Source organism: Pseudomonas sp. R3-57 (genome assembly GCF_051132065.1).
Taxonomy (GTDB): Bacteria; Pseudomonadota; Gammaproteobacteria; order Pseudomonadales; family Pseudomonadaceae; genus Aquipseudomonas.
Genome location: NZ_CP071655.1, coordinates 3663667 through 3778307 on the forward strand (window position 1 = coordinate 3663667; position 114641 = coordinate 3778307).

Annotated in this window: 107 protein-coding genes and 1 pseudogene; 53 read left to right on the forward strand and 55 right to left on the reverse strand. The window is 60.0% G+C overall.

Annotation, left to right across the window (positions count from 1 at the left end; all coding sequences use genetic code 11):
* Window positions 1-105: 105 nt before the first annotated feature.
* Window positions 106-1389 (forward strand): NAD(P)/FAD-dependent oxidoreductase, encoded by a 1284-nt coding sequence (locus J3P93_RS16340; protein WP_434589591.1) that lies wholly within the window; start codon window positions 106-108, stop codon window positions 1387-1389.
* Window positions 1390-1493: 104 nt separating this feature from the next.
* Here J3P93_RS16340 and J3P93_RS16345 read toward each other — a convergent pair whose 3' ends face one another.
* Both J3P93_RS16345 and J3P93_RS16350 read right to left on the reverse strand, forming a co-directional pair.
* Window positions 1494-2279 carry a DeoR/GlpR family DNA-binding transcription regulator gene (locus J3P93_RS16345; RefSeq protein ID WP_434589594.1) on the reverse strand — a complete coding sequence of 262 codons (786 nt, stop codon included), beginning with the start codon at window positions 2277-2279 and terminating at the stop codon, window positions 1494-1496.
* 256 nt (window positions 2280-2535) lie between these two features.
* A complete protein-coding gene (locus tag J3P93_RS16350) occupies window positions 2536-3429 on the reverse strand; it encodes a LysR family transcriptional regulator (RefSeq protein WP_434589597.1) in 894 nt (297 codons plus the stop codon).
* Between the two features lie 86 nt (window positions 3430-3515).
* Between J3P93_RS16350 and J3P93_RS16355 the strand changes: the two genes are divergently transcribed.
* The 4 genes from J3P93_RS16355 to J3P93_RS16370 all read left to right on the forward strand — a co-directional run bounded on the left by J3P93_RS16355 (window position 3516) and on the right by J3P93_RS16370 (window position 6467).
* Window positions 3516-4292 carry an NAD(P)H-dependent oxidoreductase gene (locus J3P93_RS16355; protein WP_434589600.1) on the forward strand — a complete coding sequence of 259 codons (777 nt, stop codon included), beginning with the start codon at window positions 3516-3518 and terminating at the stop codon, window positions 4290-4292.
* A 129-nt stretch (window positions 4293-4421) separates the two neighbouring features.
* Window positions 4422-4952 (forward strand): PAAR domain-containing protein, encoded by a 531-nt coding sequence (locus J3P93_RS16360; RefSeq protein ID WP_434589602.1) that lies wholly within the window; start codon window positions 4422-4424, stop codon window positions 4950-4952.
* A gap of 68 nt (window positions 4953-5020) precedes the next feature.
* Window positions 5021-5842, forward strand: coding sequence for a glycine zipper family protein (locus J3P93_RS16365; protein ID WP_434589605.1), 822 nt, complete (start codon window positions 5021-5023; stop codon window positions 5840-5842).
* Between the two features lie 7 nt (window positions 5843-5849).
* Entirely contained in the window at window positions 5850-6467 is a 618-nt protein-coding gene (locus J3P93_RS16370) for a hypothetical protein (RefSeq protein ID WP_434589608.1), read from the forward strand.
* Window positions 6468-6489: 22 nt separating this feature from the next.
* Here the strand turns inward: J3P93_RS16370 and J3P93_RS16375 are convergent, their stop codons facing one another.
* The 3 genes from J3P93_RS16375 to J3P93_RS16385 all read right to left on the reverse strand — a co-directional run bounded on the left by J3P93_RS16375 (window position 6490) and on the right by J3P93_RS16385 (window position 8483).
* Window positions 6490-7509 carry an AbrB family transcriptional regulator gene (locus J3P93_RS16375; protein WP_434589610.1) on the reverse strand — a complete coding sequence of 340 codons (1020 nt, stop codon included), beginning with the start codon at window positions 7507-7509 and terminating at the stop codon, window positions 6490-6492.
* A gap of 146 nt (window positions 7510-7655) precedes the next feature.
* Window positions 7656-8078, reverse strand: coding sequence for an HD domain-containing protein (locus J3P93_RS16380; protein ID WP_434589613.1), 423 nt, complete (start codon window positions 8076-8078; stop codon window positions 7656-7658).
* Between the two features lie 15 nt (window positions 8079-8093).
* Window positions 8094-8483 (reverse strand): hypothetical protein, encoded by a 390-nt coding sequence (locus J3P93_RS16385; RefSeq protein WP_434589616.1) that lies wholly within the window; start codon window positions 8481-8483, stop codon window positions 8094-8096.
* A 165-nt stretch (window positions 8484-8648) separates the two neighbouring features.
* Here J3P93_RS16385 and J3P93_RS16390 point away from each other — a divergent pair, with 165 nt between their 5' ends.
* The gene (locus J3P93_RS16390) at window positions 8649-9080 is read left to right on the forward strand and encodes a hypothetical protein (protein WP_434589618.1); all 432 of its coding nucleotides are present in this window, start codon (window positions 8649-8651) and stop codon (window positions 9078-9080) included.
* 71 nt (window positions 9081-9151) lie between these two features.
* On the opposite strand, the gene J3P93_RS16395 is transcribed toward J3P93_RS16390, so the two are convergent.
* Complete coding sequence (locus J3P93_RS16395) at window positions 9152-9436, reverse strand: hypothetical protein (protein WP_090282864.1); 285 nt, start codon at window positions 9434-9436, stop codon at window positions 9152-9154.
* 176 nt (window positions 9437-9612) lie between these two features.
* The gene (locus J3P93_RS16400; protein ID WP_434589621.1) at window positions 9613-9897 is read right to left on the reverse strand and encodes a hypothetical protein; all 285 of its coding nucleotides are present in this window, start codon (window positions 9895-9897) and stop codon (window positions 9613-9615) included.
* A 563-nt stretch (window positions 9898-10460) separates the two neighbouring features.
* Between J3P93_RS16400 and J3P93_RS16405 the strand changes: the two genes are divergently transcribed.
* Together J3P93_RS16405 and J3P93_RS16410 are read left to right on the forward strand one after the other, a co-directional pair.
* The gene (locus J3P93_RS16405) at window positions 10461-10748 is read left to right on the forward strand and encodes a fructose-bisphosphate aldolase (RefSeq protein WP_434589624.1); all 288 of its coding nucleotides are present in this window, start codon (window positions 10461-10463) and stop codon (window positions 10746-10748) included.
* Between the two features lie 516 nt (window positions 10749-11264).
* Window positions 11265-13310 (forward strand): N-6 DNA methylase, encoded by a 2046-nt coding sequence (locus J3P93_RS16410; protein ID WP_434589627.1) that lies wholly within the window; start codon window positions 11265-11267, stop codon window positions 13308-13310.
* A gap of 133 nt (window positions 13311-13443) precedes the next feature.
* On the opposite strand, the gene J3P93_RS16415 is transcribed toward J3P93_RS16410, so the two are convergent.
* The 4 genes from J3P93_RS16415 to J3P93_RS16430 form a co-directional block, all read right to left on the reverse strand.
* Window positions 13444-13992: a cupin domain-containing protein gene (locus tag J3P93_RS16415; RefSeq protein WP_093102357.1), complete on the reverse strand. Its 549-nt coding sequence runs from the start codon at window positions 13990-13992 to the stop codon at window positions 13444-13446.
* A 352-nt stretch (window positions 13993-14344) separates the two neighbouring features.
* Window positions 14345-15628: an NAD(P)/FAD-dependent oxidoreductase gene (locus J3P93_RS16420; RefSeq protein ID WP_434589631.1), complete on the reverse strand. Its 1284-nt coding sequence runs from the start codon at window positions 15626-15628 to the stop codon at window positions 14345-14347.
* A 49-nt stretch (window positions 15629-15677) separates the two neighbouring features.
* Window positions 15678-17168, reverse strand: a complete 1491-nt coding sequence (locus tag J3P93_RS16425) for an aldehyde dehydrogenase (protein ID WP_434589634.1) — start codon at window positions 17166-17168, stop codon at window positions 15678-15680.
* A gap of 178 nt (window positions 17169-17346) precedes the next feature.
* Entirely contained in the window at window positions 17347-18723 is a 1377-nt protein-coding gene (locus J3P93_RS16430) for a glutamine synthetase family protein (RefSeq protein ID WP_039763287.1), read from the reverse strand.
* A gap of 282 nt (window positions 18724-19005) precedes the next feature.
* Between J3P93_RS16430 and J3P93_RS16435 the strand changes: the two genes are divergently transcribed.
* From J3P93_RS16435 to J3P93_RS16455, 5 genes are all read left to right on the forward strand, one after another.
* Window positions 19006-19767 carry a gamma-glutamyl-gamma-aminobutyrate hydrolase family protein gene (locus J3P93_RS16435; protein ID WP_434589637.1) on the forward strand — a complete coding sequence of 254 codons (762 nt, stop codon included), beginning with the start codon at window positions 19006-19008 and terminating at the stop codon, window positions 19765-19767.
* Window positions 19768-20132: 365 nt separating this feature from the next.
* Window positions 20133-21275: an ABC transporter ATP-binding protein gene (locus J3P93_RS16440; protein ID WP_090282859.1), complete on the forward strand. Its 1143-nt coding sequence runs from the start codon at window positions 20133-20135 to the stop codon at window positions 21273-21275.
* Between the two features lie 29 nt (window positions 21276-21304).
* Complete coding sequence (locus J3P93_RS16445) at window positions 21305-22186, forward strand: ABC transporter permease subunit (RefSeq protein WP_425516445.1); 882 nt, start codon at window positions 21305-21307, stop codon at window positions 22184-22186.
* The gene (locus tag J3P93_RS16450; RefSeq protein ID WP_434589641.1) at window positions 22183-23058 is read left to right on the forward strand and encodes an ABC transporter permease subunit; all 876 of its coding nucleotides are present in this window, start codon (window positions 22183-22185) and stop codon (window positions 23056-23058) included. The genes J3P93_RS16445 and J3P93_RS16450 overlap by 4 nt, the downstream gene beginning before the upstream one ends.
* A 133-nt stretch (window positions 23059-23191) precedes the next feature.
* Entirely contained in the window at window positions 23192-24289 is a 1098-nt protein-coding gene (locus tag J3P93_RS16455; protein ID WP_434589644.1) for a polyamine ABC transporter substrate-binding protein, read from the forward strand.
* A gap of 303 nt (window positions 24290-24592) precedes the next feature.
* Here J3P93_RS16455 and thpR read toward each other — a convergent pair whose 3' ends face one another.
* Window positions 24593-25132, reverse strand: a complete 540-nt coding sequence (gene thpR / locus J3P93_RS16460) for an RNA 2',3'-cyclic phosphodiesterase (RefSeq protein ID WP_434589647.1) — start codon at window positions 25130-25132, stop codon at window positions 24593-24595.
* Window positions 25133-25237: 105 nt separating this feature from the next.
* On the opposite strand from thpR, the gene J3P93_RS16465 reads away from it, so the two are divergent.
* A complete protein-coding gene (locus tag J3P93_RS16465; RefSeq protein ID WP_434589649.1) occupies window positions 25238-25432 on the forward strand; it encodes a hypothetical protein in 195 nt (64 codons plus the stop codon).
* Between the two features lie 448 nt (window positions 25433-25880).
* On the opposite strand, the gene J3P93_RS16470 is transcribed toward J3P93_RS16465, so the two are convergent.
* Window positions 25881-26906 carry a hypothetical protein gene (locus J3P93_RS16470; protein ID WP_434589652.1) on the reverse strand — a complete coding sequence of 342 codons (1026 nt, stop codon included), beginning with the start codon at window positions 26904-26906 and terminating at the stop codon, window positions 25881-25883.
* Between the two features lie 372 nt (window positions 26907-27278).
* On the opposite strand from J3P93_RS16470, the gene J3P93_RS16475 reads away from it, so the two are divergent.
* The gene (locus J3P93_RS16475; protein ID WP_434589654.1) at window positions 27279-27554 is read left to right on the forward strand and encodes a hypothetical protein; all 276 of its coding nucleotides are present in this window, start codon (window positions 27279-27281) and stop codon (window positions 27552-27554) included.
* A 48-nt stretch (window positions 27555-27602) separates the two neighbouring features.
* Here J3P93_RS16475 and J3P93_RS16480 read toward each other — a convergent pair whose 3' ends face one another.
* Entirely contained in the window at window positions 27603-27809 is a 207-nt protein-coding gene (locus tag J3P93_RS16480; protein WP_203421678.1) for a hypothetical protein, read from the reverse strand.
* A gap of 241 nt (window positions 27810-28050) precedes the next feature.
* On the opposite strand from J3P93_RS16480, the gene J3P93_RS16485 reads away from it, so the two are divergent.
* The 4 genes and pseudogenes from J3P93_RS16485 (at window position 28051) to paoC (ending at window position 33863) form a co-directional block, all read left to right on the forward strand.
* Entirely contained in the window at window positions 28051-29805 is a 1755-nt protein-coding gene (locus J3P93_RS16485; RefSeq protein ID WP_434589657.1) for an L-lactate permease, read from the forward strand.
* Window positions 29806-30092: 287 nt separating this feature from the next.
* A pseudogene (gene paoA / locus J3P93_RS16490) lies at window positions 30093-30715 on the forward strand (aldehyde dehydrogenase iron-sulfur subunit PaoA).
* Window positions 30712-31668, forward strand: a complete 957-nt coding sequence (locus J3P93_RS16495; RefSeq protein ID WP_434589659.1) for an FAD binding domain-containing protein — start codon at window positions 30712-30714, stop codon at window positions 31666-31668. Before paoA ends, J3P93_RS16495 begins: the two are co-directional and overlap by 4 nt.
* Entirely contained in the window at window positions 31665-33863 is a 2199-nt protein-coding gene (paoC, locus tag J3P93_RS16500; protein WP_434589662.1) for an aldehyde oxidoreductase molybdenum-binding subunit PaoC, read from the forward strand. Before J3P93_RS16495 ends, paoC begins: the two co-directional genes overlap by 4 nt.
* A gap of 256 nt (window positions 33864-34119) precedes the next feature.
* Here the strand turns inward: paoC and J3P93_RS16505 are convergent, their stop codons facing one another.
* Window positions 34120-34593: a (R)-mandelonitrile lyase gene (locus J3P93_RS16505; protein WP_434589664.1), complete on the reverse strand. Its 474-nt coding sequence runs from the start codon at window positions 34591-34593 to the stop codon at window positions 34120-34122.
* A 97-nt stretch (window positions 34594-34690) separates the two neighbouring features.
* Between J3P93_RS16505 and J3P93_RS16510 the strand changes: the two genes are divergently transcribed.
* Complete coding sequence (locus J3P93_RS16510; protein ID WP_434589666.1) at window positions 34691-35584, forward strand: LysR family transcriptional regulator; 894 nt, start codon at window positions 34691-34693, stop codon at window positions 35582-35584.
* A 322-nt stretch (window positions 35585-35906) separates the two neighbouring features.
* Here the strand turns inward: J3P93_RS16510 and J3P93_RS16515 are convergent, their stop codons facing one another.
* Window positions 35907-36851: an aldo/keto reductase gene (locus J3P93_RS16515; RefSeq protein ID WP_434589668.1), complete on the reverse strand. Its 945-nt coding sequence runs from the start codon at window positions 36849-36851 to the stop codon at window positions 35907-35909.
* A gap of 110 nt (window positions 36852-36961) precedes the next feature.
* Between J3P93_RS16515 and J3P93_RS16520 the strand changes: the two genes are divergently transcribed.
* Together J3P93_RS16520 and J3P93_RS16525 are read left to right on the forward strand one after the other, a co-directional pair.
* The gene (locus J3P93_RS16520; protein ID WP_434589670.1) at window positions 36962-37732 is read left to right on the forward strand and encodes an alpha/beta hydrolase; all 771 of its coding nucleotides are present in this window, start codon (window positions 36962-36964) and stop codon (window positions 37730-37732) included.
* Window positions 37733-37992: 260 nt separating this feature from the next.
* Complete coding sequence (locus tag J3P93_RS16525) at window positions 37993-38859, forward strand: CAP domain-containing protein (RefSeq protein WP_434589672.1); 867 nt, start codon at window positions 37993-37995, stop codon at window positions 38857-38859.
* Window positions 38860-38937: 78 nt separating this feature from the next.
* Here J3P93_RS16525 and J3P93_RS16530 read toward each other — a convergent pair whose 3' ends face one another.
* The 6 genes from J3P93_RS16530 to J3P93_RS16555 all read right to left on the reverse strand — a co-directional run bounded on the left by J3P93_RS16530 (window position 38938) and on the right by J3P93_RS16555 (window position 46130).
* Window positions 38938-39852, reverse strand: a complete 915-nt coding sequence (locus J3P93_RS16530) for a DHH family phosphoesterase (RefSeq protein ID WP_434589675.1) — start codon at window positions 39850-39852, stop codon at window positions 38938-38940.
* The gene (locus J3P93_RS16535) at window positions 39849-41051 is read right to left on the reverse strand and encodes a cysteine desulfurase family protein (protein ID WP_434589678.1); all 1203 of its coding nucleotides are present in this window, start codon (window positions 41049-41051) and stop codon (window positions 39849-39851) included. Before J3P93_RS16535 ends, J3P93_RS16530 begins: the two co-directional genes overlap by 4 nt.
* 69 nt (window positions 41052-41120) lie before the next feature.
* On the reverse strand, window positions 41121-41882 hold the full coding sequence (locus J3P93_RS16540) for a sulfite exporter TauE/SafE family protein (protein ID WP_434589680.1): 762 nt from the start codon (window positions 41880-41882) through the stop codon (window positions 41121-41123).
* A gap of 10 nt (window positions 41883-41892) precedes the next feature.
* Window positions 41893-42942, reverse strand: a complete 1050-nt coding sequence (selD, locus tag J3P93_RS16545) for a selenide, water dikinase SelD (RefSeq protein WP_434598410.1) — start codon at window positions 42940-42942, stop codon at window positions 41893-41895.
* A gap of 212 nt (window positions 42943-43154) precedes the next feature.
* Window positions 43155-44438 (reverse strand): Zn-dependent hydrolase, encoded by a 1284-nt coding sequence (locus J3P93_RS16550; protein WP_434589683.1) that lies wholly within the window; start codon window positions 44436-44438, stop codon window positions 43155-43157.
* A 207-nt stretch (window positions 44439-44645) separates the two neighbouring features.
* Window positions 44646-46130: an NCS1 family nucleobase:cation symporter-1 gene (locus J3P93_RS16555; protein WP_434589686.1), complete on the reverse strand. Its 1485-nt coding sequence runs from the start codon at window positions 46128-46130 to the stop codon at window positions 44646-44648.
* A 624-nt stretch (window positions 46131-46754) separates the two neighbouring features.
* Between J3P93_RS16555 and hydA the strand changes: the two genes are divergently transcribed.
* The 3 genes from hydA (at window position 46755) to preA (ending at window position 51003) form a co-directional block, all read left to right on the forward strand.
* Window positions 46755-48194 (forward strand): dihydropyrimidinase, encoded by a 1440-nt coding sequence (gene hydA, locus J3P93_RS16560; RefSeq protein ID WP_434589688.1) that lies wholly within the window; start codon window positions 46755-46757, stop codon window positions 48192-48194.
* A 166-nt stretch (window positions 48195-48360) separates the two neighbouring features.
* Entirely contained in the window at window positions 48361-49728 is a 1368-nt protein-coding gene (locus J3P93_RS16565; protein WP_434589691.1) for an NAD(P)-dependent oxidoreductase, read from the forward strand.
* A complete protein-coding gene (gene preA / locus J3P93_RS16570; protein WP_434589693.1) occupies window positions 49729-51003 on the forward strand; it encodes an NAD-dependent dihydropyrimidine dehydrogenase subunit PreA in 1275 nt (424 codons plus the stop codon). It abuts the gene before it with no gap.
* Between the two features lie 233 nt (window positions 51004-51236).
* On the opposite strand, the gene J3P93_RS16575 is transcribed toward preA, so the two are convergent.
* The 3 genes from J3P93_RS16575 to J3P93_RS16585 form a co-directional block, all read right to left on the reverse strand.
* The gene (locus J3P93_RS16575) at window positions 51237-51857 is read right to left on the reverse strand and encodes a TetR/AcrR family transcriptional regulator (RefSeq protein WP_090282838.1); all 621 of its coding nucleotides are present in this window, start codon (window positions 51855-51857) and stop codon (window positions 51237-51239) included.
* A 185-nt stretch (window positions 51858-52042) separates the two neighbouring features.
* Window positions 52043-53185 (reverse strand): HlyD family secretion protein, encoded by a 1143-nt coding sequence (locus J3P93_RS16580; RefSeq protein ID WP_434589696.1) that lies wholly within the window; start codon window positions 53183-53185, stop codon window positions 52043-52045.
* Window positions 53182-54837, reverse strand: a complete 1656-nt coding sequence (locus J3P93_RS16585; RefSeq protein WP_434589698.1) for an MFS transporter — start codon at window positions 54835-54837, stop codon at window positions 53182-53184. Before J3P93_RS16585 ends, J3P93_RS16580 begins: the two co-directional genes overlap by 4 nt.
* A 351-nt stretch (window positions 54838-55188) precedes the next feature.
* Here J3P93_RS16585 and J3P93_RS16590 point away from each other — a divergent pair, with 351 nt between their 5' ends.
* The 6 genes from J3P93_RS16590 to J3P93_RS16615 all read left to right on the forward strand — a co-directional run bounded on the left by J3P93_RS16590 (window position 55189) and on the right by J3P93_RS16615 (window position 61572).
* On the forward strand, window positions 55189-56484 hold the full coding sequence (locus J3P93_RS16590) for an OprD family porin (RefSeq protein WP_434589701.1): 1296 nt from the start codon (window positions 55189-55191) through the stop codon (window positions 56482-56484).
* A gap of 420 nt (window positions 56485-56904) precedes the next feature.
* Complete coding sequence (locus tag J3P93_RS16595; RefSeq protein ID WP_434589704.1) at window positions 56905-57729, forward strand: NAD-dependent epimerase/dehydratase family protein; 825 nt, start codon at window positions 56905-56907, stop codon at window positions 57727-57729.
* A 30-nt stretch (window positions 57730-57759) separates the two neighbouring features.
* Window positions 57760-58653, forward strand: coding sequence for an SMP-30/gluconolactonase/LRE family protein (locus tag J3P93_RS16600; RefSeq protein WP_434589707.1), 894 nt, complete (start codon window positions 57760-57762; stop codon window positions 58651-58653).
* A gap of 60 nt (window positions 58654-58713) precedes the next feature.
* A complete protein-coding gene (locus J3P93_RS16605; RefSeq protein WP_203421660.1) occupies window positions 58714-59688 on the forward strand; it encodes a TRAP transporter substrate-binding protein in 975 nt (324 codons plus the stop codon).
* Window positions 59689-59764: 76 nt separating this feature from the next.
* Window positions 59765-60292: a TRAP transporter small permease gene (locus J3P93_RS16610; RefSeq protein WP_203421659.1), complete on the forward strand. Its 528-nt coding sequence runs from the start codon at window positions 59765-59767 to the stop codon at window positions 60290-60292.
* Window positions 60292-61572, forward strand: a complete 1281-nt coding sequence (locus J3P93_RS16615; RefSeq protein WP_434589710.1) for a TRAP transporter large permease — start codon at window positions 60292-60294, stop codon at window positions 61570-61572. The genes J3P93_RS16610 and J3P93_RS16615 overlap by 1 nt, the downstream gene beginning before the upstream one ends.
* Window positions 61573-61617: 45 nt before the next feature.
* Here the strand turns inward: J3P93_RS16615 and J3P93_RS16620 are convergent, their stop codons facing one another.
* The 3 genes from J3P93_RS16620 to J3P93_RS16630 all read right to left on the reverse strand — a co-directional run bounded on the left by J3P93_RS16620 (window position 61618) and on the right by J3P93_RS16630 (window position 64178).
* Window positions 61618-62418 carry a sulfite exporter TauE/SafE family protein gene (locus J3P93_RS16620; protein ID WP_434589713.1) on the reverse strand — a complete coding sequence of 267 codons (801 nt, stop codon included), beginning with the start codon at window positions 62416-62418 and terminating at the stop codon, window positions 61618-61620.
* 9 nt (window positions 62419-62427) lie between these two features.
* Entirely contained in the window at window positions 62428-63672 is a 1245-nt protein-coding gene (locus tag J3P93_RS16625; protein WP_434589716.1) for an FAD-dependent oxidoreductase, read from the reverse strand.
* Window positions 63673-63836: 164 nt separating this feature from the next.
* A complete protein-coding gene (locus J3P93_RS16630; RefSeq protein ID WP_093102455.1) occupies window positions 63837-64178 on the reverse strand; it encodes an ArsR/SmtB family transcription factor in 342 nt (113 codons plus the stop codon).
* A 91-nt stretch (window positions 64179-64269) separates the two neighbouring features.
* Between J3P93_RS16630 and J3P93_RS16635 the strand changes: the two genes are divergently transcribed.
* Window positions 64270-65133, forward strand: a complete 864-nt coding sequence (locus J3P93_RS16635) for an MBL fold metallo-hydrolase (protein ID WP_434589720.1) — start codon at window positions 64270-64272, stop codon at window positions 65131-65133.
* Between the two features lie 201 nt (window positions 65134-65334).
* Here J3P93_RS16635 and bkdR read toward each other — a convergent pair whose 3' ends face one another.
* Window positions 65335-65823: a Bkd operon transcriptional regulator BkdR gene (bkdR, locus tag J3P93_RS16640; protein WP_025111414.1), complete on the reverse strand. Its 489-nt coding sequence runs from the start codon at window positions 65821-65823 to the stop codon at window positions 65335-65337.
* A 185-nt stretch (window positions 65824-66008) separates the two neighbouring features.
* Between bkdR and J3P93_RS16645 the strand changes: the two genes are divergently transcribed.
* The 5 genes from J3P93_RS16645 to J3P93_RS16665 all read left to right on the forward strand — a co-directional run bounded on the left by J3P93_RS16645 (window position 66009) and on the right by J3P93_RS16665 (window position 72250).
* Window positions 66009-67244 carry a 3-methyl-2-oxobutanoate dehydrogenase (2-methylpropanoyl-transferring) subunit alpha gene (locus tag J3P93_RS16645; protein WP_434589724.1) on the forward strand — a complete coding sequence of 412 codons (1236 nt, stop codon included), beginning with the start codon at window positions 66009-66011 and terminating at the stop codon, window positions 67242-67244.
* A 1-nt stretch (window position 67245) separates the two neighbouring features.
* Window positions 67246-68304, forward strand: coding sequence for an alpha-ketoacid dehydrogenase subunit beta (locus J3P93_RS16650; RefSeq protein ID WP_434589727.1), 1059 nt, complete (start codon window positions 67246-67248; stop codon window positions 68302-68304).
* Window positions 68305-69573 (forward strand): dihydrolipoamide acetyltransferase family protein, encoded by a 1269-nt coding sequence (locus J3P93_RS16655; RefSeq protein ID WP_434589729.1) that lies wholly within the window; start codon window positions 68305-68307, stop codon window positions 69571-69573.
* Window positions 69574-69580: 7 nt separating this feature from the next.
* Window positions 69581-70954: a dihydrolipoyl dehydrogenase gene (gene lpdA / locus J3P93_RS16660; RefSeq protein WP_434589732.1), complete on the forward strand. Its 1374-nt coding sequence runs from the start codon at window positions 69581-69583 to the stop codon at window positions 70952-70954.
* Window positions 70955-71230: 276 nt separating this feature from the next.
* A complete protein-coding gene (locus J3P93_RS16665; RefSeq protein ID WP_434589735.1) occupies window positions 71231-72250 on the forward strand; it encodes a branched-chain amino acid aminotransferase in 1020 nt (339 codons plus the stop codon).
* Window positions 72251-72432: 182 nt separating this feature from the next.
* On the opposite strand, the gene J3P93_RS16670 is transcribed toward J3P93_RS16665, so the two are convergent.
* From J3P93_RS16670 to J3P93_RS16685, 4 genes are all read right to left on the reverse strand, one after another.
* On the reverse strand, window positions 72433-73335 hold the full coding sequence (locus J3P93_RS16670) for a TIGR03915 family putative DNA repair protein (RefSeq protein WP_434589738.1): 903 nt from the start codon (window positions 73333-73335) through the stop codon (window positions 72433-72435).
* Window positions 73332-74552 carry a putative DNA modification/repair radical SAM protein gene (locus J3P93_RS16675; RefSeq protein WP_434589740.1) on the reverse strand — a complete coding sequence of 407 codons (1221 nt, stop codon included), beginning with the start codon at window positions 74550-74552 and terminating at the stop codon, window positions 73332-73334. The genes J3P93_RS16670 and J3P93_RS16675 overlap by 4 nt, the downstream gene beginning before the upstream one ends.
* Before the next feature lie 256 nt (window positions 74553-74808).
* Complete coding sequence (locus tag J3P93_RS16680; RefSeq protein WP_434589743.1) at window positions 74809-76128, reverse strand: Nramp family divalent metal transporter; 1320 nt, start codon at window positions 76126-76128, stop codon at window positions 74809-74811.
* Window positions 76129-76191: 63 nt separating this feature from the next.
* Window positions 76192-76731, reverse strand: a complete 540-nt coding sequence (locus J3P93_RS16685) for a chalcone isomerase family protein (protein ID WP_434589746.1) — start codon at window positions 76729-76731, stop codon at window positions 76192-76194.
* A 146-nt stretch (window positions 76732-76877) separates the two neighbouring features.
* Between J3P93_RS16685 and J3P93_RS16690 the strand changes: the two genes are divergently transcribed.
* Both J3P93_RS16690 and J3P93_RS16695 read left to right on the forward strand, forming a co-directional pair.
* Window positions 76878-77651: a hypothetical protein gene (locus J3P93_RS16690; RefSeq protein ID WP_434598412.1), complete on the forward strand. Its 774-nt coding sequence runs from the start codon at window positions 76878-76880 to the stop codon at window positions 77649-77651.
* 84 nt (window positions 77652-77735) lie between these two features.
* Complete coding sequence (locus tag J3P93_RS16695; RefSeq protein WP_434589749.1) at window positions 77736-78293, forward strand: hypothetical protein; 558 nt, start codon at window positions 77736-77738, stop codon at window positions 78291-78293.
* Here the strand turns inward: J3P93_RS16695 and J3P93_RS16700 are convergent.
* The 4 genes from J3P93_RS16700 to J3P93_RS16715 all read right to left on the reverse strand — a co-directional run bounded on the left by J3P93_RS16700 (window position 78283) and on the right by J3P93_RS16715 (window position 81961).
* Window positions 78283-78999, reverse strand: coding sequence for an alpha/beta hydrolase (locus tag J3P93_RS16700; protein WP_434589751.1), 717 nt, complete (start codon window positions 78997-78999; stop codon window positions 78283-78285). The genes J3P93_RS16695 and J3P93_RS16700 overlap by 11 nt on opposite strands.
* A 194-nt stretch (window positions 79000-79193) precedes the next feature.
* Entirely contained in the window at window positions 79194-80306 is a 1113-nt protein-coding gene (locus J3P93_RS16705; protein WP_434589754.1) for a succinylglutamate desuccinylase/aspartoacylase family protein, read from the reverse strand.
* A gap of 203 nt (window positions 80307-80509) precedes the next feature.
* On the reverse strand, window positions 80510-81289 hold the full coding sequence (locus tag J3P93_RS16710) for an ABC transporter substrate-binding protein (RefSeq protein ID WP_434589757.1): 780 nt from the start codon (window positions 81287-81289) through the stop codon (window positions 80510-80512).
* A 243-nt stretch (window positions 81290-81532) separates the two neighbouring features.
* Entirely contained in the window at window positions 81533-81961 is a 429-nt protein-coding gene (locus J3P93_RS16715) for a rhodanese-like domain-containing protein (RefSeq protein ID WP_434589759.1), read from the reverse strand.
* A gap of 102 nt (window positions 81962-82063) precedes the next feature.
* Between J3P93_RS16715 and ftrA the strand changes: the two genes are divergently transcribed.
* Entirely contained in the window at window positions 82064-83032 is a 969-nt protein-coding gene (gene ftrA, locus J3P93_RS16720) for a transcriptional regulator FtrA (protein WP_434589761.1), read from the forward strand.
* Between the two features lie 40 nt (window positions 83033-83072).
* Here the strand turns inward: ftrA and arsH are convergent, their stop codons facing one another.
* From arsH to J3P93_RS16740, 4 genes are all read right to left on the reverse strand, one after another.
* Entirely contained in the window at window positions 83073-83771 is a 699-nt protein-coding gene (gene arsH / locus J3P93_RS16725) for an arsenical resistance protein ArsH (RefSeq protein WP_434589764.1), read from the reverse strand.
* A gap of 9 nt (window positions 83772-83780) precedes the next feature.
* Window positions 83781-84251, reverse strand: a complete 471-nt coding sequence (locus tag J3P93_RS16730) for an arsenate reductase ArsC (RefSeq protein WP_434589766.1) — start codon at window positions 84249-84251, stop codon at window positions 83781-83783.
* A gap of 14 nt (window positions 84252-84265) precedes the next feature.
* Window positions 84266-84613: a metalloregulator ArsR/SmtB family transcription factor gene (locus J3P93_RS16735; protein WP_434589769.1), complete on the reverse strand. Its 348-nt coding sequence runs from the start codon at window positions 84611-84613 to the stop codon at window positions 84266-84268.
* A 183-nt stretch (window positions 84614-84796) separates the two neighbouring features.
* Window positions 84797-85681: a LysR family transcriptional regulator gene (locus J3P93_RS16740; protein ID WP_434589771.1), complete on the reverse strand. Its 885-nt coding sequence runs from the start codon at window positions 85679-85681 to the stop codon at window positions 84797-84799.
* Between the two features lie 133 nt (window positions 85682-85814).
* Here J3P93_RS16740 and J3P93_RS16745 point away from each other — a divergent pair, with 133 nt between their 5' ends.
* Complete coding sequence (locus J3P93_RS16745; RefSeq protein ID WP_434589773.1) at window positions 85815-87464, forward strand: GMC family oxidoreductase; 1650 nt, start codon at window positions 85815-85817, stop codon at window positions 87462-87464.
* Window positions 87465-87611: 147 nt separating this feature from the next.
* Complete coding sequence (locus J3P93_RS16750; RefSeq protein WP_434589776.1) at window positions 87612-89234, forward strand: MFS transporter; 1623 nt, start codon at window positions 87612-87614, stop codon at window positions 89232-89234.
* A gap of 44 nt (window positions 89235-89278) precedes the next feature.
* Here J3P93_RS16750 and J3P93_RS16755 read toward each other — a convergent pair whose 3' ends face one another.
* A complete protein-coding gene (locus J3P93_RS16755; protein ID WP_434589779.1) occupies window positions 89279-89641 on the reverse strand; it encodes a DUF427 domain-containing protein in 363 nt (120 codons plus the stop codon).
* A 245-nt stretch (window positions 89642-89886) separates the two neighbouring features.
* Here J3P93_RS16755 and J3P93_RS16760 point away from each other — a divergent pair, with 245 nt between their 5' ends.
* Together J3P93_RS16760 and J3P93_RS16765 are read left to right on the forward strand one after the other, a co-directional pair.
* A complete protein-coding gene (locus J3P93_RS16760) occupies window positions 89887-91830 on the forward strand; it encodes a DNA topoisomerase III (RefSeq protein ID WP_434589782.1) in 1944 nt (647 codons plus the stop codon).
* Window positions 91831-92372: 542 nt separating this feature from the next.
* The gene (locus J3P93_RS16765; RefSeq protein WP_332768790.1) at window positions 92373-92702 is read left to right on the forward strand and encodes a hypothetical protein; all 330 of its coding nucleotides are present in this window, start codon (window positions 92373-92375) and stop codon (window positions 92700-92702) included.
* A 162-nt stretch (window positions 92703-92864) separates the two neighbouring features.
* Here J3P93_RS16765 and cynR read toward each other — a convergent pair whose 3' ends face one another.
* Entirely contained in the window at window positions 92865-93764 is a 900-nt protein-coding gene (gene cynR, locus J3P93_RS16770; protein ID WP_434589784.1) for a transcriptional regulator CynR, read from the reverse strand.
* Window positions 93765-93884: 120 nt separating this feature from the next.
* On the opposite strand from cynR, the gene cynS reads away from it, so the two are divergent.
* On the forward strand, window positions 93885-94352 hold the full coding sequence (gene cynS, locus J3P93_RS16775; RefSeq protein WP_434589787.1) for a cyanase: 468 nt from the start codon (window positions 93885-93887) through the stop codon (window positions 94350-94352).
* A gap of 58 nt (window positions 94353-94410) precedes the next feature.
* On the forward strand, window positions 94411-95070 hold the full coding sequence (locus tag J3P93_RS16780) for a carbonic anhydrase (RefSeq protein WP_434589790.1): 660 nt from the start codon (window positions 94411-94413) through the stop codon (window positions 95068-95070).
* A 117-nt stretch (window positions 95071-95187) separates the two neighbouring features.
* Here the strand turns inward: J3P93_RS16780 and J3P93_RS16785 are convergent, their stop codons facing one another.
* Both J3P93_RS16785 and glsB read right to left on the reverse strand, forming a co-directional pair.
* The gene (locus tag J3P93_RS16785; protein WP_434589792.1) at window positions 95188-96690 is read right to left on the reverse strand and encodes an aldehyde dehydrogenase family protein; all 1503 of its coding nucleotides are present in this window, start codon (window positions 96688-96690) and stop codon (window positions 95188-95190) included.
* Between the two features lie 192 nt (window positions 96691-96882).
* Window positions 96883-97791 (reverse strand): glutaminase B, encoded by a 909-nt coding sequence (gene glsB, locus J3P93_RS16790; RefSeq protein WP_206415946.1) that lies wholly within the window; start codon window positions 97789-97791, stop codon window positions 96883-96885.
* 127 nt (window positions 97792-97918) lie between these two features.
* Here glsB and J3P93_RS16795 point away from each other — a divergent pair, with 127 nt between their 5' ends.
* On the forward strand, window positions 97919-98407 hold the full coding sequence (locus J3P93_RS16795) for a GFA family protein (RefSeq protein WP_434589796.1): 489 nt from the start codon (window positions 97919-97921) through the stop codon (window positions 98405-98407).
* Window positions 98408-98541: 134 nt separating this feature from the next.
* On the opposite strand, the gene J3P93_RS16800 is transcribed toward J3P93_RS16795, so the two are convergent.
* The 3 genes from J3P93_RS16800 to J3P93_RS16810 form a co-directional block, all read right to left on the reverse strand.
* Window positions 98542-99828: an ATP-binding protein gene (locus J3P93_RS16800; protein ID WP_434589799.1), complete on the reverse strand. Its 1287-nt coding sequence runs from the start codon at window positions 99826-99828 to the stop codon at window positions 98542-98544.
* Window positions 99829-100536 (reverse strand): response regulator, encoded by a 708-nt coding sequence (locus J3P93_RS16805; protein WP_434598414.1) that lies wholly within the window; start codon window positions 100534-100536, stop codon window positions 99829-99831.
* 131 nt (window positions 100537-100667) lie between these two features.
* Complete coding sequence (locus J3P93_RS16810; protein ID WP_203421626.1) at window positions 100668-101279, reverse strand: tRNA-(ms[2]io[6]A)-hydroxylase; 612 nt, start codon at window positions 101277-101279, stop codon at window positions 100668-100670.
* Window positions 101280-101438: 159 nt separating this feature from the next.
* Here J3P93_RS16810 and J3P93_RS16815 point away from each other — a divergent pair, with 159 nt between their 5' ends.
* Window positions 101439-102302, forward strand: coding sequence for a universal stress protein (locus J3P93_RS16815; RefSeq protein WP_434589803.1), 864 nt, complete (start codon window positions 101439-101441; stop codon window positions 102300-102302).
* A gap of 232 nt (window positions 102303-102534) precedes the next feature.
* Here J3P93_RS16815 and J3P93_RS16820 read toward each other — a convergent pair whose 3' ends face one another.
* Window positions 102535-103005, reverse strand: coding sequence for a DUF1289 domain-containing protein (locus J3P93_RS16820; RefSeq protein ID WP_093106831.1), 471 nt, complete (start codon window positions 103003-103005; stop codon window positions 102535-102537).
* Window positions 103006-103473: 468 nt separating this feature from the next.
* Between J3P93_RS16820 and acnB the strand changes: the two genes are divergently transcribed.
* Window positions 103474-106083 (forward strand): bifunctional aconitate hydratase 2/2-methylisocitrate dehydratase, encoded by a 2610-nt coding sequence (acnB, locus tag J3P93_RS16825; protein ID WP_434598416.1) that lies wholly within the window; start codon window positions 103474-103476, stop codon window positions 106081-106083.
* A 298-nt stretch (window positions 106084-106381) separates the two neighbouring features.
* Here acnB and J3P93_RS16830 read toward each other — a convergent pair whose 3' ends face one another.
* The 3 genes from J3P93_RS16830 to J3P93_RS16840 all read right to left on the reverse strand — a co-directional run bounded on the left by J3P93_RS16830 (window position 106382) and on the right by J3P93_RS16840 (window position 108325).
* Complete coding sequence (locus tag J3P93_RS16830; protein ID WP_434589806.1) at window positions 106382-107662, reverse strand: HAAAP family serine/threonine permease; 1281 nt, start codon at window positions 107660-107662, stop codon at window positions 106382-106384.
* A gap of 247 nt (window positions 107663-107909) precedes the next feature.
* Window positions 107910-108080, reverse strand: a complete 171-nt coding sequence (locus J3P93_RS16835) for a hypothetical protein (protein ID WP_434589809.1) — start codon at window positions 108078-108080, stop codon at window positions 107910-107912.
* 50 nt (window positions 108081-108130) lie between these two features.
* Window positions 108131-108325 carry a hypothetical protein gene (locus J3P93_RS16840; protein ID WP_203421623.1) on the reverse strand — a complete coding sequence of 65 codons (195 nt, stop codon included), beginning with the start codon at window positions 108323-108325 and terminating at the stop codon, window positions 108131-108133.
* Window positions 108326-108534: 209 nt separating this feature from the next.
* Here J3P93_RS16840 and J3P93_RS16845 point away from each other — a divergent pair, with 209 nt between their 5' ends.
* The 4 genes from J3P93_RS16845 (at window position 108535) to J3P93_RS16860 (ending at window position 112183) form a co-directional block, all read left to right on the forward strand.
* Complete coding sequence (locus J3P93_RS16845; RefSeq protein WP_434589813.1) at window positions 108535-108918, forward strand: tautomerase family protein; 384 nt, start codon at window positions 108535-108537, stop codon at window positions 108916-108918.
* 241 nt (window positions 108919-109159) lie between these two features.
* Window positions 109160-110128: a 2-hydroxyacid dehydrogenase gene (locus J3P93_RS16850; protein ID WP_434589815.1), complete on the forward strand. Its 969-nt coding sequence runs from the start codon at window positions 109160-109162 to the stop codon at window positions 110126-110128.
* A 197-nt stretch (window positions 110129-110325) separates the two neighbouring features.
* Window positions 110326-111393, forward strand: a complete 1068-nt coding sequence (locus tag J3P93_RS16855; protein WP_434589818.1) for a phosphotransferase family protein — start codon at window positions 110326-110328, stop codon at window positions 111391-111393.
* A 22-nt stretch (window positions 111394-111415) separates the two neighbouring features.
* A complete protein-coding gene (locus J3P93_RS16860) occupies window positions 111416-112183 on the forward strand; it encodes an SDR family oxidoreductase (protein WP_434589821.1) in 768 nt (255 codons plus the stop codon).
* A gap of 70 nt (window positions 112184-112253) precedes the next feature.
* On the opposite strand, the gene J3P93_RS16865 is transcribed toward J3P93_RS16860, so the two are convergent.
* The 3 genes from J3P93_RS16865 to J3P93_RS16875 all read right to left on the reverse strand — a co-directional run bounded on the left by J3P93_RS16865 (window position 112254) and on the right by J3P93_RS16875 (window position 114576).
* A complete protein-coding gene (locus J3P93_RS16865) occupies window positions 112254-112466 on the reverse strand; it encodes a hypothetical protein (RefSeq protein WP_203421617.1) in 213 nt (70 codons plus the stop codon).
* A gap of 221 nt (window positions 112467-112687) precedes the next feature.
* Window positions 112688-112942 (reverse strand): DUF1652 domain-containing protein, encoded by a 255-nt coding sequence (locus J3P93_RS16870; RefSeq protein ID WP_434589824.1) that lies wholly within the window; start codon window positions 112940-112942, stop codon window positions 112688-112690.
* Window positions 112943-113079: 137 nt separating this feature from the next.
* Window positions 113080-114576 carry a helix-turn-helix transcriptional regulator gene (locus tag J3P93_RS16875; protein ID WP_434589827.1) on the reverse strand — a complete coding sequence of 499 codons (1497 nt, stop codon included), beginning with the start codon at window positions 114574-114576 and terminating at the stop codon, window positions 113080-113082.
* Window positions 114577-114641 lie beyond the last annotated feature (65 nt).

Genomic DNA, 114641 nt, shown 5'->3' on the forward strand with positions numbered 1-114641 from the left:
TAGCGGTATGTCAGTGAAAAATCAGTGTCTGACACACCGCTATCGCGAGCAGGCTCACTCCTACAGGGGACCGCGTACAACCGAAGAATTTGTGTGGACACTGACATGACTCAACGCTGCAATTCCTACTACACCGCCACCCTCAACCGCGACACCGACTACCCGACCCTGCAAGGCCGGCATTCGGTGGACGTGGTGATCATCGGCGGCGGTTTCACCGGCGTCGCTACCGCGGTCGAACTCGCGGAAAAAGGCCTGAAAGTCGCCATCGTCGAAAGCCAAAAGATCGGCTGGGGCGCCACTGGGCGCAATGGCGGTCAGGTCACCGGCAGCTTGTCCGGCGACGGCGCGATGCGCAAACAGATGCGCGCGAAACTCGGTGATGACGTCGACGATTTCATCTGGCACCTGCGCTGGCGCGGTCATGAAATCATCAAACAGCGCGTCGAAAAATATGCCATCCAGTGCGACCTCAAACACGGCCATTTGCACGCGGCGTACAAGCCCAGCCACATGACCGGCCTGCGCAGCGACTATGAAGAAGCCGTGCGGCGCGGACTGGGCGATGAGGTGAGCCTGCTCGACCGCACTCAGGTCCGCGATCTGCTGCAAAGCGACCTCTATCACGGGGCGATCAAGAACACCCGCAACCTGCACCTGCACCCGCTCAATCTGTGCATCGGCGAAGCACGGGCGGCGGAAAGTCTCGGGGCGCTGATTTTCGAGAACAGCGAAGTGCTGGAGATCATTCATGGTGACAAGCCGGGCGTGCGCACCGCTCACGGGCAGATCGACGCCAGCCAGGTGATGCTCGCCGGCGACGTTTACCACAAGCTCGAACCGGGCAAACTCAAAGGCAAGATTTTCCCGGCCATGGGCGGGATCGTCGCCACCGCGCCGCTGGGCGAGCTGGCGCGGCAGATCAACCCGCAAGACCTCGCCGTGTACGACTGCCGTTTTGTCCTCGATTACTATCGCCTTACGGCTGACGGCCGTTTGCTGTTCGGCGGCGGCGCCAACTACAGCGGCAAGGACTCACGGGACATCGCCGCCGAACTGCGCCCGTGCATCGAGCGAACTTTCCCGGCGCTCAAAGGCGTGCAAATCGACTATCAGTGGAGCTGCGCGATGGGCATCGTCATCAATCGCATCCCGCAACTGGGCAAGCTCTCGGACAACGTCTGGTACTGCCAGGGCTACTCCGGCCACGGCATCGCCACCACGCACATCATGGGTGAAATCATGAGCCGGGCGATCACCGGACAACTGGAACAGTTCGACACCTTCGCCGCCTGCCAGCACATCCGCGTGCCGATGGGCGATTTGCTCGGCAACCCGTTGCTGGCGGCGGGGATGTGGTATTACCAGATGCTTGAAAAGTTGCGTTGACTGCACCGGCCCTATCGCGAGCAGGCGAAGGCCTACAGGGGAACGCATTCCAATTGTAGGCCTTCGCCTGCTCGCGATGAGGCCATCAGCCCCACCACAAAACCTCAATCGGGAAGCTGCTCGACCACAATCCCCAACCGCTGATAATCCTCGACACTCCCCGACGCCACATGCCGCTCGGTGATCAACATGTGCAAGCGCGTACACGGCGCGACCACAAACGGTTCCACCGCGCCGAGCTTGTCCGCCGAGGTCACGGCAATCACCCGCGCCGCGCTGTCGAGCATCGCTTGCTTGACCGGAACTTCATCGAAATGCAGCGAGGTAATCCCCACTTCCGGATGAATCGCGCACACGCCGGTAATCGCCAGATCAGCCTTGATCCCGGCCAGCAGACGCAGCGCCTCATGACCGCCCGCCGCCATGGTCCGCGGGTTCAACTGCCCTCCGGCGAGAATCACTTTCACACCGCTGTATTCGGACAAGGCAATCGCCGTCATCGGCGACGCGGTGACCGCCGTAATGCTGATATCGGCACGCAGCGAGCGCGCCACCTGCAACGTGGTCGAGCCGGAATCGAACAGCACGATCTGCCCGTCCTCAATCTGCCGCGCCGCCAGTTGCGCCAGGCGAACTTTGACCTCATCGGTTTCATCGAGTCGGGTGAAGTAATCCTTGCCCGAGTCTTTCGGCCGCGGTAACGCCCCGCCGTGCACGCGCTGCACCAGCCCGGCGTTGTCTAGTTCGGCGAGGTCGCGGCGGATGGTGTCTTCGGACACTGCGAAGTGCTGGCTCAACTCGGACGCCATGACCTTGCCGTCGCGTTCAAGGAGCAAGAGGATTTTCTGCCGGCGCAGCGAGGGCAATTCGGCGATGGAGTGATCGTGCATGGTTGTGCCTGTTTGTGCTTGTAGTTGCAGGTTTATCCAAGGCTAGCGAAAGCCTCAGACAAATACAAACGCAGCGGCTATCAATTGTTTCGATCATTGGAATCAACAAGGCGAATTTTTTCTTTGCCGTGCGCCTGTTCACAATGGCCCCATTCTAAAACGGCTCAGGATGAACACCCCATGAATCTCAATTTCGCCTTCGCGTGCATGATCGTCGTGTCGTTTGCAGTGGCGTTGGTCCACGCCTGACCAGACCTCAGACCGACGCCAGCAGATGCTCGCGCAACCACTTGTGCGCCGGATCGCGGTGCGCGCGTTCACCCCAGAACATCGCCATTTCATAACTTGGCACTTGAAGGGGCGCGTCGACCACCTGCAAGGCTGGATTGCCGCGCACCAGCCGTGACGGCAGCATCGCAACCAGGTCGGTGCTGACCAGCACCGACATTGCCATCAGAAAGTGCGGCACCGACAACACAACGTTGCGCCTCAAACCGACATCGGCCAACGCCCGGTCGGTCACCCCGAAAAAGCCCCCCCCCTCTCTTGACACCAATACGTGTTCCAGCGAGCAGAACTGTTCACGCGTAGGCGCCGTTTGCAGGTGCGGATGGCCGATGCGCCCGGTCAGCACGTAGCGTTCCTGAAACAGCGGTCGCCGATGCAGCTCCGGCGGCGCGTCCTCGCTGATGTGCAGCGCCAGATCGAACACGCCCTGCTCAGCCTCTTTGACCAATTGCTGCGGGTGCAGATCGATCACCGCCAGCCGCGTGCCCGGCGCCTGTTCGCGCAAGCCACTGAGTGCCGGCAGCACCACGGTCGATTCGCCGTAATCGGTCGCGGCAATTTTCCAGCTGTGCGTCGCCTGCGCCGGGTCGAACGCACTGGCCGGCGCCACCGCCCGCTCCAACGCTTCCAGCGCTTCGCGCAACGGTTCGCGCAATTCATCGGCCCGTGCGGTCGGACGCATGCCCCGAGGGCCGGGTAGCAAAAGTGGATCGCCGAAAATGTCGCGCAACTTGGCCAGATGCACGCTCACCGACGGCTGCGACAGGTTCAGCCGCTGCGCCGCGCGCGTGACGTTGTGCTCGGCCAGTAGCACATCCAGGGTCAGCAACAGATTGATATCCAGCCGTCTCAAATTATTCATGGCTATACCAGTCATACCAGACATTCATTTCCAATATACCTGGCGAACGCCGATCCTGCAGTCATTCACCCACGGAGCTTCCCACCATGAATGTTTTACTGGTTTACGCCCACCCCGAATCGACGTCTCTCAACGGCTCGCTCAAGGACTTCACCGTTCAGCGCCTGCAAGCCGCCGGCCACAGCGTACAAGTCTCCGACCTCTACGCGATGAACTGGAAAACCACCCTCGACGCCGACGACGCACCGCAGCGCGACCCGTCGCAACCGTTCCACGCCTCGCTCGACTCAAAACGCGCCTACGCCGACGGCACCCAGTCCGCCGACATCGCCCGCGAACAAGAAAAACTGCAATGGGCTGACGCACTGATCCTGCAGTTCCCGCTGTGGTGGTTCAGCATGCCGGCAATCCTCAAAGGCTGGGTCGACCGTGTCTACGCCTACGGCTTTGCCTACGGCGTCGGCGAACATTCCGACAGCCGCTGGGGCGAGCGTTACGGCGAAGGCAAAATGAAAGGCAAACGCGCGATGCTGATGGTCACCACCGGCGGCTGGGAATCCCACTACGCCGCGCGCGGGATCAACGGGCCGATGGATGATCTGCTGTTTCCGATCCAGCACGGGATCTTGTACTACCCCGGCTTTGAAGTGGTGCCACCGTTTGTGGTGTATCGGACTAGTCGGATGGATGCTGCGCGGTATGCTGAGACGACCGATGAACTGGGGCGGCGGCTGGATGAGTTGTGGAGTGCCCGGCCGATCGGGTTTCGGCAGCAGAATGGGGGGGAGTATGAGATTCCGGCGTTAACCTTGAAAGATGAAATTGCGCGCGGAATCACAGGGTTCGCTACGCATATTTTGTAGGTTCCTCTCGCCTCGAATGACTCGCATTCAATTCAGGTGCTTTTTTTAGCCGCATAGACAGAACCATGGCCCACCTTGGTCGAGTTGTGTAACATTTCTGAACCATTCGTTTTTACAAGGAAGTTCGCAATGTCTGGAAAACCTGCTGCCCGAGTGACCGATCCTACCTCTTGTCCACTTCCGGGACACGGTGTTAACCCCATTGCTGCTGGCTCTGCAGATGTATTTTTCGACGGTCTGGCTGCCGCCCGTCAAAACGACAAGAGCGCATGCGGCAGCCCCATCAGAGGAGACGTTGCTTCGACGGTTCTCATCAACGGTATGCCCGCTGCTACCGTTGGCAGCGTGGGTGCTCATGGCAACAAGGTTGTCAGCGGATCTACGACTGTAATCATTGGTAATTCGCACACTCCCGCAGAGTTCGTTCCGCCTTCCGCCATGCCACTCTGGACGATGGTATTTGACGAAAAATTCAGAATCGTCGGCAGTGATGGTCAGCCTTTAGCTAATGTGCCTTTTCACATCAAGGATGAGGCCGGCCGCGTATATACTGGCTTTTCCGATGAAGCGGGCCACACGCCGCGAATCGCAACAAGTAAACAAGAAACACTGGAAATAACGACGGGCGTTGCCGCGCTGGAAAAGTGGGGTGATGCATGACGGACTTTTCTTGCCAGGTTCCGACTAACAAACAAGCAGGCTCGGTGAGCAATGTCCCCGGCTACCTTATGCCAGCCAACATCCACTTGTTTGTAGTAGTTGATGAAATAGGTAAAGACGGCTTTCTTGTCAGAAAAATTTACTCTTCTCCCGACAACCCACACCTAGTTGCTAAAAACCTTCCTGAATTCCAGATAAAAAATGAAGTTTGGCCAGAAAAATATGGAATGAAACCGGTAGCACCCGGCTCCACTGCAACAGTGGCACAACATGTTTACAGCAGTCGAAAGTACCCCTCGAGTTATTTATCCACCAGCTCAGAGTTTCCAAACGGATCGCCAAGGTTCGACGGAAAGACGGTATATATAGACATTGAAAAAGCAAAAGCCGCGGGCGCTAAGTTGGTTAGCACAGATGAAATACTGAAAGCACTTGAAGACTACAAGAAAAACGCACCAAAAAATGTAGCAAAGATTGACGAAATTGCAGACTGGGTCAAAAACATCGACAAAGAAGTATTGATTCAATCAGAGAAAGTTCCCGCAAGCGCCATTTTCACCCCAGGATCAGAGAAAGCAACAAGAGCATTTATCAAAGGTGCAAAAGTAGTACGCGTATTCGCTATCGGATTCACAGCCTATGACCTAAAAATCGCCACAGAAGAATCATTCAAACAAAATAGCATTAAACCAATTTCCGTCGAAGTCGTAAATCAAGCTGGTGGCTGGGGCGCCGCTCTTGCAGGAGCACGAATTGGCGTGGTAGCTGGCGCAGCAGTGGGCATAGAAACAGGACCTGGCGCGATAGTTAGTAGCGCTATTGGTGGGATAGTATTTGGTACTGCTGGGTATCTAGGAGCTACTTGGCTAACTGAATATTTACAGGAATAAAAAATCCATGAATTTTTTCCGTCGAATATTTCGCTCCGTCAAGTCCGAACCAGATGAGCAGATAATTGGGTATACCTTACCAGAACTGAAGAAGCTATTCTCTCGTCCGCTACAGATTGTCGAATTTATGAAATACCCCCCCACCTCGTCGTTGAAAAACATAGGCATTGAGGCTGTTTATTCTAGCTTCCTTATTGCCACTGATGACATTAGTCACTTCGAGGGGCTCATAGAGTCTAATTTCAGGCTGGCAACCAAACGATCTTTTAACGGATTACCTGTTCACCAATATACGAACACCACCACGAATTCCGAAGCGATCCTCTCTATATCCACGCGAGAGTTCCATTCGACGACTATCAGAATAGTGACAAACAGCACTGATCTTCTGTTACGTTTGAATAGTGAAAGGCTCCCGTTGCCGCCTCCTTGGGTCGCATTTCCCGACTATGAGCCTTCGTGGTGGGGTGGAAATATGGAAGGTGCTCAAGGATACTATGACGACAATTATTTTTATCCTTTCTTCACCAATTTGGATAACAGCGAAAAGCAGGCTTATTACCAAAAATTTAGCGCATCTAAAGAGTGGATCGATAGATTAGAGCTGATGTACACCGACGATTAACTGCATTTTGGTGCCTGAATCTTCAGGCACCTGCGCGATTTCGCCGCACCTGCACCCACAACGCCGGCGCGAAATGCAGCAACACCATCCGGCTCAAATGATGCGTCAGGATAAACACCACATTCAGCCCACCACCAAACGCGACAATCGCGATCGTCTCAATCGCACCCGGCATGTAGGCGAGCCATAACGACAGCGGATCGTTGTCCAGCCACCGCGCCGCGACTTCGGCGAACACCGCCGCGACCACGATCATCAAGCCAACCGAGACCAGCGCTGTGCGCCCGTGCCGGGCCAGTTCGGTGAAGCCGAGGCCCTGGAACCGTGAGCCGATGCGTACGCCGAGAATCAGCGCGGCCAGGTTCAGGCTCCAGTCCGGCATGTGAAAACCGTGCAGCCATCCTGATTTCACGAACACGGCGGTGATGATGATCGCGGTGAGCATGAACGGCGCCGGTACACCGATCATCAGCAGCAGGCGGCCGAGCAGTACGCTCAGCGCGATGACAGCACACGCGGTCAGCGCCATGCCTGTCGTCAACGGATCGCCATCGGCAACCGCCACGGCAGCCTGGCCCGGGATCAACAAACTCACCAGCACGGTGATCAACAGCAAGCGCATCAGGTGCACGATGATGACCTTGCTCGACGCCTTTTCCGACTCGAGCAGATCGAACACCGCCGCGAGTGCACCGGGATAAACCGCCAGCAGCGCATCGGTGCGATTCCAGCCGGCGCCGCGCGTCAGCCACCAGCCGGCCAGTGCGATCTGCACGGTCAGGCAGATCAGCAATACACCGAGGCTGGGCAACAACGCCGACAACGTCGCGCTGTCCCACGCCTCGAACATCAGGCCGGTGGCAATCCCCAGCGTGACCTGGATGTAGCCCAGTCCATAGGGGGTTGCCGGCGCGATGCCGGTTTTACTGGCGAACACTGCGGTGACGATAATCGAACCCAGCAGCAAGCCATGGGGGACGCCTTCGAACTGCAACAACACGCCGAAACCGGCAGCAAGCAACAAGCAAATAATGGATTTCATAGTCGCCTTCCTGGCTATTCAACTGACACACCACCAATCCATTGTGGGAGCGAGCCTGCTCGCGAAAGCGCTGTGCCAGTCACCGATGCATAACCGGTCTGGCGCCTTCGCGAGCAGGCTCGCTCCCACAGGGGATGTAATCGTTTTCACATGCGCAACCGCGCAATCGCCCGCCGATACTTCTCGACCCGTTCCAGATCCTCCCAACCCGGTGAGGCGATCCGCGAGAGATCGCTGTTCTCCTCCAGATCCGCCAGTTTCACCGCTCGGCCGATCGGGTTATGCGCGGCGCGGTCGACGAAATCCTCATAGGATTCGCCGGGCACTTTGGTCACGGATTTGATAGCGCTTAATACGTCGTCGCTAAAGCCTTCCCCGCGCAAATCATCCAGGCTGACGCCGCAGTCTTCGACCACATCGTGCAGCACAGCGACGATGCGTTCTTCCAGCGTGGTCATGCGCAACATGACTTTCAACGGATGCAGAATGTACGGCGCGCCGCCCTTGTCGACTTGCCCGGCGTGAGCGGTGGCGGCGATAGCGATAGCCCGTTCGAGGGTTTGCGTCATGAGAATCTCCGAAGGTCAGATGCCGTAACGGCCGCCGAAGTGGATATTGCGTTTGAGCCAGCTGCCGAGGGCTTTCCAGCGCCCGACCGGCTGCGCGGACGCTGCGTGACGCTGAAGAATCAACGCCACCAGCGTCGCTTGATCGGCGTGCGGGTTGGCATCGATCAACTCGGCGACCCAGGCGCAATCGGCTTTGCTCAAGTGGTCGCGCCAGTCGCCGGACCACGCGTCGAGTTCATCCAGCGCAAGAAACCGTGCGCCGCCATGCTCCATGTGCCCGCCGCCCATCGACTGCTCGAAGCAGAACGGCGTATCGGGTTTTGCGGGGTCGATATGGAAAAGATAAATATCGTGAAACGGATCCTGCGAAGCGGGGGCGATGTTGCGGCGGCCAATTTCGATCATGGCGACGGTCCAATCCTTGGGCACTGAATGTTTCTGATTGTTGCGCAGTGTACGCGAAGATCACCCGTCGCGAAGCCGATGGAACCCTGCACGTCTTCGCCACCTCGAAAGCAGACAAGCGCCCAATCACCGATCAGACGCGGCGCCATTGGAGAGGAACTGCCGATGAAAACCCGACTGCTGTTGCTGATCGCCACATTCGTCATCATCCCCACCTGCGTCATGGCCGAGGGCTGCGATGTGCAGACCCGCTCCTCCAGCGCCGCGGTGCCCGCCGTAGAAACCCACAGCTGCTATGAATACGAAGGCGTGCCGGTGGATTCGATCAACTGGTCATGCAGCAACGAAAGCAAAGACACCCTCAACGCCACGAAGAAAAAAGTCCAACGCTGCGAGGACCACTACCAGGCCACCTGCACCGCCCGCCTCACCCAGGAATCCCTGGCCAACCCGCACTCCACCAGCAAAGACAAAAGCGCCCAACCGCTGAATCTGCCGGACAACGCGCAAGTGACTACGTATTACTACGGTGGTGAGCATCTGGAGCAGGCGAAGATCGACTGTGAAAACAGCGGCGGCAGCTGGAAGGCCAAATAGCCTTCAGTCACTCAGGATTAGCGCATAAAAAAGCCCGGCTAAATGCCGGGCTTGCTGCATTCGAAACACGCTCAACCTTCGCCGGCACCGCTGCTGGTGCCGCTGTCGTTGGATTGTTTCGAACCACTGGGCTTACCGCCCGAAGGGGTCGAGCCATCATTGTTGGTGGTGTTGCCCTGCGTACCTTTCGGCACCGTGGCGCCGTTGGAATGAATGTCTTCCGGCGCGCTCGGGTTGGTCTGGCTGTTGCCGTCGTTGGCGGTCGGCGCAGGGGTTTCGTTGGCGGCGGTTGCGTAGAGGGAGGTGGCGGATAACAGGGTGGCGAGGGTCAGGGCTGCGAAGTTGACTGGGCGCATGTTGGCTGTTTCCTTTGCGGGGTGAGTTACGCATTGGAAGCAGGTGCGCGGCGAAAATGCGGTGCGGCTGACGAATGGCAAAAATAAACCCGACACCTCGCAAGAAATATCGGGTCATCAAAACAATGTCTTAAAGCACAGCTCAAAAGACAGGGCATTCTAATGCAGGGCACCCATCAACCGCCGCCGCTACCCCCGCTGCTGTTACCGGATGGTTGACCCGCAGGGCTGGGTTTGGAGGCAGAGGGCACCGGCCCATTGTCGGTCTTGCCACCATCACCACCTTGGGGTAGCGAATCGGCATCCGGGTCGGCGTTTGTGGCTGGAGATGCCGGTTCACGCGTCTGGCTGGTGCCATCGCTCGCCGTTGGGTTCGACGTTTCACCAGCCGCGAGCGCGTACGGCGAACTGCCGAACAGCAACGCCGCGAGGGCAATCACCGCAATTTTATGGTTCTGCATGGTGGCTCTTCCGTTGCGTGGGAGTTACAGCATTGGAAGACGGTGCGCGGCGAACGTGCGATGCGCCGGACGAGTGGTTATCGCCCAAAAGTCTCGCGCAATTCGACGTCTAAAAACTTCGTAGGAAAACACGCCATGTGGCGAGAGAGCTTGCAACCGTTGGGCTGCGAATCTGCGCCAAAACCGGATGATCCGTTTCTTCCAGACATACCGCACGCCCCGGATTAAGACGAATGCGCCGCTGAGCGGGAGTAAGCTGCCCCGCCACACGTATGCGTTTCACGTCATACAGATCGGTTGTGGCTGCCGAAATTGCTGCCTAGAGTGAGTCTGTCGCTGACCGCAGTTAGCGATGGGTTTCGCAGCCCTCAGAAGTGACACACACCGCTAAATGGCAACTGTGGCAAAATCCGCCACCGCCTCATTTTATGGTGGCTGTGTGTGGGAGACCTTCGGGTCTGCCGGTTTGACTCTTCTCCGGTCTGCGAACCCGCATACAGCTGCCACCCGTTTGTTTCGCAGCAGAAAGGTGGCACTTACAGACCAATTGAAGAGTGCAACCTATGACGATCAAAATACCGCTCCACCATTACGCCCACATGTCCCACCCCGCCACCGACCACCCCGTCCTCATAATCGACACCAACGCACCACTACTCGATCTCCATGCCTGCGCAGCCGAACGCCTCAACGCCGTCCTCAAATATCTCGATCTCATCGCCTGCACGCGTCTCTCCGATCACGCCGAGCACGACATCAATACCGTCACCAACATCGCTAGGATCATGGTGCAGGATGTGAGTGATGTGTTTCGGGTGATTGAGCAGCGAGGTTTTGAGGCGGCATCGTAATAAGAGCAGGAGCAGGAGCAGGAGCAGGAGCAGGATTTGGAGGTGATTCCGGTACCACATTTTTTCGATAGCCATCTTTACACAATAAGGGATGGAAATCGCGATAGCGTTTTGATAGCGTTCGGATCAGCCATTGGGCATCAGCAGTTCGGTAAAACGCAAATTACCGAGTATTTTGTGAATCAAGGCTGTGTTTTTTCATGTACCCCTTAAATTAATGTAAGGAAGAAAAAATGACAGATAGAAGGCCTTTTAACCCAAACGTGACTGTACCGAAGCCAGGCGGTGGTGAGCAGCCTCGCTCTAGAAACAATGATGGTCAAGTTCGCGACAAGCGAAGTGATGCAGGTAAACCTAAAAAGAAATAAACCACAATGGTGACAGATCACTTACAAAATAGATCTGTCACCTTCCGGAAATTGATCCAACACCTTTGTAGCCACCTCACCCCCTCTTTAGTATCACTGAAGACAGCCGCGACAAAAACCATAAACTAACATAACTAATTCTTTAAAAATGAATACGCACAACCAAGAAAACCTTAAAATAGCTATTGACATAGAGACCAGCAGCGTCGACTTCGTTGATATCCAAATAGAACTACTAACACATGCATTACAAAAAGCAATAAATCTGCTCTACACCTTCGGCCACACCTCTGACTACAAACAAATATTACTTCCAATTCTTTTATATAAAAGACTTTGTGACGTACACAATGATGAAGCCCACGTCAATCACTTACAAGATAAAAATACACACCGATTCATCATACCTAAGAATTGTCTTTGGCATAACATAATTGAAACCGAATACTATTTAAAAGACAAACTTGACAAAGCCTTTGGCGAAATCGAGAGCAACAATGAAAATCTTGCCGGATTGCTAAGATTTGGATATTCCGGACGCGATCTTCAAGACAGGACGTTACGCGAAATATTTTTTATATTTAACCCATACAACCTCGGCACATACACTATACCCGACGAACAAATGGGAATGATTTTCACGGCTTTATTAGAGCTGATAGCTAGAAATGAGGGCCGAGGACGAGCAAATTATCTCACCCCGCCTTCAGTCGCGACGTTACTAGCTAAGATTTCAACACAAGATAAAGACGGAATAATCAGTGCCTATGATCCTGCGTGCGGTTCTGCTGGATTACTTCTTGCGATTGCGAATCAAACGTTAGTTATCCGAGAGCTCGCCGGCCAAGATATAAGTACTGACATCTTGCGGGTTGCGCGCATCAACGTGATTATGCATGGTAAAAACACGAATCAAGTAAATCTTAAACTTGGAAACACACTCAGCGAGCCACAGCACTCGAGCAAGGAATTCGACGTTGTTTTGTCTGTTCCACCTTTTGGAGTCAAATGGGACCCAACTGCCGCACACGACCGAACTGAGCTACAAGTTTATGGACCTGAGCCATCTCGTTCGAGGGCTGATTTTGCGTTCGTTCAACATATGTTAAGCAGATTAGACAATGACGGTACGATGGTCGTTACATTGCCTATGGGGGCATTATTCCGCGGAAATACAGATCAGAAAATTCGTAGACACTTGATACACAACTTGAACTGCCTAGACGCCGTGATTGGGCTGCCCCCCAGTCTATTTTACGGCACTGCCATACCAACATGCATTTTAGTTTTCCGAAAACAACGCAAAGACAAAAACAACATATTCTTTATTGATGCAAGCAACGAGCATGGCAAAGAAAAGTGGTACAACTACATCCGAGATCAGGACCTAGACAGAATATTAACTAGCTTAACCCATCGCACAAACGTAGAGCTCTACTCTGAAAACGTGTCAATTGACCGCATCAAGAAAAACAATTTTAATCTTAACATCTCGCTATATATTGACGAATACCGCAAAGAGACAATACATAGCTTTGTGGACTTCCACAATCTAGTTGAAAAATACAACGCAAAAGAAGTCGTGTTTCGTGGAGTGAAGGACTCGAAATTCGAGCTAATCCCGTCAATAGGCCGCTTGCCAATTGATAGCACAAAAATAGAAGAAACTGAAGAAACAATCTTCAAGCAATTTAGAGAACAAGCCTTACCCCACTTAAGTTTCACACCGAGAAACGACTGGGAATGGCTGGCCCTGGCCCAACATCATGGTCTACCAACACGCTTGCTTGACTGGACAGTCAACCCACTCATAGCGCTCTACTTCGCAGTAGAAGAAGACTGCAAGACTGACTCTGCTGTGTATGTTTATGCAGACTGTGATTCTCCAGTAGAAACAGGATTACCGGAGTATGAGGACCCATTGCGCTTCCCTAGTGACAAGCCAGTTCTTCGTTACATACCAGCACATTTAACACCAAGAATCATCGCTCAAAGTGGACTATTTACGACACATCAAAATATTACCCAAGGCTTCACGTCTGAGAAAATTTATAAAATTGTAGTGCCAAACTCTTTAAGAGCAAAACTAAAACAGCAACTTTACCGCTACGGAATCCATCGTGGAACTGTTTACCCTGGGCTAGACGGAACGAGTGCACATATAAAATGGATCAACTGCCAGTCCGGCGACTAAAGTAAGTAACATTACTTTTCGAAACTTAGCGAGCACAGGTCTGATGTTCGAAACCCGACACCTACTACGATGTCGGGGGGATTCCAAGAACAGCAAGCCAGGTGCGCAAACCCAACCTGATCAAGTGGGTTTATTAGAAATTCGCCGGCGTATTCGCACTAATGATCTCAGCCTCATCCGCCCCAATATTGCGAAACTTGTGCGGCAACGTGGTCGGAAAGTAATACCCGTCCCCCGCACTCAACACACTCACCTGCCCGTCCACCGTTAACTCCACGGTGCCACGGGTAACGAGCCCGCACTCCTCGCCTTCGGCATGCACGATCGGCTCGTCGCCGGAGCTGGCGCCCGGGGCGTATTGTTCGCGCAGCAGGCGCATCTGGCGGCTGGGGACGGAGGCGCCGATCAGCAGCAGGCGCAGGCCGTGGCGGCCGAGGTCGGGTTGTTCGTTGGCGCGGAAGACATATTGGTGTTCGCGCGGCGGCTGGTCGAAGGTGAAGAAGTCGGCCAGGGACATCGGTATGCCTTCGAGCAGCTTTTTCAGTGAGCTGACGGAAGGACTGACACGATTCTGTTCGATCAGCGAGATGGTGGCATTGGTCACGCCGCTACGCCGGGCGAGCTCGCGCTGGGAGAGTTTGTAGCTTTCGCGTACTAGTTTGAGTCGAGAACCCGTATCCATGACAGCCTTATGTGAGAACGACAAGGACGATGGGGGTGGGTGGCGGTGACGCGCAGGTCGCGCGGATCACGTTGCTCCCGTGTCCCGGAACCGTGAAAGGCGGCTATTAAATCACGTTTGCCGGTGTTGCTCAGCAGGTTCGATGGATGGTGGCTGAAATGAGCCTGCTGGTGATTATTCCCGGTAAACAGAAGTCCTGTGGGAGCTGGCTTGCCAGCGATTGGATGGCATATTCAACATCCCTTTTGCTGAAACACCGCTATCGCTGGCAAGCCAGCTCCCACAGGGGGACATCAGGGCTTTAGCGTAGGGGAAAAACCGGCGGGGTTTTGGGCCGCCGCCGGGGAGGCAATCAGACGCCGAAGCGGTCGCGCAGTGAGTAGTAGACGGCGCCCAGGGCGGTCAGCGGTGCGGAGAAGGTGCGGCCGCCGAGCATTGGCATGTGCGGCAGCGAGGCGAAGGCGTCGAAGCGTTCGGCGTCGCCGCGGATCATTTCCGAGATCAGTTTGCCGGCCAGGTGCGAGCAGGTGACGCCGTGGCCGCTGTAGCCTTGCATGTAGTAGGCGTTTTTCTCGATGCGGCCGAATTGCGGCATGCGCGACATGGTCAGCAGGAAATTTCCGGTCCAGCGGTAATCGATTTTCACGTCCTTGAGCTGCGGGAAGGTTTTGAGGATCTTCGGGCGGATCAGTTGTTCGATGTCGTCCGGTTCCCGCGCGCCGTAGACCACACCGCCACCGTAAAGCAGACGGTTGTCGGCGGTCAGGCGATAGTAGTCGAGCAGGTAATTGCAGTCTTCGACGCAGTAGTTGTTGGTGATCAGGCTGCGCGCCTGCTGCTCGGTCAACGGTTCGGTAACGACGATCTGCGAGCCGCACGGCATGCTTTTCGCGGTTACGCGGTTGTCGAGGCCTTGCGGCAGATAGGCGTTGCCGGCGATCAGCAGGTACTTGGCGCGGACCTGGCCTTTGGCGGTGCGCACGATGTTCGGCTCGCCATAGGTGATTTCCACCGCAGCCGACTGCTCGTAGATCTTGCCGCCCAAACGCACGATCGCCGCCGCTTCACCGAGCGCCAGGTTCAGCGGATGAATATGTCCGCCCTGCATGTCCAGCAGCCCGCCGACATAGGCGTCGGAGCCGACTTCGCGACGAATGTCAGCCGTGTCGAGCATCTTCAGATTACGGTTGCCGTAACGCTCCCAACTGCGCTTTTGCTCGGCCAGGCCATTGAGTTGTTTCTTGTTCAGCGCCGCGAAAATACCGCCCGGGCGGTAGTCGCACTGGATGTCGTAATCCTTGATGCGCGAACGGATGATGTCGGCGCCTTCGAAGATCATGCTGCCGAGTATTTCTGCGGTCTTGTCGCCGTAGCGCGCTTCGATCACATCGACGTCGCGGCTATAGGAATTGACCAGTTGCCCGCCGTTGCGGCCGCTGGCGCCGTAGCCGACTTTCGCCGCTTCGAGCACGGTGACTTTGTAGCCCGCTTCTGTAAGGAACAGTGCCGACGACAGGCCGGTATAACCGGCACCAATGATGCAGACGTCGCACTCGACCGACTCTTCGAGGGTCGGGAAGTCGATGACTTCGTTGCGGGTGGCGGCGTAGTAGCTGTTGACGTGTTGCTGTTTCATAGGTTTCTCCGATGGCCGCCAGACGCTGGCGACCGCCGCTGTAAAAGAATTAGAGCTTGATCCAGGTCGCTTTCAGCTCGGTGTACTTGTCGAACGCGTGCAGCGATTTGTCGCGACCGTTGCCCGATTGCTTGAAGCCACCGAACGGTGCGGTCATGTCGCCGCCGTCGTACTGGTTGACCCAGACGCTGCCGGCACGCAAGCCACGGGCGAAGGTGTGCGCCTTGCTCAGGTTGCTGGTCCAGACGCCGGCAGCGAGGCCGAAGATGCTGTCGTTGGCGATCTGCAACGCTTCTTCGGCGGTGTCGAAGGTGATCAGCGACAGCACCGGGCCGAAGATTTCTTCCTGGGCGATGGTCATCGCGTTGGTCACGCCATCGAAGATCGCCGGCTGCACATAGAGGCCGCCGGTTTCTTCGAGGGTGCGTTGGCCGCCGGCGATCAGCTCGGCGCCCTGCTCGCGACCGATGCTGATGTAGCGCAGCACGTTATCGAGTTGACGCTGATCGACCACGGCGCCGACGGTGGTCGCCGGGTCGAGGGCATGCCCCGGTTTCCACGCTTGCAACGCTTCCACCAGCAGCGGAATGAACTGCTCGCGAATGGATCGCTCGACCAGCAGGCGCGAACCGGCGGTGCAGACCTCGCCCTGATTGAAGGCGATGGCGCTGGCCGCCGCTTCTGCTGCCGCGCGCAAGTCCGGCGCGTCGGCAAACACCACGTTCGGGCTCTTGCCACCGGCTTCGAGCCAGACGCGTTTCATGTTGCTTTGTCCGGCATAAATCATCAGTTGCTTGGCGATTGCCGTGGAGCCGGTGAAGGCCAGAACGTCGACATCCATATGCAGCGCCAGCGCCTTGCCGACGGTATGGCCGAAGCCCGGCAGCACGTTGAACACGCCTTTGGGAATGCCGGCATCCAGCGCCAACTGGGCGATGCGAATCGCCGTCAGGGGGGATTTTTCCGACGGTTTGAGAATGAACGAGTTGCCCGCCGCCAGCGCCGGGGCGAATTTCCAGCTGGCCATGATCAGCGGGAAATTCCACGGCACGATGGCCGCGACCACCCCGGAAGGCTCGCGAGTGACCAGGCCGAGCTGGTCATGCGGAGTGGCGGCGACTTCGTCGTAGATCTTGTCGATCGCCTCGGCGCTCCAGCGGATCGCGTTCGCGGCCGCCGGGATGTCGATGCTCATCGAGTCGCTGATCGGTTTGCCCATGTCGAGGGTTTCCAGCAGCGCCAGTTCTTCCTGGTGTTGCAGGATCAGATCGGCGAAGCGGATCAGGATGCGCTTGCGCTCGGCCGGGGCTTGTTTCGCCCACACGCCGGAGTTGAAAGACTGGCGTGCGGCTTCGACGGCGAGGTTGGCGTCGGCTTCATCGGTGCTGGCGACCGCGGCCAGAAAACGGCCGTCGACCGGGCTCAGGCATTCGAAGGTTGCGCCGCTGATCGCCGGGCGATATTCACCGTTGATGAAGGCGCGTGCTTCGAGGGTCAGGGACTGGAAGCGTTGTTCCCAGTCGTTGCGGGTTTTGGTCATTGTTTTGGCTCGACAAGGGGAATGGAATGACGAGTGAGTACCCGTCAATCAGAATCTGATAACCCGATCCCTGTAGGAGTGAGCCTGCTCGCGATAGCGTCGACACATTCAAAAGTGATGGTGACTGATCCACCGCTATCGCGAGCAGGCTCACTCCTACAGGTTTGGGTGTTGGTCTTCAGACCGTATGCAGATACCAGTTGTACTCAAGATCAGAAATCGAGTTCTCGAACTCCGCCAGTTCGCTTTCCTTGCACGCGACAAACACGTCGATGTACATCGGATCGATGTAACGGGCCATGACTTCGCTATCGTCCAGCTCGCGCAAGGCATCGCGCAGGTTGTTCGGCAGGCTCTGTTCGTTCTGTTCGTAGCTGTTGCCTTCGACTGGCGCGCCCGGTTCGATCTGATTGGTCAAACCGTGGTGAATACCGGCCAGTACCGAAGCCATCAGCAGGTACGGGTTGGCATCGGCGCCGGCGACGCGGTGCTCGATGCGCACGGCGTCGGCTGAACCAGTCGGCACACGCACGGCCACGGTGCGGTTGTCGATGCCCCAGCTCGGCGAGTTCGGGACGTAGAACTGCGCGCCGAAGCGGCGGTACGAGTTGACGTTCGGGCAGAGGAACGCCATTTGCGCCGGCAGGGTCTCGAGCACACCGCCGATCGCGTGACGCAGCGCGGCGTTCTGCTCGGGATCCTCGCTGGCGAAGATGTTGTTGCCTTCTTTATCCAGAATCGAAATGTGCACATGCAGACCGTTGCCCGCCTGGCCCGGATACGGCTTGGCCATGAAGGTCGTGTCCATCTCGTGGTCGTAGGCGATGTTCTTCACCAGACGCTTGAGCAGCACCGCGTAATCGCAGGCCTTGATCGGGTCGGAGACGTGATGCAGGTTGACTTCGAACTGCGCCGGGGCGCTTTCCTTGACGATGGCGTCAGCCGGGATGCCTTGCTCTTTCGCGCCTTCGAGGATGTCTTGCAGGCAATCGACGTATTCGTCGAGATCGTCGATCAGATACACCTGAGTCGACACCGGACGCTTGCCGGACACCGGCGAACGCGGCGACTGCGGACGGCCGTTCACGTTGTCCTGGTCGATCAGATAGAACTCCAGTTCGAAGGCTGCGCAAATGGTCAGGCCCATGTCGTCGAACTTGCGCACGACATTGGCCAGCACTTCACGCGGATCGGCGAAAAACGGCTGCCCTTCGATTTCGTGCATGGTCATCAACAGTTGCGCGGTCGGGCGCTTCTGCCAAGGCTCGATGCTCAGGGTGCCGGGAATCGGGTAGCAGATGCGGTCAGCGTCGCCGATATCGAGACCCAGACCGGTGCTTTCCACCGTCGAACCATTGATGTCCAGCGCGAAGAGTGAGGCCGGGAGGTTGATGCCTTTTTCGTACACCTTATGAAGACTGGTGCGTTCGATGCGCTTGCCGCGCACCACACCGTTCATATCCGCAATCAGAAGGTCGACGTACAAAACCTCAGGATATTTCTTAAGGAATGCGTTGGCTTCGTTGAGTTGAACGGTACGCAGAGGGACCGACATGATGCACCTATTTAGCTGTTAATTATTATGTTCACTACCCTGTCACGCAGCCAGTCAATCCGAAAGGCGAAGTGAAGTCAATAGCGAACACCGCGCCGCGCAGCCTTTATTTTTCGGGCTTTTTTTAACACTCACGTGCCGAGGCAGGCGCCAGAGCGGCGCAAACGTTAAGGATTGGATGAACGGCGTTTAGAATTTTTTACATGGCAGTTGTTAATTAAAATCAACGACGCTAAGCTCCGGAAAAGCTCGTTCAAGTGTCAGACTTCGAGGTGAATAAAAATGGCATTCAAGCCATTGATCGGCGTTACTGCGTGCGTCAAACAGATTGGCCTGCACCCCTATCACATCAGCGGCGACAAATATGTTCGCGCTGTCAGCGTTGGCGCTGAAGGGTTGCCGGTGGTCATTCCTTCCCTTGGCAGCCTGACCGAAATCGACGACCTGCTCGGTCAGCTCGACGGTCTGCTGCTGACCGGCTCGCCTTCGAACGTGGAACCCTTCCACTATAAAGGTCCGGCCAGCGCCCCCGGTACGGATCACGATCCGGCGCGGGACGCCACCACCCTTCCTCTTTTACGTGCAGCCATCGCCGCGGGCGTTCCGCTGCTGGGCATTTGCCGTGGCTTTCAGGAAATGAACGTGGCGTTTGGTGGCAGCCTGCATCAGAAGGTGCATGAACTGCCGGGCATGCTTGATCACCGCGAAGCCGACAGCCCCGACGTGGCCGTGCAATACGCACCGGCCCACGCGGTGACGGTGCTTGCGGGCGGCGTGTTCGAAGCGCTCGGGCTGCCGGGTGAGTTTCAGGTCAACTCGATTCACAGCCAGGGCATCGATCGCCTCGCTCCCGGCCTGCGTGCCGAAGCCGTGGCGCCGGATGGCTTGATCGAAGCGATCTCGGTCGAGCACAGCCCGACCTTCGCCCTCGGCGTGCAATGGCACCCGGAATGGCAAGTGCTGGACAACCCGAACTACCTGAAGATTTTCCAGGCGTTCGGCGCGGCCTGCCGACAACGGGCGGCGCGACGCAACCAGCGCTGACACCAGCCACGAATACCAGACGATTTACTGCCCCCACGGCGGTCGGGAGCGCCTGCGCGCATCCGGCAGCCGTGTACAGCAACACCCGTGATAACAACAAGTACGACCCAGGCAGCCAGGACGGCGGCGCCGAACAAGCCCTCGGCAGTGCAAGGTCAGTCAGGCATGCGCAATTCCCCTGTAGGAGTGAGCCTGCTCGCGATAGCGATAGACCAGTCGATAGAGATGTCGACTGACATGGCCTCATCGCGAGCAGGCTCACTCCTACAGGGGATGTGTAAGGACTGGAATTGCATTTGCAGGCTTGCAATCCACTTAAGCCCGGCCACATTGGCCAGGCAAACGAAACCTGTTGGGAGTTTCACATGGCAAACGCCTCCAGCACTTACAGGAAGGCACTTGAAGGTCATCAGCAACCGAAAAAGGTGTTGGTGAAAGTCGATCGTGTCACCAAGAAGTTCGATGAAACCGTGGCCGTGGACGATGTGTCCCTGGAGATCCATCAGGGCGAGATCTTCGCGCTGCTGGGTGGCTCGGGTTCGGGCAAATCGACCCTGTTGCGCATGCTCGCCGGTTTCGAGCGCCCGACCGAGGGGCGGATTCTGCTCGACGGCGTGGACATCACCGACATGCCGCCGTACGAGCGGCCGATCAACATGATGTTCCAGTCCTACGCGCTGTTCCCGCACATGACCGTCGCGCAGAACATCGCCTTCGGCCTCAAGCAGGACCGTTTGCCCGCCAGCGAAATCGATGCACGTGTCGAAGAAATGCTGCGCCTGGTGCACATGACCCAATACGCCAAGCGCCGCCCGCACCAGTTGTCCGGCGGCCAGCGCCAGCGCGTCGCCCTCGCCCGCTCGCTGGCGAAACGGCCGAAGCTGTTGCTGCTCGACGAACCGATGGGTGCGCTGGATAAAAAGCTGCGTTCGCAGATGCAGCTGGAACTGGTCGAGATCATCGAACGCGTCGGCGTGACCTGCGTGATGGTGACTCACGATCAGGAAGAAGCCATGACCATGGCCGAGCGCATCGCGATCATGCACCTGGGCTGGATCGCGCAGATCGGCAGCCCGGTCGACATCTACGAAGCGCCGGTCAGCCGCATGGTCTGCGAATTCATCGGCAACGTGAACGCCTTCGATGGCACCGTGGTGGAAGACCTCGAAGGCCACGCGATCATTCACAGCCCGGATCTGCAGCAGAAGATTTATGTCGGTCACGGCGTCAGCACGTCGGTGCAGGACAAGTCGATCACCTACGCGATTCGCCCGGAAAAAATGCTCGTCAGCAGCACCCAACCGGAGGGCCGCTACAACTGGTCCGAAGGCAAGGTGCATGACATCGCCTACCTCGGCGGCCACTCAGTGTTCTACGTCGAACTGCCCGGCGGCAAGATCGTCCAGTCATTCATGGCCAACGCCGAACGCCGTGGCGCGCGGCCGACCTGGGACGACAAGGTCTACGTGTGGTGGGAAGACGACAGCGGCGTGGTGCTGCGCTCATGAGAACCTTCAATCAACAATTCCTGCGCCTGGTGCCCAGCGGGCGAAAACTGGTGATCGGCATTCCCTTCATCTGGCTGTTTCTGTTCTTCATGCTGCCGTTCTTTCTGGTGATGAAGATCAGTTTCTCGGAAGCCGCGCTGGCGATCCCGCCGTACTCGGAGATCTACACCTACGCCGAACAGAAATTCCAGCTGCTGTTGAACATCGGCAACTACACCCTGCTCGGCGAAGACGACTTGTACCTGTCGGCCTACCTCGGCTCGCTGAAGGTGGCGGCACTGAGCACCGTGATGTGTTTGCTGATCGGTTTCCCGATGGCTTACGCGATCACCAAGACCGGCAAGGAAACGCAAAACGTCCTGCTGCTGTTGATCATGATGCCGACCTGGACCGCGATCCTGATCCGCGTTTACGCGTGGATGGGCATTCTCAGCAACAACGGTTTGCTCAATGCGTTTCTGATGTGGACCGGGCTGACCGACCAGCCGATCGAGATCCTCAACACCAACACCGCGGTCTATATAGGTGTCGTCTACGCGTACCTGCCGTTCATGGTGTTGCCGCTGTACGCCAACCTGGTCAAGCACGACAACAGCCTGCTCGAAGCCGCGCAGGATCTGGGTTCGAGCAACTTCAACAACTTCTGGAAAATCACCGTGCCGCTGGCAAAGAACGGGATCATCGCAGGCTGCATGCTGGTGTTCATTCCGGTGGTCGGTGAGTTCGTGATTCCGGAGCTGCTGGGCGGGCCGGAGACCCTGATGATCGGCCGCGTGCTTTGGCAAGAGTTCTTCAATAACCGCGACTGGCCGGTGGCATCTGCGCTGGCGGTGGTGATGCTGTTGATCCTGATTGTGCCGATTCTGCTGTTCAACCGCAGCCAGGCCAAAGAGATGGAGGCACGGGGATGAAACGCTTCAATTTTTCCAGGTTCATGCTGATTTTCGGTCTGATGTTCATTTATCTGCCGATGCTGATTCTGGTGATCTACTCGTTCAACGCCTCGAAACTGGTGACGGTGTGGGGCGGTTGGTCGGTCAAGTGGTATGTCGGCCTGCTCGACAACACGCAACTGATGGGCTCGGTGCTGCGCTCGCTGGAAATCGCCTGCTACACCGCGATTGCTGCGGTCGCGCTGGGCACCCTCGCCGCCTTCGTTCTGACGCGAGTGACGCGCTTCAAGGGCCGCACGCTGTTTGGCGGTCTGGTTACCGCGCCGCTGGTGATGCCGGAAGTGATCACCGGTCTGTCGCTGTTGCTGCTGTTCGTGGCGATGGCGCAGCTGATCGGCTGGCCGCAGGAGCGTGGCATCGTGACGATCTGGATCGCCCATACCACGTTTTGTGCCGCTTATGTGGCGGTGGTAGTCTCCGCGCGCCTTCGCGAGCTGGACCTGTCGATTGAGGAAGCGGCGATGGATCTCGGTGCGAAACCGTTCAAGGTGTTTTTCCTGATCACCATTCCGATGATTGCGCCGTCGCTGGCGGCGGGCGGGATGATGTCGTTTGCCTTGTCGCTGGATGACCTGGTGCTGGCGAGTTTCGTTTCCGGGCCGGGTTCGACGACCCTGCCGATGGAAGTGTTTTCGGCGGTGCGTCTGGGTGTAAAACCGGAGATCAACGCCGTGGCCAGCCTGATTTTGCTGGCGGTGTCGCTGGTGACGTTCCTGGTCTGGTACTTCGGCCGCAAGGCGGAAGCCAACCGCAAGCGCGCGATTCAGGAAGCGATGGATCAGACGGCCAACGAGTCGTGGCAGCCTCGGCAATCCGCAGCAACGGCTTGACCTACAGGCGCAGCGTGTCCCAGCGCCTGGCTAAATGTAATCAGCCCCCCGGTCAGTTCCCTCTCCCTTTGGGAGAGGGTTAGGGTGAGGGGCCTTTTAGCTTGAAGTGAATAAAAAGAATGGAGTTGTACCGATGAAAATGTTTGGCAGGACTCTGCTGACACTGTCCTTGATGGGCGCAATGGTCATGGGCGCCCAGGCCAACGATAAGGTGCTGCGGGTTTACAACTGGTCCGATTACATCGCCCCGGACACCATGAAGAAGTTCGAGGACGAAACCGGCATCCGCGTGACCTACGACGTCTTCGACAGCAACGAAACCCTTGAGGCACGTTTGCTCGCGGGTAAATCCGGTTACGACCTGGTGGTGCCGTCGAACAGTTTTCTGGCCAAGCAGATCAAGGCCGGCGTCTATCAGCCGCTGGACAAATCGAAGCTGCCGAACTGGAAGAATCTCAACCCGGTGCTGCTGAAAAACGCCTCCGCCAGTGATCCGGACAACGCCCATGCGTTCCCGTACATGTGGGGCTCGATCGGCATCGGCTTCAACCCGGCCAAGGTCAAGGAAGTGCTCGGCGCCAACGCCCCGACCAACTCCTGGGACTTGCTCTTCAAGCCGGAGAACGCTGAAAAACTCAAGGCCTGCGGCATCAGCTTCCTCGATTCGCCGACCGAAATGATCCCGGCCGCCCTGCACTATCTGGGCTATCCGGTGAACGATAAGGACGCCGCGCACATCAAGGAAGCCGAGGCGCTGTTCATGAAAATCCGCCCGAACGTGGCGTATTTCCATTCCTCGAAATACATCTCCGATCTGGCCAACGGCAACATCTGCGTGGCGGTCGGTTACTCCGGTGACGTCCTGCAGGCCAAGGCCCGCGCGGTGGAATCGGGCAACAACGTGGTGATCGACTACAGCATTCCCAAGGAAGGCGCCGGCAGCTTCTACGACATGGTCGCCATCCCGCGCGATGCCGCGAACGTCGAGAATGCTTACCTGTTCATGGACTTCCTGATGCGCCCGGAGATCATCGCCGAGATCACCAACAGCAACGGCTACAGCAACGCCAACGCAGCGGCAACACCACTGGTGGACGAAGCGATCCGCAACGACCCTGGTTCGTACCCGTCGCAAGCGGTGATGGCGACGCTGTACGCGGTGCCGGATCAGCCAATCGCCACCCAGCGAATCATGACGCGCGGCTGGACCCGGGTAAAACTCGGTAGATAACCGCGCCAGTCAACACTGATAAACCCTGTGGGAGCTGGCTTGCCAGCGATGGCGGTGGGTCAGACAACGATGACGCTAGATGTGCTGGCCCTATCGCTGGCAAGCCAGCTCCCACAGGTTTTGCGATCGAATTCGGACGCAGAGCGCCCATTGAGGCATTCCCACACAGAGCGTGTAACGACCCGCGCAACCCTTTCCGTTCACGCAGCGCCTTACCACCGCTGCCCCTGCTCTGAACGGCCTCACCTGGCTTCCTCGGTTCAGGTGAATTTCAGGCGCCCTCGGGCGCCTTTTTTTGTGAGGTCAGATCAGCGGCCAGTCTTGAATGATCCGATAGCGGCCCTTGTGCGATTCGAACAGGGCAAAGCGTTCGGCTCGCAGGAAGAATTCCGGCGCTGTGGCGGCTTCCGGCTCCGGCGCGCGAAATTCTCGGGCCAGGGTCAGGTGCGGGCGAAATTCGCGCGGCGTCTCCTCAAAACCGAACGGCAACATGGCTTGTTCCAGTGCGTAGACCAAACGCAACAGTGCTGGCGGCGCCTGTTCCGGCGCCAGCGACAGGACCCCCGCGCGGTGCCACACCTGCAAGCGATCCAGGGCAACTCTCAACGCAGCGCCCGGCGTGCGCACCTGGGCGGCGGCTTCGCAAACAGGCTGGATCTGTGCCAACGGCACGGCGCCGAGGAACAGCAGGGTCAGATGAAAATTATCCGCCGGCACCGGTTTGCCGGTGCGCAGGCGCAATTCACTGCGCCACTGAGCGATCGCCTTGCGCTGCGCTGGCGGGCAGTCCAAGGCGAAAAACAGCCGCTTGAACGGCTCGTCCCTGCGCACTTCATCGATCATGGCCCGGTCTCCTTCTCACTGTCAGCCGTCGAGTTTACACAGCCTGTTCTGACGACCGGTGACACGCGGCTATAGTTCAAGGATCGCTATCAACCGGAGGCAGCCATGCGCGAGATCCTCAGCAAAGAACCGTGGTGGGCTCGGCCACCGCAACCCGGGCAAGACGAAAGCCAGCTGGAATGGGGCTGGCTGGTGCATTACAGCGAGGGCGAACCGCGTTTCGAGTTCGTCCGTGAACGCCCGACCGATGAACAGATCCGCCAGCGGAAGAGTTGTCGCATCACCCCCTCACCCGAGTGAACACAAAAACCTGTGGGAGTGAGCCTGCTCGCGATAGCGGTCGAACAATCAATGCCTATGTTGGCTGTCCCGGCCCAATCGCCAGCAGGCTGGCTCCCACAGGATTTTCGGCTGTACACAAATCCCCAGCTCACCTCAGATCCCTTGAAGGAGTGAGCCTGCTCGCGATAGCGGTCGAACAGTCAATGCATACGTTGGCTGTCCCGGCCCAATCGCCAGCAGGCTGGCTCCCACAGGATCTTCGGCTGTACACAAATCCCCAGCTCACCTCAGATCCCTTGTAGGAGTGAGCCTGCTCGCGATAGCGGTCGATCAGTCAATGCATACGTTGGCTGTCCCGGCCCAATCGCCAGCAGGCTGGCTCCCACAGGATCTTCGGCTGTACACAAATCCCCAGCTCACCTCAGATCCCTTGCAGGTGTGCCTGCTCGCGATGACGGTCAGATAATCAATGAGATTTTGAATGCGCGAAGGTTTTCGGTTCATCGCTCTCACTTAGATAGCGCTCGACCTGCCCGGCGATGTGCAGCGTGCCGGCCATCACCCCGGTGGTCGGACTTTGCACCAGCTTCAGCCAGGCCATGTCGAACGTCCCGCCCAGGCTGCTGCGGATCAGCGCCTCGCTGTCGGGACGGTCGTTGGCCTGGATGATCGCGCGAATCCCCGCCACGCCCACCGAGATCAAACCTCCCGCAAGCTTCCCGGCTGCGGCAGCAACGGCACTGGCGGCGCCGCGCGGGGCCATTTCCGCCTCCATGCGCTGACTCGCGCGTTTGGCCACCGGCGCCATCCCGGCGTCGGTCGAGGCGATGCCTTTGGCGCCGCCATCGGTGTGGATCTTGTCGATCAGCGCGGCATACGCCGGCAGGGTATTCAGCGGCTCAGTGCTGATGACCTGAAATAAAGAAGCATCGCGCGCCGGCGGTGGGCCGACGGCGATGGCCGGGACTTTCTGCAAGCGCCCGTTGAGCTGCGCGACCGGCACCCCGTGGCGGTGGGCGATCACCGGCATTTGCTGCGCCATCAGCTGCGCATAGAACGCGGTGGCCTGGGCGAGAATCGCATCCGGGTCGATCTCCACCGCCACCGGCGCCAGCACCCTTTCCTGATATTGCTCAAGCAGATACGCCGCCAGGCGCTTGGCTGACGCGTCCTGTTCGCCGCCGGCATTGATCGTGTACCAGCTGACTTTCATTGACAGCCATTCCTGGGTCCAGTAACTGCTGAACCACGGGATGAAATTTTCTTCAGTTTGCTGATAGACCCGAGTGCGCCAATGTTCCATCGAGCCACGGGCGAACAGCTTGACCTGCGCGGTGGCCTGCTGCGAGGCGCTGACGATTTCCCGGTCGATCTGCTGCCAGGTGGCGGGCGACACCACCACCGCCCGCGGCGCGATCACCGGCGCCGGTGCCGACGTGGCGCAGCCGGTCAGGATGAGCAGTGCGGCGATCAGCAGCGCACGGGGGTTCACGGTGCTGGTTCCTTGGATGAACGGGGGCGGATTTGAGTATAGGTGGGTCAGTGAATATTGAGGGTGGCTGCACCGGCCTCATCGCTGGCAAGCCAGCTCCCACAGGTGTCTGGTTTGGATGCAAAACCTGCGGTCACTGAAAACCTGTGGGGAGCTGGCTTGCCAGCTCCCCACAGGTTTGTGGTCTGCATACAAAACCTGCTGTCGCTGAAACCTCTGTGGGAGCTGGCTTGCCAGCGATGAGGCCATCAGCAGCGCCGCAGAACCCAACCATCACCGCCATCGATATTCACCATCGCCACGATTGCCTTCCGCCAACCGCCCATCAAAGGCACGATTAAGCCATCCGAAACACAACGAGGAGTTCACAGCATGATTCACACCCAAGTCACCCTCTCCGTGAGTTTCCCGGTGTTCGGCAGCAACTATTACGCTCAGCACGTCGTGTCGCACAAGGCCCGCGCGCTGGTATTCAACGAGGCATTCGAGGATCTGCTGATGCCCGCTGCCAGCAATCACTTCAGCAATGAAGTGGTCGGCTTCAACGATCAGTTCCGTTTTCTGAGCGACATTCTCGCCACCCATTTGCTGGACATCGAGGCCGCTGTTCCTGCGCGATCCAGCGTCCGGGCGAGCGCTCGTTTTTAATCGTCGAGGGCGTTCCCCTTTCGGTGGAACGCCCTCTTTTTCATTCAATCAATCATCATCCCGATCACGGTAGTAGCGACGCCCGTCACGACGATCGTCATCGCGGTCATCCCAGCGCCGGTCGTGGTCGTAATAGCGACCGTGATCGCGGTCGTAGTGCCGGCCGTGGCGGTGGTCATCATCAAAATCTGCCACACAGCCACCGAGCAAAAGGGCGGCGGTCACGGTCAGCAGCATCGTTGTCGCTTGCTTCATTCAAAGTTCCCTAAAACCAAGGTCTTGACGACGGAATCGGCCACGCTGCCCACGCCTTCGGGACGCAGTGCGCGCAGCCGCAGATACGACCGGGCAAAACGCGGTTGATTCAGTGGCCAGCATCGACCGTTGGTCGCCTCGTTCCTCAGCGCCGAACAGCGGCGAAACGCCACCTATACTGCTTGCAACCAACCCCATGCAATGGATCTGCACCCTCAATAACAACAAGCAGAGGTGGACCATGGTCTGGCAGCAAGTGTATGACCCGTTTGGCAATCCAGTGATTTCCACACTGATGGCCGCCGTGCCGGTGGTGGTGATGCTCGCGGCGCTGGCGTTCTTTCACGTCAAGGCGCATCTGGCCGCGCTGTTGGCGCTGGCCTCGGCCTTGCTGATATCGATTTTCGCGTTCGACATGCCGGCGGGCATGGCCGGTTCGGCGGCGCTGTTCGGCGCCGCGAATGGCTTGCTGCCGATCGGCTGGATCGTGCTCAACATCATCTTTCTGCATCGCCTGACCACCGAGAACGGCTCGTTCAAAGTGCTGCAGGATTCCCTCGCGCGAATCACCGATGACCGCCGTTTACAGTTGCTGCTGATCGCCTTCTGTTTCGGTGCATTCTTCGAAGGCGCGGCCGGTTTCGGCACACCGGTGGCGGTGACCGGAGCGATCCTGATCGGCCTGGGGTTTTCGCCATTGGCGGCGTCGGGGCTGGCGCTGATCGCCAACACCGCGCCGGTGGCGTTTGGCGCGCTCGGCACGCCGATCATCACCTTGGCGAAAGTCACCGGGCTGGATGAAATGGAATTGTCGATGATGGTCGGTCGGCAGTTGCCGTTCTTCTCGGTGCTGGTGCCGTTCTGGCTGATCTGGGCGTTCGCCGGTTGGCGCAAGATGCTCGAAGTGTGGCCGGCGATTCTGGTGGCCGGCGTCAGCTTCGCCATTCCGCAATTTCTGGTGTCGAACTTTCACGGGCCGATGCTGGTGGACGTCATCGCCGCGCTGATTTCCATGGCGTGCCTGACGCTGTTTCTGAAGGTGTGGAAACCGGCGACCATTCACACCTCCGCAGCACTTTCGGGGCGCGTCGACAACTCCAGGGTCGACGAGGAAAAAGTCACCGCCAGCGCCGCATTCAGCGATCAGGCGCGGCCAGCGGTGATACGCGCGTGGATGCCGTGGATCATCCTCACGGTGTTCGTGTTTGCCTGGGGCACCCAGGGCTTCAAAAACATGTTCGACACGCGCCCGGCGATTGATCCGGTGACGCAATCGGCCAGGCTGGATGCGCAAGGCAAACCGCTGCGCGAGGCCAACCCGATTTTCGCCCCGGCCGTAACTTTCACCAGCCTGCATTTGCAGATCGAAAAAGTGCCGCCCGTGGTGGCCGCGCCGAAAGCCGAAGAAGCGGTGTACAAATTCACCTGGCTCACCGCGACCGGCAGCGGGATTCTGCTGGCGGCGATTGTCGGCGGGCTGTTGATGGGCTATTCGATCCCGCAGTTGATCAAGCAATACCTGCGCACGCTGTGGGTGGTGCGGTTTTCGCTGATCACCATTGCGGCGATGCTGGCGCTGGGATTCCTCACGCGCTATTCGGGGCTCGACGCGACCATGGGTCTGGCGTTCGCGGCGACGGGGATTTTCTATCCGATGTTCGGCACGCTGCTCGGCTGGCTCGGCGTGGCGCTGACCGGCTCGGACACGGCGTCGAACGTGCTGTTCGGCGGCTTGCAACGGGTCACCTCGGAACAGCTCGGCATCAGCCCGGTGCTGATGGCGGCGGCGAACAGTTCGGGTGGGGTGATGGGCAAAATGGTCGATGCGCAATCGATCGTGGTCGCGTCCACCGCCACTCGCTGGTACGGGCATGAGGGCGAGATTCTGCGCTACGTGTTCTTCCACTCGATCGTGCTGGCGATCCTGGTCGGCGGGCTGGTGACGTTGCAGGCGTATGTAGCGCCGTTTACCTCGATGGTGGTGGGCGCGCATTAACCAGACGCAACACATTCCAATGTAGGCCTTCGCCTGCTCGCGATAGCGGTGTGTCAGCTAAGTAAACGCTGGATGACACACCGCTATCGCGAGCAGGCGAAGGCCTACAAGGGATTTGTGTTGGCCTGATGATTGATGAACGGCACGCATAACGCTTGGCGCGAAATCCGACAAAACCTTTTCCCCTCTCCTGCGGTCACTCCTTTTACGAGACCGGTACGCATGCCGGCGCGCCCGACAGGGCCCTTTGTGATCCTGCCGCCTGATGAGAGACAAGGAATCGAACCATGACGATTTCCCGACGCAGCTTTTTGATCCTCGGCGCTGTGACTGCGACCGCGTTTGCGATGCCCCCGTTTATCAGCCTCAAGGCCTATGCGGCCAACTGGAGCAACCCGCCATGAGCAAAGTGAGCCTCAACGTCAACGGCCAACCGCGCGAGTTGAACGTCGACAACCGCACCACCCTGCTCGACGCGCTGCGCGAGCACCTGCACCTGACCGGCAGCAAGAAAGGCTGCGACCACGGCCAGTGTGGCGCCTGCACGGTGATCGTCGATGGCCGGCGGATCAATTCGTGCCTGAGCCTGGCGGTGATGCACGAAGGCAGCGAGGTCACCACCATCGAAGGCCTCGGTATGCCGGACACGCTGCACCCGATGCAGGCGGCGTTCATCAAGCACGATGGCTATCAGTGCGGCTATTGCACGCCGGGGCAGATCTGCTCGGCGGTGGCGGTGCTCAAGGAAATCCGCGACGGCATCCCCAGCCATGTCAGCCCGAGCCTCACCGAGCCGCCGCAACTGATCGCCGCCGAATTGCAGGAACGTATGAGCGGCAACATCTGCCGTTGCGGCGCCTATTCGAACATCATCGAAGCCATCACTGAAGTCGCGGAGGAATCGGCATGAGAGCGTTCAATTACAGCCGCGCCGATTCGCCCGCCGCAGCCGCCGCACAAGCCGCTCAGGTCGAAGGTGCGCGGTTCATCGCCGGCGGCACCAACCTGCTCGACCTGATGAAGCTCGACATCGAAACACCGCCACATCTGATCGATATCAATCACTTGGGTCTGGATCAGATCGAAGCCACGCCCGAGGGCGGTCTGCGCATTGGCGCACTGGTGCGCAACACCGACCTGGCCGCCGATGCGCGCGTGCGCAAGGACTACGCCCTGCTCTCCCGCGCCCTGCTCGCGGGCGCCTCGGGACAATTGCGCAACATGGCCAGCACCGCCGGCAACCTGCTGCAACGCACCCGCTGCCCGTACTTCTACGACACCCATCAGGCCTGCAACAAACGCAACCCCGGCAGCGGCTGTTCGGCCATCGGTGGGGTCACGCGGCAGCTCGGCATCATCGGCGTCAGCGACGCGTGCATCGCCACCCATCCGAGTGACATGGCCATTGCCATGCGCGCCCTTGATGCGCAGATCGAAACGGTGAAACCCGACGGCAGCACGCGCAGCATCGCCATGGCCGATTTCCATCAGTTGCCCGGTGACACGCCGCACATCGAAACCAGCCTCACGCCCGGCGAGTTCATCACCGCCGTGACCCTGCCGCCACCGGTGGGCGGCACGCACATCTACCACAAGGTGCGCGATCGCTCCTCCTACGCGTTTGCGCTGGTTTCGGTCGGGCTGATCCTGCAAGCGGACGGCAGCGGCCGCGTGGCGGTCGGTGGCATTGCGCCGAAACCGTGGCGCGTCGAAGCCGCCGACGCGTTGCTGCCGCAAGGTGCCAAAGCCGTCAGCCAGCGTCTGCTCGAAGGCGCGACACCGACCGACGACAACCAATTCAAACTGACCCTGGTCGAGCGCACGCTCGGCGCGGTGTTGGCGCAAGCGAGGGAAACCGCATGAAATTCGACACACCCGCCACCACCAACCCGATCGACCAACTGAAAGTGGTCGGCCAACCCACCCCACGCGTCGAAGGCCGGTTGAAAACCTGCGGTCAGGCGACCTACGCCTATGAGCAACATGAAGCGGCGGCCAATCAGGCCTACGGTTTCATGGTCGATTCCGGCATTGCCAAGGGCCGGATCAAAGCCATTCACCTCGACGAAGCGAAAGCCGCGCCCGGTGTGCTGGCGATCGTCACCGGCGCCAATGCCGGCAAGCTCGACAAGGGCCAATACAACGCCGCGCACCTGCTCGCCCATCCTGAGGTGCAGCATTATCAGCAAGCGGTTGCGCTGGTGGTGGCCGAAACCTTCGAACAGGCGCGCGCGGCGGCGCAGTTGGTCAAGGTCGACTACGAAACCAGCGACGGCAAGTTCGATCTGGCCAGCGTGCGTGATTTGGGCGTCGAGCCGAAAGATGAACTGCCTGATGTCAATCACGGCGATTTCGACAAGGCCTTCGCCGCTGCACCGGTGCAGTTCGACCGCACCTACACCACGCCGGACCAGTCCCACGCGATGATGGAACCGCATTCGACGCTGGCCGCCTGGAGCGGCGATCAACTGACCTTGTGGACGTCCAATCAAATGGTCGACTGGAGCGTCGGCGATGTGGCCAAGACGCTGGGCTTGCCGAAGGAAAAAGTGCGCATCGTCTCGCCCTACATTGGTGGCGGTTTCGGCGGCAAATTGTTCGTACGCGCTGACGCGATCCTCGCCGCCCTCGGCGCGCGCATGGCTGGCCGGCCAGTGAAAGTCGCGCTCGCCCGCCCGCAGATGGCCAACAACACCACCCATCGCCCGGCGACGATTCAGCGCATCCGTATGGGCGCGACAGCGGATGGCAAGCTCACGGCCATTGCCCACGAAGGCTGGTCCGGCAACCTCGCCGACGGCAAGGTCGAACTGGCCGCGCAGCCGAGCCAGTTGCTCTATGCCGCAGCAAACCGCCGAGTCAGCATGCGCCTCGCGCCGCTGGATCTGCCCGAGGGCAACGCCATGCGCGCACCGGGTGAAGCGCCGGGGCTGATGGTGCTGGAAATCGCCATGGATGAAATGGCCGAACAGTTGAACATGGACCCCATCCAGTTCCGTATTGTCAACGACACCCAGGTCGACCCGGTCAAAACCGAGCGGCCGTTTTCCCAGCGTCAACTGGTCAAGTGCCTGGAGCTGGGCGCGCAGAAGTTCGGCTGGGATCAGCGCCACGCCAAACCCGGCACGCACCGCGAAGGCCGCTGGCTGATCGGCATGGGCGTGGCCGCGGCGTTTCGCAACAACCTGCTGGTCAAGTCCGGTGCGCGAGTGCGCCTGGAGCGCGACGGCAAGGTCACGGTGGAAACCGACATGACCGACATTGGCACCGGCAGTTACACGATCATCGCGCAGACTGCTGCGGAAATGCTCGGCGTCGGCCTCAACGATGTGACCGTGCGCCTGGGCGATTCGAACTTCCCGGTATCGTCCGGCTCCGGTGGCCAGTTCGGCGGTAATTGCTCGACCGCCGGCGTATATGCCGCGTGTGTGAAACTGCGCGAAGCGGTGGCCGGCAAACTCGGCATGGAGGCAGACCAGGCCGAATTCGTCGACGGCCAGGTCCGCGCGGGCGGTAAAACCCTGCCATTGCGCAATGCCGCCGAAGGCGGCGCACTGGTTGGCGAGGACAGCATTGAATTCGGCGATCTGGCCGAGAAGTACCAGCAGTCGACTTTCGGCGCGCATTTCGTCGAAGTCGCCGTCGACGCCGCCACCGGCGAAGTCCGCGTGCGGCGCATGCTCGCGGTGTGCGCGGCGGGTCGTATCCTCAACCCCACGTCGGCGCGCAGCCAGGTGATCGGTGCAATGACCATGGGCGTTGGCGCGGCGTTGATGGAGGAACTGTCGGTGGACACCCGCCTGGGCTTTTTCGTCAACCATGATCTGGCCGGATACGAAGTGCCGGTGCATGCCGACATTCCCCATCAGGAGGTGATTTTCCTCGATGAAACCGACCCGATTTCCTCGCCCATGAAGGCCAAGGGTGTCGGTGAACTGGGGATTTGCGGGGTCAGTGCAGCGGTGGCCAATGCGATCTATAACGCCACTGGCGCGCGGGTGCGGGAGTATCCGATTACGCTGGACAAGCTGTTGTCGTCGTTGCCGGAGATGATCTGAGGCCTGCAAGAACCCCTCACCCTAGCCCTCTCCCAAAGGGAGAGGGAACTGATTGGGGGATGTTCGAGGGTTGCGCAGACTTGAATGTCCTGCGGTGAATCCATGATCGACTCGGTTTTTCAGGTCGATGCAAGACGTTTGACACCTCGGTCGGCCCCCTCTCCCTCCGGGCGGTCCGACGTTTCGGGAGGGCTGGGGTGAGGGTAACGCTTGGCGCACTAGCATGGGGTGCTAGGGGTCGGTTGGTGAAACAAAGTCATTCTTCGGGATATTGCTCAGCCCCCACCTGCTCCATCCATTCCACCACTTCCCCATCAAGCACCTCGGCAATCGCAATATGTGTCATCGCCGTGTTCGGTGCAGCGCCGTGCCAATGCTTGGCCCCCGGGGCGATCCAGACGGTATCGCCCGGTCCGATCCGCCGAACGGGCTGTCCCCATTCCTGCACCAGCCCCGCGCCCGTCGTCACGATCAACGTCTGCCCCAACGGATGCGTGTGCCATGCGGTGCGCGCGCCCGGTTCAAAGGTCACCGTCGCGCCGCTGACCCTCGCCTGCCCCGTGCCCTTGAATGGCGCATCCACCCGCACGGTGCCGGTAAACCAGTCCGCCGGGCCTTGGGCTGAAGGCTGCGAGCCATTCGGGGTTACGCTGACGCGTGGGGTTTCGTTGGCCTGCACCTCGCCTGCCAACAGGGAAAGGGTCAACGCCGAAGCGGCAATCGGGTTCATGGCGGTTCCTCCTGATAGTCAATGCCACCACTGTACCCAGCCCCACTCTGCGAATAATCGCCTAGAATGCGAAAAAACTTATGCAGAAGGCTCATCAATGCTTCGAGAAAATGCCATTGATCTGCTCGCCTTTCTCGCGGTGGCCCGGGAGCGCAGTTTCACCAAGGCGGCAGCGAAGCTCGGCGTTTCGCAGTCGGCGCTGAGCCATACCATTCGCGGCCTCGAAGCGCGCCTCGGCCTGCGCCTGTTGACCCGCACCACCCGGAGCGTTTCGCCCACCGAGGCCGGCGAGCACCTGTTGCGAACCATCGGCCCGCGCTTCGAAGAAATCGAAGTGGAGCTGGCAGCGCTGAGCACTCTGCGCGACACCCCGGCCGGCAAGATTCGCCTCAGCGCCACCGACCATTCGCTGGACTGGATCCTGCGCCCGGTGCTGCAGGACTTCCTCTTGCGCTACCCGGACATCGCCGTTGAAGTGTGCTGCGATTACGGCTTCGTCGACATCGCCGGCCAAGGCTTCGACGCCGGCGTGCGTCTGGGCGAAGACGTCGCACAAGGCATGATCGCCACCCGCATCGGCCCGGACATGCGCATGGCGGTGGTCGGTTCACCTGCCTATTTCGCCCATCGCAGCGCGCCGCAAACCCCACGCGACCTGACCGACCACGCCTGCAACAACCTGCGCCTGCCAACCAACGGCGGGTTGTACGCGTGGGAATTCGAAAAGGACGGCGAGAGCCTGAAAGTGCGGGTATCCGGGCAAATCACCTTGAATGGCGTCTACCCACTACTGAATGCCGCACTCGACGGCTTCGGCCTGAGCTACATACCGGAAAACGTCGTCGCACCGTACCTGGCCGACGGTCGTTTGCAGCGGGTCCTGACCGATTGGTGCCCGAGCTTCGCCGGTTATCACCTGTACTACCCGAGCCGACGCCAGGCAGCGCCGGCGTTTGCGTTGTTGCTGGAGGCGCTGCGCTATCGTGGTTGAGTGCTGGATTTTCATAACAACCGACGCTTCGCCAGTAAATTCGCGCCAGCCTGACGGCTTGCGCCTCGGAAGCAGCAATCACGGTTGCTTGCTGCCCACGCTCCGGTCCGAGACAGATGTACTGCATCATCTCTGCCGAAGCGTTCAGGGACATTGCCAACAGACAGCCCACTAGACTGCCGGTCAACGTCTGGCGGGCGTTGTTCATGACAGCTCTTCCTTGTCGGAACCCAAGGCCACCATGATTGATTACATCGACAGCCCTTCCCACTGTCAGACCTGACAGTCCTTTAGACGCTTTTGCAATAACCCGCCAATGCGGCTACCCCAACAGCGCTACCAATTGATGCCGCTGTGCATCGGTGAGCATCGGCCCGAACCCGGCCTTGACGTTGTCCGCCATGTAGCGCGGATTGCTGGTGCCCGGAATTACGCACGTCACCGCAGAGTGCGACAGCAGAAACTTCAGCGCCAGTTGCGGCCAGCTATTGACCTGCACATCGGAAACCCAGCCCGGCAGCGGCTTGCCTTTGAGCCGCGCGAGCAAGTCACCGCCACCGAATGGCCGATTGCAGATCACCGCGACTCCACGTTCGCGGCACAGCGGCAGGATCCGTTTCTCGACGCCGCGATCATCGAGGGCGTAATTGATTTGCAGGAAATCCACTGGCTCGGTCTTGAGCACCGCTTCAACTTCGTCGTAAGCCGAGGGCGTGTAGTGGGTGATGCCGATGTAGCGGATGCGCCCCTGCTCCTTCCATACACGCATCGTCGGCAGGTGGGTTTGCCAGTCGAGCAGGTTGTGGATCTGCATCAGGTCGATGCGCTCGGTTTGCAACAGGCTGAATGACTGCTCCATTTGCGCGATGCCTTCCTCGCGCCCACGCGTCCAGACTTTGGTGGCCAGAAATGCCGGCGAACGTGGCTGGTGGATCGACAGCAGTTCACCGGTGGTCTGTTCGGCGCGGCCATACATCGGTGAGCTGTCGATCAACGTGCCGCCCTTGCCGAACAACTCATCGAGTACCGCCGGCAACTGCCGGTAAAGCGGATCGCCGGGAGCTACGTCGAAACCGCGATAGGTGCCCAGGCCGACGATCGGCAACGCCTCGGAGCTGGATGGGATGGCGCGGGTCTGCATGGTCTGGCCTCCGGTCGTCGCGGATGTCGTGCGGCTGGCCAAGGCCCGATCAAGGCTGAAGACCGCCGAAACCCCGGCCGCCAGCGTGAGCAGGCGGCGTCGGGAATACCCCTCAGTGTGGCTCATGCTGGCTCCCCTGCTGCATGGATCTGTTGCCGGTTGTGTGGCGAGCGGCCAGGTGCCGTGCTCGACTACACTGCGACGGCCCACCTTCACTCACGGTTAAAAATAGCCGAATGTCCCGAATCTTGATGTCACTCGTCGCATTGCTCGTCGCTGTGTACCTGGTGTTGTGCGCGGCGCTGTTCGTGTTTCAGCGCTCGCTGATCTACTTCCCGCAGCCCAATGCCGTCGCCAGCGCTGACTCGCGGATGACCTTGTCGATGCCCGACGCAAAGGTTTCGGTGCTCACCCGCGCCCATAACGGCCCGCGGGCGCTGCTGTATTTCGGCGGCAATGCCGAGGACGTCTCGCGCAATCTGCCGGAGTTTGCCGACGCTTTTCCTGACTATGCGTTGTACCTGCTTGATTACCGTGGCTTCGGTGACAGCGACGGCTCGCCGTCAGAAGCGGCGATTGCTGAGGATGCGCTGGCGCTGTTCGATCAGGTTTACGCCAGTCATCCGCAGATCGCGGTAATCGGACGCAGTCTCGGTTCGGGTGTCGCTGTGCGCCTCGCCAGTCAGCGGCCGGTGCAGCAGTTGGTTCTGGTGACGCCTTACAACAGCCTCGAAGAAATCGCCGTGCGCCAGTACCCGTGGGTGCCGGTGAAGTGGTTGCTCAAGGATCGCTTCGAGTCGGGCAAATATGCCGCGCATCTCCGCGTGCCGACGTTGCTGCTCGCGGCCAGTGATGATGAGGTGATTCCGCGCGCCAGCACCCAGCGCCTGCTTGAAAATTTCCCTGCGGGCGTGGCGGCGCTTCGAGTGGTGCCGGAGTCGGGGCATAACTCGATTTCCGCGCGGGACGAGTATTTGCAGTGGATGGAGGAAGTGTTGAATCGGTGATAGTCGAGTCGTTCTCAAGGGCCTCTTCGCGAGCAGGCTCACTCCTACAGGGGAATTGCATTTCAAATGTAGGAGTGAGCCTGCTCGCGATGGCGTCATCCAGCGCAACATTGCATCTTGTTTGATCAAGCCCTTTGTCGCCCCGCCAAAAAAACCGCCACCCATCGCTTGAACCAAGTCCCGAATCACCAGTCCTACCCGCGCCGCATTCCGCGGTTCACTCAACCTAAGCGCTGTCCTCCTTCAGAGCCGCCCGCCCCATGCGCCACGCCGTTCGTTCGTCTCGCTTCGTTTCGCTGTGCCTGCTGATCCTTTCTGCGCTGTTTGTCGAAACCGCCCATGCCGGCGCGGAACGGCAACTGGTGGCCGCGATCAATGACTATCGCGCCCATCCGCAACGCTGCGAGCGGCGCCCGGCGCAGCGTCTGGCACCGTTGCGGCTGAACGCGAACCTGGCCCTGCCGATCGGCTATGGCTACGCCGGCGGCATGCGCGAGGCGCTGAAATCCTCGGGCTACGCCGCCACGGCGGTGCGCAGTATTCGCGTGGTCGGTGCCGAGGACGCCGAAGAGGCCTTCGACCAGTTGCTCGACGAACACTGCGCCGCACTGCTCGATGCGACATATGCCGACATCGGCGTCAGCCGCTCGCGCAATCAATGGCAAGTGGTGCTGGCGCGACCGGTGCTCGACAGCCGCGTCGGTGACAACCGCAGCGTCGGCAAGGCATTGCTTGCTGAAGTCAACGCCGCCCGCGCCCGTCCACGGATGTGCGGCCGCCAGCGCTTCGCCGCCGCACGGCCGTTGAGCTGGAACGCGGCATTGGGTGCCGCCGCGCAGGGCCACAGCAAAGCCATGGCCTACGGCAACTATTTCGCCCACCGCGACCCGGACGGCGACCAACCCGCCGACCGTGCGCGCGCCGCCGGTTATCGCGGGCGGCAAATCGGCGAAAACATCGCCGCAGGCCAGAGTTCACCGGGCAAGGCGATGGCCAGCTGGCTGGCCAGCCCGGGCCATTGCGCCAACCTGATGAACCCGATGTACACCCAGGTCGGCGCCGGCTTCGCCAGCGAAGCGCGCAGCGCTGAAGGGGTGTACTGGACGATGATGTTTGGTGCGCCTTGAGGGATGCTCCGCCCGGAGTTTCTTCGCTAGACGGCAGCCTGCTGGTAACTGGCTGCGCCTCAATGCTGAATGGCACGTTTATGAAGAGACCGAAAGACCCAGTTTCAACAGCTCCTTGCGCAGCATGGACGGCTCCAGAACAGCCATTCCAGTGTGCCAGTGGAGCGACAATAAACTACTCAGTTTGTGCTGGCTGACCAGTGACTCGGCCAGCAAACAGCTTTTTCGGTCGCGGATGCTGATGAGGTTCAGCAACCAGTCATCGCACTGTTCTGCCATCCAGCGGTGGATCGCTGAACGATGTTTTTGCAACAACGTGTCGGCATCCCACACAGTCATTTGCGCGAATGCCTGCGGCAGCTGTGTTTCAGGCTTCATCTGTTTCAAATCAGCAGCCAATGCGGCGCCAAGGTCAGATTCAACGACAGCCTGGCACTCGATGAAATACTGTTCCGGCCAGCCCGCCGATAAATTCGCCAGCCGCGCGAGGACCGCATACGCCTGAACATCCCGCGCGTTGGTCATTTGTCCCGTGAAATTCAGGGTATTGTCCAGTATCGCCGTGGCCAATAGCGCAGCGCTTTGCTGACTGATCTTCGGCAACAAATCGGTGCTTTCCCAACGCTGAAATACCTGTGTGGCGCAAGCACCGATGGGACGGATATCGGCCGCAGAGCCGAGTCTCCGCTCCCAGTAACGTTCGTAACCGGGATGATGATCGATGACCTCCACAACCTGATCAAGCACCACTAACGGGTCGAAATGGTGATAGTCCGAAACATCCACCAGGACGAATTCATCCGTTGCTTTGGGCAGGTAATCGTCGAGCGAATCACCATTGATCTTCAGACGCAGGGGAATGCTGGCATTGAGCGGCGCACTGCTGACCGCTCGGGCCGCCACGCCCAGGCAGTTCAGCAGTTCGGCGTAGGCAATGCAGCAGGCGTATGCATCAATGTCCAGGTAGGCCGAACCGGACGTCACCACTCTCACAAGGCGTGCTCCTCAAACCGTGCTGGCGATGCGTTCAGCGGCAAATTCAAAGCCTGAGCGATGCCGGCCAGAATTCTCTCGTAGGTGACCTGACACTGTTCTTCTGCAATGGAAATCCGCATCGTGCTCGCGGCGATCAGCTCAGGGTAGCCCAATTGCGTGACGGTATTGGACAGGTTGTTTTTCTTGTCCGAACAGGCTGATCCCCCCGTAACGTAGATCGCTTGGTTGTTGAGTAACCATTGCAGTTTTCTGGTGTTCACCCCCGGTAGTGCGACGAAGCTGACGCATGGCACACGTGGCGCTCGCTGTCCGATCACGACAACCTCACCGAGCAGGTTCTGCAGCTCGCCTTCAAACCACTCCCTCGCGTGTTGAACCTGGCCATTTCCATCCGAATAGTTGAGGTATTTTTCCTGCAACGCCGTTTCGATTGAGAGAATACCCGGGTAATTCTGAGTGCCCCCGCGCAGTCCGCCCTCTTGGCCACCGCCTGCAATCAAGGGCGACAAGTCGTAACGATTGCGCGCATACAGAAACCCAGCCCCAGGCAGGGCACCGAACTTGTGTCCCGAGGCAATGGCGAAGTCGACGCCGGATGCTTGTAGATCCACCGGGATTTTACCAATGGCTTGGGTCATATCGGAAAACAGCGTTCCGCCCTGCGCCTTGACCATACCGGCTATGACTTCGAGCGGTTGAATCACCCCGGTCTCGTTATGCACGGCCATGACGCAGACCAGCGTCGGTCGACCGTTATGTGCGATCAACAAGTGCTGCAACTGTTCAAGGTCGAGCAAACCGCTTGTGTCATGCCCTACCGCGACAGCATGCAGCCCTTCCAGGCCGTAACGCTTGATGTTCTGCAGCGTACAAGCGTGTTCAATGGCCGAGTAGAGCACCACCGGACGATCGTGCTTGTAGCGCTCGAAAAAATCATGAAAAACCTGCGCGCAGCCTTCGCTGGAGCCGCTATTGAAAATCAGGCATTGCGTATCGACATTCAACAATCGAGCAACGCTGCCGCGCGCCCGCTCCACCCGTTCCAGCAATTGCACACCGAGGGCATGGTTGGCATTGGGGTTCGCGCACTGGCGGGTCGAGAACAGAGCCTGGAGCATCTTGCTCACGCTCGTCGAGACCGGTGCCGAACCACAAACATCGGCATAAATTGCGTCCACAGACATATCCGTATCCATATCAAACTTCCAGTTTTCTGTTTTATGTCGTGAGGATGCTGCCCGAGAAAGTCGGGCAGTCGTGGTTGTTCAGACGATCAAGCGCGCCATGAGCTGAATCGAACAGAGCAGAACGAAGGCATTCAAGGCACGTTTCAAATGCCTTGCATCCAGTCGGTGAGATAAGGCTGCGCCCAAAAAGCCGCCCACAATAATCCCGATCACCAGTTCACCGGTGTAACCGAGAAACTCTTGCGCCGAGCCTAGCCGGCCAAACAATGCACCACTGGCGCCGATGATGCCGATCAGTGCCGAGGTCGAAATCGCCTGTTTGATGGGCAGGCCGAACAGGCTGACCAACACCGGCAGATAAATGAATCCGCCCCCCTGCCCGACCAGTCCGCACAAAACCCCAAGCGCCAACCCCGTTAACGGCAACGACAATGACGAATGGTTGCACAACAGGGCAACCGGCTGGCGGAACAGGTACGTCAACAGCAGTGATAACAACCCCAGCAGTCCGAAGACAAACAGAATGAAGTTTTCACTGAATGCTTCGGCATGGACCGAGGCGAAAAAGTTGGCAGCGGCCATCGGTACCGCAAAGTTTGCAATCACTCGCCAATCAGGCTGAAAGCGGGTGCGGTGCAGTGCAAACGAAACCAGCGAAGAGAAAAAGCCCTGTGCGGAAGACAGCCCCGTTACCACTTCAATCGGTAACTTCTGTCCGGACACCATCGGATAAACCAGCACCAGCAGAGGCGTCACAATGATGCCGCCACCGATACCGAACAGGCCCGACATGAATCCGGCCAGCACTCCCACACCGGTCATGACCGGGTAGAACGTCATGGCAGTCATTTCAGCAAACCTTGATCTTGCCCGTACCTTGTGTCACTCGGCCAATCACCATCAGGTCGGCAGACAACGCTTGCCACGCTTGCCGGTTTTGCGCCAGGCAGGCTTCGCTGACGGTGAACAGCAATCCGCCGTTGGTTTGCGGATCGTGCAGCAGAAACTTGTGCGCCAGTGACAACTCACCAAGATATTCCACGTTTTGTGCGTATTTCTTCATGTTGGCGAAAACGCCGCTCTCAGATGAAGTCACCGCCACCGCCAGCGATTCGGCACCGTCATAAAACGTCAGCGCAGCGGTATCCAACAGCACATCCAGTTGTCCTGGCCCGACCATCTCGCTGATATGCCCGATCAAGCCGAAACCGGTGATGTCGGTCAGGCTGCTGACCTCAGGACTAGCGCTCAAGGTGCGGCCAAACTCGTTGTTACCTGTGATCAACTCCAGCGTCCGCGCAGCAATATCCGCTTGCTCGAGAATCCCGACCTTCAGTGCATTGGCAAGGATGCCTACGCCAAGCGGACGCGTCATCACCAACACGTCGCCGGCCTTGGCGGTGTTGTTTTTTTTCAAACGATTTTTTTCGACCTGGCCGATGATTGAAAAGCCATAGAGCGGCTGGCTGTTCTTGATTGTGTGGCCGCCAACGATGCTGACATTGAACTTGTTCATGACTGACTGGGCGCCAAGAATCATCTGGGTCACCTGCTCGACCGCTACTTGCTCCGGGTCGAAAGCCATGATCGAGTTGGCAATCAACGGATAGCCGCCGGAAGCGAAGATATCGCTCACCGCGTTGCTGGCTGCCAATTGGCCAAACATGTACGGATCGTTAACGATCGGTGAGAAGTAGTCGGTTGTGAACAACAGGTAATTGTCGCCATTGTCATAAACGGCGCAATCATCGGAAGACTCGAAGCCCAGAACAACTCTGTCATCAGAAACAGTACTGGCCGCTGAGGTTTCCGACAGGATTTTGCTTAAAACACTGGATGGGATCTTGCACCCGCACCCGCCACTCTCAGACTTATCCATAATCTGACAAAACGTCGACATCACACTTCCTTAGAATCCATTTTCCTTTGCGAAAGCAGAGCTTTAGTCTGCTCACCACCTGTTACTTCATGTCTCAGGCAGCGGAAAAATCGCACACTCTCATGACGGAAATATGACAGAAGCATTGGATGTCGAAGTCTGCATTGCACGGCATCATCTACACAGGCCATCGATCTTTGCTGGTTTTATCGACGGCCTGATTTTTTGCTTTTTCAAGCCGCCGCTTTGCCAGCGGCGACCATCGCCGATGCCGCCAGCATCGCCCGCAGCAGCACCGCACACCCCGCCGCCAGATCATCCGGTGCGGCATTTTCGATTTCGTTGTGGCTGATGCCGCCTTCGCACGGGACGAAGATCATCCCCGCCGGGCCGAGTTCGGCGAGGAAGATCGCGTCGTGGCCGGCGCCGCTGACGATGTCCATGTGTGACAGGCCGAGCCCTTGTGCCGCGCCACGTACCGCTTCGACGCAGCCTTTTTCGAAGTACAGCGGCGGGAAGTCGGCAGTTGGCGTCAGTTCATAAGTGAGGCCGTGAGCCTGGCAAGTGGATTCGATGACTTGCTTCACTTCAGCGATCATCGAATCCAGGCGCGCCGGCTCGAGATGACGGAAATCCAGGGTCATGCGCACTTCCCCGGGAATCACGTTGCGTGAGCCGGGATAGGCTTGCAGGCAACCGACCGTGCCACAGGCGTGCGGCTGGTGACCGAGGGCGGCGCGATTGACGGCGCCGACGATCACTGCGGCGCCGACCAGGGCGTCCTTGCGCAGGTGCATCGGCGTCGGGCCGGCATGGGCTTCGACACCGCGCAACTTGAGGTCGAACCACTTCTGCCCGAGCGCGCCGAGGACCACGCCGATGGTTTTCTTTTCGTCCTCGAGAATCGGGCCTTGCTCGATGTGCGCTTCGAAATAGGCGCCGACCGGGTGTCCGCTGACTTTGCGCGAACCGGCGTAGCCGATGGCGTTGAGCGCTTCACCGACCGTGACACCGTCGGCGTCAACTTTGGCCAGGGTTTCGGCGAGGGTGAATTTTTCCGCGAAGACGCCCGAGCCCATCATGCACGGGGCAAAGCGCGAGCCTTCTTCGTTGGTCCAGACCACCACTTCCAGCGGCGCTTCGGTCTCCACGTTGAGGTCGTTCAAGGTGCGCAGGACTTCGACGCCGGCGAGCACGCCGAAGCAGCCGTCGAACTTGCCGCCGGTGGGTTGCGTGTCGATGTGGCTGCCGGTCATTACCGGTGGCAGCTCGGGATTACGGCCCGGACGGCGAGCGAAAATGTTGCCAACAGCATCCACCGTGACGCTGCATCCGGCCTCCTTGCACCATTGCACGAACAGGTCGCGGGCCTGGCGGTCGAGGTCGGTCAGGGCCAGGCGACAGACGCCACCCTTGACCGTGGCGCCGAGTCTGGCCAGCTCCATGAGCGAGGCCCACAGGCGATCGCGGTTGATGTGCTGATGGCTCGATTGCAAAACGTCGACGGCTGCGTTCATGGGAATCTCCTCAGTGTTGATACCGATAGGAACGCAGAGCGTCCCGGGCTGCATTCCCACGCAGAGCGTGGGAACGATCAATTTCTTTGGTGTCTGTCAGGCCGCCATCGCTGGCAAGCCAGCTCCCACAGGTTTTGTGGTTGAACACACAATGTGTGTACGACTCAATCCTTGTGGGAGCTGGCTTGCCAGCGATGGGGCCCTCACTTACACCGCTGATTTAACGACCGAAGGCTGCGCGCGCAACACGCACAACCCGTAATAAATCAAACCGCCCAGCGCCGAGCCGGTGAACCAGCCGTAGCTGTAGAACCAGCTGAACGCATCGCTGCCCAGCGACAGCAAAGTCAGCAGCACCGGCACGCCGAAGGCGATGAACCCGGCGCCGTTCCAGGCCGGATACACGTCGTCGCGGTACAGGCCGGCAAGGTCCAGTTGCTGTTTCTTGATCAGGAAATAGTCCACCACCATGATCCCGGCGATCGGCCCGAGCAGGCTCGAATAGCCCAGCAGCCAGTTGGAATACACGCTTTCCAGGCTGACATCGGACACGATCAGACCGAGTTTTTTCAGCAGCTCATGGGCCATCAGCGCCAGGCCTACCAGACCGGTCAGCAACACCGCTTTGGTGCGGTTGATCACCTTGGGCGCGATGTTCTGAAAGTCGTTGGTGGGCGAGACGATGTTGGCCGCGGTGTTGGTCGACAGCGTCGCAATGATGATCAGCGCCATGGCCACCGCCACCCATACCGGGCTCTGGATGTGACCAATCAGCGTGACCGGATCCGACACGGTCACGCCGACCAGTTTCACCGACGCAGCGGTCATCACCACGCCGAGCGCGGCGAACAGAAACATGGTCAATGGCAGGCCGATGATCTGCCCGAGAATCTGGTCTTTCTGACTTTTGGCATAGCGGCTGAAGTCAGGAATGTTCAGCGACAGCGTGGCCCAGAAACCGACCATCGCCGTCAGCCCGGCGGCGAAGTAACCGACCACGCTGGCGCCTTCCGGACGCTTGGCCGGGATCGCCATCAATTCGCTCATCGACACATTGGGCATCGCCCAGACCAGCAGACCGATACCGACCGCCACCAGCAGCGGCGCAGACAGGGTTTCCAGCCATTTGATCGACTCAGCGCCGCGAATCACCACCCACAGGTTCAGCGCCCAGAACACCATGAAACCGATCACCTCGCCGGTGCCGCCCAGCGACTTCCAGCCCTCGAACACCGAGCCGAGAAACAGGTGAATCGCCAACCCGCCGAACATGGTCTGGATGCCGAACCAGCCACACGCGACCAGCGCGCGAATGAGGCACGGCACGTTGGAGCCGAGAATCCCGAACGAGGAGCGCAGCAGCACCGGAAACGGGATGCCGTACTTGGTGCCGGGGAAGGCGTTCAGCGTCAGCGGAATCAGCACAATGATGTTGGCAAACAGAATCGCCAGCAGCGCTTCACCGACCGTCAGGCCGAAATAGGCGGTGAGCACGCCGCCCAGCGTATAGGTCGGCACGCAGATCGACATGCCGACCCACAGCGCGGTGATGTGCCATTTGTTCCAGCTGCGTTCGTGCACCTTGGTCGGCGCCATGTCGTGGTTGTAACGGGGACTGTCGAGGACATCGCTGCCGGCTTCGAGCTCGAACAAGCCGTCGCGCTCGCTCACTTGCGATCTGATCTGTTGCATGGCCGCTCCACTGTTCTTCTGATTATTTTTGCTCATCAGGCGGCTGGCACACGCAGGTGCGAGCCGGACGATGGCCGGAGGAACTGACAACTTTCATGCACCGGCCATGGTGTCAGCGGCGGCATCAATAAACGTGCCGGGTACCCCGCTGGTGCATCGAGCCAATGCGTTAAACGCTATGCAACTTTCTGATATTCATCAGTTTTAATTATTTACCCGAGTGCCCTGCGGAAACTTGTCTGAGCGCTCAGGCTAAACGCTTGGCAAGTTGCTCGAACTGTCAGGACTCAATCTGGTGCACTGCACTTTTTTTTCTTGTGAGCGAACCGCTGCAGCTCAACTTCAAGCGGCTGATTTCACATAGGAAATCTTGCTCATATTTCCATCCTGTCAAGTGCGTCAAAATGGTGAACGGCCTCACCATTTTGGTGAATGATGTTTTTTATCGTTATTTTTCAGCGACTTAAAACGATTCTAAGCTTATAAAAAATATTCTTGCCCATTTATAAAATCGCGACTAGTTTCTATTCCTGACAGCCATGACAGGAATAAACCCTGCTGTGCTGAAGACCTATAAAACATCTAGAACCGACACCAGTCGGTCATGCCTGCGAGGAACTCGGAATGTCTCTGTTGATCCGTGGCGCCACCGTTGTTACCCATGATGAAAGTTATCGCGCCGACGTCTATTGCGCTGACGGCGTGATCAAAGCCATCGGTGCCAACCTGGATATTCCGGCCGGCGCTGAAGTGCTCGACGGCAGCGGCCAATACCTGATGCCCGGCGGCATCGATCCGCACACGCACATGCAACTACCGTTCATGGGCACCGTGGCCAGTGAAGACTTCTACAGCGGCACGGCGGCGGGTCTGGCGGGCGGCACCACGTCGATCATCGACTTCGTGATTCCCAACCCGCAGCAGTCATTGATGGAGGCGTTTCATCAGTGGCGCGGCTGGGCGGAGAAATCCGCTTCCGACTACGGCTTCCACGTCGCGATCACCTGGTGGAGCGAGCAGGTCCGCGAAGAAATGGCCGAGCTGGTCAGCCACCACGGGATCAACAGCTTCAAGCATTTCATGGCCTACAAGAACGCAATCATGGCCGCCGACGACACACTGGTGGCGAGTTTCGAGCGCTGTCTGGAACTCGGCGCGGTGCCGACCGTGCATGCGGAAAACGGCGAGCTGGTCTATCACCTGCAACGCAAGCTGATGGCCCAGGGCATCACCGGGCCAGAAGCGCATCCGTTGTCGCGGCCGTCGCAAGTCGAAGGCGAAGCGGCGAGCCGGGCGATTCGTATCGCTGAAACCCTCGGTACGCCGCTATACCTGGTACACGTCTCGACCAAGGAAGCCCTCGACGAAATCACCTATGCCCGCAGCAAGGGCCAGCCGGTTTACGGCGAAGTGCTGGCCGGGCATCTGCTGCTTGATGACAGCGTATACCAACACCCCGACTGGCAGACCGCGGCCGGTTACGTGATGAGCCCGCCGTTCCGCCCGCGCGGGCATCAAGAAGCGCTGTGGCATGGCTTGCAGGCCGGCAACCTGCACACCACCGCCACCGATCACTGCTGTTTCTGCGCTGAGCAAAAAGCTGCCGGGCGCGATGACTTCAGCAAGATTCCCAACGGCACGGCCGGCATCGAAGATCGCATGGCGGTGCTCTGGGATGAAGGCGTCAACAGTGGCCGTTTGTCGATGCAGGACTTCGTCGCCCTCACCTCCACCAACACCGCGAAGATCTTCAATCTCTATCCGCGCAAAGGCGCGATACGCGTCGGCGCCGATGCCGATCTGGTGCTGTGGGACCCGCACGGCACGCGGACGATTTCCGCCAAGACCCACCATCAGCAGGTGGACTTCAACATCTTCGAAGGCAAGACCGTGCGCGGCGTGCCCAGCCATACCGTCAGCCAGGGCCGGCTGGTCTGGGCCGACGGCGACCTGCGCGCCGAACGCGGCGCCGGGCGTTATATCGAACGGCCGGCGTATCCGGCGGTGTTTGATTTGTTGAGCAAGCGCGCTGAATTGCACAAGCCCACAGCGGTGAAACGCTGAAAGCGGCCTTCGGCCTATCGCTGGCAAGCCAGCTCCCACAAGGTTTTGTGAACGCCATAGATCCCTGTGGGAGCTGGCTTGCCAGCGATGAGGCCATCACAAGCACCACAAAAACCACTGCCCGACAGAGGCAGAAAAACCTCAAATAACCGTGAGGCACACCACCGTGATCGACTCCCTGAACCACCTCCCCCACCCGCACGAAAGCGCGGCTGCCCTCGCCGGGCATTTCACCGATCTGGCGCCGCCGCTCAATGCCAGGCAGGCGCACCTGGAAGCTTCGCGCTGCCTGTATTGCTACGACGCGCCGTGCGTCAATGCGTGCCCGAGCGAGATCGACATTCCCTCGTTCATCCGCAATATCCATCAGGACAACGTGCCTGGCGCGGCGCAGAAAATCCTTTCGGCGAACATTCTTGGCGGCAGTTGCGCGCGGGTCTGTCCGACCGAGATTCTTTGCCAGCAAGCCTGTGTGCGCAACAACGCCCAGGAATGTGCGCCGGTGCTGATCGGCCTGCTGCAACGCTACGCGGTCGACAACGCACACTTCACCGAGCACCCGTTCCAGCGCGCCGCCGCCAGCGGCAAACGCATCGCCGTGGTCGGTGCCGGGCCGGCCGGTTTGTCCTGTGCGCATCGCAGTGCCATGCACGGGCATGACGTGGTGATTTTTGAGGCGCGGGACAAGGCTGGCGGCCTCAACGAATACGGCATCGCCAAATACAAACTGGTCGACGATTACGCGCAGAAGGAACTGGATTTTCTCCTGCAGATCGGCGGCATCGAAATCCGCCACGGGCAGAAACTCGGCGACAACCTGACCCTCAGCGAACTGCATCAACAGTTCGACGCGGTGTTCCTCGGCCTGGGACTCAACGCCAGCAAGCAGCTCGGCCTGGCCCACGAAGATGCGCCCGGCCTGCTCGCCGCCACCGATTACATCCGCGAACTGCGCCAGGCCGATGACCTCACGCAACTGCCGCTGGCCGAGCGCTGCATCGTCCTCGGTGCCGGCAACACCGCAATCGACATGGCCGTGCAAATGGCCCGCCTCGGTGCGCGCGATGTGAATCTGGTGTATCGGCGTGGCGCCGCTGACATGGGCGCGACCCTGCACGAACAGGACATCGCCAAGGCCAATCAGGTGCGTTTGCTGACCTGGGCGCAACCAGAAGAAGTGCTGCTCGATGCTCAGGGCCATGTGCGCGGCATGCGTTTCGCCCGCACCGATCTGGTCGACGGACGCCTGCAAAGCACCGGCGAAACCTTCGAACTGGCCGCCGACGCGATCTTCAAAGCCATCGGCCAGAGCTTCGACGGCGGCGCCCTCGCCGACCCGCTGGCGCGTGAACTCAAGCGTCAGGGCGAGCGCATTCAAGTGGATGAAAACCTGCGCACCAGCATCCCCGGCGTGTATGCCGGCGGCGACTGCACCAGCCTCGATCAGGACCTCACCGTGCAAGCCGTGCAGCACGGCAAACTCGCCGCCGAGGCGATCAACGCGCAATTGATGCTCAACGTGGAGGCTGCGTAAATGGCCGATCTCTCGATAGTCTTCGCCGGCATCAAAGCCCCGAATCCGTTCTGGCTGGCCTCCGCGCCGCCTACCGACAAGGCCTACAACGTAGTCCGCGCCTTCGAGGCCGGTTGGGGTGGCGTGGTCTGGAAAACCCTCGGCGAAGACCCGGCGGCGGTCAACGTTTCCTCACGTTATTCGGCGCACTACGGCAATAACCGGGAAGTGCTCGGCATCAACAACATCGAGCTGATCACCGACCGCTCGCTGGAAATCAACCTGCGCGAAATCACTCAGGTGAAAAAGGCCTGGCCCGACCGTGCGCTGATCGTCTCGCTGATGGTGCCGTGCGTGGAGGAATCGTGGAAACACATCTTGCCGCTGGTCGAGGCAACCGGCGCTGATGGCATCGAGCTGAACTTCGGCTGCCCCCACGGCATGCCCGAGCGCGGCATGGGCGCCGCGGTCGGGCAGGTGCCGGAGTACGTCGAGCAGGTAACGCGCTGGTGCAAGACCTATTGCTCGCTGCCGGTGATCGTCAAACTGACGCCGAACATCACCGACATCCGCGTCGCCGCCCGCGCCGCACATCGCGGTGGCGCCGATGCGGTGTCGCTGATCAACACGATCAACTCGATCACCAGCGTCGACCTCGAACACATGGTCGCCCTGCCCACCGTCGGCAGCAAAAGCACCCACGGCGGCTATTGCGGCTCGGCGGTCAAACCGATTGCACTGAACATGGTCGCCGAAATCGCCCGCGATCCGCAGACTCAAGGCTTGCCGATCTGCGGCATTGGCGGCATCGGCAGCTGGCGCGATGCCGCAGAATTCATGGCGCTGGGCAGTGGCGCGGTGCAGGTGTGCACGGCGGCGATGCTTCACGGTTTCCGCATTGTCGAGGAGATGAAGGACGGCTTGTCGCGCTGGATGGACAGTCAGGGTTACGCCAACATCAGTGAGTTTTCCGGGCGCGCGGTGGGCAATACCACCGACTGGAAATACCTCGATATCAACTACCAGGTGATTGCGAAGATTGATCAGGAGGCGTGCATCGGTTGCGGGCGGTGTCATATCGCTTGCGAAGACACCTCACACCAGGCGATCGGCAGCTTGAAGCAGGCGGACGGCACACATAAATACGAGGTGATCGACGACGAGTGTGTCGGCTGTAACCTGTGCCAGATCACCTGTCCGGTGGCGGACTGCATCGAGATGGTACCGATGGACACGGGCAAGCCGTTTCTCGACTGGAATCACGATCCGAGGAATCCGTATTGTGTGGCTGTCTGAATCGGGGGCTGATCCTCAAAGCCCCTCACCCTAGCCCTCTCCCAGAGGGAGAGGGGACTGATTGGGGGATGCTGCAAAATTGCGCCGACCTGTTACCGATCGTTCCCACGCTCTGCGTGGGAACGATCACGCAACCACCGCAATCGCTAGCAGGGCTAGCTCCCACAGTTGAAATACGATCCCCTGTGGGAGCTAGCCTGCTAGCGATGACGTCGGTGGCTTCACCGAAGGCCTCAAGGCTCCAGCCCGATCCCGCGCAAGATCACACTCGTCACCGTCTGCACCGCCCGCTCGAACTGCATGTCCGACAGCGGCTGATGCTCGTTCAGGATATTCACCTGATGATCGAAGTCGGCATAGTGCTGGGTCGAGGCCCAGATCATGTACAGCAGGCTCGACGGTTCCACCGGCAGAATCCGCTTGTCTTCGACCCACTGGCGAATCTTCGCTTCCTTCATTTTCGCCCAGTCATACAGGCTGGCATCCAGCGCCTCGCCCAGCGTCGGCGCGCCATGGATGATTTCGTTGGCCCAGACTTTCGAGCCGTACGGGCGGCTGCGCGAGTGGTTCATCTTGGCACGGATGTAACTGCTGAGCACAACGCGCGGGTCGTCGAACATTTCGAAGCACAGCGCGTCCTGCTTCCACACTTCGAGCAGGTCGAACAGCACCGCGCTGTACAGCTCGCTTTTGGTCGAAAAGTAGTAATGCAGATTGGAACGCGGCAGTTGCACCTCGGCGGCGATATCGGCCATGGCGGTGCTGCCGAAGCCTTTTTCGGCGAAGACTTTTTCCGCCGCCAGCAGGATTTTCTCGACGTTACTGCGGCGAATTTCGATCTTGTGATTGCCCATGTGGGCTCCCTGACGACAGCGTTGGCCAAGACTAGCATTCGCTTGCAACTGATGGAAAACCCGCGCCCCACACCATCCCTTGTAGGCCTTCGCCTGCTCGCGATTGCGGTGTGTCAGTGACAAACAGGGCGACTGACACACCGCAATCGCGAGCAGGCGAAGGCCTACATTGGAAAATGTGTGCATCAATGCGGTTGTGTGTCGCCCGCCGCGGTATCAATGCTGACCACCACCGACATACCCGGCCGCAACCGCTCCTCTTCCTGCTGATCCGGATCGATGGTGATCCGCACCGGCACGCGCTGGGCGATCTTGACGAAGTTGCCGGTGGCGTTGTCGGCCTGCAGCAAGGCGAATTCGGAACCGGTGCCCGGCGAAATATGCTGCACATGCCCGGTGAACTTGCGGTGGTTCAACGCATCGACAGTGAAGCGCACCGGTTGCCCGACGCGAACGTTGTCCATCTGGGTTTCCTTCATGTTGGCGATCACCCATTTCTGCTCCGGCACCAGCGCCATCAACTGTGCCCCGGAGTTGACGTAAGCGCCGAGGCGCACGCCGATCTGCCCGAGCTGGCCGTCGCGCGGGGCGACGATGCGCGTGTTCGACAGGTCGATCCGCGCCAGTTGCACTGCTGCTTCCGCGCTGGCAACGGCGGCCTCCAGTGAGCCGCGATTGACGATCACGGTTTGCAGGTCCTGGCGGGCGATTTCCAGGTTGGCCTTGGCTTGCGCCACGGACGCGGTGCTTTGCGCATTGGCAGCGAGGGTCACGTCGAATTCGCGCTTGGACACCGAGCCGTCGCTGACCAGATCCTTGTTGCGGCGCAGATCCGCCTCACTCTTGCGCAACTGCGCTTCACTGTCGGCGAGCACCGCCTGACGCAGCTTGATTGTCGCCTCGGCGCTGTTGCGTTGCTGCACCACGTTGGCCAGCGCCGCGCGCTGCACCGCCAGTTGCGCCAGCGCCTGATCGAGGCGCTGCTGGTAGATCCGGTCATCCAGACGCACCAGCAGATCGCCGGCCTTCACGTATTGAAAATCCTGCACCGGCACTTCGAACACATAACCGCTGAGCTGTGGCCCGATGATCGTCACCTGCCCGCGAATCAATGCGTTCTCGGTGGTTTCGACCGCGCTGCTGAACGGCGGCAATTGCCAGGCGTACAGCACGATCAGCACGCCGACGATGGCAATCGCGGCAAAGCCCAGTGACGAAATGATGCGTACGCGCAGCGAGCGCGGCGCGGTGTTTGGCGATGACGGCGGCGTCTGCCCTTCAGGCGTGGCGGCAATGGCGTTGGTAGTTGTGGTGGTCGGTTCGGTCATGAAGAAGTGGCACCGCTTGTTGGTACGGAAGGCGTCGGTTCGATGGCTTTGGTGGTGCTCATCAGCCACAACGCGCGAATCGAAAGCCAGATCATGGTCAGTACCGCAATGACCGCGATCAGCATGAAGACATCGTTATAGGCCAGCACGTTCGCTTCGCGTGTCGCCGCATTGGCGAGGCTGCGGATGCCGACCAGGTTGCGCAGGCCGGGGTCGGCGAAAAATCCGCCGTAGGCCGCCCCGCCACTTTGCACGCGCGCCGCCACCAGCGGATCGGACATCACCAATTGCTCGACGATGTGGCTGGAATGGTACTTCTCGCGCACGATCTGAAAGGTCCCGAGCAACGCCGCGCCGAGCAGCCCGCCGAGGTTGTTGCAGATCCCGAACAGCACGGAAAAGCTCACCAGATTGCGCGGATTGGTCAGCACGTTGCGCGTGCCGAAGACCATGGTCGGGCCGAGAAAGAACGTACTGCCGAACGCCAGCAGGAACTGGCTGAAATACATGTTTTGCGGGCGCGTGATGTTGCTGGAAAAACTGTCCATCACCGACCCCGTGGCCATCAGCGCCAGGGAGATGATCAGCGGCATCAGCAAGTGTTTCGGGTCGATGGTCAATGCGCTGGTTGCCAGCCCGGCGATGCTGCCGATCAGCATCACCACGTACAGACTGTGCAGTTGCTCATAGCCCATGTTCAGGTTCTGCATGAACCCGACTGCGCCGGTGGATTGTTCCGAGGTCACCATGCGAATCAGGGTCACCGCGAGCGCCAGGCGGATCATCGTTCCGCTGCCCAGCCAGCGCGTCATCAGCAACGGGTTGCTGCGGTTGTGCTCGATGGCCAGGCCCATGATGATCAGCGCGATTGACGCCGTCAGGGCGATGCCGATCCAGTCGGCTTCCAGCCACCAGTCGATGCGTCCCAATGACAACACCGCACAGAGCAGGCCGACGCCGGTGGCGAGAATGGCGAAGGTCAGGAAGTCGAGTTTTTCGAAGGTCTTGAAGCGGTCACCCGGCGGCAACTTGAGCAGCAATACGCAGCCCAGCGACAGCAGCGCCATGCCCAGTTCGAACAGGTACAAACCGCGCCACTCGGCAATCTGCAACAGGTCTTCAGAGAACAGCCGTGCCAGTGGCAGCGCCAGTTGCGAGGTGCCGAGGCCGAGCACCAGCGCCTTCAGCCGCCACTTCGCCGGGAACGCCTGAACCATGTAATACAGGCCCAGCGAACTCAGCGCCGCGCCGACCATGCCGTGCGCCGCGCGCACCGCTATCGCCGAATTCAGGTCGTTGACGAACAGATGCCCAAAGGTCACCAGTGCATACAGCACCAGAAACACCTCGGTGAACGCACGCAAGCCGAACTGCTGACGAAACTTCACCAGCAGCAGGTTCATCGACACGTTGGTCATCACGAAGGCCGCTGGCAACCAGGCCATTTCCGCCGTGGTCGCGCCAAGCGAGCCTTGCAGATAAATCAGGTTGGCAACCACCAGCGAATTACCCAAACCGCCGGTCACCGCCACCAGCACACCGACCAACGCATAGGCCAGGCGCTTGCGGTTGGAGTGCAACGGTGTCGAGGGCGAACCGGGCAGGCTGGGCTTCTCGTGCGGCTGCCATTGGCGCGGGGCGTATTTATCCATGGATCGGCCTGGTGCTGGGAGTGAAGGAAGTTTGCCGCAATTCAACGGGTAATACACTTATCCGTAGGCGGAACAAAACCCTGTGGGAGCTGGCTTGCCAGCGATGAGGCCGGCAACTCCAGCCTTTGCGGCAGCTGACAAATCGCTCTCGCTGGCAAGCCAGCTCCCACAGGGGTTTATGCCTGATTCGAAATTACGACAGACTTCTACAGGGTGTCGTTCCTGCCAACCCCGAGTCATCGTATAACTTGCTGTTGACAATCCCCGAAAATATGGGAAATATCCGCATCGATGTTGTACGACGACGTATGACAAATAATAAAAACAACAAGCGAATCTGGGAGCGTCACAGTGAGCACACTCGCCCGCAATTCCGTCCGCCCTTCACCTGTTTCCAATTTCAAACCGCGTTCGACCCTCAGCCTGATCGGCTGCAGCAGTCTGGCCCTCGCCCTGCCAATGAGCGCCGATGCCGAAGGCTTTCTCGATGACAGCAAAGCCACGCTGAACCTGCGCAATGCCTATTTCAACCGCAACTTCGTCAACCCGGCCAACCCGCAGGGCAAGGCTGAAGAGTGGACGCAGAGCTTCATTCTCGATGCCAAATCCGGTTTCACCCAGGGCACCGTCGGCTTCGGCCTCGACGTGCTCGGGCTGTATTCGCAAAAGCTCGATGGCGGCAAAGGCACCGGCGGCACGCAACTGTTGCCGATCCACGATGACGGGCGCCCGGCGGACAACTTCGGTCGCCTCGGCGTTGCGCTGAAAGCCAAGGTGTCGAAGACCGAATTGAAAGTCGGCGAATGGATGCCGGTGTTGCCGATCCTGCGTTCCGACGACGGTCGTTCGCTGCCGCAAACCTTCCGCGGCGGGCAGATCACGTCCACCGAGATCAATGGCTTGACCGTCTACGGTGGCCAGTTTCGCGGTAACAGCCCGCGCAACGATGCGAGCATGGAAGACATGTCGATGAACGGCCGCGGCGCCTTCACTTCCGATCGCTTCAACTTCGGCGGCGGCGAGTACACCTTCAACGACAAGCGCACCATGGTCGGCGTGTGGTACGCCGAGCTGACCGATATCTATCAGCAGCAATATTTCAACCTCAGCCACAGCCAGCCGCTCGGCGACTGGACCCTGGGCGCCAACCTCGGTTTCTTCACCGGCAAGGAAGACGGCAGCGCTCAGGCCGGCGATCTCGACAACAAGACCGCGTTTGCCATGCTCTCGGCCAAATACGGTGGCAACACCTTCTACGTCGGCCTGCAGAAACTCACCGGTGACGATGCCTGGATGCGGGTCAACGGCACCAGCGGCGGTACCCTCGCCAACGACAGCTACAACGCCAGTTATGACAACGCCAAGGAACGCTCCTGGCAGCTGCGTCACGACTACAACTTCGTCGCCCTCGGCATCCCCGGTCTGACCCTGATGAACCGCTACATCAGCGGCGATAACGTGCACACCGCCAGCACCAACGACGGCAAGGAATGGGGCCGCGAATCGGAACTGGCCTACACCGTGCAGAGCGGCCCGCTGAAAAGCCTCAACGTTAAATGGCGCAACGCGACCATCCGCCGCGACTTCAGCACCAACGAATTTGACGAGAACCGGATTTTCATCAGCTACCCGATTTCGTTGTTGTAACGGTTGACACGTTCACGCACCTCCACTGTGGGAGCGGGCCTGCTCGCGAAAGCTTGAAGTAAGCGGGAGTGATTTTTATTGCTCAAGCGGGCCCCATCGCTGGCAAGCCAGCTCCCACAGGGTCTTGTGGCGAATAGAAAGGTTGGAGCCGGCTCGGATTATTGTGGGAGCTGGCTTGCCAGCGATGGCGACGGCAGATTCGGCAGAAATGAACTCTGACACACCGCCTTCGCGAGCAGGCTCGCTCCCACAAGGGGATTGCATTGCAAGGCGGGTATCAGGGGTTCAGAAAAATGATTCGGCCCTTCCGTCATCTACACCAAAAGTCGCGTTGACAAGTTCCCGGAACCCTACCGATACTTCAGCGCAGTCATACGACAACCTACAACAAACCTAATAACAATGTGTTCAGGGATTGCCATGACGTCTACCTCTACTCCGCGCGCTCCATTCAATCGCCTGCTGCTGACCGGCGCTGCCGGTGGCCTGGGCAAAGTCTTGCGCGAACGCCTGCGTCCTTACGCCAATGTGCTGCGTTTGTCCGATATCGCCGCCCTCGCCCCGGCCGTCGATGATCACGAAGAAGTCGTACTCTGCGATCTGGCCGACAAACAGGCCGTGCATCAACTGGTCGATGGGGTCGACGCGATCCTGCATTTCGGCGGTGTCTCGGTCGAGCGCCCGTTCGAAGAAATCCTCGGCGCCAACATCAGCGGCGTGTTTCATATCTACGAGGCCGCCCGCAAGCATGGTGTGAAGCGGGTGATCTTCGCCAGCTCCAACCATGTCATTGGCTTCTACAAGCAGGACGAAAAGCTCGACGCCAGCTCCCCGCGCCGCCCTGATGGCTACTACGGTCTGTCCAAGTCCTACGGCGAAGACATGGCCAGTTTCTACTTCGATCGCTACGGCATCGAAACCGTCAGCATCCGCATCGGTTCTTCGTTCCCGGAACCGCAGAACCGCCGGATGATGCACACCTGGCTGAGCTTCGACGACCTCACGCAACTGCTCGAGCGTTCGCTATACACGCCGAACGTCGGTCACACCGTGGTCTACGGCATGTCCGACAACAAAGACTTGTGGTGGGACAACCGCTACGCCAGCCACCTCGGTTATGAAGCCAAGGACAGCTCGGAAGTGTTCCGCGACAAGGTCGAAGCACAACCGATGCCAGCAGCCGACGACCCGGCGCGAATCTACCAGGGCGGCGCCTTTGTGGCGGCCGGCCCGTTCGGCGACTGATCCCCGCGACCACGACACGAGGTAATCAGTATGCAAGCCGAATTGATCGTCGATGCGCGCAACGCTGTGGGCGAAAGCCCGGTCTGGGTCGCCGAGGAAAACGCCCTGTACTGGGTGGACATTCCCAACGGCGGGCTGCAACGCTGGAGCGCCGACAGCGGGCACGTGGCGTCGTGGAAAGCGCCAGAAATGCTCGCCTGCATCAGCCGCCACCGCAGTGGTGGCTGGGTGGCCGGCATGGAAAGCGGTTTCTTTCGCCTGCACTCGCACAGCGACGGCAGCCTCGACAGCGAATTGCTCGCCAGTGTCGAACACAGCCGCGCGGACATGCGCCTCAACGATGGTCGCTGCGACCGTCAGGGGCGTTTCTGGGCCGGCAGCATGGTGCTGAACATGGGCCTGAATGCGCCTGAAGGCCGGCTCTATCGCTACGGCGCCGGGCAGTCCGGGGTGATCGAAGCGCAACTCGACGGTTTCATCGTGCCCAACGGCCTCGGTTTCAGCCCGGACGGCAAGATCATGTACCTGTCGGATTCGCATCCCGACGTGCAACTGATCTGGGCGTTCGATTACGACACCGAGACCGGCACGCCGTCGAATCGCCGGGTGTTTGTCGACATGAACCACTTCCCCGGCCGCCCCGATGGCGCCGCCGTGGATGCCGAAGGGTGCTACTGGATTTGCGCCAACGACGCCGGACTGATTCACCGTTTCGCCCCGGACGGTCGTCTGGATTTTTCACTGGAAGTGCCGGTGAAGAAACCGACCATGTGTGCCTTCGGCGGCAGCGACATGAGCACCCTGTTTGTCGCTTCGATTCGCCCCGGTGACGACCACGATCCGCAATCCCTGGCCGGTGGCGTGTTCGCCCTGAAGCCCGGCGTCAAAGGCCTCGCCGAACCGCTGTTCAACGATTTGCTTTAAACCCTCTGCTGCACCGCTGCGCCTTGAACACAAAAATAACAAGACTGGAGACTCACCCCCATGAATTTCAAACGCACCTTGCTCGCCGCTGCACTCCCGCTGATGTTCACCTTCGCCGGTGCCGCTCAGGCGGACATGAAACTGAAATTCGCTGACATCCACCCCGACGGCTACCCAACCGTGGCGGCCGAAAAGAGCATGGGCAAAACACTTGAAAAGGAAACCAACGGCGAGCTGACTTTCCAGTACTTCCCGGGCGGTGTGCTGGGTTCGGAAAAGGAAGTCATCGAGCAGATGCAGGTCGGCGCGGTCCAGCTGTCGCGCGTCAGCCTGGGGATCGTCGGCCCGGTGGTGCCGGACGTGAACGTGTTCAACATGCCGTTCATCTTCCGCGACCATCAACACATGCGTAACGTCATCGACGGTCCGGTGGGCGACGAGATCCTCGACAAGATCACCAACTCCGAATTCGGCCTGGTGGCCCTGGCCTGGATGGACGGCGGCACGCGCAACATCTACACCAAAAAACCGGTGCGCAAGCTCGAAGACCTCAAGGGCATGAAAATCCGCGTACAGGGCAACCCGATGTTCATCGACATGATGAACGCCATGGGCGGCAACGGCATCGCCATGGACACCGGCGAAATCTTCAGCGCCCTGCAGACCGGCGTGATCGACGGCGCGGAAAACAACCCGCCAACCCTGCTCGAACATAACCACTTCCAGAACGCCAAGTTCTACAGCCTGACCGGTCACCTGATCCTGCCAGAGCCGATCGTGATGTCGAAAATCACCTGGGAGAAACTCACCCCGGATCAGCAGACCCTGGTCAAGAAAGCCGCCAAGGCTGCCCAGGCTGAAGAACGCGTGTTGTGGGACAAGAAGTCCGCTGCCAGCGAAGAAAAACTCAAGGCCGCCGGCGTCGAGTTCATCACCGTCGACAAGAAACCCTTCTACGACGCCACCGCTCCGGTACGCGAGAAGTACGGCGCGAAATACGCTGACCTGATCAAGAAAATCGAAGCCGTTCAGTAACGCCCCCGCTCTATACTCCTGAAAAAAGGCCCGGCGCGCCTGCTGTTCAAGGCGCGCCCGGTTACGGTGGAACCCGATGAAGAATCTGCTGCTGCGTATCAACGACAAGATCTACATGACGTGCATCTGGGTCGCCGGCCTGTCTGTCCTGGCAATCTCCCTGATGATCCCCTGGGGCGTATTCGCCCGCTATGTGCTCGGTACCGGTTCGAGCTGGCCGGAGCCTACGGCGATCCTGCTGATGATGGTGTTCACCTTCATCGGCGCCGCCGCCAGTTACCGCGCCGGTGCGCACATGGCCGTGGCCATGCTCACCGACCGCATGCCGCCGCAGATGAAATCCGCAGCGGCGATTTTCTCCCAACTGCTGATGGCGGCGATCTGCATTTTCATGACGATCTGGGGCGCCAAGTTGTGCATGTCCACCTGGAACCAGTTCATGGCCGCCCTGCCCGACCTGAGGGTTGGCGTGACCTACCTGCCGATTCCCGTGGGCGGCTTGCTGACGCTGATTTTCGTGCTGGAAAAACTCTTGCTCGGTGACCAGAGCAAACGTCGGGTCGTGCAGTTCGACCTGGTTGAAGAAAGTGAAGGTACCGCTTAATGGACGCTCTGATTCTGCTGGGCAGTTTTATCGTATTGATCCTGATCGGCATGCCGGTCGCCTATGCGCTGGGCGCTGCGGCGCTGATAGGTGCGTGGTGGATCGACATCCCGTTCCAGGCGGTGATGATCCAGGTCGCCTCGGGGGTGAACAAATTCTCCCTGCTGGCGATTCCGTTCTTCGTCCTGGCCGGGGCGATCATGGCCGAGGGCGGCATGTCGCGGCGCCTTGTGGCGTGTGCCGGGGTGCTGGTGGGTTTCGTGCGCGGAGGCCTGTCGCTGGTCAACATCGTCGCTTCGACGTTCTTCGGCGCGATCTCCGGCTCCTCGGTAGCGGATACCGCCTCGGTGGGTTCGGTGCTGATTCCGGAAATGGAACGCAAGGGCTATCCGCGCGACTTCTCCACCGCTGTAACCGTCAGCGGTTCGGTGCAAGCCCTGCTGACCCCGCCAAGCCATAACTCGGTGCTCTACTCGCTGGCCGCCGGCGGTACGGTGTCGATTGCCTCGCTGTTCATGGCCGGCATCGTTCCGGGTCTGATGATGAGCGCGTGCCTGATGGTGCTGTGCCTGATCTTCGCGAAAAAGCGCAACTACCCCAAGGGTGAAGTGATCCCGATGCGCCAGGCGTTGAAAATCGTCGGCGAAGCAATGTGGGGCATGATGGCCATGGTGATCATCCTTGGCGGCATCCTCTCGGGCATTTTCACCGCCACCGAATCGGCGGCCATCGCCGTGCTGTGGTCGTTCTTCGTGACCATGTTCATCTACCGCGACTACAAATGGAGCGAGCTGCCGAAACTGATGCACCGCACCGTGCGGACGATTTCGATCGTGATGATCCTGATCGGTTTCGCCGCCAGCTTCGGCTACATCATGACCCTGATGCAGATCCCGGCGAAGATCACCACGATGTTCCTGACCCTGTCGGACAACCGTTACGTGATCCTGATGTGCATCAACGTCATGCTGCTGTTGCTCGGCACAGTGATGGACATGGCGCCGCTGATCCTGATCCTCACGCCGATCCTGATGCCGGTGATTCTGGGAATCGGTGTCGACCCGGTGCAGTTCGGCATGATCATGCTGGTCAACCTGGGGATCGGACTGATAACACCGCCCGTGGGAGCCGTGCTGTTCGTCGGTTCGGCGATCGGCAAAGTCAGCATCGAAAGCACCGTGAAAGCGCTGCTGCCGTTCTACGGTGTGCTGTTCCTGGTGCTGCTGCTGGTGACCTACGTGCCGGCCATTTCCCTGTGGCTGCCGCACCTGGTGTTGTAAACCGCTGACCCATCGCAGCCCGGGCCGGGCTGCGATGGTTTCACCTCAGGCCCGCAGCAACATGTACCCCGCCACCACGACACAGACACTGGCAAACCCGACCTGCAAGGCCCGCGCCGGCACCCGCGCACAAAGTTTGCGGCCGATGATCATGCCGACCACGCTGGCGACAATGAACGCCGCGCCCTGGCTGTCGATTCGCACTCCGGCGTGAAACGCGCCGATCACACCCATCGCCGAAATCAGACTGATCACCATCAAAGACGTAGCGACGATGCCGCGCATCTGCACGTCGGTCAGTTGCTTGAACGCCGGCACGATCAGAAAGCCGCCACCGACCCCCAGCAAGCCCGAGACCACGCCCGTGACTGCGCCCAGCGCGGCCAGGGTCGCGGTGCATTTGGCGGTCCAGTCGAAACGCCCGGTCTGCTCATTGAGCATGCAGTTTTTCTGGCCCCAACTGGCGTGGCCATGATCGCTCGGCCCGGCTTGCTGACGGTCTTTTCTGAACATCCGCCAGGCAACCATGACCATTAGCAGGCTGAACAGAATCATCAGCACCTTCTCCGGCAACTGATGCGCGAAATAGATCCCCAGTGGCGAAAACACCGCGCCTAATGCCGCAATCAGCAACGCGGCGCGATAGCGCACCAGGCCATGGCGCAAACCGTCGACAGCGCCGACCGCCGCCGCGCTGCCCACCGCAAACAGCGCCACCGGCGCCGCTTGCGTCATGCTCCAGCCGAGCCCCAAAACCAGCGCCGGCACCGCGAGGATCCCGCCGCCAGCGCCAGTCAAACCGAGCACCAGGCCCATCACCACGCCAAACACACTTGCCAGCCACATAAGGTTTTCTCAGTCGACCCTGGACAGGCTGGTCAGCCATTCGCGGCCCTTGAGCATGCCGTTCCAGTAGAACCACGGCAGCAGCGTCGCCTTCAGCCACCACGCCGAACGGCGTGCGACGGTCGGGTCCAGCGCAAAGGTCGGCAGCAGTTTTCCGCCATAGCCGAACTCGGCCAGAATCACCTTGCCCTTCTCCACCGTCAGCGGGCAGGAACCGTAGCCGTCGTACTTCAGCGGTAGCGGTTGCTGCTGGCGTGCGGCCAACAGATTCTGCGCGACCACCACGACTTGCTTGCGCACCGCCGCGGCGGTTTTCGCGTTGCTGGTGCCGCAAATGTCGCCCAAGGCGAACACCTCGGCAAAGCGCGGATGTTGCAGGCTGTGCGGGTCGACTTCGCACCAGCCAGCCGCGTCGGCCAGCGCACTGTGCGCAATGAAGTCCGGCGAAACCTGCGGCGGTACGACATGCAGCAAGTCGAAGGTTTTCGCCACACGGCTGACGTTGCCCTCGGCATCCTTGATCTCGAACCAGGCGGTCTGCGCCGGGCCGTCGACTTTCACCAGATTGGAGTTGAAGGCCAATTGCGCGTTGTACTTTTCGATGTATCTCATCAACGGCGGGACGAACGTCGCCACGCCGAACAGCGCCGCGCCGGCGAGGTTGAATTCAACATCGATGTTGTTCAGGACCGCGTGTTTGCGCCAGTGATCGCAGGACAGGTACAAGGCCTTTTGCGGCGCGCCGGCGCACTTGATCGGCATCGCCGGCTGGGTGAACAGCGCCTTGCCGCCACGCAGTTTTTGCACCTGATCCCAGGTGTATTGCGCATGCTGATAGCTGTAGTTGGAGGTCACGCCGTGCTGGCCAAGGCTGTCCTGCAGGCCTTCGATTTTCTCCCAGGCCAGACGCAGGCCGGGGCAGACGATCAGGTTCTGATAGCTGACGGTGCGCTGATCGTTGAGCGTGAGTTGACGTTGCGCCGGGTCGATTGCTGTGACTGCCGCCTGCACCCAGGTTGCTTGCCGGGGCATGACATTGTTCATCGGCCGGGCGCTGTCCTTGACATCAAAGGCGCCGCCGCCGACCAGTGTCCACGCCGGCTGGTAATAGTGATGGGTGCTCGGCTCGATCACGGTGATGTTCAGCGCCGGATCGCGCTTGAGCAGGCTGGCGACAACTGCAATACCGGCCGAACCGCCGCCGATGACCACAATATCGGCACTGATGGATGGGCCCCAGTGTTGATCGTTCATTGCTTGTTCCTTTTGCTGCACGCAAGGATTTCTGGCCTTCACACAAATCCCTTGTAGGAGTGAGCCTGCTCGCGATGGCGGTGTATCAGTCAAGGAATGTGTTGGCTGACCTACCGCTATCGCGAGCAGGCTCACTCCTACAGGGGGCGTGTCATGGCTGGCATTTATTGATGGCCCAGGGTTTTGAGCACCGCTCCGCAATAAAGCCCGGACAGGGTCTTCATCACCTGAATCACTTCGTGGCTGGCGAGGCCGTAAAAAATGTACTTGCCTTCACGACGGGTCGCGACGAGTCCCTCGTCACGCAGGATGCCCAATTGCTGGGACAGCGTCGGCTGGCGCACGCCGGTCATGGTTTCCAGTTCGCCGACATTGCGTTCGCCCTGGGTCAGTTGACACAGGATCAACAGACGATCCTCATTGGCCAACGCCTTGAGCAGCGCGCAGGCCTTGGAGGCCGAGGCGCGCAGTTGGGCGACTTCACATTCGGTCAGACTGGATTGCATTTGCACGAGGCCTTCAAGGTCACTTAAGCTGCGAACATTATGTTTTTAGATAAAGTGTTGCAACCCATTTCCCCGATTCAGGTTGATGACCATGCCCGCGCAGATTGAAGCTTTCCTCGACCCCGCCTCCTCGACCTACAGCTATGTGGTCTACGAAACGGACGGCGGCGAATGCGCGATCGTCGACCCGGTGCTCGATTATGACGGCGCCGCCGGACGCACCGGCACCGTGCAGGCAGACAGGATCATTGCCTTTGTCGAAACGCATCGATTGCAAGTGCAATGGCTGCTGGAAACCCACGCCCACGCCGATCACCTCTCCGCCGCGCCGTATCTGCGGCAGAAGCTGGGTGGGAAGATCGCCATCGGCGCCGCGATCAGCCAAGTGCAGAACGTGTTCAAGACATTGTTCAATCTGGAGCCGGAGTTCTCGGTCGACGGTTCGCAGTTCGATCATCTGTTCGCGCCGAACGAGTCATTTCGCATCGGCGATCTCAAAGCCACCGCCCTGCACGTGCCCGGCCACACCCCGGCCGACATGGCCTATCTGATCGACGGCGAGCAGATTCTGGTCGGCGACACACTGTTCATGCCGGATGTCGGCACGGCGCGCTGCGACTTCCCCGGCGGCAATGCCCATCAGCTGTTCGGGTCGATCAAAAAGCTGCTGGCCTTCCCCGCCAGTGTGAAGCTCTACGTCTGCCACGACTACCCGCCCGAAGGCCGCGCCGCGCAGTGCCAGACCACGGTCGGCGAGCAGCGCAAAAGCAATATCCACGTGCATGACGGCATCGACGAAGCGGCATTCGTCGAGATGCGCACCCGCCGCGATGCCGGCCTGGGCATGCCGACGCTGTTGCTGCCGGCGATTCAGGTCAACGTCCGCGCGGGCAATCTGCCGGCGGCGGAAGACAATGGCGTGGTGTACCTGAAGATTCCGCTCAACAAACTCTGACCCCTAGTCAGGCGCCTTAAGTCTGATCGTTCCCACGCTCTGCGTGGGAATGCCGCCAGGGACGCTCCGCGTTCCGCCTCAGGAAGTGACGCAAGCGTCATGGGATGCATTCCCACGCAGAGCGTGGGAACGATCGGCGTCGGCGGGTCGGGTCGGGTCGGGTGGATCAGGTCAGGTCAGGTCAGGTCAGGTCAGGTCAGGTCAGGCGCCGAGGGTCAGGCCGTTGGCAGGCAACGGCAACGCCGTCTTATAGCGCACCTGCTTCAGCGCAAAACTTGAGCGGATATTCGCCACCCCCGGCACCTTGGTCAGAAAATCCATCATGAAGCGCTCCAGCGACTGGATCGTCGGCACCAGCACCCGGATCAGGTAGTCCGGGTCGCCGGCCATCAGGTAGCACTCCATCACTTCGGGGCGATCAGAGATCGCCTCTTCGAAATGCTGCAGCGCCTCCTCCACCTGCTTCTCCAGGCTGACGTGAATGAACACGTTCACGTGCAGCCCCAGCAGGTCGGCATCCAGCAGCGTCACCTGCTCGCGAATCAGCCCCAGTTCCTCCATGGCCTTGACCCGGTTGAAGCACGGCGTCGGCGATAGATTCACCGAGCGGGCTAGGTCGGCGTTGGTGATGCGCGCGTTCTCCTGAAGGCTGTTGAGAATGCCGATGTCGGTACGGTCCAGTTTGCGCATGAGACAAAACCACCTGTTTTTTATGTTTATGCAGAATTTCTATCTGCAAATCATCTTCAGCGCAATGAAACACAGATAAATATTCTTCTTGGCCGCGCCTATGATTGTTGTAGGACAAGATTTCTTCTACCCAGGAATGACTGCCAGCTCACTACAAGAAATTCACAAGATCGAGCGTAGAAGCCATGACCCAAGCGTATGAACCGCTGCGTCTGCACGTCCCTGAACCCTCGGGCCGCCCAGGCTGCAAAACCGATTTCTCCTACCTGCATCTGACCGACGCAGGCACGGTGCGCAAACCTCCCATCGACGTAGAACCTGCCGACACCGCCGACCTGGCGCGTTGCCTGATTCGCGTGCTCGACGACCAGGGCAACGCCCTCGGTCCGTGGGCCGAAAACGTGCCGGTCGAGATCCTGCGCAAAGGCATGCGCGCGATGCTCAAGACGCGTATCTACGACAACCGCATGGTGGTCGCCCAGCGCCAGAAAAAGATGTCGTTCTACATGCAGAGCCTCGGTGAAGAAGCCATCGGCAGCGCTCAGGCGCTGGCGCTGAACATCGATGACATGTGCTTCCCGACCTATCGCCAGCAAAGCATTCTGATGGCCCGCGACGTGCCGCTGGTCGACCTGATCTGCCAACTGCTGTCCAACGAGCGCGATCCGCTCAAGGGTCGCCAGTTGCCAATCATGTACTCGGTCAAGGATGCCGGTTTCTTTACCATCTCAGGCAACCTCGCCACCCAGTTCATTCAGGGCGTGGGCTGGGGCATGGCCTCGGCGATCAAGGGCGACACCAAAATCGCCTCGGCATGGATCGGTGACGGCGCTACCGCCGAATCGGACTTCCACACTGCCCTCACCTTCGCTCACGTCTACCGCGCGCCGGTGATCCTCAACGTGGTCAACAACCAGTGGGCAATTTCGACCTTTCAGGCAATCGCCGGTGGTGAAGCGACCACCTTCGCCGGACGCGGCGTCGGTTGCGGCATCGCCTCGCTGCGGGTCGATGGCAACGACTTCTACGCGGTCTACGCCGCTTCTGCCTGGGCCGCTGAACGTGCCCGACGCAACCTCGGCCCAACGATGATCGAATGGGTCACCTACCGCGCCGGCCCGCATTCGACGTCGGACGATCCATCCAAATACCGCCCGGCCGATGACTGGAGCCACTTCCCGCTCGGCGATCCGATTGCGCGTCTGAAGCAGCACCTGATCAAGGTCGGTCACTGGTCGGACGAAGAGCACGCCGCCGTCAGCGCCGAACTCGAAGCCGAAGTGATTGCTGCGCAGAAACAGGCCGAACAGTACGGCACCCTCGCCGGCGGCCAGATCCCAAGCGCCGCGACCATGTTCGAAGACGTCTACAAAGAGATGCCGGAGCACTTGAAGCGCCAGCGTCAGCAGCTGGGGATCTGAGATGAACGATCACAATAACAATATTCAGCTGGAAACCGCCATGACCACGACCACCATGACCATGATCCAGGCCCTGCGCTCGGCCATGGATGTGATGCTTGAGCGTGATGACAACGTCGTTGTGTTCGGTCAGGACGTCGGCTACTTCGGCGGCGTGTTCCGCTGCACCGAAGGCCTGCAGAGCAAATACGGCACCTCGCGGGTGTTCGACGCACCGATCTCGGAAAGCGGCATTGTCGGTGTGGCGGTGGGCATGGGTGCTTACGGTCTGCGTCCGGTCGCTGAAATCCAGTTCGCCGACTACGTCTACCCGGCCTCCGACCAGATCATTTCCGAAGCAGCGCGCCTGCGTTATCGCTCGGCCGGTGAGTTCACCGCGCCGATGACCCTGCGCATGCCGTGCGGCGGCGGCATCTATGGCGGCCAGACTCACAGCCAGAGCATCGAGGCGATGTTCACTCAGGTCTGCGGCCTGCGCACGGTGATGCCGTCCAACCCGTACGACGCCAAAGGCCTGCTGATCGCCTCCATCGAAAACGATGACCCGGTGATCTTCCTCGAGCCGAAACGCCTGTACAACGGCCCGTTCGACGGCCACCACGACCGTCCGGTAACGCCTTGGTCGAAACACCCGCAAGCGCAGGTGCCGGACGGTTACTACACCGTGCCGCTGGACGTCGCCGCGATCACCCGTCCGGGCAAGGACGTGACCGTGCTGACTTACGGCACCACCGTCTACGTGTCGCAAGTGGCGGCCGAAGAAAGCGGTGTCGATGCCGAAGTCATCGACCTGCGCAGCCTGTGGCCGCTGGACCTGGACACCATCGTCAAATCGGTGAAGAAAACCGGCCGTTGCGTGGTAGTTCACGAAGCCACCCGCACCTGCGGTTTCGGCGCCGAACTGGTGGCGCTGGTGCAAGAGCATTGCTTCCATCACCTGGAAGCGCCGATCGAACGCGTCACCGGTTGGGACACCCCCTACCCGCACGCGCAGGAATGGGCGTATTTCCCAGGGCCGTCCCGAGTGGGCGCGGCGTTGAAACGGGTCATGGAGGTCTGAATGGGCACGCACGTTATCAAGATGCCGGACATTGGCGAAGGCATCGCAGAGGTGGAACTGTCGCAATGGCACGTCAAGGTCGGCGATCTGGTGGTTGAAGATCAGGTGCTGGCGGACGTGATGACCGACAAGGCGATGGTCGATATTCCGTCGCCGGTGCATGGCAAGGTGATTGCCCTTGGCGGTCAGCCGGGGGAAGTGATGGCGGTCGGTAGCGTACTGATCAGCATCGAAGTGGAAGGCGCCGGCAACCTCAAGGAATCATCCGCGCCAGCCCCGGTAAAAGAAGCACTTGCGCCAGCAAAAGCCGAACCCGTGGCGGAAAGCAAACATACCGCCGCCCCACGTCCTGCGGCGGTATGCCAGGGCCCGATGGTTGCCCGCGAGGCCGATGAGCGTCCGCTGGCCTCACCGGCGGTGCGCAAACATGCGCTGGATCTGGGCATTCAATTGCGTCTGGTGCGCGGCAGCGGCCCGGCCGGTCGCGTGCTGCACGAAGACCTCGAAGCCTATCTCGCGCAAGGTCAGGCGAATGCCTCGGCGCCAGTCGCTGCGGCCTACGCCCAGCGCAACGATGAAGAGCAGATTCAAGTGATCGGCATGCGCCGCAAGATCGCCCAGCGCATGCAGGACGCCACTCAACGTGCCGCGCATTTCAGTTACGTCGAGGAAATCGATGTCACCGCCATCGAAGAACTGCGTGCACATCTGAACGAAAAGCATGGCGCCAGCCGTGGCAAGTTGACCTTGTTGCCATTCCTCGTTCGTGCGCTGGTCGTGGCCCTGCGCGACTTTCCGCAGATGAACGCCCGTTACGATGACGAAGCGCAAGTCATCACCCGCCTCGGCGCGGTGCATGTCGGCGTCGCCACGCAAAGCGATGTCGGCCTGATGGTCCCGGTGGTGCGTCACGCCGAAGCGCGCAGCCTGTGGGACAGCGCCGCAGAGATCTCGCGCCTGGCCAACGCTGCGCGCAATGGCAAGGCCAGCCGCGATGAATTGTCCGGTTCGACAATCACCCTGACCAGCCTCGGTGCGCTGGGCGGCATCGTCAGTACGCCGGTACTGAACCTGCCGGAAGTGGCGATCGTCGGCGTGAACAAAATCGTCGAACGGCCTATGGTCGTCAAAGGCCAGGTGGTCATTCGCAAGATGATGAACCTCTCCAGCTCGTTCGATCACCGCGTGGTCGACGGCATGGACGCGGCGCTCTTCATCCAGGCCATTCGCGGCCTGATCGAACAACCTGCCACTTTGTTTGTGGAGTAAGGCGCCCATGCAATCTTTGAACACTACGCTGCTGATCATTGGCGGCGGCCCCGGCGGTTACGTCACCGCGATTCGCGCCGGGCAACTGGGCATTCCAACGATTCTGGTCGAAGGTCAGGCACTGGGTGGCACCTGCCTGAATATCGGCTGCATTCCGTCGAAAGCGCTGATTCACGTCGCCGAACAGTTTCACCAGACGCAACATCACAGTCAGCATTCGGCGCTGGGCATCAGCGTTTCCGCGCCGATCCTCGACATCAGCAAGAGCGTCGAGTGGAAGGACGGCATCGTCGATCGCCTGACCACCGGCGTTGCCGCGCTGTTGAAGAAGCACAAGGTTCAGGTGGTCAACGGCTGGGCGAAAATCATCGATGGCAAAACCGTTGAGGTGGGCGACACGCGCATCCACTGTGAACATCTGGTGCTGGCCACCGGATCGACCAGCGTCAACCTGCCGATCCTGCCGATTGGCGGGCCGATCATCTCCTCCACCGAAGCGCTCACGCCGAAGTCGGTGCCCAAACGCTTGATCGTGGTCGGCGGCGGTTACATCGGCCTGGAACTGGGCATCGCTTATCGCAAGCTCGGCGCCGAGGTCAGCGTGGTCGAGGCGCAGGATCGCATCCTGCCCGCCTACGACGCGGAACTGACGCAACCGGTGCACGAGGCGCTGAAGCAACTAGGAGTGAAGCTGTACCTCAAGCACAGCGTTTCGGGTTTCGACGGCACCTTGCAGGTGCGCGATCCAGACGGCGAGACCCTGAACCTGGAAACCGATCAGGTGCTGGTCGCCGTGGGTCGCAAGCCGAATACCCAGGGCTTCAACCTCGAAACGTTGAATCTGGAAATGAACGGCGCGGCGATCAAAATCGACAACCGTTGCCAGACCAGCATGCGCAACGTCTACGCCATTGGCGATCTTAGCGGCGAGCCGATGCTGGCGCACCGTGCCATGGCGCAGGGTGAAATGGTTGCCGAGCTGATCAGCGGCAAAACCCGCGAATTCAACCCGACCGCCATCGCCGCCGTGTGCTTCACCGACCCGGAACTGGTGGTGGTCGGCAAAACTCCGGACGAAGCCAAGGCCGCCGGGCTCGACTGCATCGTTTCCAGCTTCCCGTTCGCCGCCAACGGCCGGGCGATGACCCTGGAATCAAAAAGCGGTTTCGTCCGCGTGGTCGCCCGTCGCGACAATCATCTGATTGTCGGCTGGCAAGCGGTGGGCGTTGGCGTGTCCGAGTTATCGACAGCGTTTGCGCAAAGCCTGGAAATGGGCGCACGGCTGGAAGACATCGGCGGCACCATCCATGCGCATCCGACGCTGGGTGAAGCGGTGCAGGAAGCGGCGTTGCGTGCATTGGGGCATGCGCTGCATCTGTAGACAGTGGCGGCCCCTTCGCGAGCAGGCTCGCTCCCACTGATCGTTCCCACGCTCCGCGTGGGAATGCAGCCGGGGACGCTCTGCGTCCCGACAGCCGAACGCGGAGCGTCCGATAAGGCATTCCCACGCAGAGCGTGGGAACGATCAGGCGTGGGAACGATCAGCGGAGCGAATTCCGGCTGCGAAACCGCTCAAGAATGAAGTATTGTTGTGCCCATCCAAAAAACGTCAGAAGCCTTGAACCGTTTCGGCGGTTGTTCAGTGATAGAGGGTGTCATGGGTAACGAGAGCATCAATTGGGACAAGCTGGGTTTTGATTACATCAAGACCGACAAACGCTATCTGTCGTACTTTCGCGATGGCGAGTGGGACAAAGGCACCCTGACCGAAGACAACGTGTTGCACATCAGCGAAGGCTCGACGGCTCTTCACTATGGCCAGCAATGCTTCGAAGGCATGAAGGCCTATCGTTGCAAGGACGGCTCGATCAACCTGTTCCGCCCGGACCAGAACGCCCTGCGCATGCAGCGCAGCTGCGCACGTCTGCTGATGCCGACCGTGGACACCGAGCAGTTCATCGAAGCCTGTAAAGCCGTGGTTCGCGCCAACGAGCGTTTCATCCCGCCTTACGGCACTGGCGGCGCGCTGTACCTGCGTCCGTTCGTGATCGGCGTCGGTGACAACATCGGCGTGCGTACTGCCCCCGAGTTCATCTTCTCGATCTTCTGCATCCCGGTCGGCGCCTACTTCAAGGGCGGCCTCACCCCGCACAACTTCCAGATCTCCAGCTACGACCGCGCCGCCCCACAAGGCACCGGCGCTGCCAAGGTCGGCGGCAACTACGCAGCCAGCCTGATGCCAGGCTCGAAAGCCAAGAAAGCCAACTTTGCTGACGCGATCTATCTGGACCCGATGACCCACACCAAAATCGAAGAAGTCGGCTCGGCCAACTTCTTCGGGATCACCCACGACAACAAGTTCATCACCCCGAACTCGCCGTCGGTACTGCCGGGCATCACCCGTCTGTCGCTGATCGAACTGGCGAAATCGCGTCTGGGCCTGGAAGTGGTCGAAGGCGATGTGCTGATCGACAAACTGGCGGACTTCAAGGAAGCCGGCGCTTGCGGCACCGCTGCCGTGATCACCCCGATTGGCGGCATCAGTTACAACGACCATCTGCATGTGTTCCACAGTGAAACCGAAGTCGGCCCGGTGACGCAGCAGCTCTACAAAGAGCTGACCGGCGTGCAGACCGGCGACATCGAAGCGCCAGCGGGCTGGATCGTCAAGGTTTGATTTGACGGTTCTGGCTAAAGAAAAGCCCTCCACCAAGTGATTGGTGGGGGGCTTTTTTTATGGTCAGCTAGTTGTGTGTTCGGCTTGGAAATTTCTGTGAATTCACCCCTCACCCCAGCCCTCTCCCCAAGGAGAGGGAGCTGATCTGTGTGGTTTTCTGAACCTGAGTTCGACTCGAGTTCTCAGGTCGATGTAGTACGGGCGGGCTCCTCGGTCGGCTCCCTCTCCCTCCGGGAAAAGGCTGGGGTGAGGGCTTGCTGCTGGCTTTTTAGCGTAATCCGCTTACCCGACCGCGCCGCAATCCCACTCGCCTGCCCATCCCCCTGCTTGCCCATCCGCGCCTGCGTAATCAGCCCCGGAATCAACTCCCCCTCCGGCAAATTCTTCCAGAACCGCACCGGCAAATGCCCTTGCATGACCTTCGGGTTCAACCGCGCCGGGTTGAAGATGTGGCTGTAATAGGTCAGCCACAGATCACCATGGGGATCGTCAACGTTCTGCGCCAGTTGCTGCCATTCCACCGGGCATTGGTGCTGATGGATCAGTTGCTCGCCATCGTAATAGACCCCGTCCCGCGGCGTGGCGATCAGCCAGCGATGGCGGCCCATGCGTCCGATGAAGTGGGTGCTGGCACTGTGCAGAATGTCGTGAGCCGGTTCATGCCACGCCACGTATTCGGGGCCGGCGCTGTCTTTCGGCCGTTCGATGAAGCGCACGAACGCATGCAGGTGATGGGCTTCACGACTCACCTGTTTGATCCGCCGCTGCAACTCGCTACCGAGTTTGTCGCCGGCCATCATCGCGGTCCGGTCGCCGTGGCTGACGCGCCATAACACTTCGTAGAGCAAACTCCAGCGCTGATCACCGCGATAGCGCGAGGCTTGTTCCAGGGTTTCGAGCAACGCGCGGGGAATACGCGCCTGAAATGGCCCCTGCCCTTCAGGCACCGGGTCGTCACTGGCAAACAGATCGCCCACGCCTTGCGAGGCCCAGCTCACCAGACTCGGATCGACTTCATGGCTGAGCAGCCAGCGCGCCTGCTGGCGCCAGTTATCGAACAGGTCGTCGCAATCGAGATTGATCATCCCCATAGCCCCATCTGCTGTGGCTGCGGCCGGTCGCGCAGCTGTTGATAGAGCATGTGGCTGGTGACTTCGGCCTGCTGCGGATGGTAATCGCTGGTGATGATGAACGGCTTGGCCTTGGCCAGCACGCAACGCATGCGCGCGACGTCTTCGTAGCGGATGCGTCGCTGTCGGCGCAGTTCGACCAAGCGTTCGGTAGTGCGCAGGCCGATGCCGGGAATGCGTGCGATCAACGAGGCCTCGGCACGATTCAGATCCAGCGGAAACACTTCGCGATTCTGCAGCGCCCAGGCCAGTTTCGGGTCAATGTCGAGCGCCAGATTGCCCGGCCCCTTGAGCAGTTCGTCAGCGCTGTAGCCATAACTGCGCAACAGGAAATCAGCCTGATACAAACGATGCTCGCGCATCAGCGGTGGCGCGGCCAGTGGCACGCTCTTCGGGCTGTCGGGGATGGGGCTGAACGCCGAGTAATAAACCCGGCGCAGACGGAAGTTGCCGTACAAGGATTGAGCGCTGTGGAGGATGGTGCTGTCGTCGGTGTCATCGGCGCCGACAATCAACTGCGTGCTTTGCCCGGCCGGGGCGAATTTCGGCGCGCGTGGCTCGTTGAGCACGGTCTGCACGCCGGTGTAGATGGTGTTCATCGCCTGCTTGATCGAACCGATGTCCTTTTCCGGCGCCAGGGTTTGCAGGCTGGCATCGGTCGGCAGTTCGATGTTGACGCTCAGGCGATCGGCGTAACGCCCGGCCTCCTCGATCAGCGCCGGATCGGCCTCAGGAATGGTCTTGAGATGAATGTAACCGCGAAACTCATGTTCCTCGCGCAACAGCTTCGCCACCCGCACCAGTTGCTCCATGGTGTAGTCCGCCGAGCGAATGATGCCGGAGCTGAGAAACAGCCCGCTGACACAGTTGCGCCGATAGAAATCCATGGTCAGCGCCACGACTTCCTCGGGGGTGAAACGCGCGCGCGGCACATCGCTGGAGCGGCGGTTGACGCAGTATTGGCAATCGTAAAGACAGAAATTGGTCAGCAGGATCTTCAGCAGCGACACGCAACGCCCATCCGGCGTGTAGCTGTGGCAGATGCCCATGCCATCGGTCGAGCCCAACCCGCTCTTGCCCTCGGAGCTGCGCTTGGGCGCACCACTGCTCGCGCACGACGCGTCGTACTTGGCGGCGTCGGCGAGAATGCTCAGCTTGTCGATGATTTGCATGGGCGCGGGCTCTTTACTGTGTGCATATACAGTATAGGCTCGACCGCTTTGACACAAGGTGACGGATAACCCCCTCGTCGGAAGGTGTGTTGTCTGAACTGACCCCTTCGCGAGCAGGCTCGCTCCTACACTTGAAATGCGCTCCGCCGTTTCTGATCGTTCCCACGCTCCGCGTGGGAATGCAGCCACGGACGCTCCGCGTCCGCTGTGACGCAGAGCGTCACGGGAGGCGTTACCACGCCGAGCGTGGGAACGATCAGATCACCCACTGCGAAATCAGCCAGCCATTCGCCCCGCTGATCACCACGAACAACCCCCACGCCAACACCCGCGTCGGCCAGCGATTCACAAACGGCCCCATAAGTTGCTTGTCATTGGTCATGCGAATCAGCGGATAAAGAGCAAACGGCAATTGCAGGCTCAACACCACCTGACTCAGTACCAGCAACTTGCCGATTGCGTTATCGCCCAGCAGCCACACGCCGATGAACGCCGGGATCAGCGCCAGCCCGCGGGTGATCAACCGCCGCTGCCAGCACGGGATGCGCAGGTTCAGATAGCCTTCCATGATCACCTGCCCGGCGATGGTGCCGGTGAAGGTCGAACTCTGCCCCGAGGCGAGCAGCGCCACGCCGAACAACACGCTGGCCAGCGCGCCGCCCACCAGCGGATCGAGCAAGTGATAAGCGTCCTGGATGTCCACCACCTCGGTATGCCCGGACTGGTGAAACGCGGCCGCTGCGAGGATCAGGATCGCCGCGTTGACGAGCAGTGCCAGCGCCAGTGAGCCGATAGTGTCGATGCGCGCCAGTTTCACTGCGTCCTGCTTGCTCGCCAAGTCCCTGCCGATCATCCGCGTCTGCACGATCGAGGTGTGCAGATAAAGGTTATGCGGCATCACCGTTGCGCCAAGAATTCCGATGGCCAGATACAGCGGTGCGGCATCGCCGATTGCGGCCAGCGAGGGTTTGAAGCCTTGGGCGACGTCCGGCCAGTAGGGTTTGATCAACAGCAATTCGACGAAAAAACACACGCCGATGGTCGCGACCAGCACCAGCATGATCGCTTCCAGCCGTCGGAAACCGCGATTTTGCAGGGCCAGCACCAGCAGCGTGTCGAACGCGGTCAGCGCGATGCCGAAGGTCAGCGAGCAACCCAGCAACAAGTGAAACGCCAGCGCGCAACCGAGCACTTCGGCAAGGTCGGTGGCGATGATCGAGATTTCCGCCAACACCCACTGCAAACGCGCGGTCGGCGTGCTGTAGCGCTGGCGCGACAGTTGCGCCAGATCACGCCCGGTGGCGATGCCCAGCCGCGAACACAGGCACTGCACGACCATTCCCGCCAGACTGGCCAGCAACACCACAAACAACAGGCTGTAACCAAACCGCGAACCGGCCTCGATCGCCGTCGCCCAGTTGCCGGGGTCCATGTAGCCGATCGACACCAGCAAACCGGGGCCGGCGAAACGCAGTACACGCTTGAAGAACGAGGCAGAAGGATCGACCGCAACACTGCCGGCCACTTCCGGCGGGCAAAACGGCGCGGTGGCGATTTTGGGCAAGCTGAATTTCACGCACACATCCAGAAACAAGTCGAAAGGACGCAGCTTAGACGTTTCGCCCGGTGCGGTGGAAGGTCAAGGTTGGCGGGTGCCCAATAATTGCTCGCGCAACGTCGGATTGCGCGTGCGCGGGTCGAGCCAGATGTCGAAAAATGCGCGGGCGAACTGCGGATCGTCGATTTCGTGCTGCAAACGCTGGCCGACAAAAAACCGCGCACCCTGCCCTGGCAGATACACCCCGGTAATGCGTGTGCCGGATTGCACGTCGACGAACGATTTCTCCATCTGCGCCTGCCAACCGGCCAGTTGCGCTGGGCTCACGCGATTACCGGACAGGCGTTTGATCTCGTCGACACTGGCCTGCACCAGGTCATCGCGGGAAATCTTGCGGCGGTAGATCAGCTCCAGCGCAAACGGCTGATCGTTCGCCAGCGGGCGCGCGGCACTCCACAGCCGTGCATCGTAAACGTCGAAACCAAACACGCTGAATTCGCCGCTGCCAATGATCTGCGCCCCCGGCACCGCGTCCTGCCAATTGGCCCAGGTCGGCGTCAGCAGCAGCGCCCACAGGCCGATGCCGCAACAGCCGCGAAGCATTCTTGAGGATTTGTTCATCGCGCATCGTTTCCAGGCAGTCCTGATAGTCAGAGCATAGCTGTAATTGCTTTCGAGTTTTTGTATACAAAAATTGCAAACATAGGCAGCAATCGCTTTGCCACGATGCTAACGTGGCCTCCCTGCATCTCGATGGAGACACCTGCGTGCTGATCCTCAAACTGCTGCTGATTCCGGCCTTCCTCTTGCTCATTTCGTTGGCGGGCAAACGCTGGGGGCCGAGCGTGGCCGGATGGCTGTCGGGGTTGCCGGTGGTGGTCGGGCCGATTCTGTTTTTCCTCGCCATCGAACAGGGGCCGGAGTTTGCCGCGCAATCGGCGGTCGCAGCGCTATCGGCAATGTTTGCGATGATTGCTTTCTGCATCACTTACGCGCAGGTGGCGCAACGGGCGAACTGGCCGTGGGCACTCGCGGCCTCGCTGGCCGTCTGGAGCGTACTGGCGCTGCTCCTGTCGCTGGTGCCGCCGTCGTTGCCGTTTTCATTGGCAGCAGCGGCGATTGCGTTGCTGGCCTCGCCTTATCTGTTTCCGCTGGTGCAACCGGTGCTGAACGGTCCGGCGCCGAAGTCCGACCGACTGATCTGGCGCATGCTGGCCGGCGCCGCGCTGACCTTGGCAGTGACGATGCTGGCCAGCACCGTCGGCGAGCGCTGGAGCGGTTTGCTCGCGGTGTTCCCGGTACTCGGCAGCGTCATGGCGGTGTTCTCGCAGCAGACCCGCGGCCCGGCCTTCACCGCCGCGCTGTTGCGGGCGACGGCGACCGGCATGTATTCATTCTCGGCGTTCTGCCTGGTGTCGGCGCTGACCTTGCCGAGCCTCGGCCTGAACGGTTTCATCGTCGGTGTGGCGGTGTCGGTGGCCATGCTCGGGGTGACCAGAAAGCTGCTGGCCCGGCCAGTGGCCAGCGCGCCGGCGCAGTAACCACTCGGGCGAAACGTGCTGGAACGTGCGCCCCGCTCCGTGGGATCATCGCCCGCCTCGCGCGACCATCCCACGGAGATTTACATGTCATTGTTGAGCAAAAAAGCCGCCGTCCTGCTGCTGTCGGCGGTTGCCGCTCTCGGCGCGTTCAACGCGCAAGCGGCCAAGGAAAAAGCCACCAGCGAAAAAGTCTCGCTGCTCGACGGCAAGTTCAGCTTTGTCCTGCCCAAGGGCTTCGTCGCCGACCCGCTGCCGCCAAGCCCGAGCGGCGCCAAGGGTACGATGTACACCAACCAGGCGACGAAAACCGTGGTCATCGCAGCGCAAAACCAGATTACACAAGGGCAGAACGTCAAGGACAACGATGGCCCGTTCCTCGACGGTGCGGTGTCCAGCTTCATTGAAGACCAGCGCAAAGCCCTGCCGGACTTTAACAAGCTCAGCGAAAAAAGCCTGACCCGCAAAGGCACCGGCCTCGGCTTGCGCCAGGTCGACAGCACCGCCACTCAGGGCGGCGGCCAGACCCTCAATACCACATTGATGGCTGGCTCCGGGACGAAGATGGCGCTGGTGCAGGTGATTTCCCGCGCCAGCGACAAAAAAGGTCACGACGCGCTGATCAAGACCCTCCTCAAGGATTGAGCTGCTGCAGCCAGCCGTTCAGGTCGCGCAATTCGGCGGCGGTGATGCTGTGGCCGATGCCGGGATAGGCGTGAAACTGCGGTTTGTAACCGAGCTTCTGTAGTTGCGCGTTGGCTTCGGTGCCGAGGCGGTAAGGCACCGGATCATCGGCGGTGCCGTGGCCGATGAAGATGTGTACCGGCAGCGGCGATTGATCGGCTTTCAACTGGCTTTTCAGCACCGGCAGCAAGCGTCCGCTCAACGCGGCAAACCCGCCGATCAACACCGGCGGCCGCAGCCCCACTTCGTAACTCATCATCGCGCCCTGGCTGAAGCCGATCAGGTACACCTTGTCAGCCGTCGCGTGATATTTGCGCGTGGCCTGGGCGATGAACTCGCGCAGTTTCTGGCCGCTGACCTTCAGATCATCGGTCTCGCCGTTGTAGGCGCCTTCGCCCTTTTTGCGAAACCATTGGTAACGTCCTTCACCGAGTGCCATCGGCGCCTGCACCGACAGGTAGTTGTACTGCGCCGGGAGCTGAAACTTCATACCGATCAGGTCGGCTTCGTTACTGCCGTAACCGTGCAGGAAAATCACCAGCGGCCGCGGCTCGGCGTCGGGGTGGACCTGTTCGAGGTACTTGAGCGGCAGATCCGATTGCAGCGTGGTTTGCGCGTGGACGGCGGTGGAGGCCAGCAGGGTCAGCAGAGCGAATATCTTCAACATTGCAGCGTTCCTTCACAGAGTGTCGGGTTCGGGGGGAGCCTAACACTCTGAAAGATAGCGGTGTTGCCGCTCACGCCATCGCTGGCAAGCCAGCTCCCACAGTGAGCGAGGGTGATTGCAAAAAATGTGTTCACCACAAAACCTGTGGGAGCTGGCTTGCCAGCGATGAGGCCATCAGCCCCAGCGAAAATCTGTCAGTCGTTGGTCAGCTTGCCAGTCCGAAACGGCACCCGCCCCGCCACTTTCGCCTGCCAGATCCCCGGTTCGGTATAGCGTCCGCGATCCAGCGCAAACAACACGCCGCTGGTGCCGGCACGCACGGTGCTGACGCGGTCCTGTAACGGGTCGACCACCTCGAACAAGGCATCGCCCTGCTCCACCCATTCGCCGGCACTGCGCAGAAAACTCACCACGCCATGGTGCGGGGCGAAGAGGTATTCGGTGCCTTCGAACGGCAGGCCTTCGCAGCATTCGCTCGGCGCCTCCGGCCATTCGCCGCTGATGAAACCCTGCTCGGCGAGAAAGCCAAGGATCGCCTCGCAATTGGCCTGGGCCTGCTCGACCCGGGTGTCGCCCATGCTGCCCAGCTCCAGCGTGGTCGCCAGATTCGCCGCTGGAATAGCAGCCTGCGGAAACGCCCGCGCCAGGCGCAACCACGGCGTCGAGCAGGATTCATCGAACGAACTGCCGCCGGAGTCTTCACACAACAACGCCACGCCGGCCTTCAGGCGCGCTGCCAGCGATTGCCATTGCGGCCAGTGCTGCGGCAGTGCGTAGAGGTGAATCGCCGCATCGAAGTCGCAATGCAGATCGAGGGTGATATCGGCGTCGCAAGCGTGGCGCAACAACAGCCGATGCAGCGCCTCCAGTTGCGAAGCCGGTGCCGGCAGCGCCTCGAATACCTGGCCCATGGCCTGACGGATCAGCGCGACGTTGGCCTCGGCATCCGTGCCCAATTGCTCGCCGATCAGCGCTGCAACCGGCGCGCTGAGTTCGACGAACGCGCGGTTGAAATTCTTGCCGCTGCCCAGCTCGAAACGGCCCATGTGCGCGCCTTGCACATGCTGATCGAGGCCGATCGGGTTGGCCACCGGTACCAGCTCGATCACGCCTTGCAAACGGCCTTGCTGTTCGAGTTGGTTAAGACGTTGCTTGAGCTCCCACGCCGTGCGCATGCCCGGCAATTCATCGGCGTGCAGGCTGGCCTGGATGTACACCTTGCGAGTGCCCGCGCCATAGCGAAACACGCTGAGAGAACGCTCACTGCCCAAGTGACTCCAGGGCAGGCTGTGGTCGATGCGTTGCATGGGGAAACTCCTGAAATATGAGCGCGACACAAATCCCCTGTAGGAGTGAGCCTGCTCGCGATAGCGGTCTGTCAGTCAATCAAGATGTCGAATGATAAACCGCTATCGCGAGCAGGCTCACTCCTACAGGTTCTTCGTCGCTAAGAAGAATGCATAAAAAAAGTGGCCACCGCGCAAACGGGGCCACTTTTTTCTACGGCGTATTAATGGCCGTACACGTCAAAGTCGAAGTACTTGTCCTGGACTTTCTTGTACTCGCCATTGGCGCGAATTTCGGTGATGGCTTTGTTGAATTGCTCGGCCAGCGCGGTATCGCCCTTGCGCACCGCGATGCCGGCGCCGCCGCCGAAGTACTTGGCGTCTTCGTAGGTCGGGCCGACGAATTCGAAGCCTTTGCCGGCGTCGGTTTTCAGGAAACCGTCGCTGAGGTTGACCGAGTCAGCCAGCATCGCATCCAGACGACCCGAAGTAATGTCGAGGTTGGCTTCCTGCTGCGAGCCGTAGCGCACCAGTTCGATCCCGGCCGGGACCAGCACTTCGGTGGCGTAGCGGTCGTGGGTGCTGGCACGCAGCACGCCGACTTTCTTGCCCTTGAGTTCGGTCAGCGGGTCTTTCACGCCCGAGCCTGCCTTCATCACGAAGCGCGCCGGGGTGTGGTAGTACTTGATGGTGAAATCGACGTTCTTCTTGCGGTCGTCGGTGATGGTCATCGACGACAGGATCGCGTCGATCTTCTTCACTTTCAGCGCCGGGATCAGGCCATCGAATTCCTGCTCGACCCAGGTGCATTTGACCTTCATCTGCGCGCACAGCGCATCACCGATGTCGACGTCGAAACCGGTGAGTTCGCCGTCAGGGGTTTTCATCGAGAATGGCGGGTAACCGGCTTCGATACCGATGCGGATCGGCTTGGCGTCGGCGGCCACGGCGGTCAGGGACAACATCGACAGTGCCAGGGCACCGAACATCACTAGCTTGTTCATTTATAACTCCTGTGTGCGGAGGCTTTTATTGGCAGCTTCAAGTCAGCGTTCGGTCAAGCCTTGGAACGGCAAAAACCGACGTGGCCGGCAGTCTATGGCGGCGCGCACAGGGCAAATTGTGTTTAAGCGACAAATACTTATGTAAGTTCGGCGCAGCGCTTGACCGGGGTCAAAGGCTGCGCCGTCGTGGTGCAAAGGCTGTAGGACAAGCGCCGTTTTTGCTCAAATTCTTCTATAAATCCCTCAGCATTCGCAGGCGGTCGGTGCCTTGGCCAGTTGCGCCACGCTCAGCGCAAACCCTTCATCGAGCCAACCGGTGACACCGCCGATCATCTCCTTGACCGGATAGCCGAGCGCCGCCAGTTTCACCGCGGCCTTGTTCGCGCCGTTGCAATGCGGGCCGGCGCAATAGACCACGAACAACGTGCTTTTCGGATAACTCGCCAGCTCGGTCGCGGTGAGCAAGCGCGTCGGGATATTGACCGCGCCAGGGACGTGTCCGCGCTCAAAGGCCAGCGGCCCGCGTACGTCGACCAGGACAAAGTCGACGTCGCCGGCCTCGTAGCTGCTGAATACGTCGGAACAATCGGTTTCGAAGGTCAGGCGATTGCTGAAGTGCATCAGGGCAATTGCCGAGGGGGCGGCAGGAATGTCGCGAACCAGGCTGGTCATGGGTGTGGCTCCTTGCTTCTGTTCTGGGGTGAACAGACTTTATCGCCGCCCCGCTTGCGGCTACAGTGGCGGACAAGACACCTACCGGGAATTTTCCGCCAAATGCCGACTTCCTCCAATCTGGTGGCGATTCTCGCCTATGACGGCCTCTGCACCTTCGAGTTCGGAATTGCCGTGGAGATCTTCGGCCTCGCCCGACCGGAGTTCGATTTCCCCTGGTATACGCATGCAATTGCCGCGGTCGATCAGGGGCCAATGCGCGCCATGGGCGGCATTCAGGTATTGGCCGACGGCGGTCTGGAACTATTGGCCAAAGCGCGCACGATCATCATTCCCGGATGGCGCGATCGCAACGCGGCGGTACCGGAAGCATTGCTCGCCGCACTGCGCCAGGCCCACGCTCGCGGCGCGCGCTTGCTGTCGATCTGCTCCGGTGTCTTCGTCCTCGCGGCCAGCGGCTTGCTCGACGGCCGCCGCGCCACCACCCACTGGCGTTACACCGACGAACTGGCGCAACGCTTCCCGGCCATCGAAGTCGACCCGGACGTGCTCTATGTCGACGCCGGCCAACTGATCACCTCGGCCGGCAGCGCCGCCGGCATCGACGCCTGCCTGCACCTGGTCGCTCGCGACTTCGGCACCCAGGTCGCCAACAGCGTCGCGCGGCGACTGGTGATGTCGCCACAACGCACCGGCGGCCAGGCGCAGTTCATTCCGACCCCGGTCAGCGCCACTCCGCGCAACGACCTTTCACGGGTCATGCAATGGGCCCGCGAGCGGCTGCATCAACCGCTGGAAGTGCGCGATCTGGCCAGTGAAGCGGCGATGAGCGAGCGCACGTTTCTGCGGCGCTTTACCGAGGCCAGCGGACAGTCGCCCAAGGCGTGGTTGCAGCATGAGCGACTGGCACGGGCGCGGGAGTTGCTGGAGAGCACGGATCAGCAGACTGAACAGATTGCCGAGCGCTGTGGCTATCGCTCGGTGGAGAGTTTTCGCGTGGCGTTTCGTGGGGTGGTCGGAGTGCCGCCTTCGGTTTATCGAGAGCGGTTTGGCCGGGGCTTGAGGGTTTAGCTGACTCGCCCCAGAAATCTTCAGGGCGAGTCGGCGATTGTCAGATCGAACGCTGATTGACCCGCGCCATCAATTGCTCGGCGCTTTCCTTGCGTTCGGAATAGCGGTCGACCAGATCCGTCTGATGCTCGCGCAGCAGCACGGTGAACTTCACCAGTTCCTCCATTACATCGACCACGCGGTCGTAGAACGGCGAGGGTTTCATCCGTCCCGCGTCGTCGAATTCCATGTAGGCCTTGGGCACCGAGGACTGGTTGGGGATGGTGAACATGCGCATCCAGCGGCCGAGCACGCGTAATTGATTGACCACGTTGAACGACTGCGAACCGCCGCACACCTGCATCACCGCGAGGGTTTTGCCTTGGGTCGGGCGTACGGCGCCGAGTTCCAGCGGGACCCAGTCGATCTGTGCCTTGAACACGGCGGACATCGCACCGTGGCGTTCCGGTGAACACCAGACCTGGCCTTCCGACCACAGCACCAGCTCGCGAAGTTCCTGGACTTTCGGATGGTCGACCGGAACATCGTCGGGCAGTGGCAAACCGGACGGGTCGAAAATGCGCGTTTCAGCACCGAAGTGCTCTAGCAGGCGCGCCGCCTCTTCGACCAGCAAACGGCTGAACGAGCGTTCACGGGTCGAGCCGTAGAGCAGCAGGATGCGTGGCTTGCGTTCGCCCGATTTCACAGGTTTGCCGTCATCGAACAGGCTGGGATCGAGGTTGGGTAGATCGGCGGACATGGGTTCTCCTTAAAGCGTACCGATGCGGTCGAGCGCGGTTTTCAGTTCATCGCGGCTGAGGGTTTCAAAAGGCAGATCGAGAAAGGCCTGGCAGCGATGTCCGATGCGCGCCAATGTCGCGCGAAAAGCCGCCTCAATCGTCGCCTCGTCACCGCTGACTTCCGAGGGATCTTCCAGCCCCCAGTGGGATTTCAGCGCCGGGCCGAAATACACCGGGCAAGTCTCGCCGGCGGCTTTATCGCACACGGTGATGACGATGTCCGGCGGATTGCTTGCAAAAGCGTCGTTGCCTTTGCTGTGCAAGCCTTCAATGGCGATGCCGGCCTGTCGCAGTGTCGACAGGCTGCGCGGCAACACCTGACCTTTGGGGAAACTGCCGGCGCTCACCGCTTCGAAGCCTGCCGGCGCCAGATGATTGAACATCGCTTCAGAAAGGATGCTGCGGCAGCTGTTGGCCGTGCACATGAACAGGACTCGCATGGGTTTTTTCTCCATCAGCAACACGCGGCTTCACGAACCGGACGCCCGTGCATGTTTTGCAGGCGGGCGGCATTGTCCTGCAGCCAAGTGGTGTTGGCGTCGGACGTCATTTGCAGGACTTGCGCGATCCAGGTCGGCAGATCCGGGTTGAGGCGGTAATAGACCCACTGGCCCTGGCGCCGATCGAGCAGCAGGCCGTTGCTGCGCAATTGCGCGAGGTGGCGGCTGATCTTCGGTTGGCTGTCGTTGAGCGCGCACATCAGTTCGCACACACACAGTTCACCCTGCGCGGCGATCAGCAGCATCGCGCGGACGCGGGTTTCGTCGGCAAGACTTTTGAAGACTTCGGTGGGAGTGAGCATGGGTCGGGCCCAAAATATACGGAAAATCGAATATACGGATATCCATATATTTAGCAATCTGAAATGCTGCTCTCTGTAGGAGTGAGCCTGCTCGCGATAGCGCTCTTTTACTCAACATCATTCTTGACTGACACACCGCTATCGCGAGCAGGCTCACTCCTACAGGGGATTTCTGTGAACCGGCTAACCGAGCAGCAACCCCTGCTCCACCTCGCACAATCCCACCACATAATCCCAGACCACGCGCAAGCGCACCGATTTGTGCAGCTCGCGCCGGGTGCTGATCCAGTAACTGCGCTCGATGCTTTCATCCGCCAGCAATGGCACCAGCTCCGGATCAGACGCGGCCATGTAGCACGGCAAGACCGCAATGCCCAATCCAGAGCGTGCGGCTTCCTGCTGGGCGATGACGCTGGTGCTGTGAAACACCACGCGCGGGCTGCGGCAAAAGCTGTTGAGGAACATCAGTTCCTGGCTGAACAGCAGATCGTCGACATAACCGATCCACGCATGCCGTCCCAGGTCTTCGCGGCTAAGTAGCGGCGGCGCTTTGTCCAGGTAGGCCTGGCTGGCATACAGCGCCAGGCGGTAGTCGGTGAGTTTACGGGTGACCAGCATGTCGGCCGCCGGGCGTTCGAGGTGGATGCTGATTTCCGCCTCGCGGTTGAGGATGCTGACAAATCGCGGCACTGCGACCAGTTCTACTTCCAGACCCGGATAGCGTTCGAACAAGCCGATCATGCGGCTGGCAAGAAATTTGACGCCGAGGCCCTCCGTCACGCCGACGCGGATCTTGCCCAGCGGAGCTGTGGACTGGGTGATTTCTTCCTGGGCCAGCAGCGCGACGTTTTCCATCGCTTCGGCATGCTTGAGCAGCGCTTCGCCGGCGGGGGTCATTTCGTACCCTTGAGCGTGCTGGACGAACAGCGCGGTCCCGAGGCTTTTCTCGATGGCTTCGATGTGGCGGGCGACGGTGGCATGGGTGGTGTTGAGCCGGCGGGCGGCGGTGAGCAGGCGGCCGCTGCGTTGCAGTTCGAGAAAAAACCGCAGGTCGTTCCAGTCGAACATGGCGTGTCCTTGTCAGCTAAGGTCGATGCGAGCTGTTTGAAAACGCACAGCGGCTGCGCAAAAACTAACATTCTTTTAACGAAAGCTAACAACTAGAGTGTCCGACAATAAAAACAAAAAGCGAGGTCAGGGAATGCAGACTTCCCTCGATGAATACGACTACATCGTGGTCGGCGCCGGTCCGGCCGGCTGTGTGCTGGCCAATCGACTGTCAGCGGACCCGCAGCACCGCGTACTGTTGCTCGAAGCCGGCGGGCGCGACAACTATGCGTGGATTCACATCCCGGTCGGTTACCTGTTCTGCATCGGTAACCCACGCACCGACTGGTGTTTCAAAACCGAAGAACAGGCCGGCCTCAACGGCCGTGCGCTGAGCTATCCGCGCGGCAAAGTGCTCGGCGGTTGTTCGTCGATCAACGGCATGATCTACATGCGCGGCCAGGCCAGCGACTACGACGGCTGGGCCGCCGAGGGCAATCCGGGGTGGGCGTGGAACGACGTTCTGCCGTTGTTCAAACAGAGCGAAAACCACTTTGCCGGCACCGCTGATTTTCATGGCGCCCAAGGCGAATGGCGGGTCGAGCAACAGCGCTTGTCGTGGCCGATTCTCGATGCCTTTCGCAGTGCCGCTGAGCAGAGCGGCATTGCCAGCGTCAGCGACTTCAATCAGGGCGACAACGAGGGTTGCGGCTACTTTCAGGTCAACCAGAAAGCCGGGGTGCGCTGGAACGCCGCCAAGGCGTTTTTAAAACCGCTGCGCAGCCGCGCGAATCTGACCGTACTGACCGGCGTCGAGGTCGACCGCGTGTTGCTGGAGAATGGCCGCGCTTCGAAGGTCAGTGCGCGACATGAAGGCCAGATCAAACAGTTCAAGGCGCGCAAGGAGATTATCCTGTGCGCTGGGTCGGTCGGTTCGCCGAGCATTCTGCAGCGCTCCGGGATCGGCCCTCGACCACTGCTCGAACGGTTGGGCATCGGCGTGATTCATGAACTGCCGGGCGTCGGTGGCAACCTGCAGGATCACCTGCAGCTGCGGCTGATCTATCAACTGGAAAACGCCCGCACACTGAACCAGATCGCCGGCAGCGTCTGGGGCAAGATGGGCATGGGCCTGCGTTATCTGTATGACCGCAGCGGACCGCTGTCGATGGCGCCGAGTCAGCTGGGCGCCTTTGCGCGCTCGGGGCCGGAACAGACTTCGGCGAATCTCGAATACCACGTCCAGCCGCTGTCGCTGGAGCGTTTTGGCGAGCCGTTGCACAGCTTTCCGGCATTCACCGCCTCGGTGTGCGATCTGCGTCCGCACAGCCGTGGGCGCATCGAAATCCGCTCAGCAGACCCGCAGCAGGCGCCGCTGATCAATCCCAATTATCTGAGCCATCCTGAAGATCTGCGCGTGGCTGCGGACGCGATTCGCTTGACCCGACGCATCGTCAGCGCCCCTGCCCTGCGCGGGTTCAAACCGGTCGAGTATCTGCCGGGCGGCAGCCTGCAAACCGAGGAGCAACTGCACGAAGCCGCAGCGAAAATCGGCACGACGATTTTCCATCCGGTCGGCACGTGTCGCATGGGCAATGACGGCGATGCGGTGGTCGATGCGCAACTGCGCGTGCACGGCGTGCCCGGTCTGCGCGTGGCCGATGCGTCGATCATGCCGCGGATCATCTCCGGCAACACCTGTTCGCCTACGCTGATGATTGGCGAAAAGGCTGCGCAGCTGATTCTTTCGCCACCTGTGAACACCGTAACTGTGGGAGCCAGCCTGCTGGCGATGACGGAATAACATTCAACATTTGCGCTGGCTGACACACCGCCATCGCGAGCAGGCTCACTCCTACAAGGGACCGCGTCTGATTCAAGGACATCGCGCAACACCGGGACACGCAACACCAGTGGAACAACAAAAACAATCACTGTGAGGGATACCGACATGTCAGAACACGCTCAGCCGCTGGACGCTGCGAGCAGCGCCGAGACCAGCAATGCCACGCAAAAAGTCATCTTCGCCTCGTCCCTCGGGACGGTGTTCGAGTGGTATGACTTCTTTCTTTACGGTGCCCTCGCGGCAGTGATCAGCAAGCAGTTTTTCGCCGGGGTCAACGACACCACCGCGTTCATTTTTGCGCTGATGGCGTTCGCCGCCGGCTTCATCGTGCGGCCGTTCGGTGCGCTGGTGTTCGGGCGACTGGGCGACATGATCGGGCGCAAGTACACGTTTTTGGCGACGATCATTCTGATGGGCGTGGCGACGTTCTGCGTCGGCCTGCTACCGACTTACGCCAGCATCGGCATTGCCGCACCGATCATTCTGGTGGTGCTGAGGATGCTCCAGGGCCTGGCGCTCGGTGGCGAATACGGCGGCGCGGCGACTTACGTGGCCGAACACGCGCCGATCGGCAAGCGCGGTTTCCACACCAGCTGGATTCAGTCCACCGCCACCCTCGGCTTGCTGCTGTCGCTGCTGGTGGTGCTCGGTTGCCGTTATTTCACCGGCGACCAGTTTGAAGTCTGGGGCTGGCGCATTCCGTTCCTGCTGTCGATCGTGCTGCTGGGCATTTCCACCTGGATTCGCCTGAGCCTGCACGAGTCGCCGGCCTACCTGAAAATGAAGGAGGAAGGCAAAACCTCGAAAGCGCCGATCCGCGAATCCTTCGGCAAATGGGAAAACCTCAAAGTCGTGCTGATCGCCCTGTTCAGCATCAACGCCGGGCAAGCGGTGACGTTTTATGCGGCGCAGTTCTACGTGCTGTTTTTCCTCACCCAATTCCTGAAAATGGACCCGGCGCTGGCCAACAGCCTGCTGATTGTCAGTGTGGTCATCGGCGCGCCGTTCTTCATTTTCTTTGGCTGGCTGTCGGACAAGGTCGGGCGCAAACCGGTGTTGATGCTGGGCTTGCTGCTGGCCACCGCGCTGTACTTTCCGATTTTCAAATCCCTGGCGCATTACGCCAACCCGGCGATCGATCTGGCCAGCCGTCAGGCGCCGATCACCGTGACGGCAGACCCGGCGACCTGCACCTTCCAGTTCGACCCGGTAGGCAAAGCCAAATTCGACAGCCCGTGCGACAAGGTCAAGACCTTCCTGGTCAAACAAGGCCTGCCCTACTCCAGCGTCGCCGCCCCGGCGGGCAGCGGCGTGCAGGTCAGCGTTGGCGACGTCAAACTCGATGGCTTCGATGAAGCCGCCCTGCGCGGCGCGATCACCCTCGCCGGCTACCCGCAACAGGCCGACATGCAGCAGATCAACAAGCCAATGATCGTCGCCCTGATCGTGGCGCTGATCATCATCTCGGCGATGTGCTACGGGCCACTGGCGGCGCTGATGGTCGAGCTGTTCCCGACGCGCATCCGCTACACCTCGATGTCGCTGCCCTACCACATCGGCAACGGCTGGTTCGGCGGTTTCCTGCCGACGGTGTCGTTTGCCCTGGTGGTGTACACCGGCGATATCTTTTACGGGCTGTGGTACCCGGTATTGATTACAGGGGTCAGCCTGGTGGTGGGCATGATCTGCCTGCGTGAGACGAAGAACATCGACCTCGACAAGAACTGAAACCGCTGCCGGCGAGAGCGTTCGCGCGCTCGCCGTTTCTTTGCTCAGGCATCAGCCTTTATCACCTCGAACTTCACCTGATCCGGATAGAACGCCACATAGTCGCGGATCGGTGCCACCGACACTTTCGGGTTTTCGTACGTCCACACTGCATTCGGCTGCTCATGCCCCGGCACCTGCAAACTGAAGTAGTTGGCATCGCCCTTGTACGGGCAATAGCTGGTGTGATCGGTGCGGGCGAAATATTTCTCGTCGATGTCTTCGCGCGGCAGGTAATACACCGGCGGGTAATTGGCTTCTTTGAGGACCAGCACGTGGGAGGATGCGGCCACCTGGATGCCGTGGAATTTCACCACCAGGCAGCCGGCGAGTTGTTCGAGGTTGATCACGGGGCTGGGGCTTTTCATGGGGTTCTCCTGAATACGGCGAAGAGACGGTTCAGGTATAGCTGATGGCGCCTGATGAAGACGGGATTGCAGCCGAACGGCGAAGCGCCTCCCCCCAGTCAGTCCCCTCGCCCTCAGAGAGAGGGCCAGGGTGAGGGCAAGGGCCGGCAACTTTTACATGTATATCCATACAGATAAAAGTTGCCCCCACCGCCAAGTCCGGCCATTCTGTGCACCTGTTCCGACCCTGATCGACGATGGTGGCTATGCGGCTGTACCTCTGCGAAAAACCCTCCCAGGCCAAAGACATTGCGGCCGTGCTCGGCGCCCGGCGTCGGGGCGACGGCTGCTGGCTGGGAACGGACGTCACGGTGACCTGGTGCATCGGCCATCTGCTCGAAACCGCGCCGCCGGACGCCTACGACGCGCGCTACAAGCGTTGGGTGCTGGCGGACCTGCCGATCATTCCGGAAAAATGGAAAATGACCGTCAAGCCGCGCACCGCCAGCCAGTTCAAAGCGGTGAAACGCCTGCTCGGCGAGGCCAGCGAACTGATCATCGCCACCGACGCCGACCGTGAGGGCGAGATGATCGCCCGGGAACTGGTCGAGCATTGCCGCTATCGTGGGCCGATACGGCGATTGTGGCTGTCGGCGCTGGACGAGGCCTCGATCCGCAAGGCCCTGGCCGCACTGAAGCCGGGCGCAGAGACCTTCAGCCTGTATCACTCGGCACTGGGCCGTTCGCGGGCGGACTGGCTGATCGGCATGAACATGAGCCGCCTGTTTACCCTGCTCGGCCGCCAGTCGGGTTATCAAGGCGTGCTGCCGGTAGGCCGGGTGCAAACGCCGACCTTGCGGCTGGTGGTGGATCGCGACCGCAGCATTGCCGATTTCGTGCCCGTGCCGTTCTGGGCGATCGATGTCGATCTGCTGCACAACGGCACGCGGTTTACCGCGCAATGGCGCGCGCCGACGGATGCCTGTGACGAGCAGGAGCGCTGCCTGAATCAGGCGCTGGCCCAGCAGGCAGCGGCGGCGATCGGCAGTGCGCCCAGCGCGCGGGTAGTCAAGCTGAAAACCGAGCGCATGCGCGAAGTCGCGCCACTGCCCTTCGATCTCGGCACCTTGCAGGAAGTCTGCTCGAAGAAACTCGGCCTTGGCGCGCAGGAAACCCTCGACATCGCCCAAGCGCTGTACGAAACCTACAAAGTCATCACTTACCCGCGCAGCGATTGCGGTTACTTGCCGCTGAGCCAGCACAGCGAAGCGCCGGGCATTCTTGCGGCGTTGCGTCAGGCCGATCCGGGCCTCGAAGCGCTGCGAGGCCATCTTGAACCACAGCGCCGCTCACGCGCATGGAACGACGCCAAGGTCAGCGCTCACCATGGCATCATCCCCACCGCCGCGGCGAAAAACCTCGAGCGCCTGACCGGCAAGCATCGCGCGGTGTACACGCTGATTCGCGCACGCTATCTGGCGCAGTTTCTGCCCAATCATGAATACGATCGCACCCAGGCCGATTTCGATTGCGCTGGTCAAGCGCTGCGCGCAGTCGGCAAGCAGATCATCGAGCCGGGCTGGAAACGCGCGTTGCCCGAAGCACTCGCCCCGGCCAAGGGCCGCGAGGCTGCGGCGCCGCAGACCTTGCCGGCACTTAGCCAGGGCGTCGAATGCGCCGTCGCCGAGGTCAAGCTCAAGGACCTGTGGACGCAACCGCCGAAACCCTACACCGAAGGCGATCTGATCAAGGCGATGAAAAACGTCGCCAGACTGGTGGAAGATCCGCTGCTCAAACAGAAACTCAAGGACACCACCGGGATCGGCACCGAAGCCACCCGCGCCTCGATCATTCAGGGCTTGATTGACCGGGGTTATCTGGTGAAAAACGGCAAGGCGCTCGCCGCCACGCCGGCCGCGTTCAGCCTGATCGATGCGGTACCTCGCGCAATTGCCGACCCCGGCACCACGGCGATCTGGGAACAGGCGCTGGACATGGTGCAGAGCGGCGAGATGAGTCTGGAAGAATTCGTCACCAAACAAGCGGCGTGGATGAGCAAGCAAGTCACCCGTTGTTCCGGCCTGAGCCTGACCATCAGCGGCCCGAAGCCCGCCGGTAAAGCGGCGGCGCCATGGAAGAAGAAACGCAAATCGACCGCCAGCAAAACCACCGCCACGCGTAAACGCACAGCTCGCCCAGCGACTCGCTAAACCCCTCGCGGTTCCCTCATTTCGTCTCGGCTGCGGATTTTTTCTCATACCAAACAGCTTTGTCCGACAATATGTAGTGCTTAAAAATAATCACTACAAAACCGTTGACGGCATCGTTTTGCTTTTGCATGATGAAGACGTTCCCCGATCGGGAACGCTGGTAACACGCTTGAGCAAACTCGTCTGACCGCCGAGTTGTTTTTTCCGGATACACGCTGCCCACAAGGCAGATTGAAGAAGCTGACCTGGCCTGAACGTCCAGTACAAGGACGAGAAGCGCTGGCGAAAATTCTCAAGATGCTTGTGATCGACGCTGAAAACGTCGGCAATGCGCCTCCCGGTTTTCGCTGCTTCTCCTCGTTGTGACGCTATTGCGTAGCAGTTATTCAACACGACTACATGCAACAGATGCACGACCCCGTACTTCACACGGGCGAGCGCTGACGTCCTGGTTTCGGTGCCAGGGATCAACTAACCGATGGGCTACCTGTATTAGCGAATCAACTTTGAAAGATCACCAGACTGGTCAAGGGGCAATAATCATGAATCTGAACAATCAACCTACTGTCGAAGAACTGGCTCGTATGTTCGCTGCGCAAAAAGACAGCCACGACAGCCATATTCTGTGGATCAGCAAGTCGGGTCAGGTGCATATCGACTGCCTGTCGCCCCATGCTGGTGAAGAAGAATTCGACCGTAACCACCAGAACCTGGCGGCCCGCCTGAAGATGTACCGGCGCGGCCACGGTTATGTCGGCAAGAAGGCAGCGGCCGACAGGGACTTTATTGGCAATGTTTTGCAAACGCTGAAACAGGCGTGGGATTCGCTGCAGAACAACAATGAAGTTCGGGTGATTGATCGGTTGTATTGAGTTCTGCACTTCATAACTATTGGGCCTGGTCCTGAAAAGGAGCAGGCCCTTTTTATATCCAGAGTTCACCAATGCCCCTGTAGGAGTGAGCCTGCTCGCGATTGCGGTGCTTCAGTCAAGAAAGATGCGTCTGAATTGACGCTATCGCGAGCAGGCTCACTCCTACACGAACCGTGTTGCTTGAAGGCTCTGCGTTTCCAGCATCAACTCGACAAACGCCAGCGCCGCCGCACTGTGATAATTATTACGCCGCCGCAAAATCGCCGCCCCACGCTGCGGCGTTTCATTCGCCACGTGCAACCGGCGCAACGCCCGGTCCTCTGTCGCGATCGCCTGCGGCAACATCGTCGCCATCGGTGAACAGCGCACCACTTCCAGCAACGTGCTCACCGAATTCACTTCTATGTGCACCTTCGGCGTGATCCCCTGCTGTCGAAAGTACTCGTCCACCGACAACCGCGTAATGAACTCAGGCGCCAGCAAGGCGAAATCCAGCTGAGCAATGTCCTCCGCCAGTAACCGCGAGTCACTGGCATACAGCGGATGCTCACGGCCGACCATGATCGCCAACGTTTCGGTAAAGGCCGGAATGCATTCGATCTCCGCATTGCGCACCGGCGTAAACGCAATCGCAATATCCAGCGAGTCATCCGCCAGCCCGGCCTCGATGTCGCCCATCGACAACTCGAAAATCTGCAGATGAATCCCCGGATACCGCGCCGCGAAATCCCGCACCAGCGGCCCGACCAGGTACGCCATGAACGTCGGCGTCATGGCCAGACGCAACATGCCGCGCGACAGATCCTTAACGTCATGCAAGGCGCGCTTGCCCGCCTCCAGCTCTACCAGGACTCGCCGCGCACATTCGATGTACGCCTCGCCGGCATCGGTGGGTTTCACGGTGCGCGAGGTGCGGTCGAACAGCGTTACGCCGAGGGTTTCTTCCAACTGACGGATCTGCTGCGATAGGGTCGGCTGCGACACGTGCAGCGCTTCGGCGGCACGGGTGAAACCGCCGTGATCGGCAACGGCCAGCAGATACCGCAAATGTCGCAACAGCATGGGGCACACCATCTATAGGCAGGACTAATGCCCGGCATTGTATATCGGTCTTGGACGCTATGGATCAATCGGCCGAAGATCTCTCTCACACAGCAAGCCAACCCTGAAAGGAGTGACACAATGCAACAGTCCCACGCCTGCAACGACACCAGCCTGGCCCTGACTACCCGCATCCTCGACGCCAAGGCACGCAAGGATCTGTCGTGGCAGGATCTCGCCGATGACACCGGCCTGAGCCTGGCCTACGTCACCGCCGCCCTGCTCGGCCAGCACCCACTGCCGGAAAACGCTGCGAAAGTGGTCGGCAACAAGCTGGTGCTGAGCGTTGCAGACGTCGCGGCGATGCAGATCATCCCGTTGCGCGGCAGCCTCAACGGCGTACCGACCGACCCGACCATCTACCGCTTTCACGAGATGATCCAGATCTATGGCACCACGCTCAAAGCGCTGGTCCACGAGCAGTTCGGCGACGGCATCATCAGCGCGATCAACTTCAAACTCGACATCAAGAAAGTTGACGATCCAGAAGGCGGCTCCCGCGCCGTGGTCACCCTCGATGGCAAGTTCCTGCCGCTGCGTCCGTTCTGATTGCTCCGGCCCGCATCCCGGATGCGGGCCACTCGATCACCTTATAGAGGACACGCCCATGCAAGCCCTGATTGACGGCTTCCTGAAATTTCAGAACGAAGCCTTTCCGCAACGCAGCGAACTGTTCCGTCACCTGGCCACCGCGCAGCAGCCCGGCACCTTGTTCATCGCCTGTTCCGACAGCCGCGTGGTGCCGGAACTGCTGACCCAGCAAGAGCCCGGCGAGCTGTTCGTGATCCGCAACGCCGGCAACATCGTGCCGTCCTACAGCCCGCATCCGGGCGGGGTTTCAGCGACCGTGGAATACGCGGTGGCCGTACTCGGCGTGAGCGATATCGTGATTTGCGGGCATTCCGATTGCGGCGCAATGACCGCGATTGCCCAGTGCAAATGCATGGACCACCTGCCGGCGGTCAGTGGCTGGCTGCAGCATGCCGAATCTGCAAAAGTGGTCAACGAAGCGCGACCTCACATCAACGATGCGGCGAAGCTGAGTTCGATGGTGCGCGAGAACGTGATCGCGCAACTGGCCAATATCCAGACCCACCCGAGCGTGCGCCTGGCGCAGGAAAAAGGCCTGTTGAATCTGCATGGCTGGGTGTACGACATCGAGACCGGCTCGATCGATGCGCTGTCTTCGGACCGCCGCACCTTTGTGCCACTGGCCGAGCAACCGACGACTTGCGCGGTGCATGCGCAGGCTAATCACGCAGCATGACTGATCGCTCCCACGCTCTGCGTGGGAATGCCTCCGGGGACGCTCTGCGTCCAGTGACGCGGAGCGTCACGGGCTGCGTTCCCACGCAGAGCATGGGAGCGATCACCGGCTAAGGAATCAGCGCTTTACCGTGAGATCAACCTGCGTCATGCGGCTGCGCACGGTAAACACACCATCCCCGGAAAGAATCGCACTGCGCGCAAACAAGCGCCCGCTTTCCCAGTTGGAAAGGCCCAGCTCCGGCTTGTTCAGCGCGTACTGCCCGTCGACCCAGCGGGTGATGCCATTGCCCACGAACGGCGCGTTGACCGCGTTGTAGAAACGCTCATGGACGGCGGCATCCTCGCTGATCAACGACACGGTGAATTGCGGGCTGTAGCGGTTGAACAAGGCGATCGCCTGGTCCAGATCGTCGACGATCATCAGGCTGACTTCCGGGGTTTCCTCCCACTCCCACTCGCGGCCCAGTTCCGATTCCGCCAGCGGTTCGGCGAGCGCTTCAGTCTGGTAACCCTCGGCGCGGTAAACCTCGACCGTTGCGTTCTGCCATTCACTCGGCAAGCAACTTTCGCTGCCTTCAACGATGTGCAGTTTGCAACCCTGCCCGCGCGCGGTGCCTGCCTGTTTCAACGCATCAAGAAACAACGGCACCAGTTCAGCGGCGCGATCACGCTGGATCAGGCAAACGTTGAGGGTGTTGCAGACTTTGCGGTCCAGCGAGTTGCGCACAACCGCAGCAAAGCGCTCGGCATCGGCGGCCTGATCGGCGATCAGCCATGCCCCACCAGTGCCGTGCAGGCTGACCGCGGTACCGGCCTGCTGGGCGATGCTGCCGAGTTGACTGACCGCACGACCCGAACCCCGCGCTATCGCCAGCGACAAGCGTCGGTCAGCGAACATCGCCCAACCGGCGGCGTGATTGACACTTTCCACCAGCGACACCGCGCCGTCCGGAAGGCCGGCTGCGGCCAGTGCCGGGTTCAAGGCGTGGGCGACGATTGCTTGCGCGGTGCCCAGCGCATCGCTGCCGATACGCAGCACCGCGGTGTTGCCGGTGCGCAAGACGCCAGCGGCATCGGCGAACACGTTCGGCCGGCCTTCAAAGACAAACGCAACGATGCCCAGCGGCGCGACCACTTGCTCGACCTTCCAGCCGTCGTGCTCGACACTGCTGATGATTTTGCCGCGGGTTGCTGCGGCATCGCGCCAGGCACGCAGGCCGGCGATCATGTCGCGGCGCATGCGTTCGTCGGCGAGCAGTCGAGTGGTGGAGCGGCCGCGGGCCTTGGCGCGTTCGATGTCGGCGCGGTTGGCGGATTCTATGTGGGCCCAACATTGCGGGTCTTCCAGACGCTGGGCAAACAGATCGAAGAACTCGCTGATCGCCTCGTCGCTCACCGCCGACAACGCCGTGAATGCCGCTGCCGCACGCTCGATCGCGACCGACGCCGCTTGCTGATCCGTCACGGGGATCAGCAGCAACTCGCCACTGACCTGCTCGACCAGCAGGTGATCACCCGGCTGAAAGCGTGCGGCCAGTTCGGGGCTGACCACGGTGACGCGGTTACCAGCGAAAGGGATCGGCGTGCCAGCGACTAGACGTTCGAGCGCGAGAGACATGAAGCGGATTCACCATGCAGGGGGCGGCCGGAAAATGTAGCGGATTAACCGATGAAATACACCTCTTCAATCCACCAATAAACCCTTGTAGAAGTGAGCCTGCTCGCGATAGCGGTGGGTCAGATACACCCATGGCGACTGATCCGGCGCTATCGCGAGCAGGCTCACTCCTACAAGGGAATTGTGTGAGTTTCAGAAAACCGACCAGCCAATCCGTGAGCTGAGCAACTCCAGCGCCGCCATCCCCGCCAGCGAATTCCCCGCGGCGTTGAGCTCCGGCGACCACACGCAAACCGTGAACTGCCCTGGCACCACCGCGACGATTCCGCCACCGACGCCGCTCTTGCCTGGCAAACCAACGCGGTAGGCGAAGTTCCCGGCCTCGTCATACAGCCCGCTGGTGGCCATGATCGAATTGACCTGCTGGGTCTGTCGAGGCGTGAGGATGCGCTCGCCGCTGTGTTTGCAGAAACCGTCGTTGGCCAGAAAGCAGAAGGCCCGGGCCAGATCGATGCAATTCATGCGCAGTGCACAGTGGCTGAAATAGCTGCGCAGCACCGCTTCGACATCGTTGTGGAAATTGCCGAACGACTGCATGAGATACGCCATCGCCGCATTGCGCGCGCGGTGCTGGTATTCGGAATCGGCGACCTTGCCGTCGATCATGATCTGCGGGTTGCCCGACAGGCGCCGAACGAAGTCGCGCATCGACAAGGTCGGCGCGGCGAAGCGTGACTGATTGATGTCGCAAATCACCAATGCACCGGCATTGATGAACGGATTGCGTGGCCGGCCGCGTTCGAATTCCAGTTGCACCAGCGAGTTGAACGGCTGCCCGGAAGGCTCGTGGCCGAGGCGCTCCCAGATCGCTTCGCCGGAATGATCGATCGCCTGCACGAGGCTGAACACCTTGGAAATACTTTGCACCGAGAACGGCGTTTCAGCGTCGCCGGCGCAGTACATTTCGCCGTCATTCCCATACACGGCGATGCCCAGTTGATTGGCCGGCACGGTGCCAAGGGCGGGGATGTAATCAGCCACTTTGCCCTGCCCGATCAACGGGCGGACAGCGTCAAGGATCTCGTTCAACAGCGCTTGCATGCCGGGTCTCGAAGTCTCGCCCCAAGGGATCGCGGGGACACTGGGGCTAGACGCTGCGCGCGGGCGGCGCATCACACCGCGTGTAATGTTCTAGGCTTGAGCAAACATTCATCATCAGGAGAACACCATGCACCTCGAAGGCTCCTGCCATTGCGGCGAGGTCACGTTCAGCCTCGACAGCGCCCACCCCTACCCTTATCAACGCTGCTATTGCTCGATCTGCCGCAAGACCCAGGGCGGCGGCGGTTATGCAATCAACCTTGGCGGCGACGCGACCAGCCTCAAGGTGCGCGGGCGCAAACACATCAGCATCTACCACGCGAAAATGAAAAACCCCGGCGATCAACGCGCCCATTGCAGCAGCGCCGAACGGCATTTCTGCTCACTGTGTGGCAGCGGCTTGTGGTTGTTCAGTCCGGAGTGGCCAGAGCTGATCCATCCGTTTGCCTCGGCTATCGATACAGCGCTGCCGGTGCCGCCGGAGCACACGCATTTGATGCTCGGGTCGAAAGCGTCTTGGGTTGAAGTCGAGGCGAAAGCCAGGGATCAGCAATTTGACGAATACCCCGAAGAGTCGATTGCCCAGTGGCATGAGCGCCTCGGTGTGACCCGCTGAACCGTGCCCCCTGTAGGAGTGAGCCTGCTCGCGATAGCGGTGGATCAGTCAGCATTGGTGTGTCTAACCAAGCGCTATCGCGAGCAGGCTCACTCCTACAGGGGGGCGTAATCCCGACAGGAGACTCACAGTCTTCAATCCAGATGCGCCCAGGTCATCCGAAACACCGCCCCACCCCACGCCGAATCCCCCACTTCAACCTGTCCGCCATGGGACTGCGACACCCGCCGCACCAACGCCAGGCCCAAACCAAAACCACCGGTGCGCCGATCCCGGCTGGCATCCAGTCGCGAGAACGGCTCAAAGATTTTCTCCCGGCCGTCGATCGGCACGCCAGGCCCGTCATCGCTGACCTGCACTTCATACAGATCACCGCTGCGCGCCAACGACACTTCAACGCGCCCCTCGGCATAACGAATGGCATTGCGTAGCAGGTTGATCACCGCGCGCGCCATGAACCGCGGTTCGATGCGCACGGTGTCGACACGGCAATCACCAATCAGCAACTCGATGCCGGCCGCCTCCGCCTCCAGTGCGACGCTGCCGACCACGCTGTCGAGCCAGTTGGCTGCCTGAATATTTTCCCGTTTGATCACCGTGGCGCCGTGCTCGAGGCTGGCGTAGGTCAGCAGCTCCGAAACCATTTCCTCCAGCTCGCCCAGGTCGGCGTACATGTCGGCAATCAGCTCGCGATTCTGGCTGGCGTCGGGTTGCTGTCTGAGCTGATCGAGTTCAAACGACAACCGCGCGATCGGCGTGCGCAGTTCGTGGGATACCGCGTTGGTCAACTCACGCTGATTGGCAATCAGGCCCTCGATGCGCGCCGCCATCAGATTGAAGTGTTCGGCCAGATCACGAATGTTCGAGCGCCTGGACAATTGAATACGCACCGACAGATCGTTAGCGCCAAAACGCTCGGCGGCCATGCGCAGCTTTTCCAGATCGCGCCAGTGTGGGCGCACCCAGAAAAACAGGACGATGCCGATCAGCACCGCGAGCATGACGTAGGCGGCACTGATGTAGAACGGCATCAGGCTCGGCTCCGGCGGCAGCTTGATGCTGAGCAATTGCGAGCCGCCGTCGATGTTGCTGATGAACTGGGTGTAATCGTCGCGAATCACCAGCAGATTCTGCGCCAGCTCGGCTTTTTCCTGCGCCGTCAGCGCCAGTTGCGCGGCCTCGACCAGGCTGAGCGAAAGCCCATAGTGCTTGCGTAAGCTGTCGAGTTTCTGCTCACGCTGCGCCCCCTGCGTGCCGCGCAAATGATCGACCAGCGACCACGCCTGCCCACGCACCGCTTCGCGGTTGTAAGCCTGCATTTGATTGTCGAGCAACGCGTTGAACGTATGTTCGACGGTTTGCAACGCCGCCACCAGGCCGAGGGTCATGACCAGAAACAAACCGAGAAACAAGCGCAGCATTTACAGCTCCCACGCGAACGGATTGAACAGATAACCTTTGCCCCACACCGTCTTGATGCACACCGGTTCGCGCGGGTTGTCCTTGAGCTTGTTGCGTAACTTGCTGATGTACACGTCGACGCTGCGGTTGAGCCCGTCGAAGGCAATTCCGCGCATGCGATTGAGAATGTCATCGCGTGAAAGAATCTTGCCCGCCGCGCTGGCCAGCAACCACAGCAGTTCGAATTCCATGGTGGTCAATTCGATGAGCTCGCCGCTCAGGCGTACTTCACGGCAACTGCGGTCGATGCTCAACAGACCGAACTCGAGAAAACTCACTACGCTGTTGTCCGGCATCTGCCGCCGCTGCAATGCGCGCAGCCGCGCAAGCAACACTGGCGGCTTGATCGGTTTGATCAGGTAATCGTCGGCGCCGGATTCGAGGCCGAGAATATGGTCGAGGTCGTCTTCCTTGGCCGTCAGCATCACGATCGGCGTGTCCGACACGCTGCGGATCTCGCGGCACACCTGCAGCCCGCTCTGCCCCGGCAGCATCAGGTCGAGCACCAGCACCTTGGGCTTGAATTCGAGAAAAGCCGCCACGGCCAGATCGCCGCGATGCACCACGCGGACCTCGTAGCCATGTTGTTCGAGGAAGTGCGCGATCAGCGCCGCCAGACGCTCATCGTCTTCCACCAGCAGGACTTTGCCAAAACCCAGGTTATCCATAACGCCCATCTGACCCTCGTCGAAAGTGGCCGGCATTATGGCGGCAATCAACAGGCAAGCGATTGGCGCAGGCAGCAAAAACCGGCCGCTGGGGCCGGTTTTTCGCTGATGTTTCATGTTTTTAAGAGTTTTTAACAAACGGCGGCGGGCACACCGCTGTGGAAGCGGAATTCTTCGTCGGGCGACTCGATCAATTCCTGCTCGGCGGCGCGGACCTTTTCGATGACCTGCGCGACGTCTTTCGCCTCGCCGTATTGATAGGCCAGTTTCAGATAACCCTGAAAATGCCGCGCCTCGCTTTTCAGCAGGCCGAAGTAGAACTTGCCGAGTTCTTCGTCCAGATGCGGCACCAGCGCCTCAAAACGCTCGCAACTGCGCGCTTCGATAAACGCGCCGACCACCAGCGTATCGACCAGTTTCACCGGCTCATGGCTGCGCACGACTTTGCGCAGGCCCGAGGCGTAACGACCGGCGTGCAGCTGACGCAGTTCGATCTTGCGCCGTTTCATGATGCGCATGACTTGCTCGTGGTGCACCAGCTCTTCCCGGGCCAGACGCGACATCATGTTGATCAGGTCGACATGGGAATGGTACTTGGCAATCAGGCTCAGGGCGGTACTGGCGGCCTTGAACTCGCAGTTCTTGTGGTCGATCAGCAGGGTTTCCTGATCGGCCAGGGCGGCCTGAACCCAGGCGTCGGGGGTGCGGCAGCCAAGGAATTCGTGGATTTCGGGAAGGATCATGGGGCTCACGGCAAAAGGTCTACGAGCGAAGGGCGCCGATTATACCGGCCTGCCCGCAGACCACCAGCGGCTGGCGTTGATATGCATCAAGTCGCAGACGATCGCGCAGCAACTATAGTTGTGCAACGCCGTGCCTTTTCTTTGCTGGAGACTCCGCTCATGCAAGCCATTCGCAGCATTCTGGTGGTCATCGAACCCGAACACGCGGAAAGCCTGGCGCTCAAACGCGCCAAGCTGATCGCCGGCGTGACCCAGGCCCATCTGCATCTGCTGGTGTGCGACAAGAAACATGACCACGCCGGCCTGCTCAGCGTGCTCAAGGCTGCGCTGCTGGCCGAAGGCTACAGCGTGACCACCGAACAGGCATGGAACGAGAGCCTGCACGAAACCATCATCGATGTGCAGCAGGCCGAGGGCTGCGGGCTAGTGATCAAACAGCATTTCCCCGACAGCTCGTTGAAAAAAGCTCTGTTGACCCCGGCGGACTGGAAACTGCTGCGCCACTGCCCTACCCCGGTGCTGCTGGTGAAAACCACGGGCTCATGGAAAGACCGGGTGATTCTGGCGGCAATCGACGTCGGCAATGCCGATGGCGAACATCGGCATCTGCACACCACGATCATTGATCACGGCTACGACATCGCCAGCCTGGCGAAGGCGCACCTGCATGTAATCACCGCGCATCCGTCGCCGATGCTCTCGGCGGCAGACCCGACCTTTCAGCTCAAATCGACGATAGAAGCCAAATATCGCGAACAGTGCCGGGCGTTTCAGGCCGAGTTCGATGTAGATGACGAGCATTTGCACATCGAAGAAGGCCCGGCGGACGTCTTGATCCCGTATCTGGCGCACGAGCTGCAGGCGGCGGTGACGGTGATTGGCACCGTCGCGCGCAACGGCCTCTCGGGCGCGTTGATCGGCAATACGGCCGAAGCGGTGCTGGACGCGCTGGAAAGCGATGTGCTGGTGCTCAAGCCGCAGGAGGTTGAGGATCATCTGGTGGAGCTGGCGGTGAAACATTAAGGATGGCGGTGCCTGGACTGGCGCCTTCGCGAGCGGGCTCGCTCCCACATTTGAAATGCATTCCCCTGTGGGAGCTGGCTTGCCAGCGATGGCGGTGTGTCAGTCACATTGATACTGGATGGGCCGACCTCATCGCTGGCAAGCCAGCTCCCACAGGATCAGCTGATACCTCGGATCTGTATTCCACCCCCAATTACTGTGCGAGCGAGCCTGCTCGCGAAGCTTTTGACCTTCAGGCGCCGAAGGCATCCTTGAGGAAACCGGGGGCGATGTAGCGCTGATAGTGCGCTTCCGACAGCAGGAAGAATTCCCGATCAATGGCATCGCGCAGTTCCGGCAGGTTCCAGTCGCGAAACTCCGGCAGCAAGACCATCCCGTACGCTTCCAGATTAACGATCACCCGCGCCCCCCGGGCAATCAACTGATAGGCCCAGCAATATTCCGACTGATGCGGCACGAAGCGGATCTTGCGCTGTTCCAACTGTTCGCGCAGGCGCGCCGGGTCAAAGATCTCGACCTTGCTCGCCATCACTTGTGACAGCAATTGCTCCAGACGCAGCCACACCGCGCGCTTCTGCTCCTCGTCGTAACCATTCCAGTGGATCACTTCGTGGTGGAAACGCTTGCAGCCACGACAGACCAAGTCACCGTAAACAGTGGAGCAGAGGCCGACGCAGGGAGTCTTGATGGTCTGATTGGGCATAAGGTAGGCAAGGCACTGAAACGCGGAACAGACCGGCATGTTAGCCCTTTGTCGGCCATTGATCACCCCTCAGACGTCAGGGTTACAGCCACGCTGGAACTTCGCCGCAAGCGCGCCCATTGCCACGAAAGTCCAATAGAGCGCGACTTACCTTTAAATTTTTTTTGCCGTAGAATCAGCCAGCCTTTTAAGGCGCCAATGTCCGTTAGAAGCTGTTTTCAAAGCGTCACGAGCACAGTCGTTCCTTCAGAGCGGTGTTGGCGAAGGGTTTTTCCAGCGGGGAAAAGCCCAACGCCAACCCTCATCAGCTCCCCGTTCTGCAGGCGTAAAACTTTGAAAGCAGCTTCTGTAAGGAATGCCCGGTAATTCTGGCTAAGCGGCCCACAACGCCACGCAGCGCATGAGTACGAGCATTTCGCGACGAGCGTCCCGGACACCCATTTGGGACCACTGATGAGGGTAATAACTGTGCTTGAAGCCTACCGCAAACATATCGAAGAGCGTGCAGCCCTGGGTATCGTTCCCCAGCCGCTTAACGCCGAACAAACAGCAGGCCTGATCGAGCTGCTGAAAAACCCTCCGGCTGGCGAAGAAGCTTTCCTCGTTGACCTGATCACCAACCGCGTACCGCCTGGAGTGGACGAAGCCGCCTACGTCAAGGCCGGCTTCCTGTCTGCACTGGCCAAGGGCGAAGCCTCCTCCCCTCTGCTGGACAAGAAACGCGCCGTCGAACTGCTCGGCACCATGCAGGGCGGCTACAACATCGTCACCCTGGTTGAACTGCTGGACGACGCCGCGCTGGCGCCAGTCGCCGCCGAAGAACTCAAGCACACCCTGCTGATGTTCGACGCCTTCCACGATGTGGCTGAAAAAGCCAAGAACGGCAACGTTCACGCCAAGGCCGTGCTGCAATCCTGGGCTGATGGCGAGTGGTTCAAGAAGCGCCCGGTGCTGGCCGACAAGATCAGCCTGCGCGTATTCAAGGTCACCGGCGAAACCAACACCGACGACCTCTCCCCTGCGCCAGACGCCTGGTCGCGTCCTGACATCCCGCTGCACGCCCTGGCCATGCTGAAAATGGCCCGTGACGGCATCGTTCCGGACGAGCAAGGCAAAACCGGCCCGATGAAGCAGATCGAAGAGATGCGCGGCCAGGGCTTCCCTATCGCCTACGTCGGTGACGTGGTCGGTACCGGTTCCTCGCGTAAATCGGCAACCAACTCGGTGCTGTGGTTCTTCGGCGACGACATCCCGTACGTGCCGAACAAGCGCGCTGGCGGTTTCTGCTTCGGCAGCAAGATCGCTCCGATCTTCTACAACACCATGGAAGATGCCGGCGCACTGCCAATCGAATTCGACGTGTCGAACATGAACATGGGCGACGTGATCGACCTGTACCCGCACGCTGGCAAAGTCTGCAAGCACGGTACCGACGAAGTCATCACCACTTTCGAAATGAAAACCCCGGTGCTGCTGGACGAAGTCCGTGCCGGCGGTCGTATCCCGCTGATCATCGGCCGTGGCCTGACCGAGAAGGCTCGCGCCGAACTGGGTCTGCCGGCGTTCGATCTGTTCAAGAAGCCTGAAGCTCCGGCTGAAAGCACCAAGGGTTTCACCCTGGCGCAGAAAATGGTCGGCAAGGCTTGCGGTCTGGCGGAAGGTCAGGGCGTGCGTCCTGGCACCTACTGCGAACCGAAGATGACCACCGTAGGTTCTCAGGACACCACAGGTCCGATGACCCGTGACGAACTGAAAGACCTGGCGTGCCTGGGCTTCTCCGCTGATCTGGTGATGCAGTCCTTCTGCCACACCGCGGCCTATCCAAAGCCGATCGACGTGACCACCCACCACACCCTGCCTGACTTCATCATGACCCGCGGCGGCGTTTCCCTGCGTCCGGGCGACGGCATCATCCACTCGTGGCTGAACCGCATGCTGCTGCCGGACACCGTTGGTACCGGTGGTGATTCGCACACCCGTTTCCCGATGGGCATTTCGTTCCCGGCCGGTTCCGGTCTGGTGGCGTTTGCTGCAGCCACTGGCGTGATGCCGCTGGACATGCCGGAATCGATCCTGGTGCGCTTCAAAGGCAAGATGAAACCTGGCATCACCCTGCGTGACCTGGTTCATGCCATTCCTTACTTCGCCATCCAGAACGGTCTGCTGACCGTCGAGAAGAAAGGCAAGAAAAACGCCTTCTCCGGCCGCATCCTGGAAATCGAAGGTCTGGAAGGTCTGACCCTGGAGCAGGCGTTCGAACTGTCCGACGCCTCGGCCGAACGCTCGGCTGCCGGTTGCACCATCAAGCTGTCGAAAGAGTCGATCACCGAGTACCTGCAGTCCAACATCACCCTGCTGCGCTGGATGATCGGCGAAGGCTACGGCGATGCGCGTACCCTGGAACGTCGCGCGCAAGCGATGGAAGCCTGGTTCGCCAATCCTGAACTGATGGAAGCCGATGCCGACGCCGAATACGCCGAAGTCATCGAAATCGATCTGGCCGAGATCAACGAGCCTGTGCTCTGCGCACCAAACGATCCGGACGACGCCCGTCTGCTGTCCAGCGTTGCTGGCGAGAAGATCGACGAAGTGTTCATCGGTTCGTGCATGACCAACATCGGTCACTTCCGCGCTGCCGGTAAACTGCTGGATCAGGTCAAGGGTCAGCTGCCAACCCGTCTGTGGCTGTCGCCGCCGACCAAAATGGACGCTCACCAACTGACCGAAGAAGGCTACTACGGCATCTACGGCAAGGCTGGCGCACGCATGGAAATGCCAGGCTGCTCGCTGTGCATGGGTAACCAGGCACGCGTTGAGCCGAACAGCACCGTGGTCTCGACTTCGACCCGTAACTTCCCGAATCGTCTGGGCGACGGCGCGAACGTCTACCTGGCCTCGGCCGAGCTGGCGTCCGTTGCTTCGATCCTGGGTCGCCTGCCGACCGTCGAGGAGTACATGGAATACGCTGGCAAGATCGACAGCATGGCGGCCGATGTCTACCGCTACCTGTCCTTCGACCAGATCGCCGAGTTCCGCGAAGCCGCTGCGAACGCCAAGATCCCGGTCGTTCAAGCCTAACGCTGCAAGGCAATAAAAAACGCCGCCCATCGTGAGATGAGCGGCGTTTTTTATGCCTGATCGAGGTGGTTGGCTGTTCGGGCCTCATCGCTGGCAAGCCAGCTCCCACACAGGTTTATGGCGTTCCAAGAGGGTGAGTTTTACACATGACCCTGTGGGAGCTGGCTTGCCAGCGATGGCGGAGTGTCAGTCGACATCATTGTTGATGACTCACCGCTCGCGAGCATGCTCGGCTCCCGAGCCAAAAAAAACCGCTGTGCCCGGGCAGGCACAGCGGTTCTTATCGATTGACGCCGCGTTACATCGCCAGTTTGTAAACCAGCGCCGAAATCGCCACCAGACCAACAGCCGTTACAAACACATTCGACGCCTGCCCGCGATACTGCGCCATGGCCGGCACTTTGCGAATCGCATACATCGGCATGAGGAACAGAATCGCCGCGATCACCGGGCCGCCAATCGTCTCGATCATCCCCAGAATGCTTGGGTTCAGCGTCGCCACGATCCAGCAGATCACCAGCATGAGCGCCGCGACGATGCGATCCAGTGCCTTGGCCCCCGGACGCTTGCCGCTCTTGACGATCAAGCCTTTCAGGCCTTCGCTGGCACCGATGTAGTGGCCGAGGAACGACTTGGAGATCGCCACAAAAGCAATCAGCGGCGCCGCAAAAGCGATGGTCGGATTACTGAAATGGTTGGCCAGGTACGACAGGATCGACAGGTTTTGCGCCTTGGCCTCAGCCAGTTGCTCCGGCGACAGCGTCAGCACGCAACTGAACACGAAGAACATCACCATCAGCACCATCAACGCATGGGCGCGCGACAGGATCTGCGAACTGCGCTCCTCTGCATGCTTGCCGTAGCGGCGTTTCTGATCGACCGCAAAGGCCGAGATGATCGGCGAATGGTTGAATGAGAACACCATCACCGTAATCGCCAGCCACAGGGTGCGCAACAGCTCAGACGGTGCCGGTACGTGCGATGCGGTGGCGAGAATACCGCCGTTCCAGTGCGGGATCAGGTACACCGCCAGAAACAGCAGCGCAACGATAAATGGATAGACCATCAGGCTCATCGCTTTGACGATCGCTTGCTCGCCGCAGCGCACCACCGCCAGCAAACCGAGGATCAGCACGAACGACAGCAGCGCTCGTGGCGGTGGCGTGATGTGCAGTTGGTGTTCGAGGAAACTGGCGACCGTGTTGGTCAGGCCGACACTGTAGATGAGCAGGATGGGGAAGATTGCAAAGAAGTACAGCAACGTGATCAGTGCGCCGGCCTTGATGCCGAAATGCTGCTCGACCACCTCGGTGATGTCGGCACCTTCACGCCCGGACAACACGAACCGCGTCAGACCACGGTGCGCATAGAACGTCATCGGGAACGCCAGCAGCGCGAGGATCACCAGCGGCCAGAAGCCTCCCAGACCCGCGTTGATCGGCAGGAACAGGGTGCCGGCGCCGATGGCCGTCCCGAACAGTCCCAACATCCAGGTGGTGTCCTGGCGATTCCAGCTCGAAAGTTCAGCGGGTGCTGCTGCATCAAAGCGCTCTTCGACGCTATTGGCCTGATCATTCATCCGGTCGGATCTCCGCATTCCGGTCACTTGCCACTCGGTCAGGACGCGTCGGAAAAAACCGACAGACATGCTCCGGCCGAAACAGGGGCGCGATTCTCCGTGATAAATCAACAGAAGCAAAGACTTAGCTGAGGAATGGTTGTGCGGTGCAGATGAATTTGGCGTCGTTTTCTGGAAAATAACCGTCGCAAACAGACATTCCGAGCGTCGTTTTTAAACTCTGACCGCGTGTCACCGGGAAATATGCTCAGATCGTGCGCGCCAGCAGAAACCCCAGTGACATGCAAAAAATCCCGAAACCCAACATCCCCCAGACCGGGTACATATCGCCCTTGTTTTTGATACGCATTCTTTCAGCCCACTCATCATGCTCCCGTTCCATTGCTTCCATTCTGGCTTTGCGATCATAAGTACTCATACTGCCCTTCCCTTTGCGTGCCGCATTTGACGGTTATACAGCGTTGATAATCAAGATTTGAAGAAAACCCCTGCGACTGCGGTGACCGCAGTTACGACCCCAGCCAACACAGCGAGCGGATATAAACTCGTCTCTCGAACAAGCTTTTTTTCTTCCGCCAGAAGCTTTTGTCGTTCGGCCACGAGTTTGCGCGACTCGTTCTCCAGCCTGTCGAGTTCGAGATTTTCATGATCGTTCCTGAGCATTTTGCCTTCCCTGGCTGCAGGCGATGTCTGCCCTGGCTTTATGATTTCCTGTTATCCCGTGTGCCGGATAGCAGATCGATCTGCCGAATGCGTAGGCAAAATCCGCGAGTTTCGTCAGTCGCCTGGCTACGTCAGTTCACTCTCCGATACTTTCAATTTGGCCCACGTCATCTAGCGTGTAGTAGTTCCCCACTCTCAGGAGCCACCTCATGCCCCTCGTTCGCATCGACATAAAACAAAACCCCGACGCCACCTTCGCAAAGCGTATTGGCGAACAGATCTACGCCGCCCTGCGCAGCTGCATCGATGTGCCGGAACATGACAATTTCCAGATTCTCACCGAGCACGATGCGCAGCACCTGGTTTACGACCCGCAATACCTCGGGATTCAGCGCAGCGACGGCGTGGTGTTCATTCAGATCACCATCAGCGAGGGCCGGTCGGTGGAGAAGAAGCAACTGCTGTTCAAAACCATCGCCGATAACCTGCACGCTGAACTGGCGGTGCGTCTGGAAGACGTGTTCATCAATCTGATCGAGGTGAAGAAGGAGAACTGGTCGTTTGGCAATGGTATTGCGCAATACGTTACCTGACCGCCCTGCGCCGATGGCCCGAAGCGAACCTGACCTTGACTCGACAAACCAAGCCCGGGCAGCTCAATAAAGCCCGCAGCACAGCGAATCACCGCTGTGCTGCTACGCCTTGCTTCTTGCCCGAAGCCGTCCAGAATCAATGCACGACTGCGCGAATGATCATGATTGCCAAAACGCGGCGGATTCAGCACGCTGAAACGATTTTCGCGCCCCATCCGCCATTGATCTCAGGAGCCGTGCAATGCCCGCAACCGTTCTGGTACTGGTTGAAACCATCAATGACTATCTGCCGATTCTCGAACATCAGGGTTTTCACCTGATTCTCGCGCCCACGCCTGCCGAGCGTGCGCAAGCCATTGCCAGTCATGGCGGCCGCATCGACGCAGTGCTGACCCGTGGTCCGCTGGGCCTCACTGCCGAGGAAATCGCTGCCTTACCCGCACTGAAGATCATCACGGTGATCGGCGCCGGTTACGAGCAAGTGGATTTGCAGGCGGCCAGTGACCGTGGGATTACCGTGACCAATGGCGCCGGGGTCAACGCCTCGTCGGTGGCCGACCATGCGATGGCGATGCTGTTGGCGCTGGTGCGCGATATACCCCGTTGTGACGCTGCGGTACGCCGCGGTGAATGGCCGAAGATCATGCGTCCGTCGCTGGCCGGCAAACGTCTGGGCATCCTCGGGCTTGGTGCAGTGGGCATGGCGATCGCCAAACGGGCCAATCTTGGTTTCGACATGTCGGTCAGTTATCACAACCGTCAGGTGCGCAGTGATGTGCCTTACGCGTTCTGCTCAACCCCGACCGAGCTGGCGCGGGCCGCGGATTTCCTGATCGTTGCCACGCCGGGTGGCGTCGGCACGCAGCACCTGGTTACTCGCTCGGTACTCGATGCGCTGGGCCCGAACGGCTTCATCGTCAATATCGCCCGCGCCAGTGTCATCGACACGGCGGATCTGGTGACGGCTCTCGAACAACGGCGGATCGCCGGTGCCGCCCTCGATGTGTTCGACCACGAGCCGCAAGTGCCCGACACCTTGAAAACACTCAATAACGTGTTGCTGACCCCGCACGTTGCAGGTCTGTCGCCGGAAGCCATGCAGGGTACGGTGGAGTTGGTGGGGAAAAACCTCGTGGCGTTTTTCTCCGGGCAAGCGGTACTCACCCCCGTTTCCCTCCCACCCCGACTTAACGACCAGCGCGTTTATTGAAGATCGCCAACCCGGCTTCTGCATCGCCAACGGCCCACGCCTGTAGCCCCTTCCGCTCGGAAGGGAGGGCTCATTCCCAAAGGTGATTATCGGGCAACACGCTAACCTATAAGACCGACCCGCGCTTGTCGCTGCACGAGCGTGCCATTAGATTAGCCAATGATGTCTGGCCTCCAAAATAAGCAGAAGGGATAAGCATGGCGCTTACTGACCAGTCCACACGTATCCGCTCCGGCGAAGAACTCGATGCCAGCCTGATCGATCCGTACCTCAAGGCGCACATTCCGGGCCTGACCGGCACACCTGCAATCAGCCAGTTTCCCGGTGGTGCGTCGAACCTGACCTACCTGCTGGAATACCCCGAGCAGGAATTCGTTCTGCGGCGTCCGCCCTTCGGCCACAAGGCCAAATCCGCCCATGACATGGGCCGCGAATTCCGCATCCTCAATCAATTGCGCGACGGTTTCCCGTATTGCCCGAAAGCCTATGTGCACTGCACCGACGAATCGGTGATCGGCGCCGAGTTCTACGTGATGGAACGGGTCAAGGGCATCATCCTGCGCTCGGATCTGCCGCCGGAACTGAGCCTCGACTCAGCGAAGACCGAAGCGCTGTGCAAGAGCTTTATCGACCGCTTCGTCGAACTGCACCGCGTCGATTACAACGCCTGCGGCCTGGGTGACCTGGGCAGACCTGAAGGTTACGTCGCCCGGCAGATCAAAGGCTGGAGCGAGCGCTACGAGAAAGCCCTGACCCCGGATGCGCCGCACTGGGATCAGGTTAAAGCCTGGCTCAACAACAAGATGCCCGGCGACCATCCGACGTCGAGCATCGTCCACAATGATTACCGCTTCGACAACGTCATCCTCGACCCACAGAACCCGATGCAGATCATCGGCGTGCTCGACTGGGAACTGACGACACTCGGCGATCCGCTGATGGATCTGGGCAACACCCTCGCCTACTGGATCCAGGCTGACGACCCGGCGCCCGTGCAGTTGATGCGCCGCCAGCCGAGCCATGCGCCGGGCATGCTCACCCGCCGTGAATTCGTTGATTACTACGCCGAACGGTCGGGCATCCAGATCGATAACTTCGACTTCTACTACACCTACGGCCTGTTCCGCCTCGCCGGCATCGTGCAGCAGATTTACTACCGCTTCTACCATGGCCAGACCCAGGACAAACGCTTCGCGCAGTTCATTCACATGAACAAACTGCTGGAGCAGATGAGCCTGCAGGTCATTGCGAAATCGAGCCTCTGACGGCCCACACCAAGGAACCCTTATGTCCAAGACTCAGTTGTTCGACCTCGACGGCAAGATCGCTTTCGTTTCCGGCGCCAGCCGTGGTATCGGTGAAGCCATCGCCAAACTGCTGGCCCAGCAAGGCGCGCATGTAATCGTCTCGAGCCGCAAGCTCGACGGCTGCCAGCATGTCGCCGAAGCGATCGTCGCCGCCGGCGGCAAAGCCACGGCCGTGGCCTGCCACATTGGTGAAATGGAGCAGATTGCTCAGGTGTTCGCCGGTATCAAGGAACAGTTCGGCCGCCTCGACATTCTGGTCAACAACGCCGCGACCAACCCGCAGTTCTGCAACGTGCTGGACACTGACCTGGGGGCGTTTCAAAAGACCGTCGATGTGAACATCCGCGGCTATTTCTTCATGTCGGTCGAAGCCGGCAAGCTGATGCGCGAAAACGGCGGCGGCAGCATCATCAACGTCGCCTCGATCAACGGCATCTCGCCGGGGATTTTCCAGGGCATCTATTCGGTGACCAAAGCGGCCGTGATCAACATGACCAAGGTGTTCGCCAAGGAATGCGCGCAATTCGGCATCCGCTGCAACGCCCTGCTGCCGGGCCTGACCGACACCAAGTTCGCCTCGGCACTGGTGAAAAACGATGCGATCCTCAAACAGGCACTGACGCAGATCCCGCTCAAGCGTGTCGCTGATCCAAGCGAAATGGCCGGCGCGGTGCTGTACCTGGCCAGCGATGCATCAAGCTACACCACCGGTGTGGCGCTGAACGTGGACGGCGGTTTCCTGTCCTGATCTGACTATTCAGACAAGCCAGCCCTGCGGAAGCGAGCACGCTCGTTCCCGCAGGGTTTGTGCGCCGCTGCTACTGAGTGATGCAACGAGTGGTGGTGATGTGCCGGGTGACCTGCCCGTCCACGTACATGTCACCGGCAACCTCGGTGTTTTCCATGACCTGACAGGTGCGCTCGGGCGGTGGTGGTGGCGCCACTGGCGCTGGGGGTGGTGGACTGGCACAGCCGGCCAGCAACACAAATAGAAAAGCCAACGGCAACACGCGATTCCCAGAATTGTTCATAGGACGACCCGCGGTGAATGAGAGACGAATTCCCGCGACCCAACGGGTCACGGAAAACCTGACGACTCATTATTTATAGCCGAGACCCTTGCAAGTGCCAGTGGATAGGCTGTTTGAACGGGTTGGAGCTGTCGATTTTGTGTTGGAGGTCGAGTCAGTGAGGGAAAAGGCGTCGTAAGGTAGATCGCCTTCGCGAGCAGGCTCGCTCCCATACAAGCCCATCACAAGCCCGATTCAGCCGATGAGCGTAGCGAGTTGCTTTCCAGCTCATAGCGCAATTCATCGACCAGCGCTTGCACCGACTCTGGCGTGCGCAACTCATTGAGCTTCAGACCACTGATCACTAGATCCACCGCTCCCGACTCCTTGTGGTAAAGCTTGACCGTCAGCGAATGATCGCCATCGACCGAACACTCACACGCCAGCGGCGGAAAACTGCGCTCAAGCTGCGCACGCAACTGTGCAAGATTCATCATTTGGGTTGTTCCTTTGGCTGCATCGAGGGGGACGCGGTCCCGTGCCAAAAAGCTCGTACCGCACCCCACAAGCCTAAGAACTGAACTCGACGGCCAATACACGAATTTGCACCCGAATCACTAGTGCATTTGCACCCCTAGCGTTGCCCCTTGGCGCCCCACTCGCCAGAAAACAATCCGCGTTCGCGCGCCCAGACGATCGCCTCGCTGCGGCTGTGGACGTCGAGCTTGGAGTACACGGTGGCAACATGATTGCGCACGGTATTGGGTGCCAGCTTCAGCCGTGCGGCGATTTCCTTGTCCGCCAGTCCTTCGCAGATCAGCCCCAGCACATCGCGTTCGCGCGCGGTCAAGTCGGTGAACGACGCGCTCGGCAACTGCGGCGAATTGATCTTTTTCACGTTGGCCAGTTTTTCGATCAGCGTGCGGCTGAACCACGACGCATCCTTCATCACCTCTTCAATCGCGGCGACCAGTTCCAGCTCGGAGCGCTTGCGCTCGGTCATGTCCATCAGTACCAGCAGATAGCAGGACGTGTCGTGGATCTTCACCGTGTCCGCCGACACCGCGCATTCCAGTAATTCGTCGTCGCGCTTGCGCACGCGCACGTCGACCCGATCTATTCGAGCATTGTTTGCCAGCGCCGCGAGCAGCCGCGTGCGCTCGCCTTCATCATCGATGAACTTCAACTGAGTGACGGTTTTACCGAGGACGTCATCAGCCTCATAGCCCAGCGTTTCGAGGAACGCCTGGTTGACGTCGATGACCTCCTGCCGGTCGGCGCTGCAGATCAGAATCGGCACCGGGGTCAGGCGGAACGCCTTGGCGAAACGCTCTTCGCTCTGACGCAGGGCGAGTTCGACCTTGCGCCGTGGCTCCATGTCGACGAAGGAAAACAGCATGCAATTCTCATCGTTGAGCAACAGCGGTTGCCCAGCGACGATCACTTGTTTACTGCCGCCATCGGGCAGGCGCAGTTCGGCCTGCATCTGCGGGATGGTCGCGACGTCGCGCAGTCGCTGGATGGCCAGATCGCGTTTCTCGGCCTGTTCGAAGATATCGATTTCGTACGCCGAGGTTCCGATCACTTGTTCGCGGCTGTAGCCGGTCATTTCGAGGAACCCCGGGTTGACCTTGATATAGCGCAAGTCGCTAAGGCGGCAGATCACCGCCGGCGCCGGGTTGGCATTGAAGGTTTTTTCGAAGCGCTGCTCGGCGTTGGCCCAGTCGGTGACATCGCTCATGATCAGCACCAGCGACTCGGGCTGGCCCAAACGGTCGGTCAGCACCATGCTGCGCACGCTGTGCACCCAGATGCGCTCCGGGTCATCGGCAGGCGAGACTTCGATCAGCACGTCACTGAACATTTCGCAGCGCGCAACTCGGCTGATCGGATAGTTCTCCGGTGGCAAGGTGTGATTGTTGCGATAGCGCAGGCTGAACCGCTTGGCGTATTCCTCGGCATTGCTGCCCAGCTCGCCGATGCGGCTGACGCCATGCATGGCCAGCGCCGCTTCGTTGGCCCACAGAATGCTTTGATCGAGTTCCAGCAAAATCACCCCGTCCGACAGCCCGGCGATGATTTGCTGCAACTGGCGACGGTTGGTTTCGGTGGTCAGGACTTCCTGGCTCATTGGATCTCCACACAGTGAGGCGGCTCGGTGAAGACTACGACCGCAGCGGCTCGGGTTCGTGCGGC

Coding starts and splice junctions, on each gene's coding strand:
- J3P93_RS16850 (WP_434589815.1), top strand. CDS start 109,160: ATGCCCGCAACCGTTCTGGTACTGGTTGAAACCATCAATGACTATCTG.
- J3P93_RS16360 (WP_434589602.1), top strand. CDS start 4,422: ATGTCTGGAAAACCTGCTGCCCGAGTGACCGATCCTACCTCTTGTCCA.
- J3P93_RS16760 (WP_434589782.1), top strand. CDS start 89,887: ATGCGGCTGTACCTCTGCGAAAAACCCTCCCAGGCCAAAGACATTGCG.
- J3P93_RS16480 (WP_203421678.1), bottom strand. CDS start 27,809: ATGAAGCAAGCGACAACGATGCTGCTGACCGTGACCGCCGCCCTTTTG.
- thpR (WP_434589647.1), bottom strand. CDS start 25,132: ATGATCGATGAAGTGCGCAGGGACGAGCCGTTCAAGCGGCTGTTTTTC.
- J3P93_RS16745 (WP_434589773.1), top strand. CDS start 85,815: ATGCAGACTTCCCTCGATGAATACGACTACATCGTGGTCGGCGCCGGT.
- J3P93_RS16420 (WP_434589631.1), bottom strand. CDS start 15,628: ATGAAACAGCAACACGTCAACAGCTACTACGCCGCCACCCGCAACGAA.
- J3P93_RS16395 (WP_090282864.1), bottom strand. CDS start 9,436: ATGCGCCCAGTCAACTTCGCAGCCCTGACCCTCGCCACCCTGTTATCC.
- J3P93_RS16635 (WP_434589720.1), top strand. CDS start 64,270: ATGCCCGCGCAGATTGAAGCTTTCCTCGACCCCGCCTCCTCGACCTAC.
- J3P93_RS16600 (WP_434589707.1), top strand. CDS start 57,760: ATGCAAGCCGAATTGATCGTCGATGCGCGCAACGCTGTGGGCGAAAGC.
- J3P93_RS16400 (WP_434589621.1), bottom strand. CDS start 9,897: ATGCAGAACCATAAAATTGCGGTGATTGCCCTCGCGGCGTTGCTGTTC.
- J3P93_RS16465 (WP_434589649.1), top strand. CDS start 25,238: ATGCGCGAGATCCTCAGCAAAGAACCGTGGTGGGCTCGGCCACCGCAA.
- J3P93_RS16595 (WP_434589704.1), top strand. CDS start 56,905: ATGACGTCTACCTCTACTCCGCGCGCTCCATTCAATCGCCTGCTGCTG.
- J3P93_RS16355 (WP_434589600.1), top strand. CDS start 3,516: ATGAATGTTTTACTGGTTTACGCCCACCCCGAATCGACGTCTCTCAAC.
- J3P93_RS16670 (WP_434589738.1), bottom strand. CDS start 73,335: ATGATCAATCTCGATTGCGACGACCTGTTCGATAACTGGCGCCAGCAG.
- J3P93_RS16540 (WP_434589680.1), bottom strand. CDS start 41,882: ATGACGTTCTACCCGGTCATGACCGGTGTGGGAGTGCTGGCCGGATTC.
- J3P93_RS16380 (WP_434589613.1), bottom strand. CDS start 8,078: ATGACGCAAACCCTCGAACGGGCTATCGCTATCGCCGCCACCGCTCAC.
- J3P93_RS16740 (WP_434589771.1), bottom strand. CDS start 85,681: ATGTTCGACTGGAACGACCTGCGGTTTTTTCTCGAACTGCAACGCAGC.
- lpdA (WP_434589732.1), top strand. CDS start 69,581: ATGCAATCTTTGAACACTACGCTGCTGATCATTGGCGGCGGCCCCGGC.
- selD (WP_434598410.1), bottom strand. CDS start 42,942: ATGTCGACGTTTTGTCAGATTATGGATAAGTCTGAGAGTGGCGGGTGC.
- J3P93_RS16870 (WP_434589824.1), bottom strand. CDS start 112,942: ATGATGAATCTTGCACAGTTGCGTGCGCAGCTTGAGCGCAGTTTTCCG.
- J3P93_RS16425 (WP_434589634.1), bottom strand. CDS start 17,168: ATGACCAAAACCCGCAACGACTGGGAACAACGCTTCCAGTCCCTGACC.
- J3P93_RS16580 (WP_434589696.1), bottom strand. CDS start 53,185: ATGACCGAACCGACCACCACAACTACCAACGCCATTGCCGCCACGCCT.
- J3P93_RS16575 (WP_090282838.1), bottom strand. CDS start 51,857: ATGGGCAATCACAAGATCGAAATTCGCCGCAGTAACGTCGAGAAAATC.
- J3P93_RS16485 (WP_434589657.1), top strand. CDS start 28,051: ATGGTCTGGCAGCAAGTGTATGACCCGTTTGGCAATCCAGTGATTTCC.
- cynS (WP_434589787.1), top strand. CDS start 93,885: ATGCAACAGTCCCACGCCTGCAACGACACCAGCCTGGCCCTGACTACC.
- J3P93_RS16370 (WP_434589608.1), top strand. CDS start 5,850: ATGAATTTTTTCCGTCGAATATTTCGCTCCGTCAAGTCCGAACCAGAT.
- J3P93_RS16555 (WP_434589686.1), bottom strand. CDS start 46,130: ATGCAACAGATCAGATCGCAAGTGAGCGAGCGCGACGGCTTGTTCGAG.
- J3P93_RS16815 (WP_434589803.1), top strand. CDS start 101,439: ATGCAAGCCATTCGCAGCATTCTGGTGGTCATCGAACCCGAACACGCG.
- J3P93_RS16650 (WP_434589727.1), top strand. CDS start 67,246: ATGAACGATCACAATAACAATATTCAGCTGGAAACCGCCATGACCACG.
- J3P93_RS16695 (WP_434589749.1), top strand. CDS start 77,736: ATGTCATTGTTGAGCAAAAAAGCCGCCGTCCTGCTGCTGTCGGCGGTT.
- J3P93_RS16765 (WP_332768790.1), top strand. CDS start 92,373: ATGAATCTGAACAATCAACCTACTGTCGAAGAACTGGCTCGTATGTTC.
- J3P93_RS16585 (WP_434589698.1), bottom strand. CDS start 54,837: ATGGATAAATACGCCCCGCGCCAATGGCAGCCGCACGAGAAGCCCAGC.
- J3P93_RS16755 (WP_434589779.1), bottom strand. CDS start 89,641: ATGAAAAGCCCCAGCCCCGTGATCAACCTCGAACAACTCGCCGGCTGC.
- J3P93_RS16675 (WP_434589740.1), bottom strand. CDS start 74,552: ATGCAAATCATCGACAAGCTGAGCATTCTCGCCGACGCCGCCAAGTAC.
- J3P93_RS16625 (WP_434589716.1), bottom strand. CDS start 63,672: ATGAACGATCAACACTGGGGCCCATCCATCAGTGCCGATATTGTGGTC.
- hydA (WP_434589688.1), top strand. CDS start 46,755: ATGTCTCTGTTGATCCGTGGCGCCACCGTTGTTACCCATGATGAAAGT.
- J3P93_RS16645 (WP_434589724.1), top strand. CDS start 66,009: ATGACCCAAGCGTATGAACCGCTGCGTCTGCACGTCCCTGAACCCTCG.
- J3P93_RS16750 (WP_434589776.1), top strand. CDS start 87,612: ATGTCAGAACACGCTCAGCCGCTGGACGCTGCGAGCAGCGCCGAGACC.
- preA (WP_434589693.1), top strand. CDS start 49,729: ATGGCCGATCTCTCGATAGTCTTCGCCGGCATCAAAGCCCCGAATCCG.
- J3P93_RS16430 (WP_039763287.1), bottom strand. CDS start 18,723: ATGTCGGTCCCTCTGCGTACCGTTCAACTCAACGAAGCCAACGCATTC.
- J3P93_RS16390 (WP_434589618.1), top strand. CDS start 8,649: ATGAAAACCCGACTGCTGTTGCTGATCGCCACATTCGTCATCATCCCC.
- J3P93_RS16705 (WP_434589754.1), bottom strand. CDS start 80,306: ATGCAACGCATCGACCACAGCCTGCCCTGGAGTCACTTGGGCAGTGAG.
- J3P93_RS16805 (WP_434598414.1), bottom strand. CDS start 100,536: ATGGATAACCTGGGTTTTGGCAAAGTCCTGCTGGTGGAAGACGATGAG.
- J3P93_RS16835 (WP_434589809.1), bottom strand. CDS start 108,080: ATGAGTACTTATGATCGCAAAGCCAGAATGGAAGCAATGGAACGGGAG.
- J3P93_RS16415 (WP_093102357.1), bottom strand. CDS start 13,992: ATGGATACGGGTTCTCGACTCAAACTAGTACGCGAAAGCTACAAACTC.
- J3P93_RS16455 (WP_434589644.1), top strand. CDS start 23,192: ATGAAAATGTTTGGCAGGACTCTGCTGACACTGTCCTTGATGGGCGCA.
- J3P93_RS16655 (WP_434589729.1), top strand. CDS start 68,305: ATGGGCACGCACGTTATCAAGATGCCGGACATTGGCGAAGGCATCGCA.
- J3P93_RS16715 (WP_434589759.1), bottom strand. CDS start 81,961: ATGACCAGCCTGGTTCGCGACATTCCTGCCGCCCCCTCGGCAATTGCC.
- arsH (WP_434589764.1), bottom strand. CDS start 83,771: ATGTCCGCCGATCTACCCAACCTCGATCCCAGCCTGTTCGATGACGGC.
- J3P93_RS16450 (WP_434589641.1), top strand. CDS start 22,183: ATGAAACGCTTCAATTTTTCCAGGTTCATGCTGATTTTCGGTCTGATG.
- J3P93_RS16780 (WP_434589790.1), top strand. CDS start 94,411: ATGCAAGCCCTGATTGACGGCTTCCTGAAATTTCAGAACGAAGCCTTT.
- J3P93_RS16610 (WP_203421659.1), top strand. CDS start 59,765: ATGAAGAATCTGCTGCTGCGTATCAACGACAAGATCTACATGACGTGC.
- ftrA (WP_434589761.1), top strand. CDS start 82,064: ATGCCGACTTCCTCCAATCTGGTGGCGATTCTCGCCTATGACGGCCTC.
- J3P93_RS16710 (WP_434589757.1), bottom strand. CDS start 81,289: ATGAACAAGCTAGTGATGTTCGGTGCCCTGGCACTGTCGATGTTGTCC.
- J3P93_RS16345 (WP_434589594.1), bottom strand. CDS start 2,279: ATGCACGATCACTCCATCGCCGAATTGCCCTCGCTGCGCCGGCAGAAA.
- J3P93_RS16830 (WP_434589806.1), bottom strand. CDS start 107,662: ATGAATGATCAGGCCAATAGCGTCGAAGAGCGCTTTGATGCAGCAGCA.
- J3P93_RS16385 (WP_434589616.1), bottom strand. CDS start 8,483: ATGATCGAAATTGGCCGCCGCAACATCGCCCCCGCTTCGCAGGATCCG.
- J3P93_RS16440 (WP_090282859.1), top strand. CDS start 20,133: ATGGCAAACGCCTCCAGCACTTACAGGAAGGCACTTGAAGGTCATCAG.
- J3P93_RS16860 (WP_434589821.1), top strand. CDS start 111,416: ATGTCCAAGACTCAGTTGTTCGACCTCGACGGCAAGATCGCTTTCGTT.
- J3P93_RS16785 (WP_434589792.1), bottom strand. CDS start 96,690: ATGTCTCTCGCGCTCGAACGTCTAGTCGCTGGCACGCCGATCCCTTTC.
- J3P93_RS16505 (WP_434589664.1), bottom strand. CDS start 34,593: ATGAACCCGATTGCCGCTTCGGCGTTGACCCTTTCCCTGTTGGCAGGC.
- J3P93_RS16525 (WP_434589672.1), top strand. CDS start 37,993: ATGCGCCACGCCGTTCGTTCGTCTCGCTTCGTTTCGCTGTGCCTGCTG.
- J3P93_RS16810 (WP_203421626.1), bottom strand. CDS start 101,279: ATGATCCTTCCCGAAATCCACGAATTCCTTGGCTGCCGCACCCCCGAC.
- J3P93_RS16820 (WP_093106831.1), bottom strand. CDS start 103,005: ATGCCCAATCAGACCATCAAGACTCCCTGCGTCGGCCTCTGCTCCACT.
- J3P93_RS16520 (WP_434589670.1), top strand. CDS start 36,962: ATGTCCCGAATCTTGATGTCACTCGTCGCATTGCTCGTCGCTGTGTAC.
- J3P93_RS16630 (WP_093102455.1), bottom strand. CDS start 64,178: ATGCAATCCAGTCTGACCGAATGTGAAGTCGCCCAACTGCGCGCCTCG.
- paoC (WP_434589662.1), top strand. CDS start 31,665: ATGAAATTCGACACACCCGCCACCACCAACCCGATCGACCAACTGAAA.
- J3P93_RS16550 (WP_434589683.1), bottom strand. CDS start 44,438: ATGAACGCAGCCGTCGACGTTTTGCAATCGAGCCATCAGCACATCAAC.
- J3P93_RS16510 (WP_434589666.1), top strand. CDS start 34,691: ATGCTTCGAGAAAATGCCATTGATCTGCTCGCCTTTCTCGCGGTGGCC.
- J3P93_RS16730 (WP_434589766.1), bottom strand. CDS start 84,251: ATGCGAGTCCTGTTCATGTGCACGGCCAACAGCTGCCGCAGCATCCTT.
- J3P93_RS16615 (WP_434589710.1), top strand. CDS start 60,292: ATGGACGCTCTGATTCTGCTGGGCAGTTTTATCGTATTGATCCTGATC.
- J3P93_RS16350 (WP_434589597.1), bottom strand. CDS start 3,429: ATGAATAATTTGAGACGGCTGGATATCAATCTGTTGCTGACCCTGGAT.
- J3P93_RS16665 (WP_434589735.1), top strand. CDS start 71,231: ATGGGTAACGAGAGCATCAATTGGGACAAGCTGGGTTTTGATTACATC.
- J3P93_RS16845 (WP_434589813.1), top strand. CDS start 108,535: ATGCCCCTCGTTCGCATCGACATAAAACAAAACCCCGACGCCACCTTC.
- J3P93_RS16375 (WP_434589610.1), bottom strand. CDS start 7,509: ATGAAATCCATTATTTGCTTGTTGCTTGCTGCCGGTTTCGGCGTGTTG.
- J3P93_RS16475 (WP_434589654.1), top strand. CDS start 27,279: ATGATTCACACCCAAGTCACCCTCTCCGTGAGTTTCCCGGTGTTCGGC.
- J3P93_RS16795 (WP_434589796.1), top strand. CDS start 97,919: ATGCACCTCGAAGGCTCCTGCCATTGCGGCGAGGTCACGTTCAGCCTC.
- glsB (WP_206415946.1), bottom strand. CDS start 97,791: ATGCAAGCGCTGTTGAACGAGATCCTTGACGCTGTCCGCCCGTTGATC.
- J3P93_RS16410 (WP_434589627.1), top strand. CDS start 11,265: ATGAATACGCACAACCAAGAAAACCTTAAAATAGCTATTGACATAGAG.
- J3P93_RS16495 (WP_434589659.1), top strand. CDS start 30,712: ATGAGAGCGTTCAATTACAGCCGCGCCGATTCGCCCGCCGCAGCCGCC.
- J3P93_RS16800 (WP_434589799.1), bottom strand. CDS start 99,828: ATGCTGCGCTTGTTTCTCGGTTTGTTTCTGGTCATGACCCTCGGCCTG.
- bkdR (WP_025111414.1), bottom strand. CDS start 65,823: ATGCGCAAACTGGACCGTACCGACATCGGCATTCTCAACAGCCTTCAG.
- J3P93_RS16535 (WP_434589678.1), bottom strand. CDS start 41,051: ATGGATACGGATATGTCTGTGGACGCAATTTATGCCGATGTTTGTGGT.
- J3P93_RS16840 (WP_203421623.1), bottom strand. CDS start 108,325: ATGCTCAGGAACGATCATGAAAATCTCGAACTCGACAGGCTGGAGAAC.
- J3P93_RS16405 (WP_434589624.1), top strand. CDS start 10,461: ATGACGATCAAAATACCGCTCCACCATTACGCCCACATGTCCCACCCC.
- J3P93_RS16685 (WP_434589746.1), bottom strand. CDS start 76,731: ATGAACAAATCCTCAAGAATGCTTCGCGGCTGTTGCGGCATCGGCCTG.
- J3P93_RS16865 (WP_203421617.1), bottom strand. CDS start 112,466: ATGAACAATTCTGGGAATCGCGTGTTGCCGTTGGCTTTTCTATTTGTG.
- cynR (WP_434589784.1), bottom strand. CDS start 93,764: ATGCTGTTGCGACATTTGCGGTATCTGCTGGCCGTTGCCGATCACGGC.
- J3P93_RS16365 (WP_434589605.1), top strand. CDS start 5,021: ATGCCAGCCAACATCCACTTGTTTGTAGTAGTTGATGAAATAGGTAAA.
- J3P93_RS16620 (WP_434589713.1), bottom strand. CDS start 62,418: ATGTGGCTGGCAAGTGTGTTTGGCGTGGTGATGGGCCTGGTGCTCGGT.
- J3P93_RS16735 (WP_434589769.1), bottom strand. CDS start 84,613: ATGCTCACTCCCACCGAAGTCTTCAAAAGTCTTGCCGACGAAACCCGC.
- J3P93_RS16340 (WP_434589591.1), top strand. CDS start 106: ATGACTCAACGCTGCAATTCCTACTACACCGCCACCCTCAACCGCGAC.
- J3P93_RS16875 (WP_434589827.1), bottom strand. CDS start 114,576: ATGAGCCAGGAAGTCCTGACCACCGAAACCAACCGTCGCCAGTTGCAG.
- J3P93_RS16700 (WP_434589751.1), bottom strand. CDS start 78,999: ATGTTGAAGATATTCGCTCTGCTGACCCTGCTGGCCTCCACCGCCGTC.
- J3P93_RS16605 (WP_203421660.1), top strand. CDS start 58,714: ATGAATTTCAAACGCACCTTGCTCGCCGCTGCACTCCCGCTGATGTTC.
- J3P93_RS16855 (WP_434589818.1), top strand. CDS start 110,326: ATGGCGCTTACTGACCAGTCCACACGTATCCGCTCCGGCGAAGAACTC.
- J3P93_RS16435 (WP_434589637.1), top strand. CDS start 19,006: ATGGCATTCAAGCCATTGATCGGCGTTACTGCGTGCGTCAAACAGATT.
- J3P93_RS16515 (WP_434589668.1), bottom strand. CDS start 36,851: ATGAGCCACACTGAGGGGTATTCCCGACGCCGCCTGCTCACGCTGGCG.